This window comes from Aliidiomarina maris, assembly GCF_003987335.1.
In the GTDB taxonomy this organism is placed as follows: domain Bacteria; phylum Pseudomonadota; class Gammaproteobacteria; order Enterobacterales; family Alteromonadaceae; genus Aliidiomarina; species Aliidiomarina maris.
In genome coordinates this window covers 1-115,343 of sequence record NZ_PIPK01000001.1, presented here as the reverse complement: position 1 = coordinate 115,343, position 115,343 = coordinate 1, and the positions used below count along the sequence as shown (strand labels likewise).

Below are 115,343 nucleotides of genomic sequence, written 5' to 3'. Positions count from 1 at the left end.
CAAGTAAAAATCGTTACCTGTCTTGACTACTCGCATGACCGCCCATAGCTTGCCTTTCGCGTCACAATGGCCGGCGTAACACCATTGCATGGGCGCAAGATTAACGACATCGGCTGTTAGTTGCCCCTGAAGAAACTTAGCCGCATCTGCACCAGCGACATGAATAACGCTTACTAATTGCTGTGATTTCGGTTGCATAACTAACTCAATATAATGGGCTTGGTCTAAGCGACTTAAAATTAGCAAATGATGTGACTTAGTGTTGTCAGCCATCACGGATTTATCAATAGTGGGGGCATAATTCTGGATTACAAGCTGCTGCGCGCTGGGTTGCGTGATATTATATGTCTCATAACCGACTATCTGTGGGGAAGTAATGATGGAAATGGTCAAACAATCAGCAGACGCGTTAATCGATAAAAAGCGTTTACGCTGGGCATGTCGTCGCGGCATGTTAGAGCTCGACGTGTTATTTTTGCCCTTCGTTGAAGAAGCCTATGATGAGCTAAGTGATGCGCAAAAGGCGGTGTTTAGACGTTTGATTACGTGTGACGATCCTGATCTGTTTGCTTGGTTCATGGGGCACCAGCAATGCGAAGACCCAGAGCTTGATGGCATGGTGAAGCTCATGCTAAGTCGCGTTAAAGTCTAGATAGGTGACGACACATCGGGTTCAACGTTGGCAGGTGACGATTCGGTTTACCCGTATTCACCAAAGGCTGCACATGCTAGGTGCAGCCTTTTTTGTTGCCGTTGCAGCATGGGTTCTATGGCAAATAAGCCCTTGGGCGCACGGCATTCACTGGTGGGGGGACTGGCTCTGGGTTTGGCCATTATTGCTGCTGGCAAGCTGGCAGCTCGCCTATTTGAAGCCCCCATGGTTACCTGCGCAACATTTAGTGCTATGTGAAACCGGTGAGCTGGCTGATTATCGGATTCAGCGCGCACTAGTTACGCCAGTGTGGCTCGCGCTGCGGCTTACGCGCTGTCAGTCCGCGCCAGACGCATTCGACTATCTGCGCTTGCCAGCAACGCTGAAAAACGCAGATCAGGTTTGGGTGTGGCTGTTCGTTTCCCAGGTGTCTGCAGCCGACTGGGTGCGCTTTCAACGCATCAGTCGCTACTGCCAGCGTTTAGGCTTGTCTGCCCGGCGCTAACACGGTCGGGTGCGGGGTATCCAGTGACTCAGGGTAGTCTAAGTTGTAATGCAATCCACGGCTTTCATGGCGCTGCATTGCGCTCATTACAATGAGCTCTGCAACCTGCACTAAGTTACGCAATTCTAATAAGTTGTTGCTGACTCGAAAGTGCGCATAATATTCGTGGATTTCCTGCTGCAGCAATTCAATCCGACGCGCCGCACGTGCAAGGCGCTTATTCGTGCGCACAATGCCGACGTAATCCCACATAAATAGGCGCAATTCGTGCCAATTGTGCTGGATAATCACTTCCTCGTCCGAATCGGTGACTTGGCTTTCATCCCAAGGTGATAAGTCAGGTAGCGGCGCCACCTGTTGCCAGCGTTGCATAATATGCTCAGCCGCCGCGTGGGCAAATACCACGCATTCAAGCAACGAATTGCTAGCCATGCGATTGGCGCCATGCAGCCCGGTATAGGCGACTTCACCAATTGCATATAAGCCGGGTAGGTCGGTTTGCGCATTGGTATCCGCCATCACACCGCCGCAGGTGTAATGCGCCGCAGGCACCACGGGCATTGGCTCTTGAGTGATGTCAATGCCGAGCTCTAAGCAGCGCTGATAAATCGTGGGGAAATGCTGCTGAATGAAGTCTGGTGCTTGATGTGAAATATCTAAGAACATACAGTCGGCACCCAAACGCTTCATTTCAAAGTCGATCGCTCGGGCAACGACGTCGCGGGGCGCTAGTTCTGCGTCGGGGTGAAAATCTTGCATAAAAGTACTGCCGTCGGGGCGCCTAAGGATAGCGCCTTCACCTCGAAGGGCTTCTGTGAGTAAGAAATTTTGCGCTTTGGGGTGGAACAAGCAGGTTGGATGGAATTGGTTAAATTCCATATTCGCAACCCGGCAACCTGCACGCCAGGCCATTGCAATACCATCACCGGACGCTACATCTGGGTTACTGGTGTATTGATATACTTTGCTAGCGCCACCTGTGGCCAGCGTTACGAAAGGTGCGCCAATCGTATATACGGCTTTTTCATCACGGCTCCACACATAGGCACCAACGCAACGGCGTTCACTGCCGTGACCATCGGTGATCAAGTCTATGGCATTAAAACCTTCCATCACTTGAATGTTAGGGTGGCGGTGAATTTGGTCGACTAATGTGGTTTGTACTGCGCGCCCAGTGGCATCGGCAGCATGCAGAATACGCCGGTGGCTGTGGCCGCCTTCACGGGTCAAATGAAAGCGCGCTTCACCGTGGGCATCGGTTTCTTGGTCAAAAGGTGTGCCTAGTTCAATTAACCACTGCAGCGCTGACTTGGCCCGTGACGCAGTAAAGTGAACTACGGCTTCATCGCATAACCCTGCACCGGCTTTTAAAGTGTCGCTAACGTGGGATTCAATGCTATCATTTTCATCAAATACGGCTGCAATGCCACCTTGAGCGTAGTACGTAGAGCCCTCGACTAATGGGCCTTTACTCAGTACTATAACGCGCAGGTCTTGAGCAAGTTTTAGAGCCAATGATAAACCAGCAGCGCCGCTGCCAATTATAAGCGCATCACATTGTAACGCTTGATGAAATGTCATAATTTCCAGTGCAGTTGTGAAGATTGAAAAAGAATTTTACCCTTGTTCGTAGATGAATTGCGAACTTTTTAAGAGAAGCCCGGTCTAGGTATGTGTCTAGTTGCTCGGGCCAATCCTCAAGGTAGTACGTGCAAGGGAACGGGAGAGTAGGCTCGGATGAGCGAACAGGATATAGATCAACAACTTGTACAGCGTGTGCAACAAGGCGATCAAGCTGCATTTGATATTCTGGTGAAGAAGTACCAGCATAAAATTATGAGTTTGATTTCGCGCTATGTGAAGCAACAAGGCGATGTGCCAGATGTGGCTCAGGAAGCATTTATTAAAGCCTATCGGGCATTACCGAACTTTCGTGGCGAAAGCGCATTTTATACCTGGTTGTATAGAATTGCGGTGAATACTGCGAAGAATTACCTTGTAGCGCGTGGTCGCAAGCCGCCGGGAAGTGATATTGATGCCCAGGAAGCGGAATTTTTAGACGATGGGCATGGTCTGAAAGATATTGCGTCGCCTGAAAGCCAAATGCTGTCGGATGAAATTAAACAGACAGTGCTAGATGCGATTGATGCCTTGCCAGACGATTTGAAGCAAGCAATTACCTTGCGCGAGTTGGATGGTATGGGGTATGAAGAAATTGCAGTGACGATGAATTGTCCGATTGGTACGGTTAGGTCGCGTATCTTTAGAGCACGTGAAGCTATCGATAAAAAATTAAAACCATTATTGGAAGGTTAAATTTGAGGAATTGCGTATGACTGACAAGCATAATGAACATCTGTCAGCACTGGTAGACGGTGAGGATATCGATGCAAGTGTGCTTGATAGCATGCTCGAAGATGACGCGCAGAAGCAACAGTTTCAGCGCTATCAGCTTGCTAGCTCGATTATCCGAAATGAGGCTCAACCTGGGTTTGCGGTAGACATTTCTGCGGCTGTTGCAGCGCAGGTGGCTGCTGAACCAAGCCTACAAATGCCGGCTAAGCGTTGGTGGCAAAAAGCCGCTAATGACAGCTGGTGGCGTCCGGCAGCTAGCTTTGCCGTTGCTGCCAGTGTTGCCTTAGTGACTGTGATAGGCGTGCAAAATTATCAATTAAGCCCAGAACAATCTGGTGCTGACCAAGTGCCAGCAGAGAACCCACTATTTGAAGCGAGACCTTTAGGTGGTGTGGGGAATCCTGTGAGTTTCAATGCGGTGCAAGAAGCACCGATGTTGCAACAGGGCGCTCAGGGTAGTGATCAGCGTCGTTTAATTCAGTCGTTTTTTGTTGACCACCAGCAGCAGTTGCAGTTGAGTCAGCAAGAGCAAGAAGCCGCTGAACAGAGTTCAGACAATCAGCCAGAGTCTCAGCCTGAATAATCAGGCTGTAGGCTAGGGCGAGAAAGGAAGTTGTGAATCAGATGAATCTTGGTGTGAGCTGGTGGCAAATTGCCACCATGATGTTGTTACTGATTGTGGCGCCTGCGAAAGCTCAGCAAGACGCTGCTGCAACTTCACAACCCCAAGCTCCAACCCCCTCTCAGCAAGCGACTGAACAGCCGACAACTAGTCAGTCCACAAATAGTCAGCAAGATAGTCGTCAAATCGAGGGTGCGCAATGGTTTGACCGCATGCAGCAAGCATTGCGTGCGTTGAACTTTGACGCCCATTTTGTGCATGCTCGGGGTGATCGCATTGAGCCTTACCGTTGGGTACATGGGGTCAGCGATAATGGCACTGAAATTGAGTTGCTAGCGGGTATGAACGGCCCTGAATACCGTGCACTTAGGCATAATAATCATGTGTCGTATTACCATTCGCTGGCGACACCTTACAGCATGCGCACCAGTGTCTTAAGTGGGCCAGTCCCCGCGGGTTTTTTCCAGCCATTTCAAAATATTAGTAATGCTTACCATGTCGTATCCGTAGGCGGTGGACGAGTCATGGATCGCCCAGCTCAGCACATACGTGTGGTGTCACGAGACCGGCAGCGCTATGGTTACTCGATTTGGGTCGACCGTAGCACTGGTATGCTATTACGCACCGCAACAGTCTCTTTGGAAGGTGATGTGCTTGAGCAAGTGCAGCTCACGAGTTTGTTTGTGAATGATGAAATGAGCGAGAACTTACGCGAGCTTAAGTCTATCGCGCGCCCCCCTTTGATTGACGATCATTCCAACCGGGAACCTGTGCGTGGTGCCTGGGCGTTAAATTGGCTACCTCAAGGCTTTGAGTTAGTGCGCTCGAACAGTCACCGAATGGCAGTCACTGGGCAGCAAGCCGACTATTTCTTGTATTCAGATGGCCTCGCTAAGTTTTCTTTGTACATCAGTGCACGTGGCCAAGACACCCCATCGGTGCAGATTGAAGGAGCCGATTCACTGTATTCGGCGCAACTCAATGACTATCAAGTGACAATTGTTGGCAGCTTGCCATTGGCTACCATTGAACGTATCGCTCAGTCGTTGCGTCCAGCGACGCCTTAGGTTGACAGCATGATCAAAGAGCGCGGCACCATTCGAGTCATTAGTGACAGCGAAATAGCCATTGATAGTCAGCTCAAAGCTGGTTGTGCTGGGTGCTCCCACCAAAATAGTTGTGGTGCCGGTATTTTATCTAAAGCGCTGCCACAACGTAGTCGCCAAATTCAACTGCCAAATGATGGCCGCTTTCATGACGGCCAACAAGTTGAGTTAGCCATGCAACCCACCACTATGGTGCGTTATTCGTTGCTTTTATATATTTTACCATTGGTGTTACTGGTGGTTGGGGCAGGGCTGGGTCAGTGGTGGCAGCCTGAACGCGAGTGGGTCGCGATTGGTCTTGCTGCACTTGGCTTTGGCAGTTCATTTATATGGCTGAAACGGCATTTAGACTGCCGTCATTTGCAAGTGGGTAAGCTAATGACAGTGCACGCGATAGAGCCGCAAGACTAGCCCGCGCGCGGCTTTCTGCCAACTTTCATTGTATGGGGCTGTAAAACCGAGTAAAATTTGCGGCTATTAGATTTCTCACTGGGCGTTGGCTCAATGTAGATACTTAAATTTAGCGGTTCTGATACGAGGTTTTAATGAGCCAGCCAGGCATTGCCAAGAAGAATATTCGCAACTTTTCAATTATTGCTCACATCGACCACGGTAAGTCGACTTTATCGGATCGTCTTATCCAGCATTGCGGTGGTTTAACTGAGCGTGAAATGGCGGAGCAAGTGCTTGACTCCATGGACATTGAGCGTGAACGTGGCATTACTATCAAAGCGCAAAGTGTGACTTTGTATTACGACGCCAAAGACGGTGAGCGTTACCAACTTAACTTCATTGATACCCCCGGACACGTCGATTTTTCCTATGAAGTATCACGCAGCTTAGCGGGTTGTGAAGGTGCGTTATTGGTCGTGGATGCCGCTCAGGGTGTGGAAGCGCAAACCCTGGCAAACTGCTATACCGCAATTGAAATGGACTTAGAAGTTGTACCGGTCCTGAATAAGATTGACCTACCACAAGCGGATGCACTTCGCGTGGCCCAGGAAATCGAAGATATCGTTGGGATTGAAGCCATTGATGCGGTGCAATGTTCGGCGAAGACCGGCATTGGCATTGAAGATGTGCTTGAGCGCATTGTCACTCAAATTCCATCACCGAAAGAAGAAGCCGACGACGAAGCCCCGTTACAAGCACTTATTATTGATTCTTGGTTCGACAATTACCAAGGCGTAGTGTCATTGGTGCGCATTAAAAAAGGCACCTTACGCGCTGGCGACAAAATGAAAGTGATGAGCACAGGCTTATCCCATCAAATCGATAAAGTCGGTGTGTTTACGCCCAAGCAACTCGAAACCGGTGTGCTGCACGCAGGCGAAGTTGGCTTCGTCATTGCGGGTATCAAAGACATCCTGGGTGCGCCAGTAGGTGATACCCTGACCTTGGCAAAGAACCCTGCAGATAAGCCGTTACCGGGCTTTAAAAAAGTTAAACCGCAGGTGTATGCGGGTATTTTCCCAATTAGCTCTGACGATTACGAGAAAATGCGTGATGCGCTAGGTAAGTTAAGCCTGAATGACGCGTCGTTGTTTTATGAGCCGGAGAACTCAGGCGCTTTAGGTTTTGGTTTCCGTTGTGGCTTCCTTGGTATGCTGCACATGGAGATTATCCAAGAGCGTTTAGAGCGCGAATATGATATCGATTTAATAACCACCGCTCCGACGGTCATTTATAAAGTGGTGACGACCAAAGGCAAAGAGCTGATGGTCGATAACCCGTCGGCATTGCCGCCGGTCAATGACATTGACACTATTTATGAGCCGATTGTCGAAGCCAATATTTTGGTGCCTCAAGAGCATCTTGGTAATGTGATTACCTTGTGTGTGGAAAAGCGTGGTTACCAAACTAAGATGGATTACCATGGCAACCAAGTCGCGTTGACGTATGAATTACCGATGGCCGAAGTGGTGATGGACTTTTTTGACCGCTTGAAGTCAACCAGTCGGGGTTACGCGTCGTTAGATTATCAATTCAAGCGTTTTGAAGCGTCAGATATGGCACGGGTTGATATTTTGATCAACGGTGACCGTGTCGATGCATTGGCGTTAATTACCCACCGTGACAATGCTGAATATCGCGGTCGCGAAGTGGTTGAGAAAATGCGTGAGCTGATTCCGCGCCAAATGTTTGATATCGCGATTCAGGCGGCCATTGGCAACCATATTATTGCGCGTAGCACGGTGAAGCAATTACGTAAGAACGTGACCGCGAAGTGTTATGGCGGTGACGTGAGCCGTAAGAAAAAACTGTTACAAAAACAAAAAGAAGGTAAGAAGCGCATGAAGCAGGTCGGCAACGTCGAAGTGCCGCAAGAAGCGTTCCTAGCCGTACTTAAAACCAGTAAGTAGGCCACAAGGATGACATCATGACCGTATATTTTTCGCTGTTCCTGGTGATACTGACTTTAGTCACCGGCGTTGTTTGGGCAATTGACCACTTTGTCTGGAAGCCAAAGCGTGACGCCAAGGTGAAAAGCATGGAGGCACAGGCAGGCACGCCGTTTACCGCAGAGCAGCGTGAACAAGCGGCACCGCAATCAAGCTTGGCGGAATTTGCACAGGCAGCGTTTCCCATCTTGGCGTTTGTGCTGATTATGCGGTCGTTTCTCTATGAACCTTTTAGAATTCCATCGGGTTCCATGATGCCAACGCTATTGGAAGGCGATTTTATACTGGTCGAGAAATTCCGTTACGGCTTGCGTGACCCTGTCTGGCGCCAAGAGTTTATTCGCACTGGACGTCCAGAACGCGGTGATATCGCGGTATTTAAATACCCCCTGGAGCCCGACGTTGACTATATCAAGCGGGTGGTGGGGTTGCCGGGTGACCGTGTAATTTACCGAGAAAAGAAGATCTATGTGCAACCCGCGGATTGCGCGCAACCTTGTGCAGAGCCAGATATTCTGGTGGCTGAATACAGCAATGTCAGCCAAGGTGAGTTTTTCAAAGACCGCGCGCCATTGACGCGTTTACGTGAGCAGTTAGATAGCCATAGTTACGACATTTTAATTGATCGTTCGAGCCCGTCATTAACGGGGAACTACGCGCGCCAGGAAGGCACGCGGAGCGACGAATGGATAGTGCCGGATGGGCATTACTTTATGCTCGGCGATAACCGCGATAATTCCATTGATAGTCGCTACTGGGGCTTTGTGCACGAAGACCTGTTGGTTGGTCGGGCGGTATTTATTTGGATGAGTTTTGAGTTTGAACGTGATCGAGGCAGTTGGATACCCCGTTGGGTGCCTAGCAATGTTCGCTTCGAGCGTTTAGGAGGCATTGAGTGAGTTTAACGGCACAAGCCATACGCCAGTTAAATCAAGCAATTGGTTACGAATTTTCAGACACGGCATTATTAACCCGAGCGCTGACACACCGCAGCGCTTCGTCAAAGCATTACGAACGTCTAGAGTTTCTTGGCGATTCGATTTTAAGCATGGTCATTGCAGAAGCCTTGTACCAGCGCTTTGCCAAGCACGACGAAGGTGATCTCAGTCGTATGCGTGCTACTTTAGTATGCGGCAGCATGTTAGCTACGCTAGCGAAAGGCTTTCAGTTAGGCGAACACCTGCAACTTGGGCCCGGTGAGCTAAAAAGTGGCGGTTTTCGCCGTGAATCAATTTTGTCAGACGCGGTCGAAGGTATTATTGGCGCAGTTTATTTAGACAGTGACTTAGCGACCTGCAAAGATATGATTTTACGTTGGTTTCAACCGTACCTTGAAACCATCAAGCCGGGCGCTAGCCAAAAAGACCCAAAAACTCGCTTGCAGGAATATTTGCAAGCGCGTCAGCAACCGCTGCCGGCATATGAAGTGGTTGCACGCCAAGGGCAAGCACATAACCAGCAATTCACCGTGAGTTGTCAAATCGAAGGTTTGACGACACCCGTTCAAGGCACAGGTACAAGCCGGCGAAAGGCCGAGCAAGCAGCCGCGTCAGCGGTACTGAATGCACTTGAAGCCCACGTAGACAGCAAATTTTAATAGGCTCGTACCTTTATGACTGAACATACTTCCGATTCAACCCGCAGTGGCTTTGTTGCTATTGTAGGGCGCCCAAATGTTGGTAAATCAACCTTACTGAACCAAATTTTACAGCAGAAAATTAGTATCACCTCGAAGAAGGCGCAAACCACGCGCCATCGAATTTTGGGCATTGATACCCAAGACGGGGATCAGATTGTCTATGTTGATACCCCAGGCCTGCATAGTGACGAAAAGCGCGCGATTAACCGCCTTATGAACCGTGCAGCAAGCTCGTCCATTGGCGATGTTGATTTAGTGCTGTTTTTGGTCGATTCCACGGTGTGGAGCGATGAAGACCAAATGGTGTTGGACAAAATTAAGCGCAGCCAACGCCCTGTGGTGTTGATTATTAATAAAGTTGACCAAGTGAAAGACAAAGGCGAGCTGTTACCGCATATTCAAAAGCTGAGCGGCCTGCACAATTTTGACGATATTTTGCCGATGACAGCACGCTCTGGCGAACATATTCCAGTGCTAAAAGGGATTGTGCACAAATACTTGCAAGATGGTGTGCATATGTTCCCTGCGGATTATGTGACTGACCGCTCAGTGCGCTTTATGGCCGCCGAAGCGGTGCGCGAGAAGCTGATGCGTTTAACCGGTGACGAGCTGCCGTATTCAACCACCGTCGAAGTTGAAAAGTACGAGACCAAAGAGTCGGGTACTACCCATATTCATGCGTTAATATTAGTTGAACGTGATAGCCAGAAACGTATGGTGATAGGCCAAGGCGGTTCGAAGCTGAAAGAAGTCGGCCAACAAGCGCGGCGCGACATCGAAAAGCTGATCGGGACTAAAGTACAGCTGAATTTATGGGTGAAAGTGAAATCTGGTTGGGCCGATGATGAGCGTGCGCTGCGCAGTTTAGGTTACGGCGAGGACTAAAGGTGCATCCGGCTTACGTACTGCATCGTTGGCCGTATCAGGAAAGCAGCCTGATAGTAGACGTATTTAGTCAAGAATTTGGACGCTTGCGGGTAGTAGCCCGGGGGGCGCGCGCCAGCAAAAAAGGGCAGAATGCATGTCTACAGCCCTTTACCCCGATTCAATTAAGCTGGCGTGGGCAAGGTGAGTTAAAAACTCTGACCGCAGTTGAAAGCACAAGCTTTCCAGCGCCCCTAGTAGGCGAGTATGTCTACTGCGGTTTTTATATCAATGAATTGCTGCAGCGCCTAGTGCCTGAACAAGCGGCGATACCCGCGCTATTCGATGATTACCAGCATACTTTGCAATTATTACGTCAGCAGGTGGCGATGCAGCCGGTACTGCGTCGTTTTGAGTGGTCACTGCTACAGCATCTAGAGCTAGATTTTGACTGGCAGGTTGAATTAAGTCATGGCCAAGCTATCGAGCCTGACAGTTATTATTTCTTTGTTGCTGGTGAAGGCTTTTATCCCCTTGCTAGCGGACGCGAGCCGACCCCGCACTACCGCGGGGCTGATATTGTGAAAATGGCACAGTTTCAATTGCACGATGCCGATTTGTTGCGTCAATTTAAATGGTTAATGCGTGCGGCGTTAGCCCCTTATCTTGGTAATAAGCCATTGCGCAGTCGTGAGCTATTCACGCGCTAATGACGTAGGCATAGTGTCAGCGTCAGCAAAGTGAAACTACATATAATCGAAGGAGTTAGCATGCGAGCCCCGTTACTTGGCGTGAACATTGATCATATTGCTACATTGCGTAATGCGCGCGGTGTCGCTTACCCTGAACCTGTGCAAGCGGCGGCCATTGCCGAGCAGGCCGGGGCAGACGGTATCACCATTCATTTGCGTGAAGATCGCCGCCATATTACCGACCGTGACGTCGAGTTGTTGGCCGAGACCTTGCAAACTCGAATGAACTTAGAAATGGCGATGACCGACGAGATGATCAAAATCGCGTGTCGAACCAAGCCTACGTACGTTTGTTTAGTGCCAGAAAAGCGCGCTGAATTAACAACTGAAGGTGGCCTTGATGTTGCGGGCCAGATATCACGTACGCGTGATGCAGTGGCACGTTTGGCGGAAGCGGGCATTCAGGTTAGCCTGTTTGTTGACCCGGATATTCGCCAGCTTGAAGCCGCACGCGAAGTGGGTGCGCCATTAGTTGAGTTGCACACAGGCCACTATGCCGAGCAACAGGGTGAGGCCCAGAAGCAAGCGTTACGTGGTATTCAAAAGGCGGCGCGCGAAGCCAAAGCCTTGAACCTTGTGGTCAACGCAGGGCATGGTTTGCATTATCACAACACCACGGATATTGCGGCTATTCCGGAGCTGTATGAGCTGAATATTGGCCATGCGATTATTGCGCGGGCTGTATTTACCGGTTTAGATCAAGCGGTCAGGGAAATGAAGGCCGTTCTTAACCACGCTCGCAATTAAGTCATTCACGATGAGCGTGATTGGAATAGGCACCGATATTGTCAGTATTGTTCGCATTCGCGACGTGCTTGAGCGCAACCCGCGGTTCGCAGAGCGGGTGCTGACGCCGCACGAAATGCCGCGGTTTCAAAGTCATGCAAACCCAGCGGCATTTCTTGCTAAGCGCTGGGCGGCTAAAGAAGCCGCTGCAAAAGCACTGGGTACAGGCATTGGTAAGGTTTCGTTTCAGCATATTGTGATAGAAAGTAATGCCGCGGGGCAGCCATTCTTAACCCTGCTGGATGAAGCGCGTGCTCAAGCCGGGTTGTTGGGCGCACGGCAATACCATGTGTCGATGAGCGATGAAAAAGACTACGCGATAGCCTATGTAGTTTTATCGTCGAATTGATTGACTTCTGCTGGCTGATTTCGCACATTGTAAAACGATAATCTTCCATTTTTAGGCTGGGCGTTAGCTGGATAGCAAGGGGTGTCATGGTTCAGGTTCGAAGTACGCATGTCGACAAGGGGGTGCAACAGCAAGATGGCTGGTTGCACGTAGTCGGCCGCAGTAAGGTAAGAGAGAGCCTGCGTGAATTAGCACAGGCTTTGCAGGCACATACCCAAAGTGATGCGACACAAACTCCGCCTTGGCTGGTGAAAGGTGAGGAGATGGTCGAAATCCTCGCGCAGCTGAATTTAGACAAATTGGCGTTGCAAGCCGCTCTCTGTTTACCCGCCTATGAAATCCATTTAATTGATGACGAATGGCTTGTTGCCCACGGTGGCGATAAGTTACAAGCTATGGTGCATACCGTGCAGCAAATGCAAAGTATTAGCGAGCTGCAACATTTTCAACACGGTAAGCCCAATGCTGCGCAAATCGATACCGTGCGCCGCATGTTGCTGGCGATGGTCGAAGACGTGCGTGCGGTGCTGATTAAATTAGCCGAGCGCATTTGTCATTTGCGCTTACTAAAAAATGCCGACGAAGAAGAGCGTGTACTTGCTGCCAAAGAATGTAGCGAAATCTATGCGCCTTTGGCCAACCGTTTAGGCATAGGTCAGTTAAAGTGGGAAATTGAAGACTTAGCATTTCGTTACTTGCACCCGCAAACTTATAAGCAAATTGCCCAGCAACTTGACGAGAAAAGACTGCAGCGTGAAGCTTACATTGATTCGTTCGTTACGGATTTGCAAGCTCACTTAGACGCGGAAAACGTGGATGCGAAAGTGTATGGCCGACCAAAGCATATTTATAGCATTTGGCGCAAAATGCACAAAAAAGGCCTGCTTTTCGACGAACTTTTCGATATTCGTGCCGTGCGTATCGTGACCCATTCCTTAAAAGATTGTTATGGCGCGCTGGGCGTGGTGCATACCCGCTGGCGACACCTTGCCTCAGAATTTGATGACTACGTCGCCACCCCGAAACCGAATGGCTACCAGTCGATTCATACGGTTGTGATTGGCCCTGAACATAAGAACGTCGAAATTCAAATACGCTCCGAGCAAATGCATGACGATGCCGAGATGGGCGTCGCGGCGCACTGGGTGTATAAAGAGGGCGCGAGCGGGGGGCGCGGGCAAAGTTACGAAGAAAAAATTGCTTGGCTACGTAAGCTGTTAGCTTGGCATGAAGATATGGCCGAAAACGAAGACTTGGTGCAAGAAATCCGCAGTCAGGTGTTTGAAGATCGTGTCTACGTATTTACGCCAAAGGGCGACGTGATTGACTTGCCAGCGGGCTCAACCCCACTGGATTTCGCCTACTACGTGCATAGCCAGGTTGGGCATCGCTGTATTGGCGCGAAAGTAGATGGCCGCATCGTGCCATTTACGTACCAGTTGCAAAATGGTGAGCGGGTTGAAATATTGACCCAAAAAGAGCCCTCGCCGCGACGCGACTGGATGAATCCTGCGTTGGGTTACTTGCGCTCGAGCCGGGCGCGTTCCAAAGTGCATGTGTTTTTTAAGCGTTTAGATCGCGATAAGCATATTTTGGCAGGTAAAGAGCAGCTTGAGGCTGAACTCGCGCGGCAAAAAATTAGTATGGCGGATGCGGATAAAGCGGTCAGCCGCTTTAATATGACCAGCTTAGATGATTTGCTGGCGGCAATTGGTGCAGGTGACGTTGGTTTGCATCAGGTCGTGAATTACTTACGCCCAGCAGATGTTGTGGAAAGCGAGCAAGCACAACAAGCGTTGAAAAAGGTACTGAAGAAACCAGCACAGAAGCGCCAGAATCTGCCAAAAACCGATGTTCAGGTTGAAGGCATTGGTAATTTGATGATGAGTTTTGCCAAGTGTTGCCAACCTTTGCCTGGTGACCCAATCATGGGCTATGTGACGCAAGGCCGTGGCGTATCGGTGCATCAAAAGTCGTGTGAACAGTTACAGCAGTTATTGCAACAGGCGCCGCAGCGCGGCATCGAGGTACAATGGTCAGGGCGGCAGCAACAGCGTTATGCCGCCAACGTTGTGGTTGAGGCGATGGATAGAAACGGCTTGTTGCACGAAGTCACGACTGTGATTGCCAACGAGAAAGTGAACGTCGGCGATGTGCAATCACGGGTCGATAAATCAAGCGCGCAAGTGACCTTAACCTTGACGCTGTTGGTGCAAGACCATGCTGAGCTCGATCGCGTGGTGAAACGTTTGCGACAATTAAGCGATGTGTACAGTGTGCAGCGCCATTAACGAGCTTTGATATGACTGAATATAATGGACTGACACGCTTGCTGGATATTATGCGCCAATTGCGCGACCCAGCCACGGGGTGCCCTTGGGACATTAAACAAGACTTCCATACCTTAGTGGCGCACACCATTGAGGAAGCCTATGAAGTGGCGGATGCGATTGCGCAAGGCGACCCCAATGAGATTCAGGATGAACTGGGCGACTTACTCTTTCAGGTGGTATTTTATGCGCAACTGGGGCGCGAACGCGGTTGGTTTGGCTTCGATGAGATTGCCCAAGGGGTCAGCGATAAGCTTGTACGCCGTCATCCTCATGTGTTTGCCGACGCTCAAGTGAGCTCAGATGAGCAAATTAAAGCCCAATGGGAAGCGATCAAGCGCGAAGAGCGCGCAGCAAAAGCGCCAGACGACAGTATTTTAAGCAATATTCCAAGTAATCTACCCAGTTTGCTACAAGCCCTTAAAATTCAAAAGCGCTGCGCCAGTGTAGGTTTTGATTGGGACAACATAAATGATGTGTGCGCCAAGGTGCGAGAGGAACTGCTTGAGGTTGAGCAAGAGTTGCAGCACGCGCAGCCGAATACCGATCGAGTCGCAGAGGAAATTGGCGATTTACTGTTCGCAGTAGTTAATCTAGCGCGGCACCTGAAGGTCAATCCCGAAAATGCATTACGCCAGGCGAATCATAAATTCAGTCGCCGTTTTCGCTTTATTGAGCAGCATATTCAAGGCCTGGGTGAGCGTATTGACGACTACACCTTGGCAGAACTTGAAACATTATGGCAATTAGCGAAGCGATCGTGATTGTTGCCAAGCGGTATAACGGGTATACTATTTTCCCGTCTGAAGTACTTTTCCTAAAATTCCCTGACGCTACAGGTTTTGCATGGCAACAAAATATATTTTCGTCACCGGCGGGGTTGTATCTTCGCTGGGAAAAGGTATTGCGGCGGCTTCATTAGCAGCAATTCTGGAGGCCCGCGGCCTCAAAGTCACTATTCTTAAACTCGACCCGTACATTAACGTCGACCCCGGCACCATGAGCCCGATTCAGCATGGTGAAGTGTTTGTTACCGTTGATGGTGCGGAAACCGATCTTGATTTGGGTCATTACGAGCGCTTTATTCGCACTCGGATGACGCGCAAGAATAACTTTACCACCGGCCGAGTCTACGAAGATGTGCTGCGACGCGAACGTCGGGGTGACTTTCTTGGCGCGACGATTCAAGTCATTCCGCATATTACCAACGACATCAAACGCCGTGTTATCGAAGGTGCTGAAGGTTACGATGTGGCCTTGGTGGAAATCGGTGGCACCGTCGGGGACATTGAATCTCAACCGTTCTTAGAAGCGATTCGCCAGCTAGGTACTGAAATAGGTCGCGAACGCGCCTTATTTATTCACTTAACGTTAGTGCCTTTCTTAGGTGCTGCTGGCGAGGTGAAAACCAAGCCGACGCAGCATTCAGTTAAAGAGCTGCGTAGTATTGGTATTCAACCAGACGTATTGATCTGTCGTTCTGACCGCACTATTCCAGCCAACGAGCGTGCCAAAATTGCATTGTTTACCAATGTCCAAGAGCGCGCGGTTATCTCGCTTAAAGACGTGGATAGCATCTATAAAATTCCGGCGATGTTGAAAGCCCAAGGGCTTGATGAGCTGGTGGTTGAACGCTTTGACTTAGCGTGCAAAGAAGCTGACTTGGCGGAGTGGGAGCGGGTACTGTATTTAGAATCTAACCCAAGCGGTGAGGTCACCATTGGGTTTGTAGGTAAATATGTAGAGTTGCCCGATGCGTATAAGTCGGTCAACGAAGCCTTAAGCCATGCAGGCTTGCACAACCGCTTAACTGTGCACATTCGCTATATTGATTCTCAGGATATCGAGACGAAAGGGCTGAGCAAACTTGACGGCGTAGACGCGATTTTAGTCCCTGGTGGCTTCGGCGGCCGTGGTATTGAAGGCAAAATTATGGCCGCCCGTTACGCGCGTGAACATAATATTCCATACCTTGGTATTTGCCTGGGCATGCAAATTGCGTTAATTGAGTATGCCCGCGATGTGGCTGGCTTAGAAGATGCCAACAGCACTGAGTTTGACGCTGACAGCCCGCACCCTGTGGTTGGCTTAATTACCGAGTGGATGTCTGAAAGTGGTCAAACGGAAATGCGTGACGCTGGGTCAGACCTAGGCGGCACCATGCGTTTGGGTACACAAGCTTGCCACCTGCAGCCAGGCAGTAAAATCGCTGCGGCGTATGGCAGCGAATTGATTGAAGAGCGCCATCGCCACCGTTATGAAGTCAACAACAATTACCGTGAGCAGCTAGAGGCGTCAGGCCTTGTGGTATCTGGCTTATCTCATGACAAACGTTTAGTTGAAGCGATTGAAATTCCGAATCACCCATGGTTTATCGCGGTTCAGTTTCACCCTGAATTCACTTCGACGCCACGTGATGGTCATCCTCTGTTTACTGGTTTTGTTGCTGCGGCAGGCGAATATCAGAAACAACAACGTAATAAATAAAGAAGATAGGACAAAGACATGAGCAAAATTGTAAAAGTGATTGGTCGTGAAGTGATGGATTCACGCGGTAATCCAACAGTTGAGGCCGATGTACACTTAGAATGCGGTGCCATGGGCCGCGCTTGTGCACCAAGTGGCGCCTCAACTGGTAGCCGTGAAGCATTAGAATTGCGCGATCAAGACGCTGGCCGTTACTTAGGTAAAGGCGTATTAAATGCCGTCGGGCATATCAATGGCGCGATTGCGACCGCATTGCAAGGCGTTGACGCCAGCAATCAGCAAGCCCTAGATGAAGTCATGTTGAAGCTTGATGGTACTGAGAATAAAGAAAAGCTGGGTGCGAATGCCATCTTGGCCGTGTCACTAGCTGCAGCTAAAGCAGAAGCAAGCAGCCAAGGCATTCCACTGTATGCCCATATTGCGAATTTATATGGCCAAAGCGGTAAATACAGTATGCCGTTGCCGATGATGAATATTTTGAATGGCGGCGAGCATGCTGATAACAATGTCGACATTCAAGAATTTATGGTTCAGCCTGTGGGCGCGAAAAACTTCAGCGAAGGCCTGCGTATGGGCGCTGAAATTTTTCATGCACTAAAAGCGGTATTACGTGCTCGTGGCTTGAGCACCGCCGTGGGCGACGAAGGTGGCTTTGCACCGAATTTAGCGTCGAATGAAGAAGCCTTACAAGTAATAGTGGAAGCTGTCAATAATGCCGGTTACCGCATGGGTGATGATGTCACTTTAGCCCTTGATTGTGCGGCTTCAGAATTCTTCCACGACGGTGTGTATGACCTCAAAGGCGAAGGCAAAACATTTGATGCTGCAGGCTTTGCAGATTACTTAGCTGGTTTGTGTGAGCGCTATCCTATTATCTCGATTGAAGATGGTCTGGATGAAAGTGATTGGGACGGCTGGAAAGTATTGACTGACAAACTGGGTGACAAAGTGCAATTAGTCGGTGACGACTTATTCGTCACGAACACGAAGATTTTGCAGCGCGGCATTGACCAAGGTATTGGTAATTCAATTTTGATCAAGTTCAACCAAATTGGTAGCTTGACTGAAACCTTGAATGCGATTCGCATGGCTCAGGACGCGGGCTTTACTGCGGTGATTTCACACCGTTCAGGTGAAACTGAAGACGCGACTATCGCAGATTTAGCGGTGGGTACCTGTGCTGGGCAAATCAAAACCGGTAGCTTGTGCCGCTCAGACCGGGTTGCTAAGTACAATCAATTGCTGCGCATCGAAGGCGAGTTAGGCAACCAACAAGCGCCTTATCACGGTCGTAGTGAAGTAAAGGCCAAAGCATAGTATGAGTTGAATTTGATGCAGCAGAGCGATTTCTTAGATGACAATCAAGCGGGGCAGTTCGCTGAGCTTTGTTTGGCGTTGTATGAACGCGAGCTGCATCAATTATGCTGGTCAGGCCCAGACGACGCCAAGCGTCTTAAACGTCGTCTGGGTAGTCTGACATTCTATGTGCGCCATGCCGCCAAAGGTTTAACCCGCCCCTCACAATCACCCCTTCACCTCGATATCCAGAATGCCAGTTGGCAAGCGACACAAAGCGCCAAGCCGCCAGCAGGCGTTGATTCAGTTTGCGTAACCGATAAGCGGGCTCAGGCAACTGCAACATGGCTGCGACGCCACGCTCAGTTAGGCTTAGTTTTACCCGTGCAGATTGAGCAAGACAAGCTGATCCGTGTCGAGCTCGACAGTATTGATAGTCTGGATATTGACGGCGTGCAGTTCAATCGCCCTGCATTGCATTTAAATCGTCTGGGTTGGTTCGCGTTTAGTGGTGAGCCCCTGGAGTTGCAAACTGCGAGTGTATTAAAACCTACCCCTAAGCATATGACCTCGGCCTGTTGCGGCCATCAATGGAGTGCTGCTGGACGAAAAGCCCCGCGTACTTTAAGCTTACGGGAAGTTTTATTAGCAGTGACACTCGATTGGCCACGTTTTACCCAAGTGTTGCCACTGCAATCAAGGTAGGTCGCTTATGCGCTTTCTAACTCTATGTGTTTTAAGCTTATTAATCGCGCTACAGTTCCGTCTATGGAGTGGCGATAATGGCGTGTCGGAGCTGCGTAGCTTGCAGCAGGATATCGAGCGCCAACAAGCGACAAACAAACAACTGACTCAGCGTAATCAACTACTTCAGGCGGATATAACGGACTTGCGTAACGCCCAAGAGGCTGTGGAAGAGCGAGCTCGCAATGAACTGGGCTTGGTCAAACCGAATGAAACATTTTTCCGCTTAGTGCGATTGCAGCCCGAAGCCCCCTAATCTTTTCGTATTAAAACAGTGACGTGATTATGTCGGAATTCTCGCAACAAGGAATGAAATTTGTTGCTATTGTGCCTGCCGCTGGAATTGGCAGTCGCATGCAAACTCAAGTAGCTAAGCAGTATTTAGCATTGCATGACAAGTTAGTGATAGAGCATAGCATTCATGCTGTTTTAGCGGATCCGCGCATTCAACATGTGGTGGTTGCGTTACATCCTGAAGACAGCCAATTTTCGTCCCTGGAACTTAATGTCCAAGCCCGTATCCACAGCGTCCAAGGTGGCGCCACGCGCGCTGAATCGGTGGCGGCGGCACTGACGTTCGCATGCCAACATTTGGCACAGCCAGAGCAACAGCTCGTGGCGGTGGTACATGATGCGGCGCGGCCTTGTTTGGCCGCAGACGACTTGTCCAAGTTGCTGGATGCCTTCCTGCTACGTCCTCAGCAAGGGGCTATTTTGGCGTGTCCGGTGCGGGACACGATGAAACGCGCGAATACCGAAGGTGCAATTGTTGCTACCGTTGAGCGTGATCAGCTGTGGCATGCCCAGACCCCGCAAGTGTTCTCAGCCGGTGCTTTACTGGATGCATTAGGTGCCACGCCGAATCAAACCATCACTGACGAAGCATCGGCGATGCAAGCGGTCGGTGGTCACCCGTATGTAGTCTCAGGTTCCGCCAGTAACATAAAAATTACCCACCCAGATGATTTAGCCGTTGCTGCGGCTATTCTTGAGCGCGCTGCAAGGCAAAGCGGTGGTGTTCACCTAACACAGGATTCTACGATGTTTCGAATTGGACAAGGTTTTGATGTACATAAGTTCGGTGGCGAAGGCCCGGTGTATCTTGGTGGTATAGCGATAGAGCATGCGCATGGCTTAATTGCACATTCAGACGGCGACGTATTATTGCATGCGTTATGTGATGCATTGTTGGGGGCTCTAGCCCTTGGCGACATTGGACACCTATTCCCAGACACCGATGAGAAGTACCAGGGTGCTGATAGCAAAGAATTGCTGCGGATTGTGTATCAGCGTGTGCAACAGCAAGGCTACCGCTTAGTCAATGCGGATATCACCGTCATGGCGGAAGCGCCAAAATTGAAGCCGCATAATGTTGCAATTCGCGAGTGCATCGCCGGCTTACTGAGTGTCGATAGGGGTGATATTAGCGTTAAGGCAACCACCACTGAAAAGCTTGGTTTTACTGGGCGCGAAGAGGGTATTGCATGTCAGGCCACAGTGTTACTTAGCCGTCAATCTGTGCAAGGGGCCAGTAAATGAGTGAAGTAGACAGCACCGCCACTAGCTGGACACTGGATTGGGCGTATCAACAGCAAGCGCCTCAAGCAACGGCGCAATTTAAGCAACAACCAGAAGATTTTGGCGTGGTTGAAGTATTGGGCTTTGAGCCGACGCTTGAACCTAAAGGCCAGCATCATTGGTTATGGGTGGAAAAACGTGGCGCCAATACGGAGTTTGTTGCGCGTGAGCTGGCAAATTTTGCCGGTGTGCATCCGAAGCTAATTAGCTTTAGCGGGTTAAAGGACCGTCATGCGGTGACCCAACAATGGTTTTCAGTTGAACTTCCGGCCACCCAAGAGGTGGATTGGCAGCAATTTAGCCACCCCGAAGCGAGCATATTGCGTCATGTGCGCAGTGTACGAAAATTAAAGCGTGGCACCCATGCTGCCAACCAATTTACGATTTGCCTGCGAGTGGTTAGTGACAAAGACGACGTCGAAGCACGGCTCACTCAGGTTCAGCAACATGGCGTTCCGAATTATTTTGGTGAACAGCGTTTTGGCCATCGCGCCGGCAATCTCGATAGAGCGAGCGCGATGTTTGCGGGTAAGCGCGTAAAAGACCGCAATTTACGTAGTATCTTATTGTCGGCAGCACGCTCATACGTATTCAATCAGGTGGTTAGTGCGCGTTTGAACCAAGGCTTGGCTACCCGTTTGCTGGACGGTGATGTATGTATGCTGCGTGGAACACAATCATTTTTCTGCTGGCAGCCTGACGCGGATGACGCGGATAGTCGTGAGGCCATTGAGGCGCGCTTAGCTAGTGGCGACTTGCAGCTATCGGCGCCACTTTGGGGACGCGGCCGCATGCTAGCGCAACAACACGCGGCAGAGTTCGAACAGGCGGCGATTGCCAACCTTAGTACGTTGTGTGAAGGGCTTGAAAAGGCAGGTCTAAAACAAGAACGACGCGCCTTGCAATTAGCGGTGGAAGGGCTAACTTGGGCATGGCAGGGAGATGATTTAACGTTATCATTTGAATTGCCATCAGGTGCGTTTGCCACAAGCGTACTGCGTGAAATTGTGCAAGTGCAGACTGAATCGACGTAAAGCGCATGGAGCAAGCATGAAAATTTTACTGAGTAATGACGATGGCGTCAGAGCCCCAGGTATCGCAGTGCTATATAAAGCCCTTGCCGAGATCGCTGAGGTACGCGTGATAGCGCCAGAACGCAATTGTAGCGGTGCCAGTAATTCGTTGACGCTGCATGAGCCCTTACGGGTTGAGCAGTTGGAGAACGGCTTTTTTAGTGTCAATGGCACACCAACAGATTGCGTGCATTTAGGTACCAATTCACCGATTGCTGAGTTACCAGATTTAGTGGTTTCGGGCATTAACGATGCGCCAAACATGGGCGACGACGTGCTGTATTCAGGCACAGTGGCAGCGGCGACGGAAGGGCGCTTTATGGGCTTGCCAGCGATTGCGGTGTCGATGGGCGCGGCGGGTCACGAGTACTATGAAACCGCTGCCAAGGTGGTCGCTGAACTGATCCTGAGATTGCAACAAAAACCACTAAGCCCTGACTTTGTACTCAATGTGAACGTGCCATATTGTAGTTATGCGGGGCTCAAAGGCACGCGCATTACCCGCCTTGGTCGTCGTCATCGCGCTGAAGGCATGGTACGGGCGACCGATCCACGCGGGCGTGAGCTGTTTTGGTATGGCCCCGTCGGCGCACATCAGGACGATGGTCCTGATACAGATTTTGCCGCGATTCGTGATGGTTATGTGTCAATCACGCCATTGAGCGTCGATATGACCGCTGCGGTGAAGCAGCAGGGTCAGGTACAAGACTGGTTGGAGCAAGATTTGTAATGCTGGCTAACTTTATCGGTATGGCGAGGCGTTTACGCGAGCAACTGCAGCAGCAGGGCATTACCAATGCTCGAGTGCTTGATGTGATTGAGCGCACGCCGCGTCATAACTTTATGCCAGAATCATTGGCGCATAAAGCCTATGAAAATACCGCATTACCGATTGGCAATGGGCAAACCATTTCCCAGCCTTATATCGTGGCGCAAATGACCAGCTTGTTGCTAACCCACCAACCTCGCCGCGTTCTGGAGATTGGCACAGGTTCAGGTTACCAAACCGCGGTGTTGGCTCAGCTGGTTGATGAAGTGTACAGTGTCGAGCGTATATCAGCACTGCAATATCAAGCAAAACGCCGACTGAATAAACTAGATTTACACCACGTGCGCACTAAGCTTGGCGACGGTTGGCAGGGGTGGGCGTCAAAGGCCCCCTTTGATGGCATTATCGTCACCGCCGCTGCCGCAAAAATTCCGCAGGATTTACTCACTCAGTTGTCACCCCAACAAGGCATTATGGTGTTGCCATTAGGGGAAGGGCGTCACCGTTTGTTGGTGATCCAGCGTGACGGCGACGACTTTAGCTATCGTGATATTGAAGATGTTCGCTTTGTTCCGTTGATTGCCGGAGACACGGAATGAAGCCGGCACGTCTGGTTTTATGTTGCGGTGTGAGTGTCGTGCTGCTAGCCGCCTGTGCACAACGGTCTGAACCTGCGCCCGTTGAAGCGGTATACAGTGGGCGCACCGTGCACGACTTTGCCCGTGGCTCTTTAAGTGCGCAAAGCTACCAAGTTCAACGCGGCGATACCTTGTATTCAATTGCATTTCGTGCGGAAATGGATTTACGCGATATCGCACGTCTTAATAATCTTCAGGAACCTTACCAAATTTTTCCAGGACAAATGCTGCGCCTTGCCCCAGAGGCCGCACCCCAACAGGTGGCGAGTGTAAGGAATGAGCCAAATCGAATAAATAACCAACAAAATAGTGTTAAGGAACGTAAAGATTCGAATCAAAATGATCTAAGCCGCCCAGTTGTGAGTAAACCTGTACAAGAGTATGGTGAAAATAGAACGGTTTCACAAAATACCGTTCCCACACAGCCGCCGAGAACGGCTGTTGCAGGAAGCACCAACTCTCAAAGCGGAGCCATTGAGTGGCGCTGGCCTTCTCAAGGTCGAATCACCCAAAGGTTTCGCAGCGACAGACCCGGCGCCAGCGGGATAATTTTCTCAGGAGTTAAAGGCGACCAGGTGACAGCAGCGGCAGCAGGTAAGGTAGTTTATGTTGGCAGTGCATTACGAGGATTCGGCCGTTTAATCATTTTGAAACATAACGATGATTTCATTACTGCCTATGCTCACAACGACCAATTAATGGTCACCGAGCAGCAGTGGGTCGAAGCAGGTCAACAAATAGCTACAATGGGTGATTCAGATGCGGACGATGTTCGGTTACGCTTTGAATTACGCTATCAAGGCAGTTCGGTTAACCCTGAGCAGTACTTACCGAGGTCTCGCTAGCGCAGTCATCCGGTCTCATAATAAGGAGAATGGTAATGCGTGTAGAAAGCAAAGATCTTATCGATAACGAAGCAACTGTAAACAGCGCGGAAGCGGATGACTCAGTTGAAGATATGGACATGAGCGCAGAGCAAGACCAGGCGCAGGACGACAGCGAACTTGAAGAAGCGCTTTCTTCGGGTAGTAAGCATCAGCGCAAGCTTGATGCGACGCAAATGTACCTCAGCGAGATTGGTTTCTCCCCCCTTCTTAGTGCCGAAGAAGAAGTCTACTTCGCACGCAAAGCATTGAAAGGTGACGAAGCAGCCCGCAAACGCATGATTGAAAGTAACTTGCGTTTAGTGGTGAAGATTGCACGTCGCTATAACAACCGCGGCCTAGCCTTACTGGACCTGATTGAAGAAGGTAATCTGGGTCTTATCCGCGCGGTTGAAAAGTTTGACCCTGAGCGTGGTTTCCGTTTCTCGACTTACGCGACTTGGTGGATCCGTCAAACCATTGAACGCGCTATCATGAACCAAACACGTACCATTCGCTTACCCATTCATGTGGTAAAAGAGCTGAACGTGTACCTGCGCGCAGCCCGTGAACTTGCGCATAAGTTGGATCACGAACCTACGGCCGAAGACATTGCTCAGAGCTTGGATAAGCCAGTAGAAGACGTGACCAAGATGCTGCGTTTGAATGAACGTATTTCGTCGGTCGACACGCCAATTGGCGGTGACTCTGACAAAGGCTTACTGGATATTATTGCGGATGAAAAAGCCAGTGGCCCGGAGCAGGAAATTCAAGATGACGACATGCGCAGTAATATCTTGGTTTGGCTGGATACCCGTAATACCAAGCAACGTGAAGTATTAGCTCGTCGTTTTGGCTTACTTGGCTATGAGCCTTCGACGCTGGAAGATGTCGGTCGCGAAATTGGTTTGACCCGCGAACGCGTGCGTCAAATTCAGGTTGAAGCATTGCGTAAGTTACGCGAAACCTTGCGTCAACAAGGTTTAAGCCTGGAATCGGTGTTCGAGTCATCTGATTTATAGGCGAATTCAGCAGTACGCACAGATCATATAAAGAAAGCCCCCGCAAGCGAAAGGTTGCGGGGGCTTTTTAGTCGCAGCCAGCTAACGCTTAAGCTGTTGCTGCCATGTGTAGATTAAGTCTAGAGCTTGGCGTGGGCTGAGCTCATCGGCTTTAAGTTGCGCAATTGAGTTGGCAACATCAAGCTGGGCTTGTTGCTCAGGGGTTAATGACGCTGGGGCATTGGCGGTCGCAAATAGCTCAGGTTGTTGCGGTGCTGTACGCTCGAGTTCTGCAAGCTTACGCTTGGCATTGTCGATCACATGGTTCGGTACTCCAGCTAACTTTGCCACTTGTAAGCCGAAACTACGGTTCGCAGCGCCATCTTTGACGTGGTGCAAAAATGCGACATTGTCATTATGTTCTGTGGCATCGACATGCAGGTTAATGGTCGCAGGTAGTTGCGACGCTAATGCCGTAATCTCAAAATAGTGGGTGGCAAATAGGGTCATGCACTGAGCTTGCATCGCTAACGCATGGGCACAAGCCCAGGCTAACGACAAACCATCGTATGTTGATGTGCCACGTCCAATTTCGTCCATTAACACCAAGCTATATGCGTTTGCATTGTTCAGTATATTAGCGGTTTCCGTCATTTCGACCATAAACGTTGAGCGTCCTGACGCGAGCTCGTCAGACGCGCCGATACGGGTAAAAATACGCTCAATACGGCCAATACGGGCTGCATCAGCTGGCACGAAACAGCCGACATGGGCCATCAATGTAATGAGTGCGGCCTGGCGCATAAAGGTCGATTTACCGCCCATATTCGGGCCAGTAATCACACTCAATTTGCGTGAGGCATTAATATTCAAGTCATTGGCGATAAATGGTTGTTCACTGTAATGCTCAACGACAGGGTGGCGACCTTGCGTAATTGTCATCCCAAATCCGTCATGCAATTCAGGGCGACAGTAGTTCGCAGTTTCACTGTGGCGCGCAAATGCACAAAGTACGTCGAGCTGCGCCAAGGCATCAGCGCATTGTTGGAGTGCACCAACATGGGGTAGCAAAGACTCTAACAGTTGTTGATAAAGTTGCTTTTCAAGGGCCAGCGCTTGGCTTTGGCTACGCAGTACTTTGTCCTCGAAACTTTTCAGTTCGGGAATGATATAGCGCTCTGCGTTCTTTAATGTCTGACGGCGCTGATAATCCGCAGGGACTTGGGCTTGGCGCGAGGTTTCAATATAAAATCCGTGTACCTTATTATAACCCACGCGTAAATTCGCAATCCCAGTGCGCTGGCGTTCCCGCTCGGCTAAGGCATCCAACTGATCCGTGGCACCTTGGCTCAAGGCACGTAATTCATCCAACTCGGCATCGTAGCCAGGTGCAAGCACACCGCCGTCACGGATAATAACCGGTGGGTTATCAATGACTGCACGTTCCAGATGTTCGACGAGCGTGGAGAAATCACCCAACGCATGTTGAATATGACGCATATCGGGTGCGCCAGTGACAGCTTTAAGCGCTGGCACTTGCTGCAGTGCTTGACGTAAGCGGGTAAGGTCGCGCGGCCGCGCACTTTGCAAGGCCACTCGCGCCAGAATACGCTGCATATCACCCACAAGCTTCAAGCTATCATGAATGCTGTCAGCTTGTTGCTCGGTGATTAACCAAGCGACCGCATTAAGGCGCTGGTTAATTACATCGATTTGGCGCAGTGGTCGATGCAGCCAACGTTTCAGTAGTCGACTCCCCATAGCCGTAACCGTTTGGTCGAGCACCGCAGCAAGCGTATGTTGCTGGCTACCCGATAAATTATGAGTAAGCTCAAGGTTTTTGCGGGTGGCGGCATCCATCACAATAGCATCGTCAGGTTGCTCAAACTGAATGCTTTGAATATGAGGCAGTGCGGCTTGTTGGGTTGCTTTAACATACTGCACAATAGCGCCTGCAGCAGCAGTCGCTGCTTTGGCTTGCTGCAAGCCGAAGCCTGCGAGATCACGAGTGCCAAACTGGCGGCTGAGTACTTGGCTTGATGTCTGTGCGTCAAACTCCCAAACTGGGCGCTGGCGAATTGGCACTTGACGCAGTTGCCCTCGGGCTAACCAGCTTGCTAATTCGCTTTGCTCGACAATCAATAATTCAGCTGGCTGCAAACGCTCAAGTTCGGCGTATACAGCGTCAAGGGTATCATGTTCGGAGGCGCTGAAGCGCCCACTTGAAACATCCAGGGCGGCGACCCCGTAATATGGTTGAGACATCTGTGATTGACAAGAGAGTGCTACCAGTAAGTTTTCACGATGGGTGTCCAGTAAGGCCTCGTCACTTAGGGTACCGGGTGTCAGCACGCGAACAACTTTACGCTCAACAGGGCCTTTACTTGTGGCAGGGTCACCAATTTGTTCGCATATCGCAACCGACTCTCCCATGCGCAGTAAGCGGCCTAAATAGCTTTCTGCGGCATGATAGGGAACACCGGCCATTGGGATCGGTTGGCCACCTGACTGCCCACGCTTAGTCAGCGAGATATCCAGTAATTGGGCAGCTTTTTTAGCGTCCTCAAAAAACAGCTCATAAAAGTCGCCCATGCGATAAAATAGCAAGGTGTCGGCATGTTCGGCTTTAATCTTTAAATACTGCTGCATCATCGGAGTATGAGAGCTGGCAACCATAGTATCTGTCTTGTTATCCTGTGAATTCAATTTAGCGTGTAAGGTACATGATCCTTAAGTTGCGGGCAAAACATTAGCTCGCTTTCAGTGACATTGAATGAGGCTTTTAGCAACGTATGGCGGAATCAAAAGCACTTAGTGGTGATGTGACCGAGCTAGCGCAACTGTTGTTAGCGCAGAACCTGACCCTAGCGACGGCGGAATCTTGTACCGGCGGCATGATTGCAGCAAGGTGTACCGATTTAGCTGGAAGCTCCACATGGTTTCAAGGGGGCGTGGTGAGTTATGCCAATGCGCTTAAAATTGACTTGTTAGGCGTCGAGCCTCAAAACCTTGAGCAATTCGGAGCTGTCAGCGCAGAAGTGGCTGAGCAAATGGCACGGGGCGCACTGCGTAGTGGTCAGGCAAGTGTGAGTATCGCGACCACAGGCATTGCCGGTCCAGGTGGGGCCGTGGCAGGAAAGCCCGTGGGTACAGTATGGTTTGCCAGTGTGGTCAAGCAACGTACTGTAAGCGTCTGCAAACGCTTTGACGGTGATCGTGAGGCCGTGCGTTTACAAGCGACTGATTACGCCTTGCTGCATTTAATAAATCGTTTAAAATCAACGCTATAGTAGAATACTTATAATTTCTTTGTAAGAAATCGCGCAACAGACTTGATACTGTATGTATCCACAGTATACTAGACCCCAATGACCTCCCATCATTGTTTGGAGCAAAACATGAGTGATAGCAGACAAAAAGCATTAGATGCCGCGCTTGGCCAAATTGAGCGCCAGTTTGGTAAGGGCGCAATTATGCGTCTGGGTGATAACAAAGCCTTAAATATCGAAGCCATTTCAACGGGTTCATTGAGCCTTGATATTGCCTTGGGCATTGGTGGGTTACCAACAGGTCGAGTGGTTGAAATTTACGGCCCTGAATCAAGTGGTAAAACAACCTTAACGCTTCAAGTGATTGCTGAAGCACAAAAAGCAGGCAAAACTTGCGCATTCGTTGATGCCGAGCACGCCCTTGACCCTGTTTACGCTGCGAACTTAGGTGTCAACGTTGACGAGCTATTGGTATCGCAACCCGATACAGGTGAGCAAGCTTTAGAAATTTGCGACATGTTGGTGCGCTCAGCGGCCGTTGATGTGGTGATTGTCGACTCAGTTGCAGCCTTGACCCCGAAAGCTGAAATTGAGGGCGAAATGGGTGACACCCACGTTGGCTTGCAAGCGCGTTTAATGTCACAAGCATTGCGTAAGCTGACCGCAAACCTGAAAAAGTCGAACACCATGTGTATCTTCATCAACCAAATTCGGATGAAAATTGGTGTGATGTTTGGTAACCCTGAAACTACCACGGGTGGTAATGCATTGAAGTTCTACGCTTCAGTTCGTTTAGATATCCGTCGCACCGGTTCGCTAAAAGAAGGTGAGGAAGTGGTAGGTAACGAAACCCGTGTTAAAGTGGTGAAAAACAAAGTTGCACCGCCGTTTAAACAAGCCGAATTCCAAATTATGTATGGCAAGGGTATTTCTAAAGAGGGCGAACTGATTGACCTAGGTGTCAAACACAAGCTGGTTGAAAAGGCGGGTGCTTGGTACAGCTATCAAGGTGATAAAATTGGTCAGGGTAAAGCGAACTCGATGAAGTTCTTAGCAGAGAATACTGATATCGCCAATGACATTGAGAAGCGTCTGCGTGACATGTTATTGCTGAATGCCACGGTTGAACCTGAGCCTGTTGGTGTAGAAACCGAGTCTGACGCAACCCTATAAATTGCACTGGCAAAAAATAGAGATAAAAGGCCGCACGCGTTGCGGCCTTTTTGCGTTTGTGGCATGTTAACAACCGAATGGGCACCCTAGGAGTCTTGACCTTGAGTCATTTATATTAATGACTATTGGTCAAGCTACTAAATTGTGGCATCATGCCTTACATAGTCGCTCTTACGGCAGCATATAATAAAGAGTATAAAAGAAGAGATAATTATGACGCACGCAAAGTTAGCCATCGCCCTAGCGGCTGTAATAGGGGTTGCCCAGTTAGCAGCCTGCTCTCCGCAGCCTCAACAGCAGGAAAGTGCACAGACACAGCGTCAACAAGGCGAGTACTTGAACCAGTTGTTTGCTGAGTATTTCGCCGCTGACTTACAGCTGAATCCGTTGCGTGCTACCTTTCTGGGTGACCATCGCTTTAACGACCGATTAGAAAACCCGTTCAGTGAAGAGCAACGCACACGTCAGCGTATGCTGGAAGAAGAATATCTGACTGCACTGGATTTGGTTGATGTCGAGCAGTTATCAGCACAAGACTTATTAAGTTATCAAATTTTCAAACGCGACCGTGAAACAGCGATTGAGGGCTTACAGTTCCCCACCCATCTACTTCCAGTTGACCAGTTCTATAATATCGCTGGGCGCTATGCGATGTTGGGCTCCGGTCAATCTGCTCAATCTTTTAACCATGAAGACGACTACCGCGCGTGGGCTAAGCGCATGCAAAAAATTCCAGCGGTACTCGACCAAGCTATCGTGAATATGGAGAAGGGCATCGCAGCAGGCATTACTCAGCCCCGTGTGCTGATGGAAAAGGCGTTGCCGCAAATTCAGGCCCACATTGTTGACGATATTCAGGACAGTCTATTTTTCCAACCCATTGTCAATTTGCCCGACGCTATCGATATGGACACACAACAAGTTCTCAGTGAGTTGTATGAACGGGTGATCACGGACGAGTTGTTGCCGGCCTACCAGCGTTTATATGACTTTATTGAGACCACTTATCTAGCACATGCGCGCACCGATAGTTATGGCCTTGGCGCATTACCTGATGGCCAAGCTTGGTACGCTTATAACGTGCGTTGGCGCACCACAACAGACATGAGCGCCGCGGAAATTCATCAATTAGGTTTGCGCGAAGTTGCGCGAATCCACGAGAATATCCAAGAGATTATGCATGAGGTAGGCTTTGCTGGCGACCTGAGCGAGTTTTTTGAATTCACTCAAAACGATGAGCAGTTTATATATGCAAGTCGTGAAGCCATGTTAGCCGACTACCAAGCGTTTGCCGCTATGGTCGACACTCGCACGCCGCAGCTATTTCATGCTGATATGTTCCCACAGGCAGACTATGAAATACGTAAAGTAGAGCGTTTTCGCGAGCAAAGCGCGAGCTCGGGTAGCTACCAGTCACCTTCTGAGGATGGGAGTCGCCCCGGCATTTTCTATTTGAACACCTATGACTTATCCGCCCGCCCAACATGGGCAAAAGGTGCGCTAACGTTGCATGAGGCCGCGCCAGGCCACCACTACCAAATCGCATTGCAGCGTGAAATGACAGATTTACCTCGCTTTCGTCGCTTTGGTGGTGAAACTGCGTTTATTGAGGGATGGGGTTTATATGCAGAATCCTTGGGCGAAGAGCTTGGTGTATACGAACCTTACGACCAGTTCGGCGCATTAGTTGCTGAGCTTTGGCGTTCGATTCGTTTAGTGGTCGATACCGGCATTCACGCCAAGGGCTGGTCACGCCAACAGGTGCTTGACTATATGCACGCCAACGCACCAGTTGCTGAAGCGCGCGCGGTGTCTGAAGCGGAACGTTTTATGGCACTCCCTGGGCAAGCGTTAGCGTACAAAATTGGCCAGATCGAAATTCGCGCATTAAGAACCGAGGCGGAAGATGCTCTAGGTGAAAACTTTGACGTGCGAGACTTCCACCGTGAAGTATTGCGCCATGGTTCATTACCGCTGTCTATTTTGCGTGAACAAATTGAGCGCTGGGTAGCGCAAGAGGCCAGCTAAGTGGCGCGCTGGCAACTTAAGCAAAATGTGCTGACGCTGGCTGCAAATCAAGCGGGGCGTGATTTTGTAGTCGGTGACTTGCACGGTAGCTTAAACCTACTGGAAAGGGCGCTTAAACAGCTTGGGTTCAACCCCGAGCAAGACCGCTTACTATCAGTGGGCGACTTAATTGATCGTGGCGAAGATTCTCAAACATTGCTGGAATATCTAGACAAACCTTGGTTCTTTGCCTGCATTGGTAATCACGAAAGCGTGCTATTGGACTATATGCATGGTGGCGATAGTCAGTTGGCAGCTACCTGGCAACGGTTTGGCGGCGAATGGTTTTTCCAACTCCGCCCAAGTGTGCAGCAGTCAATGCTCGACACAGTGCTACAAAAGGCGCACTTTGCCATTGAAATCCTGACCCCTGAGGGTCGTCCTCAGGTCGGTGTGGTGCACGCAGATGTGCCCTTTCAGCTTAGCTGGGACGAGTTCACCGCTGCGCTAGCTAACGATGCAGAGGTGCGCTATCAAGCGCTATGGTCGCGCCTTCGCGGTCGCGGTGAGGTACAGAATGTAGTGCTGGGCATTGATAATGTGGTGTGCGGGCATGAAATTGTGGCGAAAGCCCACTGTAAAGGCAATGTGTGGCTAATAGATACGGGCGCGTACCGCGCTGCGGAGGGGTTAGGTCGACTAACCATCTTTGAACTTCCGCAGCAACTGCATGAATTTAGCTAGCCGCTGCGAATCGCTTAGGGATTATAAACGACGCTTACGCGAGTCCGGTGGCACAATCTCAGAAGACCACTCACTGGCCTGCAGATAGAGCTCGGCAATGTCGCTATGGGGAATATTGAGGCGGCGCGAAATAGCCTCAATTTTACGCCAGTGGGCTTGTTCATAACTTACTATCAAGCCTAAATAGAATGCCAATGGGCCTTTGCGATGGAGTAGGGCTTGCACAATGGGCTCACTCAAGTTGAGGCGATTCAACGCGCTTTCTAAGGGCTCATCAAACATCGCATCGAGCATTGAAAATAAGCCGACAATAAAAGCTTGGTGAGCAGACACTCTGGCGCCATGACGTTGGCTGATAAGCTCACAGAACCGCGCTCGCGCAATACTCATACGAATTAGTTCATTGGGCTTATCATCAGCCAAGGTGGCAGTAATCGCCATGGTGACAAACCGGTTCACCTCATCTGCGCCCAAGAAAATAACGGCTTGTTGCAATGAAGTGACTTTTTCTCGTAAGCCAAATGCGGCGGCATTCACGAAGCGCAGTAAGCGGTAGGAAAGGGCGACGTCGCGCTGCAAAATAATCGCCATGCGTTGAAAGTCAAAATCAGTCCGTGCGGACTCAGCCAAGAGCTCGGTGCAAGCGGCCTTGGTTGGATTTAAGTGCCGGCGTTTGATCATCTCAGGTCGCGAGAAAAAGTAACCTTGAAAGAAGCTAAAACCGTCTTCGACTGCTTCATGAAATTGCGCCTGATTTTCAACTTTCTCAGCTAAAAGCTGAATATCGTAGTCGCGGATTTGGTACTTTAAGATTTGCAATTTACGGTGGGTATATGACTGTAAATCTACTTTGATCATGCAAAGGTAGGGAAATATTTCCAGCCATTCGGGCGCGAAATCGTAGTCATCTAATGCAAGACGGTAACCCCGTTTGTGGAGCATTTTAATTGCATGACGAACCTCTGCCGTCGGCTTAACGCTCTCGAGTATTTCAATCACGACGTCGTCAGGGTTGAGGTACTCGGCCATCCCGTTCAGTAGGCCACCTTCAGCAAAATTGATAAATGCCGGCAATTTGCCAGTTATTTCGCTAAGGCTATGCTGCATTTCAGTATTTTGGATTAAACTGGTGGTGGCAATGTCTGCATCGACATTTGGAAATGCGTTTTTCTCGCCGTCACGAAACAACAGCTCATACCCATAAAGGTTGAGATCTGCGTCAAGAATTGGTTGTCTGGCTAGATAAAAGAACATAGCATTTCAATCAGTTAGAGTAGATCGGAGTTTAACAGATTAGTTTCGAGGAGCATAGCTAGTATGAATGATATAAAAATAGGTGTTGCACTCGGTTCTGGCGCTGCACGCGGATGGGCGCATATTGGTGTATTACGCGCGCTGCAGGAAATGGGCATCCGCCCAAGCGTGGTGACTGGGACATCCATTGGTTCTCTCGTCGGTGGTGCGTATTGCGCGGGTCGGTTAGATGAAATGGAAACTTGGGTGCGCGACATGGACCGCTGGGAAGTATTTAACTTACTAGACTTCTCTTTTAGCAGCGGTGGCGTGGTATCCGGTGAAAAGGTATTTAATTTTGCGCGCGAACAGTTTGGCGCAATTAAAGTTGAAGACTTAGACATCCGTTATGCGGCAGTCGCCACTGATCTCTACACCGGCCGCGAAGTGTGGCTAAAAAAAGGCGATGTGTATGACGTGGCGCGCGCTTCGTGCGCAATGCCTGGGTTATTATCGCCCAAGCCGTTGGACAACCGTTGGCTGGTAGACGGTGCGCTGGTCAACCCCGTACCAGTGTCACTAAACCGTGCATTAGAAGCGGATTTTGTTATTGCTGTGCACCTAAACTCACAGCTTAATGTGCAAGCACCCGACATTCCGCCACAAGATTTAAGCCCTCAAGGCATGACCGAGCAGGTTGAGCAGCGCAAGCGACGAGAAAAAGAAGCCAGTAAGTCGAGTGAGCAAGGGTTTAAGAATTTCCTCGCACAGGGCCAGAGCTACTTTGAGAATTTAAAGCAGAAATTTACCAAGGAACATGAAACACCAGGTGTTATGGGGGTCATGGCGGGTGCCATCGATATTATGCAAGAGCGGGTGACCAAAGCGAGGATGGCGGGTGACCCACCTGACGTGCTGTTACAGCCTAAGCTTGGGCATATTGGTATCTTAGAGTTTGAGCGTGGTGAGGAAGCCATTCAGGTCGGTTACGATACTACGATTCGCATGCGTGACTTGATTATGGAAGATATTGAAGTATTAAAGTTCCGCCGCGGCGATCTAAGGAAAAAAGGATAGGCATAGAAAAAGGGGCATTCAATGCCCCTTTTTTGATGCTGGATTAATCCTTACTGGAAGCCAGCTGCGCTTTTAAGTCTTTGCGCATTTCTTCAAACTCGTCCGCTACTTTTTGGTCTGGGCGCTGAGTGAAGTGGCTCACAACTACAATGGCTAAGGTTGACAACAATACACCTGGCACCATTTCGTACAGGTGGCCTGACAGCGTGTCGCCAGCAAATTCGAAAGGTAGGTAAATCCAAATTAATACCGTAATAGCACCGACCAACATACCGGCAAGTGCACCCCACATGGTCATACGCTTCCAGTACAAGCTAAGCACAATCAACGGACCAAATGCCGCACCGAAGCCTGCCCAGGCATTACCCACGAGTCCCAAGATGGTGTCACGAGGCACCCATGACAGGGCAGCCGCGACGACAGCTACCGCCAATACTGATAGGCGACCCATCATCACTTGGGTTTTGTCGCTGGCGTCTTTATTCAAGAAGCTCTTATAAAAGTCTTGGGTTAAGGCACTAGAGGTCACCAGCAGCTGTGAAGAAATGGTGCTCATAATAGCCGCCAAGATAGCGGCCAACAGGAAGCCTCCCACTAACGGATGAAACAGAATTTGTGACAGCACGATGAAAATGGTTTCTTTATTGGCTAATGCGCCATCCTCAATATAGGCGCCTTGGTCGGCAATATTGGCACCTTCCAAGCTAATATAGGCGGCACCCACCAAGCCGGTAAGCATGGCACCGATAATCGCTACCGTCATCCACGTCATACCGATACGGCGCGCGGCTTTAAAGTCACGCACGGATTTAATCGCCATAAAGCGCACGATAATATGCGGTTGGCCAAAATACCCCAAGCCCCACGACAGTAAGGAAATAAGCCCCAGGAAAGTGGCACCATAGAATGGGTTGAGCATGGCCGGCGACAACGATTCGACTTCGGTCAATACAGGGCCTGTGCCACCGAGCACCATGAAGGCTGCTATGGGTACCATCACCAACGCCACGAACATTATGCAGCCTTGCACAAAGTCGGTCATGCTGACCGCCAAGAAACCGCCCAGTAAGGTGTAAGCAACTACAACCGCAGCAGTAAGGATGAGGCCCAAGTGGTAATCCATCGCAAACGCGTTCTCGAATAAAGTGCCGCCTGCGACTAACCCTGATGAGGTGTACAGGGTAAAAAAGATGATAATCACCACCGCGGACACTAAGCGCAAAATGCGGGTGTTATCGTGAAAGCGGTTTTCAAAGTAATCAGGGATGGTAATTGAATCCTTGGCTACGTACGTGTACGTGCGCAGCCGAGGCGCCACTACCCGGTAATTGACATAGGCACCAATAAGTAGGCCTAAGGCTAACCAAACTTCAGAAAAACCAGCTGCAAAAAAGGCCCCCGGTAAGCCCATTAACATCCAGCCACTCATATCAGAGGCACCTGCCGACAATGCCGTGACCCCTGGGCCTAAGCGACGGCCGCCCAGCATGTAATCACCTAAGTCGCTGGTGGATTTAAAGTAGCCATAAACGCCAATGCTGAGCATGACGATGAAGTACAGCGCGAGAGAAATCAGAATACCTGTTTCCACGAAAGACTCCTAACAGAATAATATGAATGAAGAGTGCACTGGGAATACAGTCAGCGCGACGAAATGCATTATTACGCTAACAAAATCTTTACTATGCATCAAGTTACCCCAGAGTATAGGTCTGTTGCAGCAGACTTTGGATATAACTATCTGGATTATTTTCAAAAATTTCTTCGGTTGGTGCGTTGGCAATCACCTCACCGTCGCGTAACACTAAAATGCGATCGGCCATATGGCGGATAATTTCGGGGCTATGAGAGACAAAGATGTACGACATATTCATGTCCCGTTGTAAATCGAGTAGCAAATTAATAATCTGCGCCCGTATCGATGAATCGAGAGCGGCGAGGGCTTCGTCAGCCACAATGATATCTGGGTTGAGCATAATTGCGCGCGCAATACACGCGCGCTGCTTTTGGCCCATCGACATCATATGGCAGTGAAAAACTGCGTGTTCTGGCAGTAGACCAACTTTCTTCAAAGCTTCTGCGACCGCCTCGCGGCGCTGACTAGCGTTTAACGAGGTATTGAACAGCAGCGGCTCTTCGAGTTGCCGGCCGATGGTCAAATGCGGATTCAATGATGCCTCACTGTCTTGAAACACCATCCGAATATGACGACATCGATATGAGTAATCGCGCGGCTTAAGTTCAGTGTCACGCAAAAATATCTGGCCTGAAGTAGGGCTTTCAGCGCCGGCAATTAAACGCGCCAAGCTCGATTTTCCCGACCCTGTTTCGCCAATGATCGCCAAGGTTTCGCCACTTTTTAAACTAAACGAGACTTGCTTGAGCGCACGGATCCGCTTTGGTGTCCACCAACGCCCCTTGTGTAAGTAATCTTTGCTGAGCTCACTGACTCGCAATAACTCAGTCATTGTCATGCTCCTGTTCAGTGTCGCTATCCACTTCGGCACGGACGATATCACTGCGCTTTAAACCCTGCTCTTTGCCTGCACTATTTAGCGGGTAGTGGCAGGCGTACACATGGGCGCGAAACTTTTGAATACTGGGCGTTACTACGCATTGACGGCGTGCATTCGGGCAACGCGGCCCTAACCGGCAACCAATGGGTAAGTGTTGCATCGGCGGGCTCGCACCGGGCAGCGTGGGTAGGTGCGTTTTTGGCTGGCACTGGCTTTGCTGATACAACGAGGTACTGGTAATGGCTTTGGTGTAGGGGTGAAACGGCTCTTTTAATAGCGCCTCGGTTGGCCCAGATTCCATGATTTGCCCACTGTACAGCATGGTTAAACGCTGACTTTCCGGCATGATAGTGCCCATATCCTGAGACATGAGTAAAATCGACATCTTGTGACTGGCGTGAAAGCGTCCTAATAGTCGATAGATTTGTGCGCGAGTGGCCGGCTCCATCGCCGTGGTGGGCTCATCGGCGATGAGCAAGCGCGGGCGATGGGCAATCGCACTTGCAATCATCACCTTTTGTGCAACGCCTTCTGAAATTTCAAAAGGAAAGCTTTCCATCACTTGTTGGTGTTCTTTGATGCCCACCCGGTGCAGTAACTGAATCACTTTCTGGCGTCGTTCGCTGCGTCGACTCCACCAGTGCTTGGCATCTAAATCTTCGGTTAAAATGGCTTCTGCAAGTTGGGCTTCAATGGTGTCGTTAGGGTCAAGGTAAGAGCGTGGATCTTGGAAAATCATCGCAATATCGACGCCAATAATTTTGCGTCGTTGCTGCTTGCTCATGCTCAATAAGTCTTTACCGTCAAACCAAAGACGGTCGGCGCGAACCTGCCAGCGTGGGTCAAGAAAGCCCATAATGGCACTCGCAATTAAGCTTTTACCGGACCCCGATTCGCCGACTAAGCTATGCACTTCACCCTCAGCCACACTAAAGCTGACACGATCGACAACGTCAACGGGGCCATGCTCGCTTTGGCCTGTGATAGTCAGATTACGCACGTCCAATAACATTAGCGTTTTATCCTCTCATCTATGGCCGACTTTAAGCTATCGCCGACAATGTTAACGCTAATTAAGGTAATGCACAGCGCTAAGCCCGGCAGTGCCATCACCCAAGGCGAGCTATAGGCTACCTCGACGCTTTTTGCCAACATTGAACCCCATTCAGGCGCTGGTGATTGGGCGCCAAGACCCAGGAAGCCTAACGCTGCGATATCGAGAATGGCGGTGGATAATGCCATTGTCACTTGGACGACTAAAACTTTTACCGTGTTGGGGAATATCACCACAAACAGTAAGTACCATTGACTGACACCATTGAGCTCCGCGGCAATCACATAGTCTTGATGACGTTGGGCATGAATAGCGTTACGCGTCGTATGCAAAAACTGAGGAATGAGCACCAACCAAATAGCCAATAGCGCGTTACTTAGACCCGGGCCCAAGATTGCAATAATAATTAATGCTAAAAGTAATGACGGGATACTGAGTAGTACGTCCAGCAAGTGTTTCAGGGTGGAGCTTTTGACCCCGCGGCTCATCGCCGCTAATGCCCCTAACGGCATGCCAACGAGGGCGGCGGCAATCACAACCAGAAGCGGCAAGCCAAAACTTAGTTGGGCGCCGTGGAGAATGCGAGAGAGCATGTCGCGGCCGAGTTCATCGGTGCCCAGAATAAAGCGCAATTCGCCATCAGCGTCCCAAGCCGGGGGTAACGATAGCGCATCGGTATACTGTTCAGTGGGTGAGTGTGGCGACAGCCAGCCTGCAAATAATGTCAGGATGACCACTAACCCCAACACGTGAAGGGCACCCATTGCCCACCAATTATGCCGAAACTGCCGCCACACTTGCTGTAATGGCGACGGGGTGCGCTCTTCGTAGAATAACTTAACGTTTGACATATAGTTCCTGACGAATTTGCGGGTAGCGCCATGCATGTACGATGTTGAGTACCACATTCACCAGTAAAATGAGCGCGGCGAGGGTAAGTAAGCCCGCTTGCATGACCGGATAATCACGTTCGTAGATACTACGGATAAGCCAACTGCCCAGCCCCGGCCACGAAAAAATGACCTCGGTTATCATCGCGTTGGTGATAAGAAAGCTAAACATCAGCCCTAAATCGCGATTGACCCCTTGCATGGTGTTGGGAAGCGCATGTTTGAGCAGCACTTGCGAGCCGCTTAGACCTTTGGCGCGCGCCGATTTAATATAATTGCGCCGTAATACTTCATGCATGGACGCGCGGGTTAAACGCGCCAATAGCGTCGCAGGCATCACCGCCAGTACAACCACAGGTAAGATTAAATGGCGCAACGCGTTGGCGAGCATGTCGGCCTTCGGACCCTGTTCAGACACCAAAATATCAATCAGCACTGAACCGGTCACAGGCGTGACGTCATACAGTGGGTTGATTTGACCCGCGATAGGGAACCAAGGCAAATTCACCGCAAACAGTAATATCATCAGCTGCGCCAACCAAAACACGGGAATCGAATAGCCGGATAAGCTCAAGCCCATTAACAGGCGGTCAGGCCAGCGCCCGAGATTCATCGCCGCAATAACGCCTGCAGGAATACCCAATATCAGTGCCAAGAGACTGGCTAGGACGACCAGCTCCATGGTTGCAGGAAAGCGCACTTTAACCTCTTCCCAGACTGGCGTACCGTCTTGCAGTGACACCCCCCAATCCCCTTGGAACAAGTGCGCCAAGTAGGTAAAGTACTGAGCCAGAATATGGCTATCAAAGGCACGGCTTGCGACCACTTGCTGGTAAAGCGCGCTATCCAGAGTTTGAATGCCGGTCAGGTTGGCAAGGGCGTCACCGGGAAACCAGTAGCCTAGACTAAATGACAATAAAGTCAGCAAAAAGAGCGTGACTACAAGTAGGCTCAATTGACGCAACAGATAGCGGGTCATGGTTGCAGCACCTCCGCATCTTCTGCGTCGTCGATATCAGGGGCACGCTTGTGAACCTGATGCAGCTGGATACCGCCATAAGGGTGTAGTTCGAAGCCCTGAATATTCGGTTGCGTGGCGTGGTAGCGCATAGAATGCACCAAGGGGACCAGTGGTACTTGGTCGTTGAGCAGTTGTTGTGCTTGTTGATAGTAACCTTGACGCTGCTCTTGCGCACTGGTGCGAATAGCTTGTAGCACTAAACGGTCAAATTCAGGCTCACACCAGCGTGCACGGTTACTACCTGATAGCACCGCGGCACAACTTAGTAATGGGCGAAAGAAATTATCGGGATCAGGGTTGTCGCCTGACCAGCCAATTAAGACTGAATCATGGGTCCCCTCAGCCAAACGGCGGCGAAAGGTGCTCCACTCAAAGCTCACAATATTCGCGCGTACGCCGATCGCGGCTAAGTCAGCTTGCATCAGTTCCGCCATTTTTCGTGCATTTGGGTTGTAAGCGCGTTGCACTGGCAGCGCCCAAATGTCCATACTAAACCCTTGATGCAGTCCCGCATCCGCAAGCAATTCACGCGCAGCCTCTGGGTCGTAGGCGTAGGCCTCGGGGTCTTCAAAGTGGGCCCATGAGGTACTTGGCAAAATACTTTGTGCCAGCGCAGCATGGCCAAAATAAACCGCCTCCAAAATAGCTTCACGGTTGATCGCATGGGCTAATGCCTGACGAACTCGTACATCATCAAAAGGTGGCTTCTCGGTATTAAAGGCCCAAAATGCGGTATTTGGACTCACTGTCGAATATAAATTGATGTCGTCGCGCTGCTCTAAGTCATTGAGATCACGTGCTGGCGGGTAGGGGATCATGTCACAGTCGCCAGTCAGCAGCATTAACATGCGTTTATGGTCGCTTGGGATCAAGCGAAACACCAGACGTTCGGACTCTGCAACGCCACGCCAGTAATGCGGGTGGCGCTGGTAATTCAAGCTTACATCTTTGCGAAAGCTTTGAAATTTAAACGGCCCGCTGCCAATTGGTTGGGTGTCGAGGGCAGAACGGCGGTCTTGTTGGAGTAACTGCTGCGCATATTCTGCAGAGAGGATAACCGCAAAGTCCGTGGCCAAATTCGCAATAAATGAACTGTCAGGCTGGTCCAGACGAATGAGCACCTGGTTATCATCCAGTGCGCGGATATCCTTGATCAGCGAGTCGAGCCCAACCGCGGTGAAGAATGGATATCCGGTGAGTGACACCGCGTAAAAGGGATGACTCGGATCCAGCCAGCGCTGAAACGTGAATACCACGTCATGGGCATTCAAAGTACGCGTTGGGGTAAAATAGTCAGTATGATGAAATTCGACATCGGTGCGCAGGGTGAACACGTACTCTGTGCTGTCTTCATTCACCTCCCACGCGGTGGCTAAGGCAGGTACATAATCTTGGGCGTCGTCGCTATACTCTATCAGCCTGTCGTAGAGCAAGTTGGCAGTCATATCTAAGGTCGTCCCTGACGTTACTAACTGTGGGTTAAACGATTCAGGGTTGCCTTCTGCGCAGTACAACAAGCCATGCTGGAGCCGACTATGGGACGGCTCAGGTTGGCAGGCGCTGACACAACAGCCAAGTACAATGGCAATAATGCCGCGCCAACTTATTTGGGCGAGTGCCCGTTGTTTAGTCACTACTTATGCCTCGCCTTGCGCGTCAAGTAATTGGTATTTCTTTAAATAACCCCGTAATTGATGATAGGTCAAACCAAGCTTTTCGGCGGTTTTCTTTTGATTAAATTGTGATTTTTCTAACGCACAGCGCAGCATTTTGACTTCGAAGGCTTGGGTGATGTCTTTAAAATCGCAATCGTCATTAAAGTCGGGTAATACGAAGTGGTTGGACGCGTCGCTCGCGGCGCTGGAGCGCGACCCAAGGGGTGACGTTTGGCTCTCCATTTGCTGGCCCAAATGAGACACCAAATGGCCTGTCTTTGCAGGTCGTGCTGTGGGTCGATACGGGCTATCAAATGGGTCGAGTACAATATCATTGACTGGCAAATGTGCATTGTTGACCCGGTATACACTGCGTTCTATGACATTTTTAAGTTCCCGTACATTGCCTGGCCAGTCGTAGGCTTGCAGCGTCTGCTTGGCCTTGGTGGTAAAGCCACTAAATAGCTCCAACTCCAGTTCACGTGCCATTTGAATCGCAAAATGCTCTGCAAGTACCAAAATGTCTTCACGACGTTCGCGTAAGGGCGGCAGGGTAATCACATCAAATGCTAAGCGATCCAGTAAATCGGCGCGAAACTCATTGCGTTCAGCAAGCGTCGGTAAGTCTTCGTTAGTGGCTGCAATTAAACGCACGTCGGTTTTTATAGTGCGATTACCACCAACCCGTTCAAATTCACCATATTCAATCACGCGCAACAGTTTTTCTTGTACCAAGGCCGAGGTGGTTGCGAGTTCGTCTAAAAATAATGAACCGCCATTGGCACGTTCAAAACGCCCTTCATGGCGCTTGCTTGCGCCGGTAAAGGCGCCAGACTCATGGCCAAAAAGCTCGGTTTCCAACAAGGTTTCATTCAGTGCGGCGCAGTTGAGTTTGATGTAGCTTTGGTCCCAACGCTTCGATAAATAGTGCAAGCGCGCGGCGATTAACTCTTTACCCGTGCCGCGCTCACCAATAATTAATACTGGCTTATCCAGCGGGGCTGCTTGTGACACATGGTCAAGAACTTCCATAAAACTGTTGGCCTGCCCGAGCAGGTTGTCGTTGCGTCGCGGCGTCATGAGATACCTTACTGGTTAGTGTATTTGACTAACTTTTAGTTATTTTAATTAATGTAGCAGGTACGCACTGGATAGGTGCTATTTAAAAAATCATTAAAATCAATTTGATACAAAAAATTACCGAGTTGGCTCAATTCCTGAATGGTTGTAGCCGAACCAACTAACTTTGTATTGAGGTAACGGTCATGAGTATTTTTTCACGCTTTACAGACATCGTAAATGCTAATTTGAATGCTTTACTCGATAAAGCAGAAGATCCGCAGAAAATGGTGCGTCTTATCATTCAAGAAATGGAAGACACACTGGTTGAGGTGCGCTCTAATTCGGCTAAAACCTTAGCAGAGAAAAAAGAGTTGGCACGCTATTTAGGGCAGCTTGAACGCGAAGCACAAGATTGGCAGGAAAAAGCCGAATTGGCGCTGAGCAAAGATCGTGAAGATCTTGCACGTTCAGCCTTGCTGGAAAAGAAAAAGTTGCAAGAAGGCATGGACAGCGTGCAACGCGAAATTGAACGTGTGGATGCGCATGTCGATCGTTTGAGCGAGGAAATTGGTCAGTTGCAAGAGAAGCTGGCAGATGCCAAAGCGCGTCAAAAGTCAATTTTAATGCGCCAACGCACAGCTGCCTCACGCTTGAGTGTGAAGAGCAAACTGGACAGCGGTAAGGTAGACGAAGCACTGTTAAAGTTTGACCGCTACGAAGCGAAAATTGAAGGCTTGGAAGCACAAGTCGATGCATATGACTTAGGTAAGAAAACCTTGGCTGATGAGTTCAAAGCGTTAGAAAATGAATCTAAAGTTGAGGACGAGCTGGCGCAACTTAAAGCCAAAGTAAAAGCCGCGTCAGACGCTAAAAATAGCTAAGCAGGCGCTGATAATAAGATTAGGTGACCGCAAGCGCAGTGTTGGGAAACAGCGCGCTGGGTGGTGAACTACAAGGTCATTGGCCAAAGAGGGTGAGGAGATGGATGGTATGGAAGGTGTATTTGCGATTTTGTCTGCGCCATTAATATTGTTTTTAGTATTTGTAGCGCCGATTTGGTTAATCCTGCACTACCGCAGCCGCAATAAGATTAGTTCGGGGTTGAATGAGAACGAGCGCGAAACGCTGCGCCAGTTGGCCCAGACTGCCGAGCGCATGCAGGACAGGGTTCGTACGCTCGAGTCTATTCTTGATGCGGAACATCCAAATTGGCGTCGTCAACATGAGGACCGCAACCATGGTTAAAACTGCAAAGAAATTCTATCGCGATAAAGAGCGCGGCAAGTTAGGTGGCATATGCGCTGGGATTGCCAATTACTTTGGTTGGGAAGTCTGGCTGGTGCGTATCATCGCATTAACCTCGCTGATTTTCTTCACAGCATTCAGTTTAGTGGTATACATCGTCACCTGGTTTTTAGCGGACAAAGCACCAGCGGCTAGCCAGTCCGAGGGGCGGGTGTTGGAAGAGTCGACGAAGTACGAATACACCCGCGATGGACGCAAAGTAGAAGTTAAAACCCGGGTTTGGGAAGCCGGTGAAGCGCCTAAAGATGCATTACGTGACATTAATGGCCAGTTTGAACACATGGAGCATAGTTTGCGCGCGATGGAGCGTTATGTGACCTCCTCAGAATTCAAAGTGCGCCAGGAATTCAACCGCCTTTAAACTAGATACCCTAGGTTGTAAAATTTAAGTTACAAGAGAATCTGGTCAGAGCAGAGGGTGCCTATAGGCACCCTCTGCGTTTTACTGCATAGTCGCGCCAAGGTGAACCAAAATAATAACAAAATGAGATTCCCATGCCGACTTCAAAACCATCTAACGCGCCTAAGTGGCATGCTGACACCATAGCTATTCACGGTGGTGATGCTATTGCTGATCCGCACAATGCGCTCGTCGCTCCGTTATATCAAACTTCGACATTCTGCTTTGATAATGCTGCGCAAGGCGCACAACGTTTTGCCGGTGATGAACAAGGGTATATTTACTCACGCCTTGGCAACCCTACGGTGAACCAATTAGAGCAGCGCGTGGCGGCACTCGAAGGCCTGCCAGCGGGTGCTGCCAGTGCAACTGGGATGGGAGCAGTGGCGGCTACTATGTTGGCCTTTTTGCGCCACGGCGATCATGTCGTCGCGTCGGATGCGATTTATGGTTGCAGCTTTGCATTGTTTTCCCATCTATTCGAGCGCTTTGGTGTGCAGGTTACCTTTGTCGATATGACAGACCTGAACGCACTGGCAGCTGCGTTCACGCCACAAACCAAGTTAGCGTTTGTTGAAACCCCAGCCAATCCGCACTTAAAGTTGATTGATTTGCAGCCTGTGAGCGCATTATGTAAGCAGCTTCAAGCAAGGCTGGTGGTCGATAACACCTTTATGACGCCACTATTGCAGCGCCCAGCTGACTTTGGTGCGGACCTTGTGGTGCATAGTGCGACCAAATATTTAAACGGGCATGGCGATGTGGTCGCTGGTATCGTGGTTGGCCAGCAAGAAGACATTGAGCTGATTAAAATGACTACGCTTAAAGACATGGGCGCGACCATGTCACCCCATGATGCATGGCTGATTCTACGCGGTTTGAAAACCCTTGCTGTGCGAATGCAACGCCACTGTGAGAATGCCACTCAAGTGGTGGCGCTGTTAAACCAGCATCCAGCCATTGAACATGTCTACTTTCCGGGCCTTCAGAACCACCCAGGCCATCATTTGATTGGCACACAGATGCAAGGCGCAGGTGCGGTCATCGCCTTTGACATGCGCGGCGGCTATGCAAGCGCTGTACGTATGCTGGACGCCCTGCACATGGTGAAGCGCGCTGTCAGCTTAGGCGACGCCGAAACTTTAATTCAGCACCCCGCATCGATGACGCACTCACCATTAACGCCAGAAGCTCGCGCCCAAGCTGGTATTGGTGAAGGCCTCGTTCGGCTATCCGTTGGTCTGGAACACATTGATGATCTCAATGCCGACTTATTGCAGGCATTAGATCACGCGCTGTAATTCAATGTTTACGACTGTAATTTAATCTATACAGCTGATGTGTTTGGCTTAGTTGCTTACAGGGACTGAATTCGGCTAATTTAAGCGTATAAATTTGTGCAGGCCGCGCCTACAATATGTGAATTGTAACGATTGGTTTACGTTGTGTTGTGGAAGTTAGCGTTCTGTGAGTGAGAAGGTGAAGTATGGCTAAGAAACAATCTCAATACGTGTCGCGTGAGCCCGATGCACAAGGCGTCATAGCGTGGAGCGCAGAAGATAACGCAGTATGGCATGATTTGGTTGCGCGCCAATTAAAGCTATTGCCTGGGCGTGCGTGTGATGAATATATCGCAGGTCTTGAGTTGCTCGACTTGCCTCACGACCGCGTACCACAGCTGAGTGAAATTAACCAAGTACTGAGCCGTACAACGGGCTGGCAAGTCGCTCAAGTACCTGCGCTGATCCCATTCGATGAGTTTTTCCGTTTATTAGCCAACAAGCAATTTCCAGTGGCAACATTCATTCGTACCCGCGAAGAATTTGACTACTTGCAAGAGCCAGATATCTTCCATGAAATTTTTGGTCATTGTCCATTGTTAACCAATCAGGCATTTGCTGATTTCACTCACTTATATGGTCAGTTAGGGTTAGCCGCAACGCCGAAAGAACGCGTGTATTTGGCGCGGTTGTATTGGTTTACGGTTGAATTTGGACTGCTTAGTACGGAGCAAGGACTGCGCATCTATGGGGGAGGCATTTTGTCATCACCAGGCGAAACAGAATACGCAATTCATAGCGACAAGCCTGAGCGTAAGCCGTTGCAAGTGCTTGACGCTTTACGTACGCCATATCGTATCGACATCATGCAGCCGATTTACTACACCTTAAGTAGTGTGGATGAGTTATTCAAAATTGGCGAGCAGGACATTATGGCCTTGGTACATGAAGCCATGGAGCTGGGATTATTTGAGCCAAAGTTCCCGCCGAAGCCTAAAAGCGATGCAGCATAACGTCAGCACAGATGTACAAAGCATAGATATAAAAGTAAACATAGGAATCTAAATGAGCGATCTAAAGAACCAAAAGTGTGAAGCGTGCCAAGCAGGCGCACCGCAAGTCACTGATCAAGAGTTAGCGACCCTAATGCGTGAAATCCCTGAATGGGCCGCACCAAGCCGCGACGGCGTGTTGCAACTTGAGCGTGAATACAAATTTAAAAACTTTAAAAAGGCGTGGGCGTTCAGTAATTTGGTTGCGCAATTGGCTGAAGACGAGTTCCATCATCCAACTCTAACCCTGGAGTGGGGTAAGTTGACTGTGACCTGGTGGACCCACGCTATTAATGGTTTGCACAAAAATGACTTCATTATGGCAGCGAAGACCGATGCCTTGCTGGCGCAGTTAGACGCCTAATTCAAACCCGAATGTCATTCATCGCAAGCAGCATCAGTCTGAACGACTGTTGCTGCTTTTTGCTATCTGGCACTGTATAATTTTATTTACATGTTAGTCTTAGCTTTGAGGCGTTATGCGTTTAGAAATTACGTGTCAGGATAGACTCGGCTTGTGTCAGGAAATCCTGGCCATATTGCGCGAGAACGAAATAGATTTACGCGGGATAGAAGTGGACCCAATCGGTAAGATTTTTTTAAATTTTCCAGCCATGGAATTTGCTGATTTCCAAGCGTTAATGCCTAAAATCCGTCGCATTCCGAATGTGGAAGATGTGAAAACTACATCACATATGCCGTCGGAGCGCGAACATTACGAATTTAACTTACTATTAAGTACACTACCTAACCCAGTGATATCAGTAGATGCCAAGGGCCACATTGACGTCATCAACAGTGCGGGTGCTGCATTATTGAGTACTGATAAAGACGCCCTCAAAGGCGAGCATATTGATGACTGCTTGGGCGGCTTTTCGGTTGGCCGTTGGTTAGAGCGTAAGCCAAAAGATCCGGACAACGCGCAGGTAAAATGCGGCCGCTCGGTGTACTACGCCAATTTGTTTCCCATTTGGCTTACGGATGACGAAGGCGAGCCAAGTTTCGCAGGTGCAGTCGTGCACTGTCAGTCAGAACCCATTGCAGTGCCTGGTGTAAGCGAGCAGGGCAGCGCTGCGTTTGCGGCTATATTGACCCAACACGCCAGTATGCGAAAAATTCTGAAAGACGCCGAGCGCATGGCCAGTTTAGAGGTTCCACTTTTGATTGAAGGTGAAACAGGGGTTGGCAAGGAATTGATTGCCCGCGCCTGTCACCGCGCAAGCCGACGCAGTAAAAAGCCGTTTTTAGCAGTCAACTGTGGTGCGTTACCTGACAATGTGGCGGAGAGCGAGTTATTTGGCTACGGCGCGGGTGCGTTTAATAGCCGTAGCGAAGCGAAAAAAGGTATCTTTGAACAAGCCGCTGGCGGCGTTGTATTGCTTGACTCCGTGGGCGATATGTCACGCGAACTGCAAGCCAAATTGTTGCGATTCATTCAAGACGGCAGCTTTCGTCGGATTGGCGAAGAAACCGAGGTTAAAGTGGATGTGCGGGTGATTTGCTCGGCGCGGGGGTTCCTGCTCGATCGAGTGGAGAGCGGTGATTTTCGTGAGGATCTGTATTATCGATTGAACGTGCTTAACCTGCAGTTACCGCCACTGCGTGAACGACGCGGCGACGTTGCCTTGCTGACCGAACACTTTTTACAGCAATCTTGTCAGCGCTTAGGCCGGCCGTTAGTGCGGTTGAGCCAAAGTGCACGCAATTTCCTCACTCAATATAGTTGGCCTGGCAATGTGCGCCAGCTTGAGAACACGTTATTTCGTGCGGTGTCGATGCTGGAAGGGGATGTACTTGAAGTGGAGGACATTCAACTGCCTGAATTACCGGCGCTAGCGACTGGGTTTGACATCGACCTTGAGCAAACCACGCTGGAGGATGCAGTGAAAACCTTCGAGGCAGGCCTACTACGGCGTATGTACCCAAGCTATCCAAGTACGCGACAATTAGCGCGCAAGCTGGGGCTGAGTCACACTGCAATTGCGAATAAACTGCGTGAGTACGGCATTGGTAAGCAGCGAAAGTTAAATGGTTAGCCGCTTACGTCCGCGCATGTACGTGTTTATTTACAGCTGGCTATCACCTATGTAAACAAAACGATACACGGTACCAACCAGAAGCCCTGCGAATGCAGGGCTTTTGCTTTGTGTAATAAAATATTTACAAACCAAGAAAAATACACGCTCGTGGTATTACCAGTGCGCTGCTGGTCAAGCATTCGTGGTCGCGATACAACAAGGGTGTGATATTTTTTTCTCGCGCCATAGGTTGCCACCTAACGACAACATACAACAAAGGCGCCGCCCAACAACATGAGGTTTACTGATGAGCACACAAAATATTAATCCATTAGGTACTGACGGTTTTGAATTTGTTGAATATACCGCAGCGGATCCTAAGGGCATTCAAGCACTGAAAGAGTTATTTACGCTATTTGGTTTTACTGAAGTGGCTAAACATCGTCGCAAGGACGTGTGGCTGTATAAACAAAACGACGTCAACTTCATTGTTAACGCGCAGCCTTCTTCACAAGCCGAAGAGTTTGCCCGTGAGCATGGCCCAAGCGTGTGTGGTATGGCGTTTCGCGTGGCCGATGCCAATGTGGCAATGAAGCATGCATTGGCTAACGGCGCCAAAGAATTTCGCCCTGACGTCGGCGCCATGGAGCTGAATATCCCAGCGGTGTATGGCATTGGCGAAAGCGCGTTATATTTTGTTGACCGCTATAAAGATGGCAAAAGCATCTACGATGTCGACTTCCATTTCTACGACAACTGGCAAGCGGAGATGGACAAAAATAGTGCAGGTATGGACTACGTTGACCATCTAACCCACAACGTATTTCGTGGCAATATGGACGTTTGGGCTGGTTTTTATGAGCGTATCGGCAACTTCCGTGAAGTTCGTTATTTCGATATCGAAGGTAAGTTAACGGGTCTGTTGAGCCGCGCTATGACATCTCCGTGCGGCAAAATTCGCATTCCGATCAATGAATCACATGACGACAAATCGCAAATTGAAGAATACTTACGTGAATACAAAGGTGAAGGTATTCAGCATATCGCGCTAAGCACTGACGACATTTACCACACGGTACGTACCTTGCGTGACAAGGGCATGGAATTTATGCCAACCCCTGATACGTATTACGATAAAGTCGACGAGCGCGTTGAAGGCCACACTGAGAGTCTGGACGATTTACGCGACCTGCGCGTATTAATTGACGGTGCGCCGATGAAAGATGGCATCTTGTTGCAAATCTTCACTAAAACCGTAATTGGCCCTGTGTTCTTTGAAATTATTCAGCGTAAAGGCAACGAAGGCTTTGGCGAGGGTAACTTTAAAGCCCTGTTCGAATCGATTGAAGAAGATCAGATTCGTCGCGGAGTATTAAGCGATGCGTAAGTGGATCTCATTTCCTCAAAAACAGGGGACTGCGTCGCGCCAAGCGCACGCAGACTTCCCTGAGGAAGCGATTTACGAGCGTGAAGCGGGGCGCAGCGGTTTCTTTGGCCCGGCGACGCATTTTCACCATCAGCATGCGCCGACTGGCTGGAGCGATTGGCAGGGGCCGTTGCGGCCACGTTTGTTTGACTTTAATCAGCTTAAAGATATTAACCCGCAATCGCCTTGGGCGGTTCCAACCTTGCTGCATAACGCGCACTGTAAATTCCGCTTGTGGGACCTTAGCGAGCCGATGCAAAAGTTGGCACGCAATGCAGACGGTGATGATTTATTGTTTATCCATGATGGCAGCGCTGACTTGTTCTGCGACTATGGCCACATGAGCTTGCGCGACGGCGACTACTTAGTGATACCGCGTTCAACCAATTGGCGCTTAGTGCCGAAAGAGCCGATGCGAATTTTGCTGATTGAAGCCACCAACGGGGCGTATCAATTGCCTGATAAAGGCTTGGTGGGTAATCATGCGATATTCGACCCTGCGGTGCTGGATGTGCCAGAAATTAACGATGCATTCAAAGCACAATATAGCGAAACGTCTTGGCAGATTGAGGTCAAGCGCCATAACCAAGTATCGGTAGTCACCTTCCCATACAACCCGTTGGATGCGGTGGGTTGGCACGGTGATTTAGCGCCTGTTCGCGTTAACTGGCGCGATATTCGCCCGTTAATGAGCCACCGCTACCACTTACCTCCGTCGGCGCATACGACCTTTGTCGCCGATCGGTTTGTCGTGTGTACGTTTGTGCCGCGTCCGATTGAAAGTGACCCCGGCGCATTAAAAGTTCCTTTCTATCATAACAATGACGACTATGATGAAGTGTTGTTTTATCACGCTGGTGATTATTTCAGCCGCGATAATATTGACCGCGGTATGGTAACCTTTCACCCAGCAGGCTTTACGCATGGTCCGCACCCGAAGGCTTTCCAAGCCGGGCGCGAGCATAAAAAGAAATTCACTGACGAAGTCGCTGTCATGCTCGATACGCGCGATTCGCTTAGCGTTGGCGATGCCGCCGCGGGGGTTGAAAACCCTGAGTATGTGAACAGCTGGCAGGAGAAAAAATAAATTATGAAATTAGCTACATACCGAGATGGTAGCCGTGACGGCCAGTTAGTGGTTGTCAGTCGTGACTTGAAACGCGCTGTGACAGTGCCTGAGATTGCGCCAACCATGCAATATGCGTTGGACAATTGGAAGCAAGTCGAATCCAAGCTGCGCGAATGCTACGTGGCTTTAAACAGCGGTAAATGCAGCGACGATTTTGCCTTTCATCAAGATCAGTGTGAATCGCCTTTACCGCGTGCTTACCAGTGGGCTGATGGCAGCGCGTACGTCAACCATGTGGAGCTGGTGCGTAAAGCGCGTAATGCCGAGATGCCAGCAAGCTTTTGGGAAGACCCTCTCATGTACCAAGGCGGCTCTGATTCGTTCCTGGGGCCACGCGATAACATCGAAATGCCGTCAGACGAGTGGGGCATTGACTTTGAAGGTGAGATTGCGATTGTCACTGGCGATGTACCGATGGCCGTTAAACCACATCAGGCGGATAAATACATTCGCTTGATCATGTTGGTAAATGACGTGTCATTGCGTGGCTTAATTCCAGGCGAATTGGCAAAAGGGTTCGGCTTCTTCCAATCTAAGCCTTCCTCTGCGTTTTCACCGGTTGCGGTAACCCCAGACGAATTAGGCGATAGCTGGAAAGACAGTAAGCTGCACCTGCCACTGCGCTCTACCTACAATGGCGAGCTATTCGGTGAGCCGAACGCGGGTGTGGATATGACCTTTAACTTCGCGCGCCTGATTGCCCATGCAGCTACCAGCCGTCCGTTGGCTGCGGGGTCAATTATTGGTTCTGGCACAGTATCAAACAAGCAAGGCACCGACCATGGCAGTGCCATTGCTGAAGGCGGTGTTGGCTATAGTTGTATTGCTGAAGTGCGCATGATTGAAACCATTCGCGATGGCAAACCAAGTACTCAGTTCATGCAGTATGGCGATACCATTCATATGGAAATGCTGGATGCGAAAGGCCAAAGCATTTTTGGCAGCATTGAGCAGAAAGTCGTGCGTTATGACGGTGTCGCCGAATGATCCAGCTGTATGGTTACTGGCGTTCATCGGCTAGTTACCGGGTGCGCATTGCCCTGCATATCAAAGATATCGACTTTGACTATCGGGCGGTGCATCTGGTCAAAGACGGTGGTGAGCAGAAAAGCGCGGCGTACGCCAAGCTGAATCCTGCTCAGTTAGTGCCTACATTAGTCGATGGCGACTTGGTGCTGAATCAATCGCTTGCGATCATTGAATACCTGGACAGCCTGGCGGGACCTTTGTTGGTGCCGCAAGATCCTAAGCAAGCGGCGATTGTGCGCATGCTAGCCCATGATATGGCAAGCGATTTACAGCCTATTACCAACTTGCGTGTGTTGCAGTACGTCACCGGCACGCTGGATGCGGGTGATGCAGGCCGACAAGCTTGGATAGCGCATTGGGTGGCGCGTGCTTTCGCTGCGTTCGAAGTGCGCTTGAAGCAATACAGCGGGCGTTATTGTGTCGGTGACAACGTCACACTGGCTGATATTTGCTTGGTACCTCAGGTGTACAATGCGAAGCGTTTTGATGTCGATTTTACACCGTACCCAACGCTAATGCAGGTGTACGAGAACCTCCAAGCACTTGAAGCATTCCAAAAGGCAGCACCTGAACGGCAAGCTGATGCCGTTTAGCAAGTTCTACCCGCTGTTCAACGCAGAAGCGTTCGCCAATTGCGAGCGCTTTTGCTTTAATAGGGCGATTATAAAAAACGGGAAGGATAAGAAAAGTCCATGCAAACAACACATTTCAAAACAAAATTAGCGGTCGCCGTGACTGCTGCTTTGCTCTCAGTTGCCTGTGCAACGACTGAATCTGCACCGAGCCAAGGCGAAGCGCGAGCGCCAAGCTATGATGCTCAAGCCCACGCACAATCACAACCAAGTGCCCAAGCAAGCCAACAATTAAGCTTGGAGCAAATTATGGCGGATCAAGACTGGGTTGCACGTTCGCCTGAGCGCGCGTTCTGGTCGTACGATGGCAGCCAGATTATTTTTGACCGCAAACGTAGTGGTTCACCGATGCGCGACCTATATGTGCGCGATGTGAGCGCAGAAGGAAATGGGGAGCGTGTCGCTTTAAGTGACATTCACGCCTATGCGTACCGCAATGCGGTGACCAACCAAGACCGCAGCATGCATGCCTACGTATTTGAAAATAACGTATTTGTTCGCAATGTTCGCAGTGGCGAGCTGACCCAACTGACACGTGATACCCGCAGCAAAGCTGACGTGAATTTCTTATTAGACGGCCGTGTCGTATTTCGAAGTGGCCATGAAGTGCTCGCTGTTCACCCTCGTACAGGCATGACAGAGACTTTGGCTGTATTGCGTTTTGACGATGCGCCGACCGCGTTGCAAGAACCAGCTGACTTAATTGCGCGTGAAGAAATTGATTTAATCGGATTTGCGCAACTGCAGCGCCAACAGCGCACTGAGCGTTTTGAGCACCGCGAGCAGTTAGCTGCCGAGAATGCAACCTTGGTCGCTAGCCCGTTTTACTTGGGCAAAGGCATGGAACTGGCTGAATTAAGTGTATCACCAAATGGCCGACACGCTGTTGTGGCAGTGCAAAAGCCGCAAAGCTGGCGTGGCGAGGGCGACATTATGCCGCGTTATGTCACCGAGACCGGTCGCATTGAAAACCAAGATGTGCGCCGCCGCGTGGCTGATGCCGAGCCTCAAGAACAAGAATTGTATTTGCTGGATTTACAGTCTGGTGAGAAACAGCGTTTAGACTACAGCAGCTTACCAGGCTTTGACGAAGACGTGCTTGCCAGTGTGCGTAGTGAAAACTATCAGCAGCGTGGCGAGGGTTATCGTTCAGAGCGCAAGCCTCGCGCAATTAGTGTGATGCCAAGCTGGTCTGCAGCCCAGGGCAATATTCAATGGAATGACGATGGCAGCAAAGTTGCTATGTTCCTGCGTGCGTGGGATAACAAAGACCGCTGGATTGCGACGGTAGAAACAACTAACCCACGTTTGGTCAGCCAACACCGTTTACATGACGAAGCATGGATCAATAATCGTGTGTATAACGATTTAGGTTGGGTACCGGGCCAAAATAGCATTTGGTATACCTCTGAAGAGGATGGTTTCGGGCATATTTATCGCAAAAACCTGGATACCAACAACACGCGTCAATTGACCTCAGGTCGCTTCGTGGTGGACGGTATCCAAATGGATGCAGCGGGTGAGTACCTGTATTACCACGCTAACCAACCGCACCCAGGCGTTTATGAGGTGTACCGTGTTGCCCTTGCTGATGGTTCCATTGAACAGTTAACTGAGCTGGGTGGTATCAATCATTTCCGCTTAAGCCCAGACGAGCAACATTTGTTGATTACCCACTCAAATGCCGTGCAGCCACACGAGCTGTATTTACAGCGCATTGGTGATCAAGCGTCAGCTACGCGCTTGACGCACACCGTCAGCGATGAATTCAATTCGATTCCCTGGAAAGCGGGTGAAATCGTTGGCGTACCGTCAAGTCACGTAGACGAGCCTATTTATTCGCGCGTGTACTTACCTGATGACTTTGACCCTAACCATGCGGAAGGCTATCCAGCGGTCGTGTTTATTCACGGTGCTGGCTACCTGCAAAACGCGCATGCTGGCTGGTCAAACTACAGCCGTGAATTCATGTTCCATAACATGCTGACGCAACAGGGCTATGTGGTACTTGATTTAGATTTCCGTGGCTCGCAAGGTTATGGTCGTGACTGGCGTACTGCGGTGTATCGTCAAATGGGCACGCCAGAAGTTGAAGACTTAGTTGATGTCGTTAACTGGATGGGTGAACACGCCAATGTGAATACCGACCGTGTCGGCACGTACGGTGGCTCTTACGGTGGTTTCCTGACGTTCATGGCATTGTTTAAAGAACCTGACCTGTTTGCCGCTGGTGCAGCGCTTCGCCCGGTGACCGACTGGGCGCATTATAACACCGGCTACACGTCAAACATTTTGAACCTGCCTCAAGACGACATGATCGCATATCGTCGTAGCTCGCCTATTTACTTGGCTGAGGGCTATCAAAACACGCCGATGCTTATTAGCGCGCCAATGGTAGATGACAATGTGTTCTTCCAAGACTCAGTACGCTTAGTTCAGCGTTTAATTGAGCTGGAAAAAGAAAACTTTGAAACTGCTATTTTCCCAGTTGAACCGCATGGTTTTGTGCAACCAACTGGTTGGTTAGACCAATACCGTCGTATCTATAAGTTGTTTGAAAACAACCTGTAGGTTCGAGGTTAGTTGATACGGTGTATCTAGCGCTCTAAGTTTTCCTTAGGGCGCTTTTTTATTGTTGTTAACATTGCGCGTCAACGTTGGCGTCAGGGCACCGAATATCAGCCCGGCTAGCATCGCACCAAGATGCGCATGCGCTGCGGCTTCTACCCCTAACCAATTGATTTGCTGTGCGTTAAGCTCTACCACGGTCTTAATCACAATAGCCAGCAACATCAATGCGCCAATCGACATACGAATATCGCTGTTGCCACGCAGTACCTGCATGGTTGCAAAGCCAACCATGCCATGGGTTAACGCGGAAAAGCCGACAAAACTGTGGGCTGGGGCAAAGAAGTGACTCAACACTGCAGCACCTAATGCACTGAACGTTAACAGGCATGCCATTCTCAGGCTTGTATAATTAGCTGCAAATATCCACCAAGCTGCGACAAACGCGACCACATTAACCACCAAGTGCTGCCAGTCCAGGTGAATAAAATGTGCCGTGATGATACGCCATGGTTGCTGACTTAACGGTTGGCCGACGATAAACTCTAGCTGGCTTAGCAGCTGCGCCTGCGGCCAGCATAGGTTGGCTAGTTGTAGTAGCGTCATGATGCTGGCTAGCGCCACGACGAAATATCCAGTGATACGCTGGCTACGGGTTAGTCGCAACGGCTGAAGTGTATATCGCATGTGAGTTTAATCGTTTCCTTTGCTATGCTAGCGCTTTCGCATGTTAACCCTTGACGTTATAAAATACGACTGACGCGCGATTTACTAGCCCTCAATCACGCGTGTCGGTACCCAATACAACCATAAAGAGGACGCTCTACTCAATGAATCAGCATCGCCCTGTGATTAACCGCTTGACCCAGCTTGCCGTGTTACTCGTGGCTACTTTAGGTTTGAATGCCTGTAGTCAAAGTCAGCCCGAACGTGAAGCCTATGACCCAGAAGCAGCGACAGGGATTGGCTCACAGCAGCTTGCCCAGAGTCAACAGTTTATGGTGTCAGCGGCCAACCCAGAGGCGGTAGCAGTTGGTAATGCGGTATTGGCAAAGGGCGGTAGTGCCATTGACGCGGCAATCGCAGTGCAAAATATGCTGACATTGGTTGAGCCGCAATCGTCCGGCATTGGTGGTGGCGCCTTTATCATGTATTGGGACGCCAATGAACAACAATTGTATACCTTAGATGCGCGTGAAGTCGCGCCTGCTGCGGCTGATGAAGATTTATTTATTAAGGCAGATGGCGAACCCGAGCGTTGGATAGACGCGATTGTTGGTGGCCGCGCAGTGGGTACGCCAGGCATTGTCAAAGGCATGCAAGTAGCGCATCAGCGTTGGGGGCAATTGCCTTGGGCTGATTTGTTTAACGATACCATTGAGTTGGCAGAGCAGGGGTTTGAAGTATCGCCACGCCTGGCGCAATTGGTCGAGATGGAAATTCACCCTGGCTTACGTCAACTTCAACCTGCCGCAGATTATTTTTTCCCTGAAGGAGAGCCGTTAGAAGCGGGAAGCTTACTGCGTAATCCAGAATTAGCCGCAACTTTACGCCGCATTGCGAATGAAGGTGCTGAAGCCTTTTACCAAGGCGAACTTGCCGAAGCCATGGTGGCTGCCGTACAGCAGTCAGCTATTGCGCCGGGGCGTTTAAGTCTTGAGGATTTAGCCAATTATCAGGTAGCTTGGCGTGAGCCGGTATGTGCGGGCTATCGCAGTTATGACGTGTGCAGTATGGGTCCTCCAAGCTCGGGTGGGGTTACTTTGCTGCAAATCCTTGCGCTGCTGGAGCCGATTGACCTAGCACAGTCCGCAGTTAATTCGGTTCAGCCTTGGCATTACTTCACCCAAGCGTCACGCTTGGCCTATGCTGACCGCGACCGTTATTTAGCCGACCCAGATTTTGTGGATGTGCCCGTTGACCAGATGCTGTCTGCGGATTACTTGAATCAGCGCGCTGAGCTCATTGGTGCCAATGACATGGGCCAGGCAACTGCAGGCGAATTTAACGATTATCAAGCTGGTGTGAATTACGAGCAGCCAAGCACGACGCACATCAGCATTGTGGACGCGCAGGGGAATGCGGTGTCAATGACCAGTACCATTGAAATGGGATTTGGCTCGGCGGTCATGGTCGGCGGCTTTTTACTGAACAACCAATTGACTGATTTTTCATTAAACCCGCGCGACCAGAACGGGTTTGCCGCCAACCGAGTTGAGCCAGGTAAACGACCGCGTAGCTCAATGGCACCCGTGATAGCATTTGACGCTGAGGGGCAGTTGGCGTATGTGGTTGGATCGCCGGGCGGACCGCGCATTATCAATTATGTGGCGAAGTCATTAATTGGTCTGATTGATTACCAACTGGACATGCAAAGTGCGATTAATTTACCCAATGTGACCAATTTAAATGGGCGTACCACGATTGAACAAGAACTCGCGCCCGCGGATTGGGAAGCGCAGCTGCGTGAGCTTGGACATGACGTTGAAGTACGTAGCCTAAACAGTGGCTTACATGGTATCGCTGTGACGCCCGACGGCTTGCAAGGTGGCGCCGACCCGCGTCGAGAGGGGGTTGCCGCAGGGCAGTAAAAGCGTCATTATGAGGCAACACATATCAATATAAGGCAGGAAATGCCAATGCATAAATTAAGTACCCTTTGGGTCGCTATCTGGCTGTTATTGGGGTTAGCTGGCTGTGACTCAAGCGTTGAGCGCGGCCCAGATGCTGACGAGGTCGCAATTGAGTTTTTTGACCGCTTATATAACCAGCGTAATTTAGAGTCTGCTGCTGAGCTGGCGAGCGAAGAATATAGACCTTTGTTGTCACGTTATGGCACCGTCAATGCAGTGAGTCGCTATTTATACAATATGAATTTCGACCAAGTGACGATAGAGGCCGATCGTCAAGGCATCCAACTCTATCGTGAGCAATCAGACACTGCCCGGGTACAAGTGAGTTTCTCTGGCCAGCGCAATAACCAACGGGTTGAGACATTACGCGATGTCGTGTTAGTGCGCCAAAATAATCGCTGGCGCGTGTCGCGGGTGATGGAAGTGTTTTAGTGGGCTGACAAGGCTTGGTTGTTATCAAGCCTTGCCGTTATGGGTTATGCCTGTTTTTTACGTTCTTGGTAAGGTGGCCAACCCAGCGCTTTGCCGGCAAGTAAGTGAACGTGAATATGGTAAACCGTTTGCCCACCATTGTCGTTACAGTTCATGACCGTACGGTATCCGGCTTCAGCAAAGCCTTCTCGGCGTGCAATTTCTCCAGCTACCCAAAACAAGTGTCCCACAAGTTCGCGTTGATCTTTTTCAATATCATTGCAAGTGGCTATGCGCTGCTTGGGGATAATTAGTAGATGCGTCGGGGCTTGCGGATTAATGTCTTCAAAGGCCAATGCAAATTCGTCTTCATACACGATGTTTGCGGGTATCTCGCGCTGAATAATTTTATCGAAAATTGTACCTTCACTCATAAGAAGTCCTTACAGAAAGAAAATGAACGGCGATGCGGACTCACGCTAGCAAATTTAGCGCCTTGGGGGAATCATTAAAGCCACTTGACCAATGCGGTAACAGCGATTAACTTAAATTCATCATCTTCAGGAGTTTGGCTATGAGCACATCATTAAGCAAAGAACAACGTGACTTTCACCGGATGGCAATTAATGCCCCTGCAACCGTGGTATATGTGCGCGATGATCAGATGCAACGTATGGCCGCTACCTGCAAAGACTTAGGCGCGACAGGCGTCTCGCTGCAAGTTGCGGAACCGCTTCAAGAGGGCGACCCTATTGAGGTGGTGATCAAAGGGCTGAACGTACAGCCACTTGATGTCAAAGCTAAAGTTTTACGCGTTGAAACCTTAGCAAATGGCGAGTATCTGATTGGTTGTGCAGCGACATCCGTGCGTTAGTCACAATTCTTTGCTTTTCTAAACTTACCCTACGCGCTGTCAACCTTTATCATAGACGCTGGTTGAGTTGCTAACCTAGCCTCGTGCAAGGTTAATCACTTGCGAATCGAATATAAGATCCACCTTACATGGATCTTTTTTCATACCTAATCAGTAATTTATTGACTAATTGGTAAATAAAAACTAGCAACTATAGTTTGCCAGTCGATGCATTGCATTGACTGGCATTAATGTATGTATCAGGTACGGAGTAACACCTATGTCGAAAAAATTATGGCCCGCGCCTTTGGTGTTGGTGATGAGTCTAGCCGCCTGTAGTGGTGAACCTGAGCAAGCACAACAAGGTGGTATGCCACCAGCTCCCGTGACGGTGAGTACGCTATCCGCAGTTGATGTGACCTATTATGGCGAGTTTGCAGCACGCATCCACGGTGCGCGAGAAGCTCAGGTCGCAGCACAAGTTTCCGGCATTTTGCAACAGCGACGTTTCGAAGAGGGTCGCCACGTAGAGCAGGGGCAGACGCTGTTTCAAATTGATCCTGAACCTTATGAAATTCAGTTAGCCAGCGCGCAAGCGGATTTAACCGATGCCCAGTCAGCGCAACGTCAAGCCGACAGCGAATGGCGACGGGTAGAAGGCTTGTACGAACAAAATGCGTTAAGTACGCGTGATTTTGAAACTGCGCGCAGCCAGCGCGATGCGGCACAAGCACGTGTACAACGCGCTCAAGCCGCGGTACAAGATGCAGAACGTAATCTGCGTTACACCCGTGTAGAAGCGCCCATTTCTGGGGCCGTCGGGATGGAAAACCTGACCGAGGGTAACTTGATTCAAGCCGGCACCGTGCTGACACACATTACTCAAATCGACCCAGTTTTTGCGCACTTCTCAATGCCTGAGAGCGATGCATGGCGCCAGCGCTTAGTGCGTCAAGATAACCCTGAGTTAGCAAGTGCGGCTTGGGCTATCTTACCTGATGGCAGTGAATATACCGAAGTTGGCAGTATTAATTTCGTCGCACCGCGTGTGGATGAAAGCAGTGCTTCAGTGGCCATGCGCGCAAGTTTTGACAACCCTGAAAATATCCTGGTACCCGGCCAGTACCTGCGGTTGCGTGTGGTCGTTGCGGACTATCAAGATGTGTTTAAGTTGCCACCAAGTGCTGTAAGCCAAGGGCAGCAAGGTGCTCAGGTGTTTGTGGTTAGTGACGATGGCAATACGGTGAGTGCCCAGCCGGTGCAACTTGGCCCTGTGATTGACGGCGAACAAGTTGTAGTCGCTGGGTTAGAGGCGGAGCAACGCGTGGTGGTTAACGGCCATGTCGCGCTACGTGACGGCGCGGAAATTAATATTACCAATAACGACTCAGAGTAGTAGTCGGGGGACAGTATGTTTCGATTCTTTATCGACCGACCGTTATTTTCATCGGTTATTTCGGTCATTATTATTCTCATGGGTGTGGTCGCTATGCGCGCACTGCCGATTGAGATGTATCCGGACGTGGTACCACCGCAAGTGGTGGTCAGTGCGACGTATCCGGGTGCTAGTGCTCAGGTAGTTGCCGATTCGGTTGCTGCGCCCTTGGAGCAGGAAATCAATGGTGTAGATGACATGATTTTCATGGAATCGACCAGTTCTGACGCAGGTATGCTGCAGATCTCGATTTCATTTGCGATGGGTACAGACCCAGACCAAGCACAAATCAACGTCAACAACCGTGTTCAAGCCGCCATTTCACGCTTACCACAAATTGTGCGTGACTTAGGTGTCCAGGTGCAGGCGAGATCAACCAATATCTTAATGGTGCCGGTACTGTATTCACCTGACGACAGTATGCGCACCTTAGATATTAGTAACTATGCATTGATAAACGTGTTGGACGAGCTGGCGCGGGTGCCAGGTGTGGGTGATGCGTCCTTGTTTGGTCCGGATGATTACTCGATGCGGATTTGGACAGACCCAGCCAAAATGGCGCAATTTGCGTTAAACCCGCAAGACTTAGCCGCGGCAATTAACACTCAGAACGCGCAATATGCAGCGGGACGTTTCGGTGCCAACCCTGCGCCAGAAGGGACTGCATTTACCTTTAGTGCGACCACCAATACCCAATTAAGCGAACCAGAAGAGTTTGGCAATATCATATTGCGCAGCACCGATGCCGGCGGGTTTTTGCGTCTGCGCGATGTCGCAGATGTTGAGCTTGGGTCGCAGAACTACGATTTCTCAGCGGTATACAATGGCCAGCGAGCCGTGCCTATGGGTGTATTCCTGCAGCCTGGCGCGAATGCCTTAGATACTGCGAACGCGGTGCGCGACACCTTAGAGGACATGCGTACTCGCTTCCCTGAGGGCATTGATTTTTATATCCCGTATGACACCACTGAATTCATTGAGATTTCAATTTCCGAGGTTGTGAACACCTTGGTGATAGCGGTGATCTTGGTGGTATTAGTGACCTTCTTGTTCTTGCAGCGTTTTCGCGCCACGCTCATTCCAGTGGCGGCGATTCCGGTCTCATTGATTGGTACTTTCGCCGGCATGCAGCTACTGGGTTTCTCGATCAACATGCTGACTCTGTTCGGTTTGGTGTTGGCTATCGGTATCGTGGTCGACAATGCCATTATCGTAATGGAGAACGTGGCACGCTTAATCAGTGAAAAAGGCATGAAAGCTCGCGATGCATCGGTCGAAACCATGAAGCAAGTCGCAGGTGCCGTGGTGTCATCTACTTTGGTATTAGTCGCGGTGTTTGCACCGGTCGCATTTCTCGGTGGTTTAAGCGGCGAGCTATATCGACAATTTGCGGTCACTATCGCGGTCTCCGTGGTGGTGTCTGGTATTGTCGCTGTGACCTTAACACCTGCTATGTGTGCCTTGTTCCTGGATGGGCAAAAACGAGAGGTGTCCAAGCCATTCCAGTGGTTCAATGCGGGATTTGAGCGCCTCACTAATGGCTTTGTGGCCACGGTCACTTGGCTGCTGCACCACTGGCTGATTGGTATTGCAATGTTTTTAGCAAGCTGTGCGCTGGCCGTATTCTTGCTCACGCGTTTACCAAGCGGCTTAGTACCGGCAGAAGACCAAGGTGTTGCGATGCTGTATGCGCAATTGCCTGCGTCGTCTCACTTAAGCCGTACTGAAGACGTGCGTGACCGTATTTCTGAGCAACTATTAGAGATGCCAGAAGTGATGGATTTCACCTCGTTTGCAGGTTTTGACATTATCGCCTCAACCTTGCGCTCAAATACCATGGCTGGTTTTATTAACTTAGCTGACTGGGCTGATCGCCGCGCACCGGAACAACATGCGCAAGCAATTGCTGAGAAAGTGATGGGCATGGGCTTTGGTATTCAAGAAGCCAATGTGATTGCGTTTGTACCACCGCCAATTCAAGGTCTGTCACTGACTGGCGGCGTTGAAGGTTACCTGCAAATCCGTGAAGACATGAGCACTGAGGACATCGAGGCCTTAGCCCAGCGCGTGGCGCAGGCAGCTAACGAACGTCCCGAATTAGTGGGTGCGCGTACAACCTTAGTGACCGATATACCGCGTTATCAAATTGAGGTTGACCGTGAAAAAGCCTACGCCGCCGGGGTTGGTTTAGATGCGGTGTTTTCGACCTTGCAAAGTACGTTGGGCGCTTTATATGTCAATGACTTTGTTTACCAAGGACGGTTATGGCAGGTCAACGTGCAGGCCCAGGGGGAGTATCGAACTGAACCTGAAGACCTACGCTACGTGTTTGTGCGCTCAGAGCAGGGCACCATGGTTCCGATTAGCTCGTTAGTGAATGTAGAGCGTCAACGTGGTGCTGACATTGTTAATCGCTTCAATATTTTTGCTGCGGCAAAAGTGATGGCAGATCCTGCACCGGGTTACACCACAGGACAAGCCAAAGAAGCCTTTGAACAAGTGGTCGCTGAGCTCGACGGTGAAGCTGGTGCGCAATTGGGTTGGATAGGTGAAGCCTATCAGCTCGAAGTTGCATCAGGCACTGGGGCGGCTGCATTCGGACTTGGCTTGTTGATGATTTTCTTAATTTTGGTGGCCCAATACGAGCGTATTACCTTGCCGCTTGCCGTCGCTGTAGCGGTACCTTTCGGGGTGCTGGGCGCGGCGTTAGCAGCCTTACTGCGTGGGTTCCCGAATGATGTCTATTTCCAAGTCGGGCTATTGGTGTTAATTGGTTTGGCCGCGAAGAACGCAATTTTGATTGTTGAGTTCGCCGCGCAAAACCGCAAAGAAGGGATGAGTGCGATGGATGCAGCAGTCGCTGCTGCACGTCAACGCTTCCGCGCGATTATCATGACCGCAGCAACCTTCATTATCGGTACGGTGCCGTTGGCGATTGCCAGTGGTGCGGGGGCCGCGAGTCGTCAGGAAATCGGTACTGTGGTCGTTGGCGGCATGCTAGCAGCTTCCACGTTAGCTCTGTTGTTCGTGCCGTTAGGTTATAAGGTGTTTGAAGACTTATCGACATGGCGCAGCGAGCGTAAAGCGAGCAAGCGTCAGGCCAACGAATCGCAATCTGAGGGGGCATAACATGCGCAATTTTAGAACTTCATGTCTCGCCCTTAGCTTAAGCGTAGCCCTTGCGGGCTGCGCTATGGGGCCTAACTACCAAAGTCTTGAACTTGATTTGGCAGAGCAATTCCCAGAACATCAGATTGAGGCGCAAAGCACTGAGCAGGATTGGCTCACATGGTGGCGTCAATTTAACGACCCGAACTTGAATGCTTTGGTTGAACGCGCGTTAGACGATAGCTTGGAGCTGCAACTACAACTGCAACGCATTGAGCAAGCACGTGCTCAACTGGGCTTAAGTAACGCTGAATTTTGGCCGACCTTAGGGGCGCAAGCGGAGGCGACGCGAACCCAACAACCCGCCGTGTTGCTACCGCCAGAGTTTGGTGGCGGCACGCCGCGTAATCAATTTTCCGTGGCCGGTAGCTTAAGTTACGAGCTGGATTTATGGGGCCGTGTGCGTCGTGAACGGGAAGCGGCAGGTGCACTACTCGAGCAGTCTGTGTACGGCGCGCAAGCAGTGCGATTAAATATCATTGCGGATGTGGTGACTACCTACTTTAATATGCGCGCACTTGAGCAGCAGGTAGCAGTCACTGAGCGCAGCATTGACAACTATGCGCAAAGTCTGCAGTTGATGGAAGTGCGCTATGAAGCGGGTGCCATTGACCCTCTGAGCTTGCGCCAAGCGCGAGCGATGACCGAAGGTGCGCGTGCGGCATTGCCTGATTTGCAGGAAGCATTAGCAACCACCCGCAGTGCGCTCGCTATGCTGGTTGGCTATAGTGAGCAAGAAATGCTCGGCCAGCTCGACTTTGGGGCAACCCAGCTAAGTGACATTGCGTTGCCGGAGCAATTACCTGCGGTGTTACCGTCGGAGTTACTACAGCGACGCCCTGATGTGCGTGCGGCCGAATCCTACATGGTAGCAGCCAATGCGCAAATTGGTGCCGCCCAAGCGAGTCGTTTCCCGACGTTGAATTTAAACGCAATGCTCGGTACGACAGCCCTTGAAACCGGTGATTTGTTTGCCAGTGGCACCGAAACCTGGTCATTGGGCGGGAACTTAGCGGGGCCGTTATTTGATTTTGGGCGCGGGCGTTTGCGTGTTGAAAGTGCGCAAGCGGCCAGCGATCAGGCGCAAACTCAATATCGCCAAGCGGTATTGGGCGCGCTGCGTGACAGCCGCGATGCATTGACTATGCATTATTATGCCCAGCAACGCACGCAAGCTGTGCGCCGCCAAACCACCGCGGTCGTTGAAACCGTTGAGTTTGCGCAGTTACAGTATGACGCAGGTGCTATCGGGTATTTCGAGTTGCTGGATGCCCAGCGCGAGCAGCTCAATGCTGAGCTGACGCTGGCACAAGCTGAATCTCAGCGCTTTATTGCTGCTGCCAACCTGTTTAAAGCCATGGGCGGCGGTTGGAGCATCGACAGCACCGAGGGCTCAAACGACTGACGTAATGCTGCGCTCAGGGCGTTTCTAAGTTAGGATATCATTCTGACTTAATCTTGTGACGACATACTGAGCACATGCACATTCTATTAGTCGAAGATAACCAAGAAGTAGCCCGCGCCGTGGAGCGCGGGCTTTGTCTTGCCAATTTCACTGTGAACCGGGTCGCTACGGTTGAGCAAGCCAAGCAAGCTTTGCATCATTTCTCATCTGATTTAGTGGTATTAGATTTAGGTTTACCTGATGGCGATGGGTTGCAACTGCTGGCACAGTGGCGCAGCCAGGGTGTTACCCTGCCAATACTAGTACTTACCGCGCGCGACAGCCTTGAAGATAAAGTACATGGGCTTGCCCAAGGCGCCGATGACTACCTGTTAAAACCCTTCGAGTTAGACGAGTTAGTCGCGCGCATTCATGCGTTGCTGCGGCGCGCAAATGGCCGTGCGGTGCAGGTCATTGAACATGGTGCGCTGCGCTTTAACCCAGCCACGCGCGAACTGCGTTTGGGCGATGACGTATTAGACTTACCGCGGCGTGAACTGGCGTTGTTAGAAAAGTTTTTATCCTCAGGGCGGCGCATCATTAGCACTGAGCAGCTATACGACAGCTTGTATGGTTATGGTGAAGAGCCCGACTCAAATGCGCTGAATGTGCACATCTATCATTTACGCAAGAAGCTCGGCAAAGACATTATTGAAACTGTGCGCGGGCTTGGCTATCGCCTCGGCAAAGTTGACCCTGTGTAAACACTTCCATGAAATCTATCCAATCGCGCTTACTACTCACCTTATTATTATCGTTTGTGATTGTCTGGTCAGCGATGTCCACTTGGCTGCTTATCGATTTACAAGGCCAGCTAAAACGAACCTTGGACCAACGATTAGCCGCAAGTGCGCGTATGGTCGCAGGCTTGATAGAGCAAGTGCCAGAGCAGCTCCCCGCGCAATTACCTGCGCAGACAGGCACCTTGTTATCGTCGCAGTCCCACGCAGATTCATGGCTTGACGGTGTAGCCTGTCAGGTACGTCGCCGTGACGGACAATTATTGCTTCAAACCAATATCGACTTAGAGCCCGTATTTGTCGACGCGGCACCAGGTTTCAGCGAAACCACAGTGCAAGGCGTCGATTGGCGTTTATTTACTTATGTGCAAGGCGATATTGTGATTACCACAGCCGATCGCATTCAAGAGCGTCAGTTGCTGTATAAAGGCGTGTTAACTGCCGTAGGTGGCCCAGTGCTGATTGCGCTGATCGCTATGTTGTATGCCACGTGGTGGGGAACTCGTCGAGGGTTGCGCCCCTTATATCAGTTACGTGAAGTTCTGGCGGCGCGCAGTGCTAAGGATCTATCACCGGTGACTTTGCAGATGCCGATTGAGTTGCAGCCTTTGCAGCGCAGCTTGAACCAGCTACTTGAACGAATTGAGCGCTTAATTGCGCGTGAAAAACGCTTCACCAGTGACGCCGCGCATGAATTGCGCACGCCCCTGACGGCAATAAAAACTAATGTGCAGCTGGCACAACGTTTACCCCCTGAACAAGCCAGTGACGTGTTGCAAGACGCAGAAGCGAGTATCAGCCGGATGCAGCGAATGACCGAGCAACTGATGGTGCTAGCGCGATTGGACGCGGAGCAGGGCGTCAGTCAACGCCGAGATATACTGATCCAGGATATTGTCAGTGACGCAGTGATGGACATCGATTCGCTGACACGCTTGGACATTCGTGGCGACCTGCGTGTTGCAGTGAAAACTGCGCCTGAGCTACTGAGTATTGCGCTGCGAAATTTAATTGAGAATGCGCTTAACTATTCCACTGGGAACGTCGAAGTGGAAGTGAGCGTCGCACATACGGCACACGCGACGATGGTTACTTTTAGTGTGGCCGACACGGGACCAGGTTTAAGTGACAGCGAAAAAACCTTGGCCCGAAGCCGATTCTGGCGTGGCGGCCAAGGGCAGGGATCAGGGCTGGGGCTATCCATAACCCAGCAAATTTGTGTCCACTTAGGCGCTACGCTCGAATTACACGATGCAGCGCCCGGTTTGGTGGCTCGTATTAAGCTACCGATTGCTCCGAATCAGAACGGTCGAGCTTAATTTTAAAGAACAGCGAGTAAAGTGCGGGTACCGCCACCAAAGTCAGCAACGACGCAAAGCTTAAGCCACCGATGATAGTAACTGCCATACTGGCAAAAAACGGGTCCCACAACAGGGGTAACATGCCCAAACTTGTAGTACCTGCGGCAAGTAACACTGGGCGCAAACGACTGACACTGGCATCCACCAAGGCGACTTGGGGGTCGTGCCCTTCGCTGATTTGAAAATCTATTTCGTCTACCAGCACAATAGCATTTTTCATCAGCATGCCCGATAAGCTGAGCATGCCAAGCATGGCGGTGAACGAAAACGGTAAGCCAGTAAGCAGCAGCCCCAACACCACACCACAAATTGACATGGGTACAACCGCCCAGATAATCGCAGGCTGTTTCAGGCGGCCAAATAGAAATATGGTAATGGCCAGCATAATTAGCAAACTGACGGGCAGTTGTCCGGTTAAGCCTTGCTGCGCTTCCGCTGAGTTTTCATACTCGCCGCCCCATTCAAGTCGATACCCTGGCGGCAACTCAAAGCCTTCAACCGCACTTTGTACCGCTTCTTGGGCGGCTGCAGAGGTTACATCAGGTGTTGAGTCAGCGTACACAGCGATGGTACGTACGCGATTACGCCGATGAATGCGCGCTTCCTCGCTGGTCACTTCAAAACCATTGACCACTTGCGCGAGCGGCACAAAAGCTTGCTGACTTTGGCTCCATATTTGGCGGTCGATCAGTACGCTAATGTCGTCGCGTTCAGGCGCAGGCGGACGCGCTACTATCGGCAGTAAGTCGTAGCCCTCACGGTAAGTGCCAATGGTGACCCCCGTTGATGAGAAAAGCAGCGTTTGAGCTAGTTCATCACGTTGAATGCCAAGCTGGCGCGCACGTAGCTCGTTATATACGGGCACCACGCCGATAGCAGGGTCACCCCAATTATGGCGTTCGTGCATAGCAAGTGGCTCGGCTTCAAATATCGCTTGGGCTTCCGCCGCTAGCTCACGCAATATAGCGACATCGTTACCCGAAAAACGCGCTTCTAGCTCGGCACCATCGCCAGGTCCGAACGACAGACGCTGAATTCGAATATCAGCATGGGTAAACTCCTGGTTCAGCTTCTCGCGGTAGTGACTGACTAAGCCTGGAATGTCATCCAGTTCATGCACCCGAACAATTAATTGCGCATAGCCAGGGTTGGGCTGTTCAGGCGCGTAGGTGAGCATGAAGCGTGTCGCGCCTTGGCCAATAAAAGTTGCTACTTGCTCGACCTTGTCATCAGCTAACAGCAACTGTTCCATACGCTGCATATCACGCTCGGTCGCGCGAATATCACTACCATGAGGAAGCTCATAATTGATAAAAAATATGGGTGTATTTGAATGCGGGAAAAAAGACTGCGGAATCAGGGTAAAGGCCCACATGCATACCAAGGTAAGCACGACTAAACCTGCAACCGATATCTTGCGCAAGTGCAGCGCTTTAACCAAGACCTTGCGATAGATACGATAAATAGGTTTGTCATATTCGTCGTGCTCGGAGTTATCGTCAGACGCCTCACTTGACTGGTTTTCATCCGGTTCAGGATATTGCTTACGGTATAAATAATGGCCGAACAGTGGCGTAATAGTAACGGCCAGAATCCAGCTCAGTGTCAGTGAAATTAAAATCACCAAAAATAATGAAATCAGGAACTCGCCGGTGACGTCATCAGAGAATGCGATGCTGGAAAACGCCATAATGCCGATAACTGTCGCCCCAAGTAACGGCCATTGAGTTCGTCCGGCGGCTTGGCTAGCGGCTTTGCGCGTACCCATACCTTTGCGCAGGTTAATCACCATACCCTCGGCAACGACAATCGCATTATCGACCAACATGCCCATCGCGATCAGCAATGCACCGAGTGACACACGCTGCATTTCGATACTAAACACGCCCATAAAGAATAGCGTACCTAAAACGGTCAGCAATAGGGTAGGCCCCACGGTCATGGCAATGCGCCAGCCCATAAATAGCCAAAGCACACCAATCACTATGGCGACAGACATTACCAAGTTAATGAAGAATTCGTTGATAGCTTCGTCAACCACACGGTGCTGCTGATAAATAGGCTCAATGTTGACACCCAGTGGTAAGCGTTCAGCAAGGGCATCTAAGTGCGCTTCAACCGCGTCGCCGACTTCTATAATATTGGCTGTTTCCACGCCCGCCACCGCAAGGGTGAAGGCATCTTCGCCATTAAAGCGTACTAATTGGCGCGGTTGGTCGTTGACCGCACGCGTGACTTGGGCGATGTCCCCCAACATGATTTGCTCTATCGAGCCCGGACGGCCAATGCGAATCGCGCTAATTTGGTCAATGCTGTCACTGTCATGGCTGGTGATAATACGCACTTGACGGTCACCAGTGCGTATCGAGCCGGCAAAAGCTACGGCGTTCTCAGTTTGAATGGTATTGATAAGCTGCTCTAGCGGGATGCCAAGGCGATTCAAACGCTCTTGGGGTATATCAATATAAATCACTTCTTCGCGCTCGCCCGCGGTGGACACGCGTGCAACATTTTCCACGGTGAGCAGCTCACGCTGCAAGAACCGCGACAACTGGCTAATATCGTGCGCGCTATAGCCTGGGGACGTCACCGCATAGAATAAGCCGTAGACCTCGCCAAAATCGTCATTCACCACCGAGGGGTTGGTGCCTTGGGGCAGTTCGCGTTGAGCATCATTGACTTTACGCCGTAATTCATCCCAAATTTGCGGAAACTGGGATGAATGGAAAGATGAATCAATTTCAACTTCAATTTCAGAGCGACCCGGCATAGATACGGAGCGAATCGTATCAATTTGCGACAGCTCCTGAATAGCACGCTCTAAACGCTCAGTGACTTCTTCTTCCACTTCGCGGGCACTAGCACCTGGATATTCGGTATTGATAATCGCGGTTGGAATTGAGAACGATGGGTCTTCAAGCTTACCCACGCTAAGAAAACCCCAGATACCTCCGAACAAACATAAAACTAACAGTAACCATGGGTACAGAGGCTTTTCGATTGAGTAACCAGCAACATCCAACTTCATCGTTTACAGCGCCTCTTGCATTGGCTTGACGGCGTCGCCATCGTTTAAACGAGAGGCGCCAGCGGCCACTATGGTTTCACCACCTTCTAAGCCATTGGTAATGTATGCATGGCTTGCGCTCAGGGTCTCCACATCGACTTCAATTTGGCGCACACGGTCAGCCGCATCATTCAGTGCAAACACATAAAAGCGACCTTGAGCCGCGGTTTTGAGTGCATTGACGGGTACGCGAATGCGATTATTTTGAGTCGGGTTAGGTACTTCAATGCGCACATTGGCGACCATGCCGGGTAGGGCAATCAAGCTGGCTTGTTGATCATGAAGCTGGCTGAAGGCGAACTCGACTTCATAGGTTTGTGTGGTGGGTGCGGCTTGGCTGATATGTTCGCGATACTCTAATGGGTAGCGGGTATGCGGACTGGTCAGTAATGACGCTTCAAACTGGCCTGTCATACGCGCATCTTGTTGCGGGTCGGCAGCAAAATCTTGCATCAGCCGCTCGAAAAAGGTTTCTGGCACTTGCGTGCGCACCCGCAATTCTGACATATCCTGAATAATAACCACGGGCACTTCAGGCGCGACCATGGTCTGGGGGTCCACCAGTCGGCGCGTGATCATAGCGGCGTAGGGGGCGTACAAGCGCGTACGCTCAAGTTCAAGTTCCGCGTGCTCTAACTGCACTTGGGCTTGGTCATAGTTTGCTTCGGCAACATCGCGCTCGATGCCTGACACCGCACCTAAGCTCACCAACATACGTTTACGCTCAACATCGGCTTCTGCCAAGCGCAAATCTGCTCTGGCATTACGTACGGCTAAACGGTAATCGGTATCGTCTAATGCAGCAATCAAAGTCCCTGCAGGCACGATATCCCCTTGGGGCACAGCAAACTCCTGTAGTCTGCCTGGAACCTGAAAGGAAAGCTCAACCGTTGATTTGGCAACGACCTCGCCAATAAACTCGCGCCGAATAGAGGTGTCAGGGGCGCTGACTTCAAACGTTTTCACCACGCTGGCTTGTTGGTTGTGGGCTTGCTCCTCTTGTTGACTGCAGCCGAACAATAACAAGGCGATAAAAAGGAATGAAAAAGTACGGAAAATAGTCATGTGAGCGCCTTATCAAGCCAAAGTTCGTAGAAGTTACGGTTTTTGATACGAACCTTCGTTAAAACAACTAATTATGTGAAAGCTACGATTTTGACTATAGTAAATTTCAAGCACTTCGCCAGCTACGGTAAGGCGATAAACCATAAGATTGCGCAGGAGAGACGATTTTGAGACGGTTACGAGCGGTTTACTTCGCTGTGGGCACCTTAGCATGTACAGGTTTGAGTGCCTGTGTGATGGGGCCCGATTATGAGGCGGCCGAGCAGTCACTACCTGAATCTTGGGCATTTGAACTCGAACAACAAGCACAGCAGCGCGAACAAGACCGAGCGCTTTGGTGGCAGCAATTCCAAGACCCAGTTTTAGACCAGTTAGTGCAGCAAGCGCTGACTCAAAATCTAGAGTTACAGGCCCAATTTATCCGTATCGACAGCGCGCGTGCTCAATTGGGGTTAGCATCGGCTGAGCGCTTCCCAACCATTGGTTATCAGGCCGAAGCAAGCCGGGAACGGCTTCCCGGCACCGCACTTCCTGTCGATAATGAAGTGATCCAAGAGTTAATTCAGAGCACCTATAATACTTTTAACGTGTCGGCGACCTTAAGTTATGAACTTGACTTGTGGGGCCGAGTAGCACGCCAACGAGAAGGTGCGGCGGCAAGCTTGCGCCAATCCGCTTATGACTATGAAAGCGCGCGCCTGACATTAATCGCGGACGTGGTGACTACTTATATTGAATGGCGCACTGTGGTGGCGCAATATCAAAATCAACTGGCAATCGTTGCTGATTACGAGCATGCATTGTCGTTGCAACTCAGTCGTTTTGAGTATGGTGAAGCGCCGGAACTTGCAGTGCAGCAAGCGCGTACCGAATTAGCCAGCGCACGTGCTGAACTGCCGGGTTTACGTGCGCAGCGCTCCGCTTATGAAAGTGCCTTAGCGCTGTTGGTGGGGCTAAACCCGCAGCAAGTCTTTGACCAGTTCGCAGATGACTGGGACCACGCGCGCCTTGCGGATTTAGATACTACACATCAGCTACCAAATTTGATGCCTGCTGATTTAATGCAGCGCCGGCCTGATATTCTGGCGGCTGAGGAAGCGCTGCGTGCAGCCACCGCACAAGTAGGCGTAGCCGAGGCAGACCGCTTACCGAGAGTGAGTATTCAAGGCTTCTTTGGTAGCGTTGCTACGGATCATAGCGACCTGTTTACCTCACAATCACGCGCATGGGGGCTGACGGGCAATTTAAGCGGCCCGTTGATAGATTTTGGGCGCTTAGAGACTGCAGCACAAAGTGCAGACTTGCAGCGCCAACAGGCAGTCATACAGTATCAGGCAACGGTGAACGGGGCCTATATTGAAGTGCGCGATGCGCTTAATCTGTATACGTTTCAACAACAGCGCTATCAAGCTATCAATGAACAATTACAAAGCGTTGAACGCCAACTACAAATGCTCGAAGACGCATTTGAACTTGGCATGGTGAGTTTTTTAGAAGTGCTCGATGCTCGCCGTGGCGTCGCTCAAGCCAGTCAAGCGCAGCTAGCCGCACGCGGCCAACTATTGAGCGCTCAAGCTACATTGTTCAAAGCCTTGGGGGGTGGATGGCAAACGCGGACAGGCTGAGCCATTGCAATATAGCTGCAATGGCTCGCGCTTGATTTAAAACTGATATTGTATTCCTAAGTCAATAAATCGGCCACGCGCATTATACTGCGTGATGTCGTAATAATAGCTTCCTGCGGAAGGGTCAAATGGTGGTTGTCGGTCAGTTAAATTCTGCACTGACAAACTAATCACTGTATTGCGCAATCCAGCATAACTTAATTGTGTATTCAAAGTGGTATGGCTCCGGACGGAAGCATTTAAGCCTGGATTACTTGTTGTGCTAGCAATACGCTGTTCATAACCATGAGTGTAATCAGCACTTAACACGAAGCTCCATACATCACGCTGAAAATGCGCTACTTGGGACCCTTGCCATTTAGGTAGTGCCCCAAACTGGTTGTTACCAGCACCATTAATCGCGGCTTCACCAGCGACCACGGCTTGTTCGTACTCAAGTAATCGCGACCAGTTAGAGTTCAACGACATGATGCCGCCGAGTAGGTCAAAGCGATAACTCAAGTCGATGTCAAAACCGGACGTGGTGCGAGTTCCTTGGTTCGCGTAGCGATTGGTAATGATTTGCAAGCGCCCCTCAGTATCGCGTTGAACGCGTTGCGGGAACTGGGCTTCATTATTAATAATGTATTGCGCGTTGTCAGGTGAAATAACATTATCTTGCTTAATTTCAAAGTAATCGATACTAGCGCTAAGGCTTGGTGAAGGAGACCATACGGCACCGACATTGTAGTTTGTAGAGCGCTCGGCTCTTAAATCTGGATTACCACTACGTAGCTGAGTATATCCGCGGCTTGCTCCTGGTGTTACGGGGTCGTTGGGATCTATCACCGAGCCGTAGCTAATTGTATTGCTCTGAGAAATTTCAGGCAGTGACGGTGCTCTAAAACCGCGTGACCATGACGCTCTTAATAACCAATCGTTATGCAATAAGTAATGGGAGGACAATTTGGGAGACACAGCACTACCAAAATCATCGTAGTGATCAGCGCGTAGTGCTGTATTAACAGTCAGTCCATCTAACAATGGCAGCTCGAGCTCAGCAAAAGCGGCAATAACGTCTCGTTCTCCACGGATAAGATTAATTGCTGGACGTAATTCAGTCCCTGACAACACCTCGGGTGATGTTCCGGCATCCATGCGCTCATTGCGCCAATCTAACCCCGTAGCGAAACCAACATCTCCATGCAGCCAGTGAGCAAGGGTACGGCTGGCATTAACGTTGAGTGACTGAATTTGATAAAATCCAGGACGCCTTGTTTGCAAACGCAGTGCTTCAATAGCCCCAGATGCATGCTGGCCAGAAACGAAATCATAGCCGCCACTCTCCAATAGTGACTCGAACGCGTAGCGGTCAATGAAATTATCAACATATTCGCGCTGGCGGCTTTGTGATTGTAAAGCATTAAAGTTTAGGTCCCAGTTTTCACCGGCGTAATCAAAGCCTGCCAATATACGGTTGAATATCTGTATGTTCTCTTTTAACCGAGGCCCGACACTAAAAAAGGTGTAATCAAAAGGCAAGGGGGCTGCAGTTGTATTATTGGGGTGGCCAACTGGGAACGCAACGGTAATATCATCTAAGGTTCCAGTGTCTTGATTATATGCACGTAATCCAGGGCCTACACTTAATGGCGCTCCAAATGTTTGTTTGGCTTCGTTGTAGCTATAGAGCCACTGGGTAAAAGCCTCAAGTTCGGGGGTGACCTGATAACTCGCTTGTAAAGAAAGTTGACGACGACTTACCTCAGGTTGCAAGGTATTGAATTTCTGGCCATTAAATGCGCATACTTGTCCGTCTCGGCCGGGTGTAAAGTCAGTCCACGCGCGAGCCTCGGTGCCTTCAGGGCAGTTTTCAAATGGTCGAGGATTTTGCGCATCGTCAAGGTAGTTACCGCCTTGAGTTATCCATCCTGCTAAGCGACCACCTGGTTGGTCGCGGAAGTCGCCACTTCGGGTTAATCGACGTTGATCTGCAGTAAGCTCTTCGCGCTCCAGCACATCGATGCTGAGCGTCAAATTGTAGCCATCTTGTGTTAATGAGCCCGTACCAGCGAGAAGGCCTGCACCAAATTGTTGTAAGCTCCCCTCGGTGGCTCCTCCTGCTGAAGCGGATAGCTGCAAACCTTCGTAGTCCCGACGTAGAATAATGTTGACCACACCTGCAATGGCGTCTGAGCCATACGCTGCTGAGGCACCATCCTTTAATACTTCTATACGTGATACAGCGCTGAGAGGTAAAGCATTCAGGTCGACGAACGTATCTTGAGTACCAAGGGCAAAGCCATAGTTAGATACTCGTTGTCCATTCACCAGAACTAAAGTGTTTTTCGGACTTAAACCGCGCAAGCCAATCGAGGCAGAGCCGGCAGAAAAGCTACTGGTAAATTGCTCATCGTAGCTATTCCCGGTATTCACAGTCATATCGCGTAATACATCGGTCAGTGTAACCTTGCCACTTCGTTGAATATCTTCGGCTGAAAGCACATGTAACGGGGTTGCATCCTCGTTATGAGTGCGTCGAATATGAGACCCAGTCACTTGCACGCGTTCCACCTCGGCACTGGCATCCAAGGCCAGAGAAGATGGAGATGCTGTACTTGCAGCGACTCCTACTGCGTAGGCTAAGTAAGAAAGAGATAAAGCTTTGTGCATATAAAATTGTCCCCTATAAATATTAATTTAGACGTCTAGACATCTATATGAGATCGCATGGTAAATTAATATTTGTTCTAAGAAAAGGATTTTTTTATGCTGAACTATCTGGATAAGCACAAAATTCATAAAAACTGTTTTTAGCTCAATTGGCGGTTAAATTTTTGTTCACACGTTGTTACTTCGGCGTACAATAAGCGTAGGCACAACAGCGGCCGTACTCGGAGATAACAACATGAAAACCAGTAAGTTAGCGATAGTGGTAAGTATTTTAGTTGGCGGCGTTATCGGTGCTGCTACCATGCATTATTCAGGGCCAGCGGTGGCAGCGACTGCCTCTGTGAGCAGCGAGCGATTTGATTTTCGCACTGAGAATCGCGGCGAGTTGACCCAATCAAGCCCCGTCAATTTAAAAGACGGTTCACGCTATCAAGCTTTCCGCTTGAACCCTCAGCGCACAGGTATTTTAAGCTTACGCCAAAGCGGTGCGCTGCAAGGTCAGTTGATTTTGCTTAACGACCAGTTTGAGGTTATCCAGCAGGGCACTGATCGTACGCTAGCTGCATTTATTGATGAGCGGTTATCGAATCAGTCGTTGTTACTCGTAGTAAGTGGTCAAGATGCGTCTTCCTACGGGCCATTTCGCTTGCAATCAGAGTGGGTCGAAGTTGGCAATACAGATCAGCTGATGTCTGGTGAAGAAATTACTGGCTATTTACAGGGCCAGCCAACGCGTTATTCGTTGCAAATCGACGAGCAAGGCATTTATCAATTTGACATGAAAAGCGACCAGTTTGACAGCTATCTGCGCCTTGAAGGCAACAGTGTCAATCAAACGGATGATGACAGTGGCGATGGCTTAAATGCTCGCTTGAATGTGTTTTTACAGCCAGGTAGTTATCAGTTAAGTGCAACCACGCCGTTTAGTGACGGTTCTGATACCTATGGTCTGTATACAATTCAAATGCGTTTGCTCGAGTCTGCTGACAACCTGGTCAGTGGCGGCAACGTCGAAATTGGCGAGTCACTGCGAGGTATGCTGCAATCATCGTCAGCTCGTTTCAACTTGCACGTGCCAGATGGGCGTCGTGTGAGAGTGAGTGCAGAGTCAGATAATTTCGATACGGTACTGGAAATAGAAGGGCCGACCAGTTTTTACGATGACGATGGTGGCAGTGGTACAAACTCGTTAGTCAATGACTACTTCCCGGCGGGTCACTACACGATTATCGTGCGTCCATTTAGCAGCGGCACAGGGGCGTTTCAGTTAAGTGTTCACTAAATATTAATGTGAATTGGCTCGGGCATGGAATCATGCCCGAGCATTTATGCTTTTAACTCGCCTTGACATGAACCCCTTGGGTTCATACTTTTGGGTGTATCTGGCTTTGAACGCTATTGAATTGGTGTTTGTGCCAGCGCAGCTGGGTGAAGTATTTGTAACCATCAGTACAAGCAAGGGACTGCTGAATGCGTATTCCGATTAGTTTTATTGGTTTTGGTGTATTGGCGTGGGTGGTATTCCATTTCGGTCGCTTACTAAATGGCAATGTAGTTGCCGGGGCATGGCTAAGCGGATTAGGGGTACTTTTAGGCGCCGCTTTTACGCTCATTTTGTACATGTTATCGCGGCAGCGTAACGCACGCTCGATGTACATTATGGAAGAAAACCCGTCGCGTACGCCTTGGTATAAAAAAGTTTTCCAAACCGAGTGGATTCTTATCAGTAGCGTAATAGCAAGTATGTGGCTGGTCAGCTTTATTAACCAATCTTTCGCTTGGGGCGAGACATATACCGAACGTTTTGAGGTTGCGCAAATTATTGAATATCGCTTACGCACACACTCTTATCCGCTCATAGAAGTGGAGAATGACGAGTACAGGCTGCGTGTAATACATGAACACGCATTTGACCTTGGGCAAAGTGTCGAGGTGACCATGCAACGGGGTGCACTTGGTTTTGTGCATGCGACAAGGGTAGAGGCACCCTGAATAAAAGCGCCAGCCTAACTTGCCTAAGGCTGGCGCTGCATGATTAGTAGCCGCTGTAAGGTAGCGACGAGTGGTGTAAGACAATGCGCAACTGATCATCGTCAGTGAGTTTAAAACCCCAAGTTTTATCTACGGTCGTTACATCACCATACTGATTGGTTAGATGCACATGACCCATAGTCATCGCAACGTCGCCATGGATAAAAATGGCGGCATTTTCATAGCCAAACTCACTCCAACCCTTGAGCGCGAAGCCAGTGTCATATGGAAAATCGTCATTACCACCGACAAAGTAAGCCAAGGCACCTTCACTCGTGGTTCTAAATGTCTGCTCCCCTGATGCTAGTGTTGGCTTGAATAACACATCGCCAAGCTGATAACCGTATGCCTGCTCAATGATTTGAGTGGCGAGTAAGGTTGCAGCTTCGTGACCTTCCTCTTGGTAAGTCTTACTGATCTGGATCAGTGCCGCTCCCCAAGCTTGCTGTGCCTGCTCAAGCATAGCAGGGGTAATCCCTTGGTTACTGTAGTTGGCGGCAAAGGCGTTGGAACTTAAAGCTAAGGTTGCAGCAATTGCTGTGACTAATTTCATAACTCACCTCACATTGGTTAACTGTTACCAGTGTAAGGTGGCGGCCTGTCTACCACCTGAGCAGGTGGTTAAAATAAACTAACAGTCAAATGAACATAGGATGAACAAACGCATTTATTCTACCCAAAAGTACCCAAGGCCCCGCAGAGTTTGAATGTAACGCTCGGGATTTTGCGCATCGAGCTTCTTGCGTAGTCGTCCAATATATACATCGACTACATTGGTCAAGGGGTCTTCGCTAAGCCCCCATACTTTTGAAAGAATCCGTTCACGACTGAACACTTTGCCAGGCGTACGCATGAGTACTTCAAGGATGGCGAGTTCCTTCGCGGTGAACTCTACTTTTTGCGCACCTTTGGTGACACTCATTTTATCAAGGTTGAACACGATATCATGCTGACGGATTTCATGCGTCCCAGGCGAGGCATGTCGTGAATTGCGCTGTATCTCAATACGTAATAACAATTCTTCAAACGAAAATGGTTTACCCATGTAATCATCGGCACCAATCCGCAAACCTTCAACGCGCGCATCCACTTCATTCAGCGCAGATAACATAATGATTTTCGTATCAAGCTGCATGCCGCGTATAATTTGACATACACTGACGCCATCAAGATTTGGCAGCATGCGGTCTAAAATGACTACTTCAGGTTGCAACTGCTGCACGCAAGCAACGGCTTGCGCGCCATCACTACAGACATCGACTTGGTAGCCTTCCGCGCGCAACCCGCGTTGTAAAAAATCAGCAACTCTGGGGTCGTCCTCTACCACTAAAATTGTCATGAAAACTCCTGTTGATTACGCATCAACGCTTGAGCGCAGGGTAGGTAACTGCAGTGTTACACAGGTGCCCTGATTAACTTGACTCTCAATGCGCAATCGGCCTTGATGTTGCGACACAATGGTTTGTGCCAGTGCCAGCCCAATACCAAGCCCATCTGGCCTTGCCTGCCGCGCGTTCTGAGCGCGAAAATTGCGTTCGGTTACACGGCCAATATCATCGGATTTAATGCCGATCCCACGGTCAGTCACCGAAACATTCACATAGGTCGTATTCATCTCTGACGCTACGTCGATTAAAACGCGAATGAGAGAATTGGGAGGTGAGTACTTGACCGCATTGTCGAGAATAATTTGCCACGCTTGCAGCAATTTATCGAGCTCAACGGCGACGTCACAAGCGTCAGCATCGGCGAGATCACATGCGACCTCAATGTTACGCTGACTCACCGTAGCGAAGCTTTGCGCTTGGTCGACCAGCACTTGAACCAATTCAGGCGCCTGCATGGGTGTCAAAGTTACTTGCCCTAACTTTTGGTCATCGCGGATCAACATCAGTAACTCGTCGATGCGCTTAGCCAAGTCTTTGCTGGCGGCTACAATTTGGCGCAGGGAAAACTGATACTCGGACGCCTGTTTGTCAGTGCCACGTAGTGCAATTTCAGCTTCCCCTTGAATAGACGTTGCCGGGGTGCGCAATTCGTGACTGATATCGGCTAAAAATTGCTTCTGCCTAACTTCAGCTTGGCGTAGATTCTCCATTGCATGTTGAAGTTGAGCCGTGCGCTGAGCCACTTCAAGTTCAATTTCCTGGCGGTGGCGTGCTTCTCTCATATTGGCTGCATCAATGGTAGCGGCCATGTCGTTAAAGCTGCTGGCAAGGTCTCGAAACTCTTTGTCATCAATGGCGGCGACGCGGTACTTAAAGTTGCCCGCGACTAACGCGCTGGTGCCTTCGAGTAACCTGGAAAGTGGTGCATATAGACCTTTTAACAGAATATAGGCAAACACGCAGGCAAGCAGGCTACCGATGAGCGCTAAGCCAGCCACTATTAGCCTTGCTCGGGCGATGGCATCAACGGCTGCCGTTTCAGCCTGCTCTGAGCGTGTGCGCTGGCGCTCAATGGCTTGGGCGATCAACCGTCGCAAATCAAGCCCTTCTAACCTATCAAAGGTTTCAATTAATAAGGTCCATGTTTGGGCCTCATTCCCATTGGCAGCCGGTTCCTGTTGCAGGCTTTGCGCTAACGTCGCGACATTCACTTCTAAAATAGACAAGATGCGCACTTGCTCGCGAATGTCAGTAATATCTTGTTGATTGACAGCTAGCTGTTGATCCCTCGCCAGTAATTCATCAAGCACGATAAGGCTACGTTGCATTTGTTGCAGTAGGCGGTCGCGCTCATCCGTGGCCTGGTCTGTAGTGAGTAAGTATTGTGCTAACCAAACCTTAAGACGTTGCTTATCGGCACCTAGGGTGATGAATTCAGACAGCAATTGGTTCGCTACCTGGCTTCGTTGCATATGTTCACGTGCAACGTTAGAACTCCAAACCGCAACCACGGCCTGCACGATGCAAAGCGCAACGAGAACGGATAGGGCAAACAACAGGCGGTTTCTATACATAACTAAACCTTATGGAGATTGCTGCATAACAAACAATATAAGCATTATTTAATTCTTATAAAACATGAACTTTTAGCGCTTTTAAAACAACCAAAACTGCAGCGTTCCTCGACAACTGAGATATTCTGCATTATTTTGCATAGTTATTCTACAGCGCTCTAGTCCAAAGAGTTCAACCAGGAAGTTACTACCTTGTTAAAGCGCATTAATCGAGCCCTGCGGGCTTATCTGTTGGTCGAGCCGCACCACTTAAACGCACCTGATACCGCCACGTGGAAAATGAGCGTCGTGCGCTTAGTGGTATTAAGTGGCTTGTTGCTGACCTCTGCTATTTTACTGCACTCGTCTTATCAGGCCTACACGCTAAACCTACATCATGTACTGTTACTTACGGTTACATTTACCGGGTTACTTTGGGGGCGTTGGTCATCAGTAAGAGCCGGATCGGCATGGCAACTGCGCTACTTACCCTGATTATCGTGTTAGCTGGCTTGTGTATTTTACTGTTTACCGGTGGCGGTGATGCGTGTGCTCGCTTCATTGGAAAAACAATCAGAAATTAACCGTGAACAGCGCCGCAAGTTAGGCCAGTTGGTGATGCAATACCAGGAAATATTTAATAACGGTGGCACGCCCTCATTTTTTTGCGACCAACAAGGCCGAATTATACAGGCCAACCGCACCATGCAGCCAAATGAGTTCTTGCCCCAAATTGAACGTCATAATTGGCATGTACTGTTTAGCCATAAAGTGTTGGATAAATCCATCGAGCTACTGGAGAACTGGCCTAAGTCGTTAAATCCAGTGGCGCTTTCGGTCAACTTATCGGGTCCTGAACTACTCGATGATTTGTTTTATGAGAAACTGCTGCGCCGATACTCCGAAAGCGAATTGTTACGCACCCGACTTAAGCTAGAGTTGACTGAGACCTCGGTGCTTGCCAGCCTGGATGAAACCAAAAAACGCTTAACCTCGCTGGCGAATGTGGGCGCTACGATTATTGTTGACGATTTTGGTACCGGCCATGCGTCGTTGTCGCAGTTGATTGATTTATCCGCGTCGGTATTAAAAGTTGACCGCGACTTTGTCGAGCGCATTGAAACGTCAGAACGTCATCGAAAAATTGTTAAAATGACCTTAGAACTAGCCAATTCATTGAATATGGAAGCCCTTGCAGAGGGTGTCGAGACTAAAGCACAGTTGGATTTACTGATAGAGATGGGTTTTGACCAATTTCAAGGCTTTTACTTTGGCAAGCCCGCGCCGGTCGAGTACTGGAGCGGCAAGTTTGAGCAAGCTGGCGCATCTAGCGCGCTAGGCCAGGGGGGCGCAGGATAAACTGTGCCCCATATGTGGTATTTTCTAGATTAGAACTGATAAGTTAAGCGCAGTGCTGCATGCCGACCTGGTTGACTATATTGTTCAACCGAGGTCGTTTGGCTTTGGCCTGCGACTAACTCGTAAGGCACGTAGCGTTTATCTGTTAGGTTTTGTAGCGACACGTTAAGCTGCCAATTGTCCCATTCATACCCCGCCAGAAGATCGAAAGTCGCCCAACCGGCAGCGGTGGCGTTGTCCTCATCCGGCACTCGACGCATGGACGACGCAGCTTGCACCGCAGCGGCGGCATACCATTGCAATGCTTCATAACGTAGCTGCAGGTTACCGCGCCAAGGGCTAATGGATGTTAAGTACGTATCTGTACTGTCGTCCTTACCGCTTGTCCACGTGAGTGCGGCGTTTAGCTGCCACGGGCTATCAAAGCGGTATTGCGCACTCATTTCAGCGCCATAAATATACGCCGATTCGATATTCTGGAATTGGAACACACTGCGATTCACCCCAGGGATCATCGTCGGCTCTGTTGCGATTAGTTGAGCGTCAATGAAGTCGGTGAAATCAGTGTAGAATGCGGCGACGGTGTAGTTTAACGGGCCATTAAATGACTTTACACCCAGTTCGAACGAATCGCTGGTTTCCGGGTTTAAGTCTGGGTTAGGCTGAATCACATAAAACGGTTCAACCCCGTGGCTTTGATAGGCTTGGTCGTGCGGCGGAATCCGAAAACCTCGTGCGTATTGCAGATACACGTTGGTATTGTCGTTGATAGCTTGCATCACCCCTAGCTTGGGCGACAGCGCAGTTTCTCGGATTCGACTCATTTGATCTTGGTCGTACAAGTCATCATCTTTGGGGGTCATATGGTAAATATCAGCGCGCAAACCAGCAATAAACTGGGTGTTGGTCGCATCTAAGCGCGCATTGTTTTGCATAAACATGCCTCCTAACCAAGTTTCTGCGCCAGGAAACGAGGCTTGCGCTTGATTGTCTTGACTGACAGTGCCATCTGCCATCACTCGGGTTTTAAAGCGCGGTCGTGCCGTGTCCAAATGGTCAAGGTCAAAGCCATAGACAAATTGGTGGCTTAAGGCGGTACCGTTGACACTTTTGACTGCCTGCCAGCGGGCGCCCCAGATGTCCTGGTCAAAGCGGTAGTCGTTAAAGTCGGTGTAGGCACCAGCTCCACTGCCACCAGGCACAATTTGATCGCTACGTTGGCGATACTGCGATACGTATACTTGCGCGCTGATGTGATCAGCCCAAGCGCGCGAAATTGCCGCTTCGTAATCAACCGAGAGCGCGGTTTGACGATCACTTACATCGGTCTCGTTGGTCTGTGCTGCGAGGATCTGTTGGTTATCTTGCTGGTAATGATCAACAGTAAACTTAAGCTGCTGATCGGCAGCAATGGCGCGTTCGGTTTTCGCCAGTATTGACCACGCATCGAAGCTATACTCGGGCAAGGTTTCTTCATAGTTTTGGGTTTCATCACCGTTCCGGTAGGACAACGCGACCATTGATTGCCAATCGCCATGTCGCCAGGCGGTTTGTAGCGCACTGAAATATTCGTTATTCACACTGCGATAGCCAGCTGACACGCGGGCATAGCTATCGTCTTGTTGCAATAAGTCGGAGGGGTCGGGGGTAGTGACCACAATAATGCCGCCTAAACCATCGGAGCCATACAAGGGGGAGGCCGCCGCTTTGGCAACTTCAACACGCTGCACTTGCTGCACATCCAGATAGCCACGGCCAATTAAGAAGCCGCCACCACCTTCATAGGCGTCATTCATACGCCGACCATCTTTAATGTACATCACGCGATTACCGCCAATGCCGCGCACGCTCAAGGTTTGTGCACTGCCCGAAGCGCCGGTACTGGTAATGGATGGGTCGTAGCGAAAAATGTCACCGATATCGGTGCTGACCTGGCGCTCAATGGTGTCACGCTCCACGACGGAGACAGCTCCAGCGACATCTTTGAGCTGCTGCTCGATGCGCGATCCGGTGACCACAATCACGTCGTCTACGCTGGCTTGGGTGCTGGTATCAGGGGTGTCAGCGGCGTAGGCCTGCTGATGGACGAAAAGAGCAAGGGTGCTTAATGTTAGAAACGGTAAATGGACTAAACGAGAAACGGACATGCATAACTCCTTGGTTGACTATGAATACGCCAAAGAGAGTAAATGAAAATCATTTGTAAATGAAAATCATTTGCAAATGCAAATGATTTTCATTTAGACTTGCTGCAAGGTTAATTTCGCAGGAGGTTGTATGATGAAATCAGTGCAGCTCGGTTACATGTCGCGTGTAATCAGTCTTTATTTTAGCTTGAGCTTGTTTGCCTTTGCCCACGCCAGTTCATTGCCGCAAGATGCCAGATTAGTAGTAACTGGCGGTACGCTAACAGATGTCGTGTTCGCACTCGGTGCTGAAGCGCGGGTGGTGGCGGTGGATAGTTCAAGTCTATCGCCAGCGCGCGCACAGCAAAAGCCGGTGGTTGGGTATTACCGCGAACTTGCAGCCGAGGGTGTGTTGTCGGTACAACCGACCCACGTATGGGCGCTAGCAGGCACAGGGTCAAAGCAAACTTTACGCCAAATTGAGCGCGCGGGGGTTCAGGTTGAGCATTTTGCGAAGCCCGAATCGGTGGCGGATTTACTGCAGCTAATAACCCATGTGAGCGGCCGTTTGAATGCTTCTGAACAAGGCCACGCATTACGTGCCGAAATAGAGCATCAACTTGAGCGCTTCAACGCTCAGCAACCGCCAGCGGACAGCACGCCACGTGGTTTATTTATTCTTCAGGCCAGTGAGCGCGGGGTGGTGACCGCAGGCACCGATACAGTCCCTGATCTGCTCTTTGGCTACGCACATGTCGATAATCTTGTCGCGCATCAAGGTTATAAAGCAGTCTCGCGTGAATACCTTGCACTTCATCAAGCCGATTTTCTGATGGCGCCGCAGCATGTAGTGGATGCTGCTGGTGGACCTGAAGCATTTTGTGCACAACCAACATTACGCCTCGTGACTGCCGCGCAAGAATGCCGGCTACTGGTGATGGATTCTTTGTTGGCGCTCGGCATGACCACCCAAGTTGCCACCGCGATTCAACAGGTTATTCAGTATGCCTATCAGCATGACGTATAACCCACCTCAAGCGAATACCCAACAGCGGCGCTATCGCTATGCGTTGCTGATGACATTGGGCTTATTAGTGCTAGCTTTGGTGCTGGCGGTTAGCTCTGGTCCAGTTATGAGCGACTGGCGCTTGCTGTTGGTCAGTTGGTGGCCGGGGGAGCTTAATGGCATTGAACCTATCCATCGTGCCGTAGTGGCAGAAATTCGGCTACCGCGCTTAGTGCTGGGTTTGGCCGTGGGCATGGTGTTGGCACAAGCGGGGACCACCATGCAAACCTTGTGTCGCAACCCGTTAGCCGACCCCGGTTTGATTGGTATTTCTGCAGGTGCTGCACTGTGCGCGCTATTTGTGATTGCCTTTGGTAGTCAACTTGGTTTGGTCGGCGATATCTGGGTCACGCTCGGCGCCTTTGTCGGCGCCCTTGGCGCGACATTTCTTGTGTATCGCTTAGCCGGCGGTTTACGCGGCATGAATATCGCGACGTTAATTCTGGCTGGGGTTGCGCTCAACGCCTTGGCCGGTGCACTGATTGGCTTATTCAGTTTTTATGCCGACGATGAAGCACTGCGCTTAATGAGCTTTTGGCAAATGGGGTCATTAGCAGGGGTGACCTGGGACAACTTGCCTTTTGGTTTGCTGGCTATGGGGATTGCGTCGGTGGCGTTTTGGTGGCGCCGCCATGCCATTAACGCCTTGCTACTGGGTGAACGTCAAGCGGGCTACCTAGGTATATCAGTGGTGAGCTTTAAGCGTGAGCTTGTTATTTGGGTCGCTTTAGGGGTTGGCGGCGCGGTCGCGTTAACCGGCATGATAGGTTTTATTGGTTTAGTTATTCCCCATATAGCACGGTTACTCGTGGGTGCTTCGATTATTCGGGTGATGCCGCTTTCTATGTTACTGGGTGCCAGCGTTTTAGTACTTGCAGACTGGCTCGCCCGCATGCTGGTAGCGCCGGCGGAGTTGCCCATAGGTATTATCACTGCGCTGCTCGGCGCGCCTTTCTTTATTGTGTTACTGCTTAAATTTAAACGGAGGCTGCATGCTTGATATTCATGGCGTGAGCATCGATCGTGGCGATAAACGCGTAATCGATGACATCACCATGCGACTCGAAGCTGGACAATTGGTGGCTTTAATTGGTGAAAATGGGGCGGGTAAGTCAACCTTGCTGCATGCATTTGCAGGCGATATCCCCTATGCAGGTACGATTGATTTGCATGGCCGCAACTTAAGCGCATGGCGCGCAGCGCAACTGGCGGGGATACGCGCGGTGATGGAGCAGCACGCCCCCGTTGCACAAGGTATGACGGTACTCGAGCTGGTGATGTTAGGGCGCTTTTGGGCGCAGCAGACACGCGGCGAGCCTGAGTCTGTGAGCGGTGACATTGCAAAACGTTGGTTGCAGCCTCTAAATTTAACCCAGTTTGCCCACACTCATATTGATCAGTTATCAGGCGGTGAATTACAACGTGCTCACCTGGCTCGCTGCATGGCGCAACTGGAAACAAACCTGCCAGGTGAGCAGCTGTTGCTGGCTGATGAGCCAACCGCAGCTTTAGATATTCACCACCAGCACCTTGCGCTGCACCAGCTACGAGCATTTGCCAGTGCAGGCAACTTAGTGTTGACGGTGATGCACGATTTGAATTTAGCGATGTCGTATGCAGACACCGTCGTGTTATTAAAAAATGGACAATTACATGGCATGGGTAAATCACGTGATGTGTGCACCGCTGTTGCATTGAGTGCCTTATACGAGCACCCCATGCATGTGGCGCAGCATCCAGCCTTGAGTGTGCCCATGGTATTTGCCGAACCCAAAGGCGGCGCAGTCCGCCAATAGCGATCCACAACGAATCAGTGATAGGAGGCCATTATGGCAGTAGAAGCGAAACAACAAAGGGTGCCAGCACCCCATAGAATCAATGCAGCGCGTCAGGCACGGCGATTAGCGCTGACCCATAGCACGGCAGTATTTTCTACCTTGTCGTATAAGATGAACGGACATCCGTTTGGCTCGGTGTCGCCAATCGGTCTAACTGACACCGGCGACGTACTGTTTTATGTGTCCGATATTGCCCAGCATGCGCGCAATCTAAACCATGATCCGCGCTTGAGTGTCACGGTATTCGAGCCATCGACACGCGGCGATCAAAACGAGCAAGCGCGCTTAACCTTGAGTGGCGATGCGAAACCTCTTGAGGGTGAAGAGGGCAAACAGGCGCTAGCGCTCTATTTACGCTTATTTCCCGATGCCCAAGGCTACACCAAAGCCCATGATTTTAAGATTTGGGGCATGCGCGTTGAGCATATTCGCTATATCGGTGGGTTTGGCGAGATATTTTGGCTGACACCAGATGAATGGTTGCTGCCAGCACCGCAGTGGTCCGCTGAGGATGAAGCGGGCATGGTCAAGCATATGAATGAGGATCACGCAGACGCTTGTGCACTGTTGCTTCAGCAGTACAAAAAGGCTTTCGAGCCAACAGATTCAATACCGACCCAAGCTGGCCAAGGCGCTAAAATGGTCGCGATCTATCCGGACGGTTGCTATCTCATGCAGACGCGGCAGCGTTATTTCGTGCCATTTGAAGGGGTATGCAGCACGCCAATGGACGTGCGCAAAATGCTGGCAAGTATGACACGCAAAGCCAGAACTGAGGCGGTGTGAACCGCCTCTCACTGGTTTTGTCTTATTTGTCAGGGGTGTAGTACTCAACCCCGATTTGAATCCGCTCGCGGCCATTTTGCATTCGCCACTTGTTGGTGTCGCGTAACGAATACACACAACCGCAATATTCTTGCTGGTAAAAGCGTTCGCGCTTGGCAATTTCGACCATGCGCGCGGCGCCACCTTGCTTACGCCAGTTGAATGTCCAGTAATGCATGCCTGGGTAAGGTGCTACCGCACGCTGGCCGCAGTCGTTGATCTGCTCCATGTTCTTCCAGCGCGAAATACCTAAACAACTGGTAATGGTATCAAAGCCATGTTCATGGGCATACTGGGCAGTGCGCTCAAAGCGCATATCAAAGCATACGGTGCAGCGCTCGCCGCGCTCAGGTTCGTGCTCTAAACCTTTGACGCGGTCAAACCAATTGCGGGCATCGTAATCGGCATCAATAAAGGGCACACCTAGTTTTTCGGCGAAGCGAATATTTTCTTCTTTACGCAGCAAATACTCTTTTTCCGGGTGAATGTTCGGGTTGTAAAAGAAAATCGTGAATTTAATTCCCGCATCCGCCATACGTTCCATGACTTCGCCCGAACATGGCGCGCAGCATGAATGCAACAGCACATGGTTAGAGCCTGTCGGGGTTTCTAATACAATAGTTTCAAGATTTTTACTCATACAAACGCCTGTCGTAAATTGCAGTATGTTAGGTGGTGCTTCATGTCGTGCTTTGTTAATGGCGTATATGATAACAAAACTTAGTGCCAACGACAGTCACTCAATGCAATAACCATGCAGCAAAGGCTAAGCTGATTAAGAATAGGGGCACTGACCACAGGTGAAAGGCGAGCCACATATTGGGTTGGCGCGCTAAGCGCAGCGCAATCAGGTTGGCCAGCGACCCAATTGCGAAGCCGAAGCCTCCGACTGTCACCCCCCAGCTTAAACCACGCCAATCCTGAGTGAAATTTTGTAAGAATATCGCCGCTGGCACGTTCGACATACCCTGAGACAGCAACGCACCGGCGCTTAATGCTTCACCAGGTAAGGTTATCAGCCATTGCGCAAGGTGTTGCATGCTATCAAGCTGAGCTAATAGCCCTAAATCAATAAACATCAACACGAAAATCAGCAGTAACCACCAGTCAATTGAGCGCAGTACGGTTCGCGCACGCAGTGCGTACAAAGCGCACACACATATCGCCGCCACTGGCCCAACCCCAAGCTCGATAGCAATAATCATCGGCACATAGCCAAACAGTGACCAGCGAAACAGAGTTGCATGGCGTGGGCTTGTACCTGCAGCGGTAAAGTTAAGTGGCGCGGCAGGAAAAGCAAGCAATGCCAGTAATCCAATGAATAAGGTTAAAGGCGCGGCGAGGGGCAGCATCATGCGGGTAAATTCGATAAATGTCATGCCCGAGGCCTGCCACAATAGCAAGTTTTGAGGGTTGCCGACTGGGCTCATGGCAGAACCCGCATTGACCGCGAGGGCGAGAAAAATAACCAGTCGCCCCAGTTTAATATCACTGATACGCGCCAAGCTAAGACAAATAGGTATCAGAACAAAGAGTGCGACGTCGTTGGTGATCACCGCAGACAAAAGCGCGGCGAATACCACCAGAATAAAAGCCAAGACACGCTGGGAATGCTGGTGCCCCAGTAGCCAAGCTGCCAAGCGTGCTAAATAGCCACTGTCTTCAAGCCCACGGCTTAACACCATTAAGCCCGCCAGCGCTGTCACCGTATGCCACTCCACCAAGTGAAATAAACTGACAACATTGCTTGGCACCAGCCACAGTAAAACCGGCAACGCCAACAGCAGCACTAATAGTAAACGGTCTTCGTGCACGCGCGCTAAAAGCTGGCGAATATAGGGAGTGCGAGTAAGCAACATGGCAGCGCCTAGTCAGTCATCAAAGCGCTATAGCTTATCGTCAACGTAAATTTTGGCAAGCGCAATGACCGCGGATGCAATTGTCGTAACAAGCTAGTTGCGTGCTGCCGATTTATTGTTCACACTTTATTTGCAATGTAAAACATAAAGGGCAGTGCGGTGAGAGTATCGGAATCTAGGGTTCGGCTGCGGGTTGGGTTGGTGATTTGGGCGCTGGGTATGTTGGGTGTGGTGGCCGTGGCGTTTACGATGATTCCACAGTTAGTTGAGGTGTCGCCACCTGCGGCGCCTGTGGGGATCGTGGTTGCCGCCATGATAGCGCAAAGCTCGGTGATGTTAGCTTTGATGGTGTGGGCGGGGGTACGTTTAGGGCCGAAAGTTGGCTTGCGAGCGCCTGTCATTGAAGCGTGGGTGGAACGGCGTCGAGGATTGCCACTGCTGTTCCAGCAGCTTCCTGCCGCACTTCTGGCTGGTGTAGTGTGTGGCCTATTACTGATTGGGTTTGAACGTATCGCACCTGCAAGTTTACAAGCCGTAAACCTAGATGTGCCACTTATCAGTGCAATTTTGTACGGTGGAGTGACCGAGGAAGTGCTTGTTCGCTTTGGTCTCATGACCATTGTGTTGTGGCTCATGTGGCGCTTTATTCAACGGCGCAATGGCCCTCCTAAACCGATATACGCGTACACCGCAATGATTGTCTGCGCGGTTGCGTTCGGCGCTGGTCACTTACCTGTTACTCAAGTATTTGACATCGCACTGACACCGTCAGTGTTGCTGTATATTGTCGGTGCCAATGCGTTGCTCGGAAGCTTATTTGGGCTACTGTTTTTACGCTATGGGTTAGAAAGTGCTATTATTGCCCATGCGCTGACCCATGCGGTGGCCGCTGTGATAGAGGCCCTACTTTGAGTGCCGCACTGATAGTGCGTTTCAGCGCAATGCATTCAGCACTATGGGGGTCGCGCGGGTAGGGTAAGGGAATATCTACTTGCTGCTGAATGTGCCCTGGGTTGCTCTTCATCACCAGCACTCGATTCGCCATACTGACCGCCTCTTCGATATCGTGGGTGACAATGACTAAAGTAAATTGACTGGCGGCCCAGAGTTCGAGCACGTGTTGTTGCAAGCTTTCACGGGTAAAGTTATCCAGTGCACTGAATGGCTCATCCAATAATAGAATATTAGGCTGACACACCAAGGCACGCGCAATCGCGGCACGCTGTGCCATGCCCCCTGAAAGTTGACGCGGCAACGCGTCGCGAAAGCTCCATAATTGTACCTGTTTCAAGGTCTGTTCGATGCGCGCATCTTGCTCAGCTTTGCTCACCCCTGATAAGACCAAGCGAACATTCTCGCGGACACTTAGCCACGGCATTAAGCGCGGTTCTTGAAACACCATGGCGATGTCAGCATGGGGACCTTGTAAGGTGTTGCCACCTAGCGTGACTCGCCCGTGGGTCGGTGCGTCCAGGCCTGCTATCATACGCAGTAGGGTTGATTTACCGCAGCCCGAGGTGCCCACCAAGGCAATAATTTCGTGCTGTCGAATGGTAATATCGACTGCGTCAACGGCCAGATGGCGCGCACCTTTGCGGTCAGTGAATTGCTTCGAAACTTGTTCCAATTGCAACATAATGCCCCCTAATTTGATGACTGCTCAGACGACTGCCAGCCGTCTTGCCAACTTAGCGCACGCGCACTAAGCACTGTCAGTAACAAGTCACTGGCTTTGCCTAATAGAGCAAACAGTAATAGGGCACCGATAATTGCCGCTGGATTACCCGTCATTTGCCCGTCTAACATTAAAAATCCTAAACCTTGGCTTGCGCCCATAAGTTCGGCAGCAATTACAAACATCCAGCCAAGGGCAAGGCCTGAACGCAGGCCGGTTAAATAGGCGGGCAGTGTGCCCGGCAACAGCACACGGGTTATCGTGTGCCAGGTGGATAGCCGATACACCTTGGCTACTTCAAACAGCTTGCGATCAGCATCACGTACGGCGTTCATCAGGTTTAAATACACGGGGAAGAATACGCCGACTGCAATCAAGGCAATTTTTGAGGTCTCGAAAATGCCAAACCAAAGAATAAACAAAGGCACCCAACCGAGCGAGGGGATAGCTTTTATGGCTTGTAATGTTGGGTCAACAAAGTCACGAAATAGCTTTGAATAACCGGCTAAGGCACCACACAGGGTTGCCGCTAAAGCGCCGGCAACGAACCCCGTAGCCACACGTAATAACGTCACATGAATATGCTGACTGAGTTCGCCTGTTTGCCACAGGTAATGAAGCTCTTCAACTACAGCCGCAGGCGAGGGCAGAATATAACTTGGTAGCACGCCGCGTGCGGCTAATTGTGCCCACACAACCACGATGATGGTGGGCAGCACCCATGCTTTCCAGTGGCGTATTGGGGCTAAAAAAATACGCATAACGCGCGCCGACGTCAGCCGCGGCTTAGTGAGCTCGGCTGTGACAAGTTCCTGCTTCATTGCGCCCCCTCTGCATGCTGGGTATCCCGAGGTACTAACCCTGTGATGGTGCTTTCCAAATCAACACGCGGGCGCAAAATACCGATACTTTGCAGCACCTCACCGGTGTCGCGTAGAAGCTGTCGATGCGTATTGTGCACATCAGATTGACTGATATCGGTGCGTTCAAGCTGTAATTTTGCTACGTCCGGTGAAATTCGAGCGGCTTCAACCAGCACCTGTTGTAAGGCTTCAGGGTTATCAAGTGCATAGTGCCGAGCGCGTTCATAGGCCGCAATCACCGTACGTACAATCTCGGGGTGTTGCTGGGCAAAAGCTTCACGCACATTCAGTAGCCCATAGGTATTGAGCTGCGGTTGACGGTGAAAGAGCACGGCATCAGCCTCGAGTTCGGCACGCGCCATATGTGGGTCAAGGCCTGCCCAAGCATCAACCTGACCGCGCAACAACGCGTTGTAGCCATCGGCGTGCTGCAATAATACGGTTTGAATGTCACGTTCCGTTAAACCCGCATCAGCCAGTGCGCGCAGTAAGAATATATGCGGATCGGTACCACGCGTTACCGCGACCCGTTTACCGCGCAGGTCAGCGACACTGCGAATGGTCGAGTCTTGGGTGGTAACCAGCGCGGTCCATTCGGGTTGAGAATACTGATAAATAGCTTCAATCGGTAAGCCATTCGCGCGACCTACTAGGGCGGCAGAACCCGCAGTAGAGCCGAAATCAATCGCGCCAGCGCGTAAGAATTCGAGGGCACGGTTAGAGCCTTGTGTATGCACCCAGCGTACCTCGACCCCTTTATCGGCCAGTGCTTCTTCAAGCCAACCCTGTTCTTTGAGTAGCAGGCTAAGTGGATTGTAGTAAGCATAATCAAGTGACACGCGTTGTGGTGCTGCATCCACAGCAAAACTGAACACACTTAGCACAGCAGTGAACAACCAAAGACGGCAGGCAGAGCCAATCATAGCATTACCTCAATAAGGACGTTTAGATGTTTAGATGTTTAGACGTCTAAATTAACTAAGTTAAGCAGGTATGTCAAGGCAAGCTTGCACTGGTGTTAAGCCAATACTACTTCATGTTTCCGGAACCCATTACGGGTCGCGTGAATGCTTCCACTGATGTCAGCGATGTGCGTATTGAGCTGATAGATGTTGATACGCAGCAAGTGCTAGCCAACAGCGGCGGCATGCAGTTTACTATCTCGACACAAGAAGATTGGCCGCGTCAACTGCGTGTACGAGCATATGTTCGGGTGGCTGGAGCACCGGAGCAAGTATCGGCAGATTTGCAGTTCCATATCCCAAGCGCCCATCTTGATGCCATTGAAAGTGCCAATGTGCAGGGCACCGATTGGGTGGCGCGAGCACGTCTGGACGCCAAAGTATGTGGCTCAAAGCGCACCACAGTGTGTTGCCAAGTCAGCCAGAGACATTATTCATTAACCATGTAGTGCTGGAGCGGATGTCTTCTTATCCCGGTGATTTAGCAACCTATGGCACCAGTGCCCAGGCGCGCTGGCCACTTGGGCAGTTACAGCCTTCATTGTTAGACACCCAGCCCTATCAGCCGGACGCCAACGAGCAGCGTCAATTAGAATTTTTACGCCGTTGGGCCGGCTGACTTTACGTTTTACTTAATATCTTTACTTCGACTTTGCTGACCCTTAGCGGACACTTTGCATTGTATTTCGCATACTTAGTGTGAGCCTGCTTCAGAAGTTAGCAGAAAACGAGGTAACGCATATGGCCCATTCAGCGCATGTCGAATTAGCGAAATTGCACGATGAATTTCCAATCTTAAACGATATTGAAGCCACCTTGGCATTCAGTATGAACGAGGGCGACGCCACACCTCGTGCAGTGGCTTGGAATTTAGCGCCAAACCTCTGCCAACATTTCGCTCGCTTGGGTATTACTGAGCGCCTACGCCATTTAGTCGTTCAACTTGCACGTTACCAAGATGGTTGCTGTTGCGGTGGTCGCATTGAGTTTAATCATGGTCATTGTCGTGTGTGCTGGTAGCGTCTGACAGAAACGAGACAGAGAAACGGTTACCGACGGCGGTTTCTGTGTCTAGCCAGATTTTACCGCCCATGCCTTCAACCAATTCTTTGCATAAAGCCAAGCCCAGGCCTGTTCCACCTTTCTCTCGTGCATCACTACCATCAGCCTGGGAAAAGCGTTGAAACAAGCGCTCTCGGAATGCAGGTGGAACACCGGGGCCTTGATCAGCGACCGAAATAGTCATCGTTTTGTGAACATCGTCTTGCACCGCCAGGTCAACCTGAATGACACCGTCAATAGGCGAATACTTAATTGCATTTGACAGTAAATTTGCCATGACTTGCTGCAAACGCATGCGCTCTGTAATGTCTTGCATCGAACCTATCGTTAACAAATCTGGGTTGTCATTGGCAGGCAGTACTCAAGCAAGTTCATGCACCCAACGTACTTCACCGTCGGCGCGAATAATGCGATGGATTACATCGTGATACCCCGTTTCGATAGCTTGAGCTTCGCTACGTTCAACCAAATCTAAATCGTCGGGTTGAACAATTCGTTTAAATAGCTCCGAGTCTGGGTTGGTGGTTTGTTCATCAAGACCGAATAGATCGTAAATCATCGGAGACCACCATAATGCTCCACTGCGCAAAGACACCTGCCAATAACCAATCTGTGCTTGCTGGCTGGATAATTCTAAGCGCTGCTGAGCTAGTTTTAGATCGTCGTTTGCACGCTCAAGAGCGAGATAATACTCTTTGGTGGTGGTGATGTCGTATATGTAGCCGTGCCAAAGAATGCTGTTATCGGGCATACGCTCAGGCATGGCACGACCTGATACCCAGCGCAAGCTACCGTCAGCTTGCATCAGTCGGTATTCTTGCTGCCACAGGCTTAGTTGCTGTGCAGATTGCTGAATACTTGCGGCCAATGCTGGTAGGTCCTCAGGGTAGATAGTCGCAAATACCGCAGTCGCGTCGTCTTTGACTTGTTCAGGGGTAACGCCATAAATTTCGCTTAACTTTGAGCTCGCGTAGGGGAAGGATGCGCTACCATCGCTTGTTCGCCAAGGCTTGTTGAACTTCGATTTCAAGACGTTGTTGGTCGTCAGGGTGAATTACGCTGGCGTAGCTGCGCACTTTATTACCAATGAAATCACTCGCGCGCTGACAACTGCGCATGGGCTTGCTCTTGTAATCGGTCAACAATTTCCTGTTCGACCAAGTCTGCGAATTCTCGCAAAGTTTCGCGCTCGCCGCTGGTAAGCATGCGCGGGGCCTTTGAAATCACACACAGTGTGCCGATAGCTGAGCCGTCAATGATTAACGGCGCACCTGCATAAAAGCGAATGTGGGGCGCCCCAGTCACAAGGGGATTATCTTTAAAGCGCACATCTTGAAGGCTGTCAGCGACTTCAAATATGTCGCTGTGGAGAATGGCATGACCACAAAATGATATCTCGCGCGGTGTGTCGCAGGCATCCAAACCCTGTTTGGATTTAAACCATTGGCGAGTTTCATCTAATAAGGAGATTAGTACGATGTCCACGCCCAAACAGCGCTTTACCAGCCGGGTTACACGGTCAAAGCGTTGTTCGTTCTGAGTATCCAGCAAAGCAGTTTCATCAAGCGTTTTAAGGCGCTGTGCTTCATTGGAGGGTTGCACCGGCGGTTGCATGGCGTGTCCTGAGCTAAACTAGTAGTTTAATTACGTAACCATACTGCATATTGATTACTATAGTGCCGTATATCAGTGCACAATACATTAAAATCTTTAGGCGAGGTACAGTTGTGAGATCGATTAAATACCAGCGCGAATTTTCTAAGCAAGTGACTTTGAATTCACATGCCGTGGGCAGTGTAGCTGCGGTGGTCATCACTGTGGTGTTGGCTGGTGTGATCGAGCTCTATGCGCTGCGTCTTGTGATTCCGAATCTGTCCTTTAGCGACATGTGGGGGCAAGCGTTTGTCCTTGGCGTGCTGCATTCATTTGCGGGCGCTGCAACACTCGGTGCCGTGTTAGTAGGTTTAGGCTGGCTGGTGCCGTTAACACGCGCTTTTAGTAAACGCTTTTTTCCTGCCATATGGTTATTTGGTGCTTTGCTTTTTCTCGGCGTCATGGCTGCTTTAGTCATTTGGGGGCACACTGCTGTGTAAAGCGCGCATGTGAGGCTGCGGCCTAATCATTGCGAATGCGCAGAAAGCTAGTAAATCGCGGTAAGCCGCTGTTGGTATAACCGTGATATTTATAGGTGACGACAGAGCCAATAGGCGGCGGATCCGCACGCTGCGCGTCACTAAAACCGGTGCCAATCGAGAACTCGTGGCCTTCGGTGTTTCTCACCCGTAACGCGCCCAGCATATCGGTGTATTTACCACGCCCCGGCAGATGGCCGATGACTTCAGCCTCCGCATCAAAATGCGGCTTTAACTTCAAAATAGCCTGGCTGCGACCAACTTGGTGAAATGCAGATGCGTGATGCAGCATTAACCCTTCCGCACCGGCGTCAATGCGCGCTGCCAAGTAGGCATCTAACTCATCTCGCTGATGGAAGCGTAATTGCTCCACTGCCTGAATGTGTGAACTATCGATATGCTTCAAGGCTGATTGTTGATGCATGTCAGCAATGAGCGCTCGGTAGGCTGAGTAACGCTCGGCAAACGGTTGCACGAGATCTGGCATATCAAATACCAAATAGTGGACTTGGCGCCATTTGGCGTCATCCGGCACTTGGGTGCGCGCAATTGCACTGACAGCTTCAAATTGTTGATGACCTATCCAAAGTTCACCGTCCAGCCAGCGCTTTGGTAGCGTTGCAGTGAACCAATCAGGCGCATGTATCGGATTGCCTTGGCGGGTGATCAATGCACTGCCAGTCCAAATTGCACGCACACCGTCAAACTTCTCACTGACCAAGTATTGAGTCACATCGATAGTTTGTTGCTGCTCCAACACACTCGCTAGTTGTGCTTGTGCGAATGTGGGCGAAGCCATAGCTACGTATAGAAGCGCCAACAGCGGCACCATGAATAGGGTAATTTTGAATAACATGACGGCATCCTTGCAATGGGGTTGTTAAGAGCTTAACCCAGTGTTTATAACCTCATGGCTAGGCAATGGCGGAAATTGGAGTAATTAAATATAAAGATGTCAAAATATTGTTTCATTTGTGCAATAAACTACATGACATTGGCAGGGAACAAGTGTAAATATACTTTCAGACGGTCACGCTATGTTCGGCGCGTGACGTTACTTTTCAGGTGCAAATTTGCGTTGCAAAGGTATCGATTTGAAACTCACCAACCATAATTTAGAAGCGGTTTTAGCCGCCTTACCGGACCCCGTGTTTTTAATCACCGAGTCTGGGCGTTATGCAGGCGTATACGGTGGCTCAGACCCCAGTTATTACCACGATGGTTCGCACTTAGTGGGCTTATCTATGTTCGATGTGCTGCCTCGCTACGCAGCTGAAAGCTTCCTTGAACAAATTCGCATGTGCCTTGAGCGCCGTTGCATGATTACTTTCGAGTATGATTTGGGCGGCCGTGACGTAAAAGGTCTGGATGATTCTAGCGGCCCGAAAGATGCAATTCATTTTGAAGGCCAGGTATCGCCATTTGAAGGCTTGGTCGATGGCGAAAAAGCGGTGATATGGGTCGCTCGCAATATTACCAAGCGTTATCGGTTGGAAGAGCAATTGCGCCGCATAAGCGAAACCGACCCGTTAACCGGTATTTATAATCGACGTCGGTTTATTGCCGAAATTACAGAACGCTTAGAAGAATTTACCCGCTATCAAGAAGCCGCATCAATTATCATGCTCGATCTTGATAATTTTAAGCAACTGAATGACACCTTGGGCCACCAAGCCGGTGACAACATGTTATGCAAAGTTGCCCATGCGTGTCGCAAAGTGCTGCGCAATGTCGACTTATTTGCCCGTTTCGGTGGTGAGGAGTTTATTGTGCTGCTCCCGCACACCGAGCTCGAAGTCGCCACTGTCATAGCAGAGCGTTTACGCCAAACTGTCGAGCACCTTGAACCGCTGAATGCCAATGTGTCGCCTGTAACGACCAGTGTGGGCGTCGGATGCTTGCTTATGCATGATAGCGTGGACAGTGCAATTTCACGCGTCGACGATGCGCTATACCGCGCCAAGCGAGCAGGGCGCAACAGGGTAGAAGTGCAATCCGTTGCCGATACACTTGCTAACGGTGTGTCAGAGAAAACAATCTAGGATGTGCTGGTCAGAGTCGCCTTTTGCGGATGACTTCGTTATGGTAGCTACCATTACTAAAGCAACAACAAGCTAACCCAATGACCAGTAGTATTTTCTCGCAACTTGTATTACCACTCAGTCTTTTCATCATTATGTTCGGTATGGGGCTAAGCCTCGAGCGTCAGGACTTTGCCCGTGTGGTGAAATACCCCAAAGCCGTCACGATTGGCTTACTTGGACAAATGGTATTGCTGCCTGCCGTTGGCTTTTTGATTGCAGGGTGGCTTCTCGCTGCGCCCGCGTTGGCTGTAGGCTTAGTGTTATTGGCGGCCTGCCCAGGCGGCACGACGTCCAACTTAATTGCTTATCATGCACGTGGCGATTTAGCGCTGTCGGTGACACTCACCGCAATCACCAGTGTACTGACGATTATCACCATTCCAATTATTGTGGGTTTGGCCCTTGCCACCTTTAAAGACACCAGCGTTCCTATTGAGCTTCCTGTCACGCGAATGATGTTGACGCTGTTCCTAATTACCCTATTACCGATAGGGCTCGGCATGCTAGTTCGCGGCTGGCGCACGCCATTTGCCCAGCGCCTTGAGCCCAAAATCAGCGCGTTTGGCGCCATATTCTTAGGGCTGTTAATCGTCATTATCATGTACGAACAGGGCGACAGTTTGCTCGGTCAGTTAGTCAGTGCAGGGCCAAGCGCATTGTTGCTTAACATTGCCATGATGATTATAGGCTTCTTACTCGCGGTTTGGTTTAACTTAAATGATCGCCAACGCGCGTCCATCACCGTTGAAGTGGGTGTGCAGAACTCAACACTTGCGATCTTAATTGCTTCCAGTGTGCTTAATGACGGCACCATTGCGCTGCCTGCTGCTATGTACTCACTGGCGATGTACTTAACGGGTGGTAGCTTTATTGTGTGGCGGCGTTGGCAGACTCGGCAGCAGCTGGCGGCGGGTGTCTAACTTGAAGGAGTAATGTAATGCACGCGCTAAAAGGGATGTTAGTGGCTTTTTCGTTCATCTTCACACAAGCGATGGCGATTACCGATATCACTACTTTTGAAATTGAGCGGGAAATAGCGGGCGATAACCAAAACCCAATCCAATACTATCTTGAAGAGAGCAGCAATGAAGCGACAGCTGATACGCTGGTTGTATTTTTTCAAGGGTCTGACTGTAATAGCGTTAAACACAATCAGTTGATTCGAAGCCTATCATCAGCGATTTTGCCGCACGCGGATTTACTTCTAATTGAAAAGCCAGGGATTACAGCCAGTCTCTCGTATACATCGAACGCCGAGAGAACCGACTGTCCCAGCTTTTACCTGCAACACGATAGTTTAGAGCAGCGTGCGACTGACGCCCATATTGTGCTTACGCATGTGCTCACGTATCAAGGGTATGAACGTGTTGTAGTAATGGGAGGCAGCGAGGGCGCGGCCGTTGCTGGAGTATTTGCCGCTGAATTTGGCATGGCGGATGCGGTCGTCATGTTCAATGGCGGCGGTCGCTGGTTTCTGCAGGATGTAGAGCATAATATCATATCAACCACACCGGAAAGTGAAACCGAATTTGTGCTGGAAGGTTTTAGAGCGTTTACTCAGCACGTTTTAACCAATGAGCCATTTGATATTGAGGTAAGCAACCATGGCTATCATTGGTGGCGCAGCGCACTTGAGCTTGATCTGAAAGCCGTTCTATACCAGCTAAATATACCCGCGTTGATTGTGCAAGGAGGTCGCGACCTGTCGGTATCTCCTAATGCTGTTAAAGCTATGCATAGTGAGCTGGTTGCACTTAACAAAAATAATATTGAGCTACTATTTGTAGACGATATGGACCACAGCTTCTTCGACTCTGGCGGTGATAGAATGACGGACGATATAGCTAAACAAGTACGAAGCTGGCTGTTAGAGCACAGTTTATGACTTTGACTAAGGAGTGACCTTGAAGTTATTAGCGGTTTTGGGATTGGTATGTTCGTTGGGCGTTTCGTTGCAGTCAGGCATGGTGCAGGCTGCCGATGCTGAATATTGCGATTTTCAGTTATATGCGCCTAGCCCCGATGATGAAGAGCAAGGTCGCTTAGTATTGCAACGCTCCGATCTAAAAAGTATGCGATGGGGTACTGAAAACGACGTTGTCTATTGGTACATCGACGTTGCTGACCACGCACTAGATACATGGCAAGAAGCGGTCAGCGACAGCGTTGGGTTAAGTATGCCCATATACTGTGGTGAAGTGCTGGTCGCGGAACCAACTATTCGCGCACCACTTGGCGCTGAATTCAAAGTGGCTGGCCTCGATGGCGAGGCCGACCGCTGGAAGTAAGCCCGAACTCGAAAAGTGGAGACAAAATTTAGCGTAAAGGTAATCGCTGCAAAGTCTCTATCCTGATACCCATGTATTTGAAAAAGACAACCACATTTATACAGCCTGGTTGAGCGTGCGTATGAATGCACAGGGTAATGTCGACAGCTGTAGTCAGAATCCCTTGGGTGCAGACGTTTAGTTTGTTGCCGCGAAGTCTAACCAAAACCTATTAAAGCAATAGAATGTATTAAACTTTTGTAATAGAAGTGCAAAGGCGCTGGAGTCGTTAGTGGGCGTTGCTAAAATAAAAAACCGACCAAACGTTCAGTAACTTTTAACTTTCTATGTATTGTTCGATCTTACAAGGTCTTGAGCGATGCCTAAGAGGATGCATTCATGCACACATCTAAAACACATCTAACACTGATAGCTTCCGCTATTACCGCGGCACTAGCGCTAACCGCTTGCGATTCATCTAACAGTTCAGACAATGATATGGCGCAGTTTTCGCTTGCAGTCAGTGATTCCCCCGTCGACCGAGCTGATGCGGTAGTCGTATGCTTTAGCGGTATAGAGCTGGTGGGCAACGGGATGGGCAACCAACGCTACCTGATTGGCGATGATGCCGTAGCGGTAGAGGCGAATGATGCATGCGTAGACGATAGTGGCAACGTTATCCCGAACACTCGTGGTGTCGACTTGTTAACTTTGCAAGGTGCTGATTCAGAGGCGCTTATCGAGCGCGCTGAGTTGCCAGCTGGAAGCTATGGACAGTTGCGTTTAGATATCACCGACGGTGGGTATGTGGAGGTGGACGGCGAGCGCCATCCAATTCGGATTCCATCGAACCAGCTGCGTTTAGACGGCCCGACACTGACAGCCGGCGGCAACTTTGATTACACACTGGAATTTGATTTACGTCGCGCTTTGCGTAACCCACCAGGCCAAGATGGATACTTGCTGACGCCGCGTGGCGTGCGCCTAGTCGACAATGTCGATGTAGGGCATTTACAAGGTGAGGTGGCTGAGCAACTTCTAATTAATCAAAATTGTGATGTCGCACCAAGCGATTTACGCGATCCAGTCGCTGCGGTCTACCTGTTTGAAGGTTCAGATCTTGAATTAGCCGACTTGCAGGGCAATAGTGACAGCGACGACGATGCCTACACCAGTGTCGCGGTGCGCTTCGATAACGTGGACAGCTATGAATTTAAAATTGGCTTCATCGAGTCTGGTGAATACTTCGCAGCATTAACCTGCGACACCAACGATGACCCTGAAATGGCAACTGACCTTGAATTCATTCAAGGACAAAATGTTACGATTCAGTCGGGCAGTACCACAACGATTCGATTCGAAGAGTAGCCAAGAGCCCTTACCTTTTACACAAGAGCTGCTTACAATAGCGGCTCTTTTTTTCGCCATATAAGTTGTAAGGGCGCTGTTGCATGCTTGATACACTGCGAAGGTTCAATGTTGCTTAGGTTTTGGAGGTGGTTTGCAGGTTTTAAATAGTGATGATCATTTTATTGCGTCCGCCTGCGATGGCTTTGTTGAAGTTCTCTATCGAGACGATGCCATCTTATTGATTAATAAGCCTTCTGGCCTGTTGAGTTTATCGGGTAAAAACCCGCTGAACCTTGATTCGGTGCATTATCGTCTGGTGAATGGCCAGCCTGGCATAAGCCCCGCGTTTAGTGCCGCAAAATTACCCCATCGGCTCGATTTCGGCACCTCAGGTGTTATGGTCGTGGGTCTCAACCAGCAGGCAACGCAGCACCTTAATCAGCAATTTCAGTCAGGTGGCGTGCAAAAGCGCTATATCGCGATGTTGGAAGGATGGGTAAGCGATAACGAAGGCGTCATTAGTGCGCCGATCGCAAAAGATAAAAACCAGTTCCCGCGCGTTAAAATTTGCAGCCAAACCGGCAAGGCCGCAACCAGCCATTTTCGTGTTTTAAAACGCCTCGAACAACCGCAGCGTACATTGGTGGAATTTACCCCAATCACCGGACGTACGCATCAGCTTAGAATTCATAGCCTGTATTTTGGCCATCCAATCCTTGGCTGTGATTTGTATCACAGCGCATCCAGTCAACAGCTGGCCGACCGATTACTCCTGCACGCCAGCGAGCTACAGGTTCAACACCCATTTAGCGGCGAGCCTGTTCATTGGTGCTGCGACAGCCCGTTTTAAGGCGCTTAACCAAACACGCAGCGGAAATGTCCGTGGTCGGTCGCGTCAAGCAATAGTAAATTGCCACCTTGAGACAGCATTAACGAGCGAGCAAGGGGCAGACCAATACCGGTTCCTGTAGTTTTGGTGGTGAAAAACGGCACGAAGATACTCGCTGCGGCATGCTCACTGATACCGCTGCCATTGTCGATAATATCTAAGCAGACTTGGTCATCGATACGCCGCGCTTTGAGCTGCACCCGTCGTTGGTCTTGCCCCATAGTTGCTTCAGCCGCATTCTTTAACAGGTTAATAAGCACCTGTTCAAACAAGCCGGGGTCGATACTGACCGCGACGTCATTGTCAACATCGACAACAAGCGTAATACCTTCAAGCTCAACGGTGAGCAAACGCACTACTTCATTAATTTGGCGAGCCAGCGGTTGCACGCTAAGTTGTGCGCGCACGGGCTCACTTAATGCTTTGAACGATTGAATAAACTGAGTCAAATGCTGACCACGCCGAGTGATAGTCGCAAGTGCTTCAGCTAGGTCATCACTGCCTTGCACGCCATTTTCGAGCATATGCGCATTGATATGCTGGGCGCTTTGGGTGAGTGACACCATGGGGGTAATGGAATTTGCGACTTCATGGGTAAGCACCTTCACCAATTGCTGATGAGCCTTGACTTCATGGTAAACAAGTTGTTTTTCAATGCTTTGCAAGGTGACTAAGGTACGCTGCTGACCTTGGTTAAAGCCATGAATTAAGGTGTAAAGCAGGGTTTCTTTGCGGTTCGGAAAATGCCATATCAGCTCGCCACGGCGCCCTGATGTATTATGCTGAATGAGTTGCTGCAGCGCCTTAATATTCTTGCGCAGGCTGGGTTCATGTTCACCAGTATCTGACCTATTAACGGCGACTCGCCACGCCTGCAAAAAGCGTGCGCCAAGCAAGCGCTCAGCGGCTGGATTGGACTGCATAACATAGCCGTCAGCATCAAATTCCAGTACCGCGATATCTAACTGCGCAATTAAAGCTTTGAGGTAGCTCGCCTGAACTTCAGCGTCATCACGACTGCGAGCAATTTCCTGTTGAATTTGTTGCAGCAAGGGCTGGATTTGCGGCGCTCCAGGGATGCTTAAACTCGAATCGCGGTTTTTGAGTGATCTGAGAACCTGACTGACCTGGCTTTGTTGGCGGTTAAGTTGTTGCTTTATCATCAACAGCGCGACAACCGCCAGCGCAGCTAGCAAGGTCAAGCCAGCGGCCCCAAGGTTAATTAGTGGCGCGTGACCAACTGACACATAGCTCGCGGTTACACTGACGACTAGCAACCCAAACGCGAGCGCGAAGACAGCAAGCCATACGAATATCGCGCTCATAAATTGTATTTTTCCATACGTCGGTACATCGCACCCCGAGTCAGTCCCAGCGCCTTAGCAGCATGGCTGACATTGCCTTGATAAAATTGTAATGCTTGCTGAATGGTCTTGCGCTCAACATAGTCGAGTAAAAACGGCGTATCACTTGGCGCCTCTTTACTGTGTGGCTCAGTCGCGGGCATAGCGGATTGCTGCGCCAATTGCGTGAAATCTAAGTACGTGCTGTCTGCAAGCACCACTGCGCGCTCAACACTATGCGCTAGTTCACGTACATTACCCGGCCAACGGTAGTTACCAAGCCAGTTGCGGTCGCTGTCCTTTATCTTTAAGCCGGTGCGACCATAGCGCGCGGTATAGCGCTGAGCATACCAATCAAGCAATACATTAATGTCATTACCGCGCTCCCGCAGGGGCGGTAACTGTATTTCAACGGTGTTAATGCGGTAGAACAGGTCCTGACGAAAGGCGCCCGTTGCCACCTGATGATACAAGTTTTCATTGGTCGCGCTAATCAGCCGAATGTCGATGGCCACCGGACCTTGCGCGCCGATGGCGGTCACTGCACGGTTTTGCAACGCACTTAACAATTTACCTTGCTGGGGTAAGGGTAAATTACCCAACTCGTCTAAAAATAACGTGCCTTTGTCTGCCGCCGCCATTCGCCCTGGGCTATCTTGCATGGCGCCGGTAAAGCTGCCTTTCTTGTAGCCAAAGAGCTCACTTTCGAACAAATTATCGGGCAGGGTGCCCATATCTACACCCACAAAGCGCTTGTCGCGGCGGCTTGATAACTGGTGAATATGCTGGGCGACAACCTCTTTACCTGTGCCGCTTTCGCCCAAAATAAGTACGTTAGCGTCGCTTTGGGCCACTTTCTCAATCAGTTGCTTCACTGCTTGCATGGGGGCGCTATCGCCAATTAATGGCGTACTGAGCTCGTGAGCTGGCGCTTTAGCGGCGTTAGTTGGCACTGCGGTGCTATCGCTCATTAACAGCACTGCGTCAATCAAATGCTGGTTGTCCCAAGGCTTGGCGATAAAATCTTTCGCGCCAAGATGCATCGCTTTCACAGCAAGGTTCACGTCGGCATAAGCCGTCATCATCACTACCGGCATCTTGGGGTGCGCGGCTAAAATTTGCTTTAAATAGAAAATCCCTTCTTCGCCGCTACTGGCATCACGAGTGAAATTCATATCCAGCAACACCACGTCGACTTGGTTCACCTTGAGCACGCCCAGCAATTCAGTGGGGTTCGCAAGCGTCATCACATCTGCAACGTAAGGCTTTAGGCATAATCTGCAGGCGATCAAAATATCCTGATTATCATCAACAACTAATACGCGCATGGGCTTTGACATGGCTCGCCAGATAATTAGTAAAAGGCTATCTAAGCGGAAATTATACGGCGGGTCAAAAAAAGCTTCGCGGGTGTCCATTTTTGGACACTGGCGTGTACTACCTGTGGACACTTATTCATAGCTGTCTAGACTTAACTTATTGAAATTAAATGAATTAACGGATTGGCACGAAACTAGGATAGTTCAGGCATCACCATTTATTTGAAATTGCCTAGAGACTAGCCATGGACAAACAATTATCCAAACCACCACTGCGGCCGAACAGACTGCTATTAATCGCCGCCGCACTCGTTGTAATGGCAGTGATTGCTTGGCACTTGCATGCCAACACGAGCCGTTTCCAAAGCAGCTTGACCCTGAATGACATTACCGTGGCAACAGTGCAGCCGCGCGTACTGCGTGAAAGTATCAGTTTACGAGCTAGCGTGGCGCCGCAACATACCGTATTTTTGGATCTAACCGATGGCGGTCGTGTTGAGCAGCGTTTTATTGAGCAGGGCAGCTATGTTGAGAAAGGCGATCCGCTCGTTCAACTCAGTAACACCAGCTTGCAACTCGACTTAATTAGCCGGGAAGCACAAGTGACTGAGCAAATGAACTTCTTACGCAACACCCAGATGACGATTGAAACCAATCGCCTCAATTTGCAGCGCGACATACTCGACCTTGAATACCAGATCAAAACCCTTGAGCGACATATTGAGCAAAACGAACGGTTACACGCACGTTCAATGATTTCAGCGGAGGAGCTGACCAGTTTGCGGGAAAGCCTCAGCTACCAACAAAGCGTGCTCGCTTTAACACGTCAGAGTCAAGAAACCGAAGAAACTATCCGCGAGCTGCAAGTTAATCAGCTGGCAGAAAGTGTTGAAATGCTCACGCGTAACCTCGATTTTGCGCGCCAAAATGTGAATAACTTGCTGGTAAGAGCGCCGATTAGCGGTTATTTGAGCGAATTCAATGTGGAAAATGGTGAGTCTCGCGCATCTGGTAGCCGCTTAGGTCAAATTGATATTCCTGACAGCTACAAGTTAATCGCCAACATTGACGAGTTTTATCTTAACCGCGTGCAACTGGGCATGGCCGCCATCGTGACTATCGCGGGTCAGACCCATGAATTGCAGGTGGACAGAATCGACAGTCGGGTAACCAACAACCAGTTTCAAATCGAATTCTTGCTACCAGACGACATTCGTATGACCCGTGGCCAGTCACTCAACCTGACCTTGCATTTAGAAGCCAGCGAAACCGAGCGCCTGGCGATACCGCGAGGCCCTTTTCTGCAAGAGGGCGGCGGCCACTTTGTCTATGTGCTTGATAGCCAATCACGCTATGCCGTGCGTACGCCCGTAACCCTTGGTCGACAAACCCCACAGTGGATAGAAGTGCTGGATGGCTTACCCGCTGGCGCAAAAATTATTACCTCAAGCTATCGCGACTTTCAGCAAGCCGATAGTATTCAGTTACAACAATAAGGATAACCACCATGAGTCACAACACGACTATCAATCAGCCGCTTATTCGTCTCGATAATTTATCGCGCGTGTTTCGCACGGAGCAGCTTGAAACTACAGCCTTGAACGCGGTGAACTTAACTATCCAGCCCGGCGATTTTGTGGCCATTATGGGGCCGTCGGGGTGTGGGAAATCAACCTTGTTGAGTATTCTTGGCATGCTAGATTCGCCAACTTCGGGGGCGTATGAATTCAAAACCAAAGACATTGCCAACTATAGCGAACGCCAATTGGCAGAGCTGCGCAAGTCTCAGCTTAGTTTTGTATTTCAAAGCTTTAACTTAATCGACGAACTGAGCGTACGCGAAAACGTTGAGCTGCCGTTGCAGTATCTAGGTGTTAGCAAGCAAGAGCGCCGTGCACGCGCCGATGCGATACTTCAGGATATGAGTATCGACCACCGCGCTGAGCATCTTCCTATTCAGCTCTCAGGTGGTCAACAGCAACGCGTGGCGGTAGCTCGTGCACTGGTGATTGCCCCCGCAGTGATCCTTGCGGATGAACCAACCGGTAACCTTGACTCAAAGAATAGTGACGATGTGATGCAACTATTGCGGCGATTGAATCAAGCAGGCACCACCATTGTCATGGTGACTCACTCTGAGCACGAAGCACGCTACGCGAGCCGAATTGTGCGTATGCTGGACGGCCGTATTGTCAGCGAACAGGTGGCTGCCGTTGAGCAGGAGGTGGACCATGCGTAACCATGTTTCAATGTTTGCTAGCTATATAAAAACTGGGCTACGTGCGCTATTGCGCCAAAAGGTTCATTTGGCATTGAACTTAATTGGCTTGTCTGTGGGCCTTGCCGCTGCTGTGTTGATTCTGCTTTTTGTGCAATTCGAACGCGGTTACGATGTGATGCACCCCAACGCCGAACAAACCTATCGGGTTGAGCAGCTGTTCGTGCCATTAGAGCAACGCTTTCCGATCAGTAGCCCTGCAATTGTTGAGGAATTTCAGGCAGTCGATTCGCGTATTCGCGGCACGCGTATGTTTGAATCTTCGCTTTATGTGCGTCCACCCAATGCGCAATTGCCGCTGCAGCTGGACAGCATGACCATAGAGGCTAATTTTACCGATTACTTTAGTTTTGACACCGTTGCTGGTGACTTTACGCGGGTGCTGAATGACCCAAGCTTTATCGCGCTCACGCTGGAGCAGTCGCAGCGTTTGTTTGGACGTCATGACAGTGTGGGTGAAACCTTAACCAGCGACAGCCAAGTGTTTACCGTGGCTGCGGTTATTGAGTTCCCTGAGCAAAGTCACTTCCATGCCGATTCATTGCGCCTGGCCTCAGAATCCGACCTCAACCAACCGATCATGATGAACAATGCCTATGTGTATGTGCATATTCCTGATGACGTGAATCGCAACCAATTAACGCAGGCAATTTCTCAGGTGGTAAATGACAAGGCGTATGGCGGCCAGAATATGTCGAATGTCCAGTTGCGGGCACTGACCGATATTCACCTGCGCTCGCAACTGTCCTATGAGCATAAAACCAATGGTTCACGCGCCACATTGTTAACCGCTTCCGTGTTGGCTGGGTTGTTGTTATTGGTCGCCAGCATCAACTTTATTAATATGAGTATTGCGCGTTCGGGTAGCCGCGCCAAAGAAGTAGGGGTACGCAAAACCTTAGGCGCAACGCGCTGGCAGCTATTTACCCAATTCATGCTTGAATCGCTAATGGTCGCATTGCTGGCAGGGTTTTTAGCCGCCGTGATGGTTGAAATGGGCGTGAACGCGTTTAGCAATCTGGTGAACCGCCCAATTAGCTTGGACTACTTTGGTAGCTTCGGAGCGCTGTTACTGCTTTGCAGTCTGGTCATCGGTGTACTTGCGGGTATCTACCCGGCCATTTTTATCTCGGCCTTTAATGCCAAGCGCGTACTAAGTGGTGACTTGCAACGCGGCAATACTGCGGTGTGGATACGCAAAGGTCTGCTGGTAGCACAAGGCGCAATTACCGTCGCGTTACTGATTGGCAGTGCGATGCTGCAACAACAGCTGAATATTCTGTTGAACCAAGACACTGGTTATCAAACGGAAGCACGCTTAATGGTGCACGGCGTCGATAACGAGCAGCTGTTGTGGTCTGAGAATCAAAGCCTATTGAACGATATTAACGCCATGTCCGGTGTGCGCGCTGCAAGTTCGATGGATATTGACCTGACCAATACCTATTCACAAATCGCGACCTTACGCATACCCGGCCAAACCGCAGAGAACCGTTTGCCGCCCGTAGCCAGCTTTGGTGCCAGCTATCGATTTGTCGAAGCCACAGGCTTAACCTTACGCGCTGGGCGCGATTTTGACCCTAGCCGTCAGGCAGATTGGTTCACCATGGGTGAGAGCACCGCCACCGCGTCCGCGATTGTTACCGCGTCGCTGGCTAGGAGCGCAGGCTTTAGCCCCGATGAAGTCATTGGTCAGCGCTGGATGATTGATGACGCCATGCCCACCGAATTACACATTGTAGGTGTGGTGGATGATTTTCAAGTCGGTCCAGCGCTACGGCGCATGGAGCCAGCCGTGATGATAGCAGGGCGCTCGCCAATGACGTACGCCAACATGATTATCAGTTTAGAGCCAGCTGTGGCGCTAAGCATGCGCCAAGACCTTGAAGGTATGTTACAGCAACGTCTAAACCGCATGGACATTCGTACCTCTTGGTTGGGGGCTGACTTTACCGCGATGTACCATAATCAGCAGCGCCAACGCACCATTATTATGCTGTTCGCAGGCTTGGCGATATTACTGACATGTATCGGGTTGTTTGGTCTTGCAGCTTTTAGCGCTGAACAACGCAGCAAAGAAGTTGCCATGCGCAAAGTACTTGGTGCGAACCGCCTGCAAATAGTCAATACATTAGCCCGTGAATACATGGTGCTGATGGCTATCAGCGTACTCATTGCAGTACCGGGCACTTATTTCTTAGTCGAGTGGTGGCTGTCAGGCTTTAATGTGCGCGCTAGCCAAAGTATCGCGCTGTATTTCGGCGCAACCGCGCTTACTTTTGCAATATGTTGGTTGACCGTAGCTGGCATCAGCATACGTGTCGCCAGCCGCAAGCCCGGGTTGGTGTTACGACAGTTTTAATCGCGTTACGTGATAGCCGCAGGGACGCGGCTAGTTATTGGCGCTGCGACAGCCCGACTTTGCTAGGCTTATTGATAACTTTTGAGGAACACCAATGAACCAAATTAACCCCACCAAACTGCTCAACAGCAAATGGACAGCGGTTAAGCCAATCAACCGCGAAAAGCATTTTCTAGTTGCTGAAGTTGAGTACGACGAAGACGGCACCGTGGCACTGTGCAGCATTGAATCAGTGTTATCGAACAACAGCTATGAAATAGACTGGATTGAGCTCAAGGACGCAAGCAAATGGCTTCAGGGTTGGAAGTGATGGTGTGGTGTTCGTATGAGCATGTGTCTCGTGGGGGCAGTTAACTCCTAGCGGCGCACTGTGTCATACAAGTTATCCATGCCTGACGGCGAGCATAGGCTACCATCACCCCTAAAATCAGACGTCATTCAGATAACTGAATATTCTGTCAGCCCCTAATTGGTTCAGTGTAATTTGCCCGAACCTTTTTAACATGAGAGCTTCGGCCTCATTCATAACATCTTTCAATGCGACGTTGACGGCTTGTTCTATTACACACTCACTGTGTTCATCGGTTAAGCCAATGGTGAAAATACTGCCTTCGCCCAAAGCGTTATGGATATCCAAAAGCGTAATATCGGCAAGCGGTTTGGCAAGCTTCCAGCCGCCATGATGACCCTTAGTTGAGGTCACATAATTTGCTTCACGCAAAAGCGCCATGGTGCGGCGTACGACCACTGGGTTCGTTGAAATCATTTCTGCCATTTTTTCCGACGTCACAGGCCGATCAATTGCTCCCAAATGCACAAGTATGTGGAGTACCCGGGATAGTCTGCTGTCTTTTCTCATCATTCACCTCGTTTTGACGTTCCCACTTTATCATGAAACTTTTGTAGTTACATATATTGTCTTTCCCATAAATTTAATGTAACAATAAAAGTTACCTTAGATGCATTGGAGAAAATGATGTTTATTGATGTACTGATTATTGGGGGCAGTTTTGCTGGTTTGTCAGCAGCGATGCCCCTGGTAAGGGGCCGTCGTAAGGTGCTGTTATTAGATACTAAAATGCCACGTAACAGGTTTGCGAGTGCCTCTCACGGCGTGTTTTGCTTAGACGGCAAGGCACCTGCTGACATTCAAGCTGAAGCATTATCACAGTTGCGGCAGTATCCGACCTTTGAATTCAAGGAGGATGAGGCTATTGCTATTGAAAAAATCGTCACAGATTTTGTTATCAGTACAAGGGCAGGGAGCAGATATATTGCTAAAAAGGTAATTCTTGCTTTCGGCATTCAGGATCAGTTGCCTGATATTCCTGGGGTGGAAACCTTTTGGGGTAAAAACGTGATTCATTGCCCCTATTGCCACGGGTATGAACTAAGTGGTGGGCCTCTGGGTGTATTGGCGACTCACGAGTTGTCTTCGCACCAGGCGGCGATGATTCCCGATTGGGGACCTACGACCTTGTTTATCCAAGGCAAACATTATCCAAAAGGCGAGCAAGCAGCCACCCTGAAGCGCCGGGGCGTGACCCTTGAACACACGCCGGTTGTTCAGGTAGTTGGAAGCAAAGATAGAATGTCATCGGTTCTACTTGAAGATGGGCGCAGTATAGAACTGCAGGGGCTTTACGTTGCGCCCACTATCACGATTCAGTCACCATTGGTCGATGCTCTAGGCTTAGTTCTACAACAGAACGCGATGGGCGCCTTTATTGAGGTAGACGAATTCAAGGAAAGTTCAGTTAAGGGGGTATTTGTAGCGGGTGATCTGTCTAATCCCTTGCAGAATGGTACCTTTGCCATTGCTTCCGGTACTTTGGCAGGTATCGCTGCTCATCGTGCGTTAATGTTTAACTGTTGAGAGGCAAACCATGCATCAAGACAACGTAAAAGCTCTATTTGACCAGCAAGCCGCGAACTACGACACCCAATGGGTGAAAACAGCGCCGATTCGTAATTGCTTGCATTTACTGCTTGGCTCGCTGTTTAACGGTTTGCCTCAAGATGCACACATTCTTTGCGTGGGGGTAGGAACTGGCGAAGAATTAGTCTACTTAGCTTCGAAACATCCTGGCTGGCGCTTTACTGCGGTGGAGCCATCAGGGCCCATGCTGGACAGATGCCGGCAGAGGGCAGCGACAGAAGGCGTGGCTTCGCGTTGCAGCTTTCATGAAGGCTACCTGAGTTCACTTCCGGCTTCCGACCTGTATGACGCGGCGACCTGTTTCTTGGTATCCCAGTTTATTATGGACGTGTCCGAGCGGGCAAAATTTTTCGATGAGATTGCAGAACGACTTAAGCCAGGAGGCCTACTCGCCAGTTCGGATTTGGCGTCAGATGTGGAATCACCAGAATATGAAGTTTTATTTCATGCTTGGCTAAAGATGATGTCTGCAGCGGACATAGCGCCCCAAGCGGTGGAGCGAATGCGCAGAGCTTACTCTAATGACGTGGGTGTTCTGCACCCTATGCAGGTTAGCTCGATTATTGAAGCCGGCGGTTTTGAGTTGCCGGTCCAGTTTTTTCAAGCTGGATTAATTCACGCGTGGGTATCTAAACGAGTGGCGACTGACAGGGGTGATATGACCACGTAAAAGTGGTTATTTTTACTCTATCGAAAGACATGCTTATTTAGTCCGATGAGAGTGCACGCTTTGCGGTTGCGGGTGAGACATAACTTTAGTATGTTCACATAATAATAACGTACGCCAAGGATATAAGGTGCCGTGATACGTCGAAACGAGCATGCTCAGTTTGTTTCCCAAGGGAATGAGTCTCCTCTAAACGAAATCCTCGCTATATCAATTACCTGAACTCGTTGCCACTTCACAGTCCGGCCGGGTAAAGTGTGCTGGTGTACTATACAAAGGTAAGGTTCTTAGGAATAGCTATGTCAGATAATAATAGGATAACGGTGAAAAACTGGTTGGGACTTATAATTTTCCTGTTCGCAATATATATTTTTCTCAGTGGTATCTACTATCAAAGCGGCAAAGATTTTTTCATGGGGATTGGGCTAATGTGCTTAAGCTACTCGAGTCCGCGAGTATTAATTTCTCATTTTTTTACCGATAGGAATTCAAACGATTTAAACGTACAACAGAAAAAACTAGATGTGTTTATTGACTTGCTTGCAGCAATTTCGGTTGTTGTAGCTGTTTTCGTATTTTAATGGTTACGCAGTGTGAACCTAACAAGTCAATTAATTTCTCGGCATAGCCGCGCGACGTGCTAATGCACGCCGGTTATTTCGGGCATTAGGCATCTACAGAGAGGTAGCACATGCAGTGTCCACATTGTTTCGAATCAGTTAATGTATTCTCAAAGGAAATGAATAAATTTGGCAAATCTAAAGTTTGCCCAAAATGCGCTAATCCCATCGAGTTATATGTGAGCCTTAAATGGGGGGCAATATTGTTCATACCGGCTGTAGTTAGTGCTCTTTTGATCAAGCCGTTTTTCGTAAATGTAGGCGTAAGCGGTTCTTTAGCTACAGGTTTAATGAGCGCCTTATTTGTTCTGTTTTGTATGCGACTAAAAGTGCCAAAGGTTAAAGTAAATGCATAACAAGTTGCTTAATATCATTCGGAGCGCAAAAAGTGCGCCCTCCATGGGACTGCCTACGCTGCGCTTCGGTAGCACGTTAGCAAAGCGTTATGTCTCAAAATCTTCAAAGGAGATACCAAATGGGATTATTCGATAAGTTAATTGGCGGTAACAAGGACGATTCAGACAATAGGCACGGGGTAATAGACTCCGGTCGGAATAAAAATACGGGTGGACATGATCATCGGTCTAATACTGGTGATGACAGAACACCATCCCAAAAGGACGGTGATAAGAAACGTAGGAAAGATTAAAATATAACGAGCGAAGGCACTCGGACGCAGCGAAGCTACGCCGCTGCTTGGGGCGCTTTATTTCTTAAGGAGTTTGAATGAAGTTCGGAATGTTATTCACTGCTGTATTACTTACTGGTTGCGCCTCGGTTAACTCTGAGACCGATGCCGACAGTGTGGTTCAAAGTAGCTCTGAGGCAATTGATTTTATCGTGGAGCATAACTCATCTGAAGTTGCGTTAAAGTGTCGTCCGCGTTCAAAAGAAGTTGCCAGAGAAATCGATTGGGTAAAGGAATGCAACCAAAGAGCGTTTGATTATTTGACCGAGCAAGAAAGTAATTCAGTTGAGTTTGTCAGTGAAATAACTGAGAAACCCTTTGGTATGGCTGCTGATTTTGCTGCGAGATTTCTGATGCCTAATCCGGAAAATTTTAAGGAAGTAATCATAACTCAATCTTTCGAGTATCGGCTTCATGAAATATAACAAGACGCCCAGCCCGAGCCTGCGGCGCTGTAGCCATCAAGGAAAACGATGAATAAATTACTCATAGGCCTATTCGTTCAGCTTCTCGTGACGCCTCTGGCGTTTGCTGAATGGGTTGATACGGCTGGTCACGAAGTACTTTTTATCGAAATGGAAGATACGACTCAGCTTGAAGTGTTGGACTGGGGTGGCGATAGCACGCCGACGCTCTTTTTACTGGCAGGAATGGCTTCAAACGCCCATACCTATGATGAATTTGCGACACACTTCACTGATGAATTTAGGGTCGTTGCCCTGAGTAGAATAGGGCATGGATATTCTGAGCCTCCAAAAAATGATGATTTTTCTATTGAGCGGCTGGCGTCGGATATTGTTCGCACATTGGACAGCCTAGGCATTGAAAAAGCTATTTTTGCAGGCCATTCATTTGCAGGCTTTGAGGGCCTTGTTGATCAAATCCGTACCGAGGGTAAAATTGCCCCTTTCCCACCTGGGGTTAGCGCACCATTTCGCTCACAGGCATCCCAAGGCGTGTTAATTTATTAAGTACGGCGACCCGTACATAACC

The 115,343-nt window shown here is 50.0% G+C and carries 111 protein-coding genes and 1 pseudogene (1 of these 112 running past the window's edge); 80 read left to right on the top strand and 32 right to left on the bottom strand.

The genetic code is table 11. The features are described from left to right. Positions 1-198, bottom strand: the 5' end (the start) of a protein-coding gene (gene ygfZ / locus CWE07_RS00545; protein ID WP_181452242.1) for a CAF17-like 4Fe-4S cluster assembly/insertion protein YgfZ. The gene continues 672 nt to the left of window position 1, outside the view; 198 of the gene's 870 nt are visible here — the first part of the coding sequence; it begins with the start codon at positions 196-198; the stop codon falls past the left edge of the window. A gap of 181 nt (positions 199-379) precedes the next feature. Here ygfZ and CWE07_RS00540 point away from each other — a divergent pair, with 181 nt between their 5' ends. Together CWE07_RS00540 and CWE07_RS00535 are read left to right on the top strand one after the other, a co-directional pair. After that, positions 380-652 (top strand): FAD assembly factor SdhE, encoded by a 273-nt coding sequence (locus CWE07_RS00540; RefSeq protein WP_111567984.1) that lies wholly within the window; start codon positions 380-382, stop codon positions 650-652. Between the two features lie 4 nt (positions 653-656). Beyond that, the gene (locus CWE07_RS00535) at positions 657-1,157 is read left to right on the top strand and encodes a hypothetical protein (RefSeq protein WP_126818946.1); all 501 of its coding nucleotides are present in this window, start codon (positions 657-659) and stop codon (positions 1,155-1,157) included. On the opposite strand, the gene nadB is transcribed toward CWE07_RS00535, so the two are convergent. Next, positions 1,134-2,738, bottom strand: coding sequence for an L-aspartate oxidase (gene nadB / locus CWE07_RS00530; RefSeq protein ID WP_111567982.1), 1,605 nt, complete (start codon positions 2,736-2,738; stop codon positions 1,134-1,136). The two genes, CWE07_RS00535 and nadB, sit on opposite strands and share 24 nt — an antisense overlap. Positions 2,739-2,894: 156 nt before the next feature. On the opposite strand from nadB, the gene rpoE reads away from it, so the two are divergent. The 24 genes and pseudogenes from rpoE (at position 2,895) to rpoS (ending at position 24,832) form a co-directional block, all read left to right on the top strand. Continuing rightward, positions 2,895-3,473 carry an RNA polymerase sigma factor RpoE gene (rpoE, locus tag CWE07_RS00525; RefSeq protein ID WP_111567981.1) on the top strand — a complete coding sequence of 193 codons (579 nt, stop codon included), beginning with the start codon at positions 2,895-2,897 and terminating at the stop codon, positions 3,471-3,473. Positions 3,474-3,489: 16 nt separating this feature from the next. Next, complete coding sequence (locus CWE07_RS00520) at positions 3,490-4,095, top strand: sigma-E factor negative regulatory protein (protein WP_111567980.1); 606 nt, start codon at positions 3,490-3,492, stop codon at positions 4,093-4,095. Positions 4,096-4,136: 41 nt separating this feature from the next. Next, on the top strand, positions 4,137-5,201 hold the full coding sequence (locus tag CWE07_RS00515; protein WP_111567979.1) for a MucB/RseB C-terminal domain-containing protein: 1,065 nt from the start codon (positions 4,137-4,139) through the stop codon (positions 5,199-5,201). A gap of 9 nt (positions 5,202-5,210) precedes the next feature. Continuing rightward, the gene (locus CWE07_RS00510; protein ID WP_111567978.1) at positions 5,211-5,651 is read left to right on the top strand and encodes a SoxR reducing system RseC family protein; all 441 of its coding nucleotides are present in this window, start codon (positions 5,211-5,213) and stop codon (positions 5,649-5,651) included. A 134-nt stretch (positions 5,652-5,785) separates the two neighbouring features. Continuing rightward, complete coding sequence (lepA, locus tag CWE07_RS00505; RefSeq protein ID WP_111567977.1) at positions 5,786-7,603, top strand: translation elongation factor 4; 1,818 nt, start codon at positions 5,786-5,788, stop codon at positions 7,601-7,603. A gap of 17 nt (positions 7,604-7,620) precedes the next feature. Continuing rightward, entirely contained in the window at positions 7,621-8,541 is a 921-nt protein-coding gene (gene lepB / locus CWE07_RS00500; protein ID WP_111567976.1) for a signal peptidase I, read from the top strand. Continuing rightward, positions 8,538-9,239, top strand: a complete 702-nt coding sequence (gene rnc, locus CWE07_RS00495) for a ribonuclease III (RefSeq protein ID WP_111567975.1) — start codon at positions 8,538-8,540, stop codon at positions 9,237-9,239. The genes lepB and rnc overlap by 4 nt, the downstream gene beginning before the upstream one ends. A 15-nt stretch (positions 9,240-9,254) precedes the next feature. Continuing rightward, positions 9,255-10,166, top strand: a complete 912-nt coding sequence (gene era / locus CWE07_RS00490; RefSeq protein WP_111567974.1) for a GTPase Era — start codon at positions 9,255-9,257, stop codon at positions 10,164-10,166. A 2-nt stretch (positions 10,167-10,168) separates the two neighbouring features. Next, the gene (gene recO, locus CWE07_RS00485) at positions 10,169-10,855 is read left to right on the top strand and encodes a DNA repair protein RecO (protein ID WP_111567973.1); all 687 of its coding nucleotides are present in this window, start codon (positions 10,169-10,171) and stop codon (positions 10,853-10,855) included. Positions 10,856-10,915: 60 nt separating this feature from the next. Continuing rightward, positions 10,916-11,644: a pyridoxine 5'-phosphate synthase gene (gene pdxJ / locus CWE07_RS00480; protein ID WP_111567972.1), complete on the top strand. Its 729-nt coding sequence runs from the start codon at positions 10,916-10,918 to the stop codon at positions 11,642-11,644. Positions 11,645-11,654: 10 nt separating this feature from the next. Then, entirely contained in the window at positions 11,655-12,032 is a 378-nt protein-coding gene (gene acpS / locus CWE07_RS00475) for a holo-ACP synthase (RefSeq protein WP_111567971.1), read from the top strand. Between the two features lie 86 nt (positions 12,033-12,118). Then, the gene (relA, locus tag CWE07_RS00470; RefSeq protein ID WP_111567970.1) at positions 12,119-14,323 is read left to right on the top strand and encodes a GTP diphosphokinase; all 2,205 of its coding nucleotides are present in this window, start codon (positions 12,119-12,121) and stop codon (positions 14,321-14,323) included. A gap of 11 nt (positions 14,324-14,334) precedes the next feature. After that, positions 14,335-15,126, top strand: a complete 792-nt coding sequence (gene mazG / locus CWE07_RS00465; RefSeq protein WP_111567969.1) for a nucleoside triphosphate pyrophosphohydrolase — start codon at positions 14,335-14,337, stop codon at positions 15,124-15,126. An 82-nt stretch (positions 15,127-15,208) separates the two neighbouring features. Continuing rightward, a complete protein-coding gene (locus tag CWE07_RS00460) occupies positions 15,209-16,849 on the top strand; it encodes a CTP synthase (protein ID WP_111567968.1) in 1,641 nt (546 codons plus the stop codon). Between the two features lie 18 nt (positions 16,850-16,867). Beyond that, the gene (gene eno / locus CWE07_RS00455; protein WP_111567967.1) at positions 16,868-18,166 is read left to right on the top strand and encodes a phosphopyruvate hydratase; all 1,299 of its coding nucleotides are present in this window, start codon (positions 16,868-16,870) and stop codon (positions 18,164-18,166) included. A gap of 15 nt (positions 18,167-18,181) precedes the next feature. Next, positions 18,182-18,850 carry a hypothetical protein gene (locus tag CWE07_RS00450; RefSeq protein WP_111567966.1) on the top strand — a complete coding sequence of 223 codons (669 nt, stop codon included), beginning with the start codon at positions 18,182-18,184 and terminating at the stop codon, positions 18,848-18,850. Positions 18,851-18,857: 7 nt separating this feature from the next. Then, entirely contained in the window at positions 18,858-19,145 is a 288-nt protein-coding gene (gene ftsB, locus CWE07_RS00445) for a cell division protein FtsB (RefSeq protein WP_111567965.1), read from the top strand. A gap of 29 nt (positions 19,146-19,174) precedes the next feature. After that, positions 19,175-19,873 (top strand): annotated as a pseudogene (gene ispD / locus CWE07_RS14355) (2-C-methyl-D-erythritol 4-phosphate cytidylyltransferase); the annotation flags it as partial. Positions 19,874-19,930: 57 nt separating this feature from the next. Next, positions 19,931-20,428, top strand: a complete 498-nt coding sequence (gene ispF / locus CWE07_RS14350; RefSeq protein ID WP_198679872.1) for a 2-C-methyl-D-erythritol 2,4-cyclodiphosphate synthase — start codon at positions 19,931-19,933, stop codon at positions 20,426-20,428. Further along, entirely contained in the window at positions 20,425-21,501 is a 1,077-nt protein-coding gene (truD, locus tag CWE07_RS00435; protein WP_111567963.1) for a tRNA pseudouridine(13) synthase TruD, read from the top strand. The genes ispF and truD overlap by 4 nt, the downstream gene beginning before the upstream one ends. 16 nt (positions 21,502-21,517) lie before the next feature. Further along, a complete protein-coding gene (surE, locus tag CWE07_RS00430) occupies positions 21,518-22,270 on the top strand; it encodes a 5'/3'-nucleotidase SurE (protein WP_111567962.1) in 753 nt (250 codons plus the stop codon). Continuing rightward, the gene (locus CWE07_RS00425; RefSeq protein ID WP_111567961.1) at positions 22,270-22,908 is read left to right on the top strand and encodes a protein-L-isoaspartate(D-aspartate) O-methyltransferase; all 639 of its coding nucleotides are present in this window, start codon (positions 22,270-22,272) and stop codon (positions 22,906-22,908) included. The genes surE and CWE07_RS00425 overlap by 1 nt, the downstream gene beginning before the upstream one ends. After that, positions 22,905-23,792 (top strand): peptidoglycan DD-metalloendopeptidase family protein, encoded by an 888-nt coding sequence (locus tag CWE07_RS00420; RefSeq protein WP_111567960.1) that lies wholly within the window; start codon positions 22,905-22,907, stop codon positions 23,790-23,792. Before CWE07_RS00425 ends, CWE07_RS00420 begins: the two co-directional genes overlap by 4 nt. Positions 23,793-23,827: 35 nt before the next feature. Beyond that, positions 23,828-24,832, top strand: a complete 1,005-nt coding sequence (gene rpoS / locus CWE07_RS00415) for an RNA polymerase sigma factor RpoS (RefSeq protein ID WP_111567959.1) — start codon at positions 23,828-23,830, stop codon at positions 24,830-24,832. An 81-nt stretch (positions 24,833-24,913) separates the two neighbouring features. Here rpoS and mutS read toward each other — a convergent pair whose 3' ends face one another. Further along, positions 24,914-27,487 (bottom strand): DNA mismatch repair protein MutS, encoded by a 2,574-nt coding sequence (gene mutS, locus CWE07_RS00410; RefSeq protein ID WP_111567958.1) that lies wholly within the window; start codon positions 27,485-27,487, stop codon positions 24,914-24,916. Between the two features lie 116 nt (positions 27,488-27,603). Between mutS and CWE07_RS00405 the strand changes: the two genes are divergently transcribed. The 4 genes from CWE07_RS00405 (at position 27,604) to CWE07_RS00390 (ending at position 32,004) form a co-directional block, all read left to right on the top strand. Continuing rightward, positions 27,604-28,101 (top strand): CinA family protein, encoded by a 498-nt coding sequence (locus tag CWE07_RS00405; protein WP_111567957.1) that lies wholly within the window; start codon positions 27,604-27,606, stop codon positions 28,099-28,101. Between the two features lie 108 nt (positions 28,102-28,209). Next, entirely contained in the window at positions 28,210-29,253 is a 1,044-nt protein-coding gene (recA, locus tag CWE07_RS00400) for a recombinase RecA (protein ID WP_111567956.1), read from the top strand. A gap of 213 nt (positions 29,254-29,466) precedes the next feature. Beyond that, entirely contained in the window at positions 29,467-31,281 is a 1,815-nt protein-coding gene (locus CWE07_RS00395) for a DUF885 domain-containing protein (protein WP_111567955.1), read from the top strand. After that, positions 31,282-32,004, top strand: a complete 723-nt coding sequence (locus tag CWE07_RS00390; RefSeq protein ID WP_111567954.1) for a metallophosphoesterase — start codon at positions 31,282-31,284, stop codon at positions 32,002-32,004. A gap of 21 nt (positions 32,005-32,025) precedes the next feature. Here CWE07_RS00390 and CWE07_RS00385 read toward each other — a convergent pair whose 3' ends face one another. Then, entirely contained in the window at positions 32,026-33,258 is a 1,233-nt protein-coding gene (locus tag CWE07_RS00385) for an EAL and HDOD domain-containing protein (protein WP_111567953.1), read from the bottom strand. Positions 33,259-33,321: 63 nt separating this feature from the next. Between CWE07_RS00385 and rssA the strand changes: the two genes are divergently transcribed. Beyond that, entirely contained in the window at positions 33,322-34,314 is a 993-nt protein-coding gene (gene rssA, locus CWE07_RS00380) for a patatin-like phospholipase RssA (protein ID WP_111567952.1), read from the top strand. Positions 34,315-34,357: 43 nt separating this feature from the next. Here rssA and putP read toward each other — a convergent pair whose 3' ends face one another. The 7 genes from putP to pspF all read right to left on the bottom strand — a co-directional run bounded on the left by putP (position 34,358) and on the right by pspF (position 42,530). Further along, positions 34,358-35,905 carry a sodium/proline symporter PutP gene (gene putP / locus CWE07_RS00375; RefSeq protein WP_111567951.1) on the bottom strand — a complete coding sequence of 516 codons (1,548 nt, stop codon included), beginning with the start codon at positions 35,903-35,905 and terminating at the stop codon, positions 34,358-34,360. Positions 35,906-36,008: 103 nt separating this feature from the next. Next, complete coding sequence (locus CWE07_RS00370; RefSeq protein WP_420836528.1) at positions 36,009-36,782, bottom strand: ATP-binding cassette domain-containing protein; 774 nt, start codon at positions 36,780-36,782, stop codon at positions 36,009-36,011. Then, positions 36,775-37,842, bottom strand: coding sequence for an oligopeptide/dipeptide ABC transporter ATP-binding protein (locus CWE07_RS00365; RefSeq protein WP_111567949.1), 1,068 nt, complete (start codon positions 37,840-37,842; stop codon positions 36,775-36,777). Before CWE07_RS00365 ends, CWE07_RS00370 begins: the two co-directional genes overlap by 8 nt. Beyond that, positions 37,842-38,735, bottom strand: coding sequence for an ABC transporter permease subunit (locus CWE07_RS00360; RefSeq protein WP_111567948.1), 894 nt, complete (start codon positions 38,733-38,735; stop codon positions 37,842-37,844). The genes CWE07_RS00365 and CWE07_RS00360 overlap by 1 nt, the downstream gene beginning before the upstream one ends. Then, positions 38,722-39,753: an ABC transporter permease gene (locus tag CWE07_RS00355; RefSeq protein ID WP_111567947.1), complete on the bottom strand. Its 1,032-nt coding sequence runs from the start codon at positions 39,751-39,753 to the stop codon at positions 38,722-38,724. Before CWE07_RS00355 ends, CWE07_RS00360 begins: the two co-directional genes overlap by 14 nt. Further along, positions 39,750-41,429, bottom strand: a complete 1,680-nt coding sequence (locus tag CWE07_RS00350) for an ABC transporter substrate-binding protein (RefSeq protein WP_241973967.1) — start codon at positions 41,427-41,429, stop codon at positions 39,750-39,752. The genes CWE07_RS00355 and CWE07_RS00350 overlap by 4 nt, the downstream gene beginning before the upstream one ends. Before the next feature lie 3 nt (positions 41,430-41,432). Next, positions 41,433-42,530, bottom strand: a complete 1,098-nt coding sequence (gene pspF / locus CWE07_RS00345) for a phage shock protein operon transcriptional activator (protein WP_111567946.1) — start codon at positions 42,528-42,530, stop codon at positions 41,433-41,435. A gap of 185 nt (positions 42,531-42,715) precedes the next feature. On the opposite strand from pspF, the gene pspA reads away from it, so the two are divergent. The 12 genes from pspA (at position 42,716) to CWE07_RS00285 (ending at position 55,354) form a co-directional block, all read left to right on the top strand. Beyond that, positions 42,716-43,393 (top strand): phage shock protein PspA, encoded by a 678-nt coding sequence (pspA, locus tag CWE07_RS00340; protein ID WP_111567945.1) that lies wholly within the window; start codon positions 42,716-42,718, stop codon positions 43,391-43,393. Positions 43,394-43,502: 109 nt separating this feature from the next. Then, positions 43,503-43,757, top strand: a complete 255-nt coding sequence (pspB, locus tag CWE07_RS00335; protein ID WP_111568353.1) for an envelope stress response membrane protein PspB — start codon at positions 43,503-43,505, stop codon at positions 43,755-43,757. Next, positions 43,750-44,178 carry an envelope stress response membrane protein PspC gene (gene pspC, locus CWE07_RS00330; protein ID WP_157983189.1) on the top strand — a complete coding sequence of 143 codons (429 nt, stop codon included), beginning with the start codon at positions 43,750-43,752 and terminating at the stop codon, positions 44,176-44,178. The genes pspB and pspC overlap by 8 nt, the downstream gene beginning before the upstream one ends. A gap of 134 nt (positions 44,179-44,312) precedes the next feature. Further along, a complete protein-coding gene (gene megL, locus CWE07_RS00325) occupies positions 44,313-45,518 on the top strand; it encodes a methionine gamma-lyase (protein WP_111567943.1) in 1,206 nt (401 codons plus the stop codon). A 185-nt stretch (positions 45,519-45,703) separates the two neighbouring features. Further along, positions 45,704-46,510 carry a phenylalanine 4-monooxygenase gene (gene phhA, locus CWE07_RS00320; RefSeq protein WP_111567942.1) on the top strand — a complete coding sequence of 269 codons (807 nt, stop codon included), beginning with the start codon at positions 45,704-45,706 and terminating at the stop codon, positions 46,508-46,510. Between the two features lie 52 nt (positions 46,511-46,562). Further along, the gene (locus tag CWE07_RS00315) at positions 46,563-46,913 is read left to right on the top strand and encodes a 4a-hydroxytetrahydrobiopterin dehydratase (RefSeq protein WP_111567941.1); all 351 of its coding nucleotides are present in this window, start codon (positions 46,563-46,565) and stop codon (positions 46,911-46,913) included. A 115-nt stretch (positions 46,914-47,028) separates the two neighbouring features. Next, a complete protein-coding gene (gene tyrR, locus CWE07_RS00310; RefSeq protein ID WP_111567940.1) occupies positions 47,029-48,585 on the top strand; it encodes a transcriptional regulator TyrR in 1,557 nt (518 codons plus the stop codon). A gap of 289 nt (positions 48,586-48,874) precedes the next feature. Continuing rightward, positions 48,875-49,954, top strand: coding sequence for a 4-hydroxyphenylpyruvate dioxygenase (gene hppD / locus CWE07_RS00305; RefSeq protein ID WP_111567939.1), 1,080 nt, complete (start codon positions 48,875-48,877; stop codon positions 49,952-49,954). Then, positions 49,947-51,080: a homogentisate 1,2-dioxygenase gene (locus tag CWE07_RS00300; RefSeq protein ID WP_111567938.1), complete on the top strand. Its 1,134-nt coding sequence runs from the start codon at positions 49,947-49,949 to the stop codon at positions 51,078-51,080. The genes hppD and CWE07_RS00300 overlap by 8 nt, the downstream gene beginning before the upstream one ends. Positions 51,081-51,083: 3 nt before the next feature. After that, on the top strand, positions 51,084-52,109 hold the full coding sequence (locus tag CWE07_RS00295; protein WP_111567937.1) for a fumarylacetoacetate hydrolase family protein: 1,026 nt from the start codon (positions 51,084-51,086) through the stop codon (positions 52,107-52,109). Further along, complete coding sequence (gene maiA / locus CWE07_RS00290) at positions 52,109-52,744, top strand: maleylacetoacetate isomerase (RefSeq protein ID WP_111568352.1); 636 nt, start codon at positions 52,109-52,111, stop codon at positions 52,742-52,744. The genes CWE07_RS00295 and maiA overlap by 1 nt, the downstream gene beginning before the upstream one ends. A 99-nt stretch (positions 52,745-52,843) precedes the next feature. After that, positions 52,844-55,354: a S9 family peptidase gene (locus CWE07_RS00285; RefSeq protein WP_111567936.1), complete on the top strand. Its 2,511-nt coding sequence runs from the start codon at positions 52,844-52,846 to the stop codon at positions 55,352-55,354. 45 nt (positions 55,355-55,399) lie between these two features. Here the strand turns inward: CWE07_RS00285 and rrtA are convergent, their stop codons facing one another. After that, positions 55,400-56,038, bottom strand: a complete 639-nt coding sequence (rrtA, locus tag CWE07_RS00280; RefSeq protein ID WP_111567935.1) for a rhombosortase — start codon at positions 56,036-56,038, stop codon at positions 55,400-55,402. A gap of 143 nt (positions 56,039-56,181) precedes the next feature. Between rrtA and ggt the strand changes: the two genes are divergently transcribed. Next, on the top strand, positions 56,182-57,942 hold the full coding sequence (gene ggt / locus CWE07_RS00275; RefSeq protein ID WP_111567934.1) for a gamma-glutamyltransferase: 1,761 nt from the start codon (positions 56,182-56,184) through the stop codon (positions 57,940-57,942). Between the two features lie 48 nt (positions 57,943-57,990). Then, complete coding sequence (locus CWE07_RS00270) at positions 57,991-58,416, top strand: hypothetical protein (RefSeq protein ID WP_111567933.1); 426 nt, start codon at positions 57,991-57,993, stop codon at positions 58,414-58,416. Between the two features lie 44 nt (positions 58,417-58,460). Here CWE07_RS00270 and CWE07_RS00265 read toward each other — a convergent pair whose 3' ends face one another. Beyond that, positions 58,461-58,829: a histidine triad nucleotide-binding protein gene (locus tag CWE07_RS00265; protein ID WP_111567932.1), complete on the bottom strand. Its 369-nt coding sequence runs from the start codon at positions 58,827-58,829 to the stop codon at positions 58,461-58,463. 140 nt (positions 58,830-58,969) lie between these two features. Between CWE07_RS00265 and CWE07_RS00260 the strand changes: the two genes are divergently transcribed. The 6 genes from CWE07_RS00260 to CWE07_RS00235 all read left to right on the top strand — a co-directional run bounded on the left by CWE07_RS00260 (position 58,970) and on the right by CWE07_RS00235 (position 67,354). After that, a complete protein-coding gene (locus CWE07_RS00260) occupies positions 58,970-59,269 on the top strand; it encodes a PilZ domain-containing protein (protein ID WP_111567931.1) in 300 nt (99 codons plus the stop codon). 259 nt (positions 59,270-59,528) lie between these two features. Next, entirely contained in the window at positions 59,529-60,644 is a 1,116-nt protein-coding gene (locus CWE07_RS00255; RefSeq protein ID WP_111567930.1) for an efflux RND transporter periplasmic adaptor subunit, read from the top strand. A 15-nt stretch (positions 60,645-60,659) separates the two neighbouring features. Then, positions 60,660-63,812: an efflux RND transporter permease subunit gene (locus CWE07_RS00250; RefSeq protein WP_111567929.1), complete on the top strand. Its 3,153-nt coding sequence runs from the start codon at positions 60,660-60,662 to the stop codon at positions 63,810-63,812. A gap of 1 nt (position 63,813) precedes the next feature. Beyond that, on the top strand, positions 63,814-65,256 hold the full coding sequence (locus tag CWE07_RS00245) for an efflux transporter outer membrane subunit (RefSeq protein ID WP_111567928.1): 1,443 nt from the start codon (positions 63,814-63,816) through the stop codon (positions 65,254-65,256). Positions 65,257-65,330: 74 nt separating this feature from the next. Beyond that, complete coding sequence (locus tag CWE07_RS00240) at positions 65,331-65,999, top strand: response regulator (RefSeq protein WP_111567927.1); 669 nt, start codon at positions 65,331-65,333, stop codon at positions 65,997-65,999. A gap of 8 nt (positions 66,000-66,007) precedes the next feature. Then, positions 66,008-67,354 carry a sensor histidine kinase gene (locus tag CWE07_RS00235; RefSeq protein ID WP_111567926.1) on the top strand — a complete coding sequence of 449 codons (1,347 nt, stop codon included), beginning with the start codon at positions 66,008-66,010 and terminating at the stop codon, positions 67,352-67,354. On the opposite strand, the gene CWE07_RS00230 is transcribed toward CWE07_RS00235, so the two are convergent. Together CWE07_RS00230 and CWE07_RS00225 are read right to left on the bottom strand one after the other, a co-directional pair. Then, positions 67,314-70,424 (bottom strand): efflux RND transporter permease subunit, encoded by a 3,111-nt coding sequence (locus CWE07_RS00230; RefSeq protein WP_241973959.1) that lies wholly within the window; start codon positions 70,422-70,424, stop codon positions 67,314-67,316. The two genes, CWE07_RS00235 and CWE07_RS00230, sit on opposite strands and share 41 nt — an antisense overlap. Before the next feature lie 3 nt (positions 70,425-70,427). Next, positions 70,428-71,528, bottom strand: coding sequence for an efflux RND transporter periplasmic adaptor subunit (locus CWE07_RS00225; RefSeq protein ID WP_111567925.1), 1,101 nt, complete (start codon positions 71,526-71,528; stop codon positions 70,428-70,430). Positions 71,529-71,695: 167 nt separating this feature from the next. Here CWE07_RS00225 and CWE07_RS00220 point away from each other — a divergent pair, with 167 nt between their 5' ends. Continuing rightward, positions 71,696-73,153, top strand: coding sequence for an efflux transporter outer membrane subunit (locus tag CWE07_RS00220; RefSeq protein WP_126818944.1), 1,458 nt, complete (start codon positions 71,696-71,698; stop codon positions 73,151-73,153). A 36-nt stretch (positions 73,154-73,189) separates the two neighbouring features. On the opposite strand, the gene CWE07_RS00215 is transcribed toward CWE07_RS00220, so the two are convergent. Continuing rightward, the gene (locus tag CWE07_RS00215) at positions 73,190-75,805 is read right to left on the bottom strand and encodes a TonB-dependent receptor plug domain-containing protein (RefSeq protein ID WP_111567923.1); all 2,616 of its coding nucleotides are present in this window, start codon (positions 75,803-75,805) and stop codon (positions 73,190-73,192) included. 235 nt (positions 75,806-76,040) lie between these two features. Between CWE07_RS00215 and CWE07_RS00210 the strand changes: the two genes are divergently transcribed. Both CWE07_RS00210 and CWE07_RS00205 read left to right on the top strand, forming a co-directional pair. Continuing rightward, entirely contained in the window at positions 76,041-77,087 is a 1,047-nt protein-coding gene (locus CWE07_RS00210; protein ID WP_111567922.1) for a hypothetical protein, read from the top strand. A 188-nt stretch (positions 77,088-77,275) separates the two neighbouring features. Beyond that, entirely contained in the window at positions 77,276-77,797 is a 522-nt protein-coding gene (locus CWE07_RS00205; protein WP_111567921.1) for a hypothetical protein, read from the top strand. Positions 77,798-77,840: 43 nt separating this feature from the next. Here the strand turns inward: CWE07_RS00205 and CWE07_RS00200 are convergent, their stop codons facing one another. The 3 genes from CWE07_RS00200 to CWE07_RS00190 all read right to left on the bottom strand — a co-directional run bounded on the left by CWE07_RS00200 (position 77,841) and on the right by CWE07_RS00190 (position 80,798). Next, entirely contained in the window at positions 77,841-78,389 is a 549-nt protein-coding gene (locus CWE07_RS00200) for a phosphoribosyl-AMP cyclohydrolase (protein WP_111567920.1), read from the bottom strand. Positions 78,390-78,503: 114 nt separating this feature from the next. Then, the gene (locus tag CWE07_RS00195) at positions 78,504-79,175 is read right to left on the bottom strand and encodes a response regulator transcription factor (protein WP_111567919.1); all 672 of its coding nucleotides are present in this window, start codon (positions 79,173-79,175) and stop codon (positions 78,504-78,506) included. Positions 79,176-79,190: 15 nt separating this feature from the next. After that, positions 79,191-80,798, bottom strand: coding sequence for a sensor histidine kinase (locus CWE07_RS00190; RefSeq protein WP_111567918.1), 1,608 nt, complete (start codon positions 80,796-80,798; stop codon positions 79,191-79,193). 192 nt (positions 80,799-80,990) lie between these two features. Here CWE07_RS00190 and CWE07_RS14345 point away from each other — a divergent pair, with 192 nt between their 5' ends. Together CWE07_RS14345 and CWE07_RS00185 are read left to right on the top strand one after the other, a co-directional pair. Next, complete coding sequence (locus CWE07_RS14345) at positions 80,991-81,272, top strand: hypothetical protein (protein WP_181452240.1); 282 nt, start codon at positions 80,991-80,993, stop codon at positions 81,270-81,272. A gap of 54 nt (positions 81,273-81,326) precedes the next feature. After that, the gene (locus CWE07_RS00185) at positions 81,327-82,136 is read left to right on the top strand and encodes an EAL domain-containing protein (RefSeq protein ID WP_241973958.1); all 810 of its coding nucleotides are present in this window, start codon (positions 81,327-81,329) and stop codon (positions 82,134-82,136) included. A 29-nt stretch (positions 82,137-82,165) separates the two neighbouring features. On the opposite strand, the gene CWE07_RS00180 is transcribed toward CWE07_RS00185, so the two are convergent. Further along, positions 82,166-84,283 (bottom strand): TonB-dependent receptor, encoded by a 2,118-nt coding sequence (locus tag CWE07_RS00180; protein ID WP_111567917.1) that lies wholly within the window; start codon positions 84,281-84,283, stop codon positions 82,166-82,168. Between the two features lie 130 nt (positions 84,284-84,413). On the opposite strand from CWE07_RS00180, the gene CWE07_RS00175 reads away from it, so the two are divergent. Genes CWE07_RS00175 through CWE07_RS00160 form a run of 4 tightly spaced genes read left to right on the top strand, consistent with a single transcriptional unit; the run spans position 84,414 to position 87,952 of the window. Then, positions 84,414-85,289 (top strand): heme/hemin ABC transporter substrate-binding protein, encoded by an 876-nt coding sequence (locus CWE07_RS00175; RefSeq protein WP_241973956.1) that lies wholly within the window; start codon positions 84,414-84,416, stop codon positions 85,287-85,289. Continuing rightward, positions 85,267-86,328 carry a FecCD family ABC transporter permease gene (locus CWE07_RS00170; protein WP_241973954.1) on the top strand — a complete coding sequence of 354 codons (1,062 nt, stop codon included), beginning with the start codon at positions 85,267-85,269 and terminating at the stop codon, positions 86,326-86,328. The genes CWE07_RS00175 and CWE07_RS00170 overlap by 23 nt, the downstream gene beginning before the upstream one ends. Then, complete coding sequence (locus CWE07_RS00165; RefSeq protein WP_111567916.1) at positions 86,321-87,124, top strand: ATP-binding cassette domain-containing protein; 804 nt, start codon at positions 86,321-86,323, stop codon at positions 87,122-87,124. Before CWE07_RS00170 ends, CWE07_RS00165 begins: the two co-directional genes overlap by 8 nt. Before the next feature lie 33 nt (positions 87,125-87,157). Next, complete coding sequence (locus CWE07_RS00160; protein ID WP_111567915.1) at positions 87,158-87,952, top strand: HugZ family pyridoxamine 5'-phosphate oxidase; 795 nt, start codon at positions 87,158-87,160, stop codon at positions 87,950-87,952. Positions 87,953-87,974: 22 nt separating this feature from the next. Here the strand turns inward: CWE07_RS00160 and CWE07_RS00155 are convergent, their stop codons facing one another. After that, positions 87,975-88,631 carry an epoxyqueuosine reductase QueH gene (locus CWE07_RS00155; protein WP_111567914.1) on the bottom strand — a complete coding sequence of 219 codons (657 nt, stop codon included), beginning with the start codon at positions 88,629-88,631 and terminating at the stop codon, positions 87,975-87,977. 100 nt (positions 88,632-88,731) lie between these two features. Beyond that, complete coding sequence (locus CWE07_RS00150) at positions 88,732-89,850, bottom strand: SLC13 family permease (protein ID WP_111567913.1); 1,119 nt, start codon at positions 89,848-89,850, stop codon at positions 88,732-88,734. 159 nt (positions 89,851-90,009) lie between these two features. Between CWE07_RS00150 and CWE07_RS00145 the strand changes: the two genes are divergently transcribed. Beyond that, positions 90,010-90,762, top strand: coding sequence for a CPBP family glutamic-type intramembrane protease (locus CWE07_RS00145; RefSeq protein ID WP_126818943.1), 753 nt, complete (start codon positions 90,010-90,012; stop codon positions 90,760-90,762). Here the strand turns inward: CWE07_RS00145 and CWE07_RS00140 are convergent. The 3 genes from CWE07_RS00140 to CWE07_RS00130 are packed head-to-tail and all read right to left on the bottom strand — an operon-like array spanning position 90,707 to position 93,311. Then, a complete protein-coding gene (locus CWE07_RS00140; protein ID WP_111567911.1) occupies positions 90,707-91,486 on the bottom strand; it encodes an ABC transporter ATP-binding protein in 780 nt (259 codons plus the stop codon). The genes CWE07_RS00145 and CWE07_RS00140 overlap by 56 nt on opposite strands. An 8-nt stretch (positions 91,487-91,494) precedes the next feature. Next, the gene (locus CWE07_RS00135) at positions 91,495-92,346 is read right to left on the bottom strand and encodes an ABC transporter permease (RefSeq protein ID WP_198679869.1); all 852 of its coding nucleotides are present in this window, start codon (positions 92,344-92,346) and stop codon (positions 91,495-91,497) included. Further along, the gene (locus CWE07_RS00130) at positions 92,343-93,311 is read right to left on the bottom strand and encodes an aliphatic sulfonate ABC transporter substrate-binding protein (RefSeq protein ID WP_111567910.1); all 969 of its coding nucleotides are present in this window, start codon (positions 93,309-93,311) and stop codon (positions 92,343-92,345) included. Before CWE07_RS00130 ends, CWE07_RS00135 begins: the two co-directional genes overlap by 4 nt. A 113-nt stretch (positions 93,312-93,424) precedes the next feature. Here CWE07_RS00130 and CWE07_RS00125 point away from each other — a divergent pair, with 113 nt between their 5' ends. The 3 genes from CWE07_RS00125 to CWE07_RS00120 all read left to right on the top strand — a co-directional run bounded on the left by CWE07_RS00125 (position 93,425) and on the right by CWE07_RS00120 (position 94,370). Next, on the top strand, positions 93,425-93,799 hold the full coding sequence (locus CWE07_RS00125; RefSeq protein WP_111567909.1) for a KH domain-containing protein: 375 nt from the start codon (positions 93,425-93,427) through the stop codon (positions 93,797-93,799). A gap of 11 nt (positions 93,800-93,810) precedes the next feature. After that, entirely contained in the window at positions 93,811-93,969 is a 159-nt protein-coding gene (locus tag CWE07_RS14290; protein ID WP_157983188.1) for a hypothetical protein, read from the top strand. 122 nt (positions 93,970-94,091) lie between these two features. Beyond that, the gene (locus CWE07_RS00120) at positions 94,092-94,370 is read left to right on the top strand and encodes a hypothetical protein (RefSeq protein ID WP_111567908.1); all 279 of its coding nucleotides are present in this window, start codon (positions 94,092-94,094) and stop codon (positions 94,368-94,370) included. On the opposite strand, the gene CWE07_RS00115 is transcribed toward CWE07_RS00120, so the two are convergent. From CWE07_RS00115 to CWE07_RS00105, 3 genes are all read right to left on the bottom strand, one after another. Then, complete coding sequence (locus tag CWE07_RS00115; RefSeq protein WP_111567907.1) at positions 94,339-94,728, bottom strand: sensor histidine kinase; 390 nt, start codon at positions 94,726-94,728, stop codon at positions 94,339-94,341. The genes CWE07_RS00120 and CWE07_RS00115 overlap by 32 nt on opposite strands. A gap of 45 nt (positions 94,729-94,773) precedes the next feature. Then, positions 94,774-95,442, bottom strand: a complete 669-nt coding sequence (locus tag CWE07_RS00110; RefSeq protein WP_157983187.1) for a PAS domain-containing protein — start codon at positions 95,440-95,442, stop codon at positions 94,774-94,776. Between the two features lie 62 nt (positions 95,443-95,504). Next, positions 95,505-96,026, bottom strand: coding sequence for a GAF domain-containing protein (locus CWE07_RS00105; protein WP_111567905.1), 522 nt, complete (start codon positions 96,024-96,026; stop codon positions 95,505-95,507). A gap of 113 nt (positions 96,027-96,139) precedes the next feature. Here CWE07_RS00105 and CWE07_RS00100 point away from each other — a divergent pair, with 113 nt between their 5' ends. Continuing rightward, positions 96,140-96,505, top strand: coding sequence for a hypothetical protein (locus CWE07_RS00100; protein ID WP_111567904.1), 366 nt, complete (start codon positions 96,140-96,142; stop codon positions 96,503-96,505). Between the two features lie 22 nt (positions 96,506-96,527). Here CWE07_RS00100 and CWE07_RS00095 read toward each other — a convergent pair whose 3' ends face one another. Further along, positions 96,528-97,400 carry a DNA ligase gene (locus CWE07_RS00095; RefSeq protein ID WP_111567903.1) on the bottom strand — a complete coding sequence of 291 codons (873 nt, stop codon included), beginning with the start codon at positions 97,398-97,400 and terminating at the stop codon, positions 96,528-96,530. Positions 97,401-97,638: 238 nt separating this feature from the next. On the opposite strand from CWE07_RS00095, the gene CWE07_RS00090 reads away from it, so the two are divergent. From CWE07_RS00090 to CWE07_RS00065, 6 genes are all read left to right on the top strand, one after another. Continuing rightward, on the top strand, positions 97,639-98,586 hold the full coding sequence (locus CWE07_RS00090; RefSeq protein ID WP_181452238.1) for a GGDEF domain-containing protein: 948 nt from the start codon (positions 97,639-97,641) through the stop codon (positions 98,584-98,586). Positions 98,587-98,666: 80 nt separating this feature from the next. Continuing rightward, positions 98,667-99,548: a bile acid:sodium symporter family protein gene (locus tag CWE07_RS00085; protein ID WP_111567901.1), complete on the top strand. Its 882-nt coding sequence runs from the start codon at positions 98,667-98,669 to the stop codon at positions 99,546-99,548. Positions 99,549-99,565: 17 nt separating this feature from the next. Further along, positions 99,566-100,513, top strand: a complete 948-nt coding sequence (locus tag CWE07_RS00080; RefSeq protein ID WP_111567900.1) for an alpha/beta fold hydrolase — start codon at positions 99,566-99,568, stop codon at positions 100,511-100,513. 19 nt (positions 100,514-100,532) lie between these two features. Next, positions 100,533-100,916, top strand: a complete 384-nt coding sequence (locus CWE07_RS00075; RefSeq protein ID WP_111567899.1) for a hypothetical protein — start codon at positions 100,533-100,535, stop codon at positions 100,914-100,916. A gap of 378 nt (positions 100,917-101,294) precedes the next feature. Next, positions 101,295-102,263 carry a DUF4382 domain-containing protein gene (locus CWE07_RS00070; protein ID WP_111567898.1) on the top strand — a complete coding sequence of 323 codons (969 nt, stop codon included), beginning with the start codon at positions 101,295-101,297 and terminating at the stop codon, positions 102,261-102,263. A 133-nt stretch (positions 102,264-102,396) separates the two neighbouring features. Continuing rightward, positions 102,397-103,095 carry an RluA family pseudouridine synthase gene (locus CWE07_RS00065; protein WP_111567897.1) on the top strand — a complete coding sequence of 233 codons (699 nt, stop codon included), beginning with the start codon at positions 102,397-102,399 and terminating at the stop codon, positions 103,093-103,095. A 5-nt stretch (positions 103,096-103,100) separates the two neighbouring features. Here CWE07_RS00065 and CWE07_RS00060 read toward each other — a convergent pair whose 3' ends face one another. Together CWE07_RS00060 and CWE07_RS00055 are read right to left on the bottom strand one after the other, a co-directional pair. After that, a complete protein-coding gene (locus CWE07_RS00060; protein WP_111567896.1) occupies positions 103,101-104,459 on the bottom strand; it encodes a sensor histidine kinase in 1,359 nt (452 codons plus the stop codon). Continuing rightward, a complete protein-coding gene (locus tag CWE07_RS00055) occupies positions 104,456-105,817 on the bottom strand; it encodes a sigma-54-dependent transcriptional regulator (RefSeq protein WP_111568347.1) in 1,362 nt (453 codons plus the stop codon). The genes CWE07_RS00060 and CWE07_RS00055 overlap by 4 nt, the downstream gene beginning before the upstream one ends. A 224-nt stretch (positions 105,818-106,041) precedes the next feature. Here CWE07_RS00055 and CWE07_RS00050 point away from each other — a divergent pair, with 224 nt between their 5' ends. The 4 genes from CWE07_RS00050 (at position 106,042) to CWE07_RS00035 (ending at position 110,746) form a co-directional block, all read left to right on the top strand. Beyond that, on the top strand, positions 106,042-107,292 hold the full coding sequence (locus tag CWE07_RS00050) for an efflux RND transporter periplasmic adaptor subunit (RefSeq protein ID WP_111567895.1): 1,251 nt from the start codon (positions 106,042-106,044) through the stop codon (positions 107,290-107,292). A gap of 11 nt (positions 107,293-107,303) precedes the next feature. Continuing rightward, positions 107,304-108,035: an ABC transporter ATP-binding protein gene (locus CWE07_RS00045; protein ID WP_111567894.1), complete on the top strand. Its 732-nt coding sequence runs from the start codon at positions 107,304-107,306 to the stop codon at positions 108,033-108,035. Continuing rightward, positions 108,028-110,436 (top strand): ABC transporter permease, encoded by a 2,409-nt coding sequence (locus CWE07_RS00040; protein ID WP_111567893.1) that lies wholly within the window; start codon positions 108,028-108,030, stop codon positions 110,434-110,436. Before CWE07_RS00045 ends, CWE07_RS00040 begins: the two co-directional genes overlap by 8 nt. A gap of 94 nt (positions 110,437-110,530) precedes the next feature. Then, positions 110,531-110,746, top strand: coding sequence for a TIGR02450 family Trp-rich protein (locus tag CWE07_RS00035; RefSeq protein ID WP_111567892.1), 216 nt, complete (start codon positions 110,531-110,533; stop codon positions 110,744-110,746). A gap of 117 nt (positions 110,747-110,863) precedes the next feature. Here the strand turns inward: CWE07_RS00035 and CWE07_RS00030 are convergent, their stop codons facing one another. After that, entirely contained in the window at positions 110,864-111,298 is a 435-nt protein-coding gene (locus CWE07_RS00030; protein WP_241973951.1) for an RrF2 family transcriptional regulator, read from the bottom strand. Between the two features lie 114 nt (positions 111,299-111,412). Here CWE07_RS00030 and CWE07_RS00025 point away from each other — a divergent pair, with 114 nt between their 5' ends. The 5 genes from CWE07_RS00025 (at position 111,413) to CWE07_RS00005 (ending at position 115,321) form a co-directional block, all read left to right on the top strand. After that, entirely contained in the window at positions 111,413-112,312 is a 900-nt protein-coding gene (locus tag CWE07_RS00025) for an NAD(P)/FAD-dependent oxidoreductase (RefSeq protein ID WP_111567890.1), read from the top strand. Between the two features lie 10 nt (positions 112,313-112,322). Then, on the top strand, positions 112,323-113,045 hold the full coding sequence (locus CWE07_RS00020; protein WP_111567889.1) for a class I SAM-dependent methyltransferase: 723 nt from the start codon (positions 112,323-112,325) through the stop codon (positions 113,043-113,045). Positions 113,046-113,341: 296 nt separating this feature from the next. Continuing rightward, a complete protein-coding gene (locus CWE07_RS00015) occupies positions 113,342-113,623 on the top strand; it encodes a hypothetical protein (RefSeq protein ID WP_111567888.1) in 282 nt (93 codons plus the stop codon). 765 nt (positions 113,624-114,388) lie between these two features. Continuing rightward, positions 114,389-114,775, top strand: a complete 387-nt coding sequence (locus CWE07_RS00010) for a hypothetical protein (protein ID WP_111567886.1) — start codon at positions 114,389-114,391, stop codon at positions 114,773-114,775. Between the two features lie 48 nt (positions 114,776-114,823). Further along, positions 114,824-115,321 (top strand): alpha/beta fold hydrolase, encoded by a 498-nt coding sequence (locus tag CWE07_RS00005; protein WP_111567885.1) that lies wholly within the window; start codon positions 114,824-114,826, stop codon positions 115,319-115,321. The last annotated feature ends 22 nt before the right edge of the window (positions 115,322-115,343 follow it).

Coding starts and splice junctions, on each gene's coding strand:
- CWE07_RS00540 (WP_111567984.1), top strand. CDS start 380: ATGGAAATGGTCAAACAATCAGCAGACGCGTTAATCGATAAAAAGCGT.
- nadB (WP_111567982.1), bottom strand. CDS start 2,738: ATGACATTTCATCAAGCGTTACAATGTGATGCGCTTATAATTGGCAGC.
- rpoE (WP_111567981.1), top strand. CDS start 2,895: ATGAGCGAACAGGATATAGATCAACAACTTGTACAGCGTGTGCAACAA.
- CWE07_RS00520 (WP_111567980.1), top strand. CDS start 3,490: ATGACTGACAAGCATAATGAACATCTGTCAGCACTGGTAGACGGTGAG.
- CWE07_RS00515 (WP_111567979.1), top strand. CDS start 4,137: ATGAATCTTGGTGTGAGCTGGTGGCAAATTGCCACCATGATGTTGTTA.
- CWE07_RS00510 (WP_111567978.1), top strand. CDS start 5,211: ATGATCAAAGAGCGCGGCACCATTCGAGTCATTAGTGACAGCGAAATA.
- lepA (WP_111567977.1), top strand. CDS start 5,786: ATGAGCCAGCCAGGCATTGCCAAGAAGAATATTCGCAACTTTTCAATT.
- lepB (WP_111567976.1), top strand. CDS start 7,621: ATGACCGTATATTTTTCGCTGTTCCTGGTGATACTGACTTTAGTCACC.
- era (WP_111567974.1), top strand. CDS start 9,255: ATGACTGAACATACTTCCGATTCAACCCGCAGTGGCTTTGTTGCTATT.
- pdxJ (WP_111567972.1), top strand. CDS start 10,916: ATGCGAGCCCCGTTACTTGGCGTGAACATTGATCATATTGCTACATTG.
- acpS (WP_111567971.1), top strand. CDS start 11,655: ATGAGCGTGATTGGAATAGGCACCGATATTGTCAGTATTGTTCGCATT.
- relA (WP_111567970.1), top strand. CDS start 12,119: ATGGTTCAGGTTCGAAGTACGCATGTCGACAAGGGGGTGCAACAGCAA.
- mazG (WP_111567969.1), top strand. CDS start 14,335: ATGACTGAATATAATGGACTGACACGCTTGCTGGATATTATGCGCCAA.
- CWE07_RS00460 (WP_111567968.1), top strand. CDS start 15,209: ATGGCAACAAAATATATTTTCGTCACCGGCGGGGTTGTATCTTCGCTG.
- eno (WP_111567967.1), top strand. CDS start 16,868: ATGAGCAAAATTGTAAAAGTGATTGGTCGTGAAGTGATGGATTCACGC.
- CWE07_RS00450 (WP_111567966.1), top strand. CDS start 18,182: ATGCAGCAGAGCGATTTCTTAGATGACAATCAAGCGGGGCAGTTCGCT.
- ftsB (WP_111567965.1), top strand. CDS start 18,858: ATGCGCTTTCTAACTCTATGTGTTTTAAGCTTATTAATCGCGCTACAG.
- ispF (WP_198679872.1), top strand. CDS start 19,931: ATGTTTCGAATTGGACAAGGTTTTGATGTACATAAGTTCGGTGGCGAA.
- truD (WP_111567963.1), top strand. CDS start 20,425: ATGAGTGAAGTAGACAGCACCGCCACTAGCTGGACACTGGATTGGGCG.
- surE (WP_111567962.1), top strand. CDS start 21,518: ATGAAAATTTTACTGAGTAATGACGATGGCGTCAGAGCCCCAGGTATC.
- CWE07_RS00425 (WP_111567961.1), top strand. CDS start 22,270: ATGCTGGCTAACTTTATCGGTATGGCGAGGCGTTTACGCGAGCAACTG.
- CWE07_RS00420 (WP_111567960.1), top strand. CDS start 22,905: ATGAAGCCGGCACGTCTGGTTTTATGTTGCGGTGTGAGTGTCGTGCTG.
- rpoS (WP_111567959.1), top strand. CDS start 23,828: ATGCGTGTAGAAAGCAAAGATCTTATCGATAACGAAGCAACTGTAAAC.
- mutS (WP_111567958.1), bottom strand. CDS start 27,487: ATGGTTGCCAGCTCTCATACTCCGATGATGCAGCAGTATTTAAAGATT.
- CWE07_RS00405 (WP_111567957.1), top strand. CDS start 27,604: ATGGCGGAATCAAAAGCACTTAGTGGTGATGTGACCGAGCTAGCGCAA.
- recA (WP_111567956.1), top strand. CDS start 28,210: ATGAGTGATAGCAGACAAAAAGCATTAGATGCCGCGCTTGGCCAAATT.
- CWE07_RS00395 (WP_111567955.1), top strand. CDS start 29,467: ATGACGCACGCAAAGTTAGCCATCGCCCTAGCGGCTGTAATAGGGGTT.
- CWE07_RS00385 (WP_111567953.1), bottom strand. CDS start 33,258: ATGTTCTTTTATCTAGCCAGACAACCAATTCTTGACGCAGATCTCAAC.
- rssA (WP_111567952.1), top strand. CDS start 33,322: ATGAATGATATAAAAATAGGTGTTGCACTCGGTTCTGGCGCTGCACGC.
- CWE07_RS00370 (WP_420836528.1), bottom strand. CDS start 36,782: ATGACTGAGTTATTGCGAGTCAGTGAGCTCAGCAAAGATTACTTACAC.
- CWE07_RS00365 (WP_111567949.1), bottom strand. CDS start 37,842: ATGTTATTGGACGTGCGTAATCTGACTATCACAGGCCAAAGCGAGCAT.
- CWE07_RS00360 (WP_111567948.1), bottom strand. CDS start 38,735: ATGTCAAACGTTAAGTTATTCTACGAAGAGCGCACCCCGTCGCCATTA.
- CWE07_RS00355 (WP_111567947.1), bottom strand. CDS start 39,753: ATGACCCGCTATCTGTTGCGTCAATTGAGCCTACTTGTAGTCACGCTC.
- pspF (WP_111567946.1), bottom strand. CDS start 42,530: ATGACGCCGCGACGCAACGACAACCTGCTCGGGCAGGCCAACAGTTTT.
- pspA (WP_111567945.1), top strand. CDS start 42,716: ATGAGTATTTTTTCACGCTTTACAGACATCGTAAATGCTAATTTGAAT.
- pspB (WP_111568353.1), top strand. CDS start 43,503: ATGGAAGGTGTATTTGCGATTTTGTCTGCGCCATTAATATTGTTTTTA.
- pspC (WP_157983189.1), top strand. CDS start 43,750: ATGGTTAAAACTGCAAAGAAATTCTATCGCGATAAAGAGCGCGGCAAG.
- megL (WP_111567943.1), top strand. CDS start 44,313: ATGCCGACTTCAAAACCATCTAACGCGCCTAAGTGGCATGCTGACACC.
- phhA (WP_111567942.1), top strand. CDS start 45,704: ATGGCTAAGAAACAATCTCAATACGTGTCGCGTGAGCCCGATGCACAA.
- CWE07_RS00315 (WP_111567941.1), top strand. CDS start 46,563: ATGAGCGATCTAAAGAACCAAAAGTGTGAAGCGTGCCAAGCAGGCGCA.
- tyrR (WP_111567940.1), top strand. CDS start 47,029: ATGCGTTTAGAAATTACGTGTCAGGATAGACTCGGCTTGTGTCAGGAA.
- hppD (WP_111567939.1), top strand. CDS start 48,875: ATGAGCACACAAAATATTAATCCATTAGGTACTGACGGTTTTGAATTT.
- CWE07_RS00300 (WP_111567938.1), top strand. CDS start 49,947: ATGCGTAAGTGGATCTCATTTCCTCAAAAACAGGGGACTGCGTCGCGC.
- CWE07_RS00295 (WP_111567937.1), top strand. CDS start 51,084: ATGAAATTAGCTACATACCGAGATGGTAGCCGTGACGGCCAGTTAGTG.
- CWE07_RS00285 (WP_111567936.1), top strand. CDS start 52,844: ATGCAAACAACACATTTCAAAACAAAATTAGCGGTCGCCGTGACTGCT.
- rrtA (WP_111567935.1), bottom strand. CDS start 56,038: ATGCGATATACACTTCAGCCGTTGCGACTAACCCGTAGCCAGCGTATC.
- ggt (WP_111567934.1), top strand. CDS start 56,182: ATGAATCAGCATCGCCCTGTGATTAACCGCTTGACCCAGCTTGCCGTG.
- CWE07_RS00270 (WP_111567933.1), top strand. CDS start 57,991: ATGCATAAATTAAGTACCCTTTGGGTCGCTATCTGGCTGTTATTGGGG.
- CWE07_RS00265 (WP_111567932.1), bottom strand. CDS start 58,829: ATGAGTGAAGGTACAATTTTCGATAAAATTATTCAGCGCGAGATACCC.
- CWE07_RS00260 (WP_111567931.1), top strand. CDS start 58,970: ATGAGCACATCATTAAGCAAAGAACAACGTGACTTTCACCGGATGGCA.
- CWE07_RS00255 (WP_111567930.1), top strand. CDS start 59,529: ATGTCGAAAAAATTATGGCCCGCGCCTTTGGTGTTGGTGATGAGTCTA.
- CWE07_RS00250 (WP_111567929.1), top strand. CDS start 60,660: ATGTTTCGATTCTTTATCGACCGACCGTTATTTTCATCGGTTATTTCG.
- CWE07_RS00245 (WP_111567928.1), top strand. CDS start 63,814: ATGCGCAATTTTAGAACTTCATGTCTCGCCCTTAGCTTAAGCGTAGCC.
- CWE07_RS00240 (WP_111567927.1), top strand. CDS start 65,331: ATGCACATTCTATTAGTCGAAGATAACCAAGAAGTAGCCCGCGCCGTG.
- CWE07_RS00235 (WP_111567926.1), top strand. CDS start 66,008: ATGAAATCTATCCAATCGCGCTTACTACTCACCTTATTATTATCGTTT.
- CWE07_RS00230 (WP_241973959.1), bottom strand. CDS start 70,424: ATGAAGTTGGATGTTGCTGGTTACTCAATCGAAAAGCCTCTGTACCCA.
- CWE07_RS00225 (WP_111567925.1), bottom strand. CDS start 71,528: ATGACTATTTTCCGTACTTTTTCATTCCTTTTTATCGCCTTGTTATTG.
- CWE07_RS00215 (WP_111567923.1), bottom strand. CDS start 75,805: ATGCACAAAGCTTTATCTCTTTCTTACTTAGCCTACGCAGTAGGAGTC.
- CWE07_RS00210 (WP_111567922.1), top strand. CDS start 76,041: ATGAAAACCAGTAAGTTAGCGATAGTGGTAAGTATTTTAGTTGGCGGC.
- CWE07_RS00205 (WP_111567921.1), top strand. CDS start 77,276: ATGCGTATTCCGATTAGTTTTATTGGTTTTGGTGTATTGGCGTGGGTG.
- CWE07_RS00200 (WP_111567920.1), bottom strand. CDS start 78,389: ATGAAATTAGTCACAGCAATTGCTGCAACCTTAGCTTTAAGTTCCAAC.
- CWE07_RS00195 (WP_111567919.1), bottom strand. CDS start 79,175: ATGACAATTTTAGTGGTAGAGGACGACCCCAGAGTTGCTGATTTTTTA.
- CWE07_RS00190 (WP_111567918.1), bottom strand. CDS start 80,798: ATGTATAGAAACCGCCTGTTGTTTGCCCTATCCGTTCTCGTTGCGCTT.
- CWE07_RS00180 (WP_111567917.1), bottom strand. CDS start 84,283: ATGTCCGTTTCTCGTTTAGTCCATTTACCGTTTCTAACATTAAGCACC.
- CWE07_RS00175 (WP_241973956.1), top strand. CDS start 84,414: ATGATGAAATCAGTGCAGCTCGGTTACATGTCGCGTGTAATCAGTCTT.
- CWE07_RS00170 (WP_241973954.1), top strand. CDS start 85,267: ATGCCTATCAGCATGACGTATAACCCACCTCAAGCGAATACCCAACAG.
- CWE07_RS00165 (WP_111567916.1), top strand. CDS start 86,321: ATGCTTGATATTCATGGCGTGAGCATCGATCGTGGCGATAAACGCGTA.
- CWE07_RS00160 (WP_111567915.1), top strand. CDS start 87,158: ATGGCAGTAGAAGCGAAACAACAAAGGGTGCCAGCACCCCATAGAATC.
- CWE07_RS00155 (WP_111567914.1), bottom strand. CDS start 88,631: ATGAGTAAAAATCTTGAAACTATTGTATTAGAAACCCCGACAGGCTCT.
- CWE07_RS00150 (WP_111567913.1), bottom strand. CDS start 89,850: ATGTTGCTTACTCGCACTCCCTATATTCGCCAGCTTTTAGCGCGCGTG.
- CWE07_RS00140 (WP_111567911.1), bottom strand. CDS start 91,486: ATGTTGCAATTGGAACAAGTTTCGAAGCAATTCACTGACCGCAAAGGT.
- CWE07_RS00135 (WP_198679869.1), bottom strand. CDS start 92,346: ATGAAGCAGGAACTTGTCACAGCCGAGCTCACTAAGCCGCGGCTGACG.
- CWE07_RS00130 (WP_111567910.1), bottom strand. CDS start 93,311: ATGATTGGCTCTGCCTGCCGTCTTTGGTTGTTCACTGCTGTGCTAAGT.
- CWE07_RS00125 (WP_111567909.1), top strand. CDS start 93,425: ATGTTTCCGGAACCCATTACGGGTCGCGTGAATGCTTCCACTGATGTC.
- CWE07_RS14290 (WP_157983188.1), top strand. CDS start 93,811: ATGTCTTCTTATCCCGGTGATTTAGCAACCTATGGCACCAGTGCCCAG.
- CWE07_RS00120 (WP_111567908.1), top strand. CDS start 94,092: ATGGCCCATTCAGCGCATGTCGAATTAGCGAAATTGCACGATGAATTT.
- CWE07_RS00115 (WP_111567907.1), bottom strand. CDS start 94,728: ATGCAAGACATTACAGAGCGCATGCGTTTGCAGCAAGTCATGGCAAAT.
- CWE07_RS00105 (WP_111567905.1), bottom strand. CDS start 96,026: ATGCAACCGCCGGTGCAACCCTCCAATGAAGCACAGCGCCTTAAAACG.
- CWE07_RS00095 (WP_111567903.1), bottom strand. CDS start 97,400: ATGTTATTCAAAATTACCCTATTCATGGTGCCGCTGTTGGCGCTTCTA.
- CWE07_RS00085 (WP_111567901.1), top strand. CDS start 98,667: ATGACCAGTAGTATTTTCTCGCAACTTGTATTACCACTCAGTCTTTTC.
- CWE07_RS00080 (WP_111567900.1), top strand. CDS start 99,566: ATGCACGCGCTAAAAGGGATGTTAGTGGCTTTTTCGTTCATCTTCACA.
- CWE07_RS00070 (WP_111567898.1), top strand. CDS start 101,295: ATGCACACATCTAAAACACATCTAACACTGATAGCTTCCGCTATTACC.
- CWE07_RS00060 (WP_111567896.1), bottom strand. CDS start 104,459: ATGAGCGCGATATTCGTATGGCTTGCTGTCTTCGCGCTCGCGTTTGGG.
- CWE07_RS00055 (WP_111568347.1), bottom strand. CDS start 105,817: ATGTCAAAGCCCATGCGCGTATTAGTTGTTGATGATAATCAGGATATT.
- CWE07_RS00050 (WP_111567895.1), top strand. CDS start 106,042: ATGGACAAACAATTATCCAAACCACCACTGCGGCCGAACAGACTGCTA.
- CWE07_RS00045 (WP_111567894.1), top strand. CDS start 107,304: ATGAGTCACAACACGACTATCAATCAGCCGCTTATTCGTCTCGATAAT.
- CWE07_RS00040 (WP_111567893.1), top strand. CDS start 108,028: ATGCGTAACCATGTTTCAATGTTTGCTAGCTATATAAAAACTGGGCTA.
- CWE07_RS00035 (WP_111567892.1), top strand. CDS start 110,531: ATGAACCAAATTAACCCCACCAAACTGCTCAACAGCAAATGGACAGCG.
- CWE07_RS00030 (WP_241973951.1), bottom strand. CDS start 111,298: ATGATGAGAAAAGACAGCAGACTATCCCGGGTACTCCACATACTTGTG.
- CWE07_RS00025 (WP_111567890.1), top strand. CDS start 111,413: ATGTTTATTGATGTACTGATTATTGGGGGCAGTTTTGCTGGTTTGTCA.
- CWE07_RS00020 (WP_111567889.1), top strand. CDS start 112,323: ATGCATCAAGACAACGTAAAAGCTCTATTTGACCAGCAAGCCGCGAAC.
- CWE07_RS00015 (WP_111567888.1), top strand. CDS start 113,342: ATGTCAGATAATAATAGGATAACGGTGAAAAACTGGTTGGGACTTATA.
- CWE07_RS00010 (WP_111567886.1), top strand. CDS start 114,389: ATGAAGTTCGGAATGTTATTCACTGCTGTATTACTTACTGGTTGCGCC.
- CWE07_RS00005 (WP_111567885.1), top strand. CDS start 114,824: ATGAATAAATTACTCATAGGCCTATTCGTTCAGCTTCTCGTGACGCCT.